This is a genomic window from Ensifer sp. (genome assembly GCF_035999185.1).
In the GTDB taxonomy this organism is placed as follows: Bacteria; Pseudomonadota; Alphaproteobacteria; order Rhizobiales; family Rhizobiaceae; genus Ensifer.
Window position 1 is genome coordinate 1 of record NZ_DASYHB010000098.1, and the last position, 88,101, is coordinate 88,101.

The window sequence follows — 88,101 nt, forward strand, 5'->3', positions numbered from 1 at the left end:
GCCATTTCGAGAGCGTGCCTTCCTCCATCGTCGGGGAAAGGGCGGGCATAAGAATTTCTACTGGCATGTTTGTCCCTCCCCGGATCAAAGCAGGATGTCGGTGTAGAGCTCGGATGCATCCGGCTCCGGATCGGCCTGGGCAAAATCGGCGCTGTCGGCAACGATGTCGCGGACGTCCTTGTCGATCTGCTTCAGCTCATCCTCGCTCGCCCAACCCTTCTCGGTGAGACGTGCCTTGACCTGCTCGATCGGATCGTGTTCCGACCGCATCTTCTGCACTTCGTCCTTCGAGCGGTACTTCGCCGGGTCGGACATCGAGTGGCCGCGGTAGCGGTAGGTCTGCATCTCGAGAATGACCGGGCCCTTGCCGGAACGGCAATGCTCGACAGCTTCATCGGCCGCAGCCTTGACCGCGCGAACGTCCATGCCATCGACCTGGAAGCCCGGGATGTTGAAGGAAACGCCGCGCTGCGAGAAATCGGTCTGGGCCGAAGCGCGCGAGACGGACGTGCCCATGGCGTAGCGGTTGTTCTCGATCACATAGATCACCGGCAGCTTCCAGAGCTGCGCCATGTTGAAGCTCTCGTAGACCTGGCCCTGGTTGGCTGCACCGTCACCGAAATAGGCGACGGAGACATTGTCGTTGCCGCGGTAACGGTTGGCAAAGGCAAGACCGGTGCCGAGCGACACCTGGGCACCGACGATGCCGTGGCCGCCGTAGAAGTGCTTTTCCTTGGAGAACATGTGCATCGAGCCGCCCTTCCCCTTGGAAAGACCGCTGCGACGACCGGTAAGCTCGGCCATGACGCCTCGGGCGCTCATGCCGCAGGCCAGCATGTGGCCATGGTCGCGGTAGGCCGTGATGACCTGGTCACCTTCCTTAAGCGCCATCTGCATGCCGACGACGACAGCTTCCTGGCCGATGTAGAGGTGACAGAAGCCGCCGATGAAGCCCATGCCATAGAGCTGGCCGGCCTTCTCCTCGAAACGCCGGATCAGCAGCATCTCGCGGTAGGCACTCAGATCTTCCTGTTTGGAGAAGTCGGCGAACGTGCCGCCGTTGAAGTCTTTCTTCGCCGGCTTTGCGGCACTCTTGCGGCTGGAAACGGACGCGGATTTTCGCGGAGCCATTCGTTCCTCCCAATGGTTAGCCTTTTGCGGTTACCATAGGCAAAGAAAGCAGACACAGCAATGCCATATTTGCATGGCTCGCATTCCACGCAAACACTTGAATTTGCTTTACAAATTTCGATTAACTGAATTCAGGTTAATTTGAGGCGCGATGAAAAATAACGATCTCGTCACTTCGCGACATGTTCAGCGCGAGGCGAGCTTTTTCATCCAGCATGTCCCTCTCCAGCGACCCGTCACTCATCAGCTGAACCTCTTTTTCAAGGATCATGCGCTTCTTCGTGAGCTCATCCAGCCGCGTCTGCCGCTCGACGATCTGGCGATCGAATTGCTCGGTCGCCTTCAGGCCATAGCCGCCGTGGATGGAATGATAGCCGAAATAGGAGAGAAAGGCGACCGCGATCAGCGGCATCACCAGCCGACCCAGTTTCCGTTTCTTATGATGCCGTGTCCACATGCATTCACGCCCTAATACGCAGTACGGCATCAGATTAGCGGCGATTGATTAACCGACCGTTGACCATGAACGGCAGGAAAATAGAAACCCGCCCACATGGGAATGTGGGCGGGCCTCATCGTCAGGCAGAAATGTCTGAAATCAACCGCGCAGGATCGAGCGGCCAGCGTACTTGGCTTGCAGGCCGAGCTGCTCTTCGATGCGGATCAGCTGGTTGTACTTGGCGAGCCGGTCGGAGCGGGCAAGCGAGCCGGTCTTGATCTGGCCGCAATTGGTGGCAACCGCGAGGTCGGCGATCGTTGCGTCTTCGGTCTCGCCGGAGCGGTGCGACATGACGGCGGTGTAGCGCGCCTTGTGGGCAGTCTCGACGGCGTCGAGCGTTTCCGACAGCGAGCCGATCTGGTTGACCTTGACGAGGATCGAGTTGGCGACCCCCATCTTGATACCGTCGCGCAGGCGGGCCGAGTTGGTGACGAAAAGATCGTCGCCGACGAGCTGGCACTTGTTGCCGATGAGGTCGGTCACGGCCTTCCAGCCGTCCCAGTCGTCTTCCGCCATGCCGTCTTCGATCGAGAAGATCGGGTACTTGGCGGCGAGTTCCGCCAGGTATTCGGCCATCGCGCCCGGCTCCAGCGTGCGGCCTTCGCCCTCAAGCACGTACTTGCCGTCCTTGAAGAACTCGGTCGCGGCGCAATCGAGCGCGATGAACATGTCTTCGCCCGGCTTGTACCCAGCCTTCTCGATCGACTTCATGATGAAGTCGAGGGCTGCAGGAGCCGACGCCAGGCCCGGAGCGAAGCCGCCCTCGTCGCCGACATTGGTGTTGTGACCATCGGCAGAGAGCTGCTTCTTCAGCGTGTGGAAAACCTCCGAGCCCATGCGAACCGCATCGCGCATCGTGTCGGCACCGACAGGAACGATCATGAATTCCTGGAAGTCGATCGGGTTATCGGCATGGGCGCCGCCGTTGATGATGTTCATCATCGGCACCGGCAGCACGTGGGCGTTCGGGCCGCCGACGTAACGGTAGAGCGGCAGTCCTGCGGCTTCGGCCGCAGCCTTGGCGACAGCCATCGAAACGCCGAGGATGGCGTTGGCGCCGAGGCGCGACTTGTTGGCCGTGCCGTCAAGCTCGATCATGGTCTTGTCTATCTGGATCTGGTTTTCGGCATCGAGGCCGCCGATCGCTTCGAAGATCTCGCCGTTGACGGCGTCGACTGCGCGCTCGACGCCCTTGCCGAGGTAACGCGTTCCACCATCGCGCAGTTCGACTGCTTCATGCGCACCGGTCGAAGCACCCGACGGCACGGCGGCGCGGCCAAAGCTTCCGTCTTCCAGGTAGACGTCGACCTCGACGGTCGGGTTGCCGCGGCTGTCCAGAATTTCTCGGCCGATGATGTCGATGATTGCAGTCATGATCTCTTCCCTGCTTGAGGACGGTGGAATGGTCGGGGCCTGTCATACGCCAAGACCTCGAAATTACAATGGCGCGCAAGATGCAAAACAGTTCGCGCCATTGGGGTTCATGAAAATTTCACGAAGGGTCGCGGGCGGCTCAACCCTTGGCGATCGCGTCGAAGGCGAGCAGCTTTTCGAGCAGCCGCGGCATGTCCTTCAGATGCACCATGTTCGGGCCGTCCGATGGTGCGTTGTCCGGATCCTCGTGCGTCTCGACGAACACACCGGCAACGCCGACCGCAACGGCGGCGCGCGCCAAGGTTTCGACGAATTCACGCTGACCGCCCGAAGAGCCGCCCTGCCCGCCCGGCTGCTGCACGGAATGGGTCGCATCGAAAACGACGGGCGCGCCGAGCGAAGCCATGATCGGCAGCGAGCGCATGTCGGAGACAAGCGTGTTGTAGCCGAACGAGGCGCCGCGCTCGCAGAGCATGACGTTCGGGTTGCCGCTCTCGGTAAACTTCGCCAGCACGTTCTTCATGTCCCAGGGCGCCAGGAACTGACCCTTCTTGACGTTGATCGCGCGGCCGGTCTTGGCGGCTGCGACCAACAGGTCCGTCTGGCGCGACAGGAACGCCGGGATCTGCAGGATGTCGATCGTCGGGGCAACGAGAGCGCACTGCTCTTCGGTGTGCACGTCGGTCAGAACCGGGAAGCCGAATTCTTTCTTGAGGTCAGCGAAAATCTCCATCGCCTTGTCGAGGCCGATGCCGCGCTTGCCGGACAGCGACGTGCGGTTGGCCTTGTCGAAGGAGGACTTGTAGACGATACCCAGGCCCAGCGCCTTGCAAAGTTCCGAAAGCGCGCCCGCCATCATGAAGGCGTGCTCGCGGCTCTCCATCTGGCAGGGACCGGCAATCAGCGACAGCTTGTCGGTTTGCGCGAAGGCGACCTGGTTTGCGCCCTCACCGACAACGACTCTGGCATTGGTTTTCATCATCAAGCTCCAAACGCGAAGATCACCCCTTGCCCCGCCATTTCGGGAACAATGAGGCGCCCGCCCAATTCTGCAAATTCAATATCGTTCTCGGCGAACAGCGCGCGCGTCGCCTCGAGGTCGGCGACGCGGAAGACGATCGCGCGTCCGCGCAGACCACGCTCGGCGCCCCGCACCGAACGGCCGAAGAAGGCTTCCATGCCGGCGGCATTCAGCACCGAGACCTTGGCGTTGGTTGTCGCGACATCCATGCCGAAAGAATGCGCTGCGACCTCGCGCTCGTCGATCGCTTCCTGCAGCAGGTACTGGAAATCGGTGGGATTGGCTTCCGAAAGGACCACTTCTGAAATGCCGATCACGCCGTTGTCGTGCCGCTCCAGCGCCGCCCGGTCGGTGGGTAGCGCACGAACGCGCTGACAGCTGAACAGGAAGAGATCCGGCGAGCGCAGATCGGCGGCGAAGGCAAGGCGGAAGGAACCCAGGCCTTCACGGCCGTCCGGCAGCTTCATCGGCCTCGAAAACTCCAGCATATCGCCACCGGAGATGCCGTGCGCCCGAAAACGGATGTGATCATCCGCCGCGTCCTCGGTGCCGAAGACCAGCGCCGAGAGACCTTCAGGCCCCTGGCGGAAACGAAAGGCCTGGTCGCGCGCAACGAACGCATTGCCATCGAGGGCAGCAGCCTCGCATTCCTCACGGGATGCAACGGCCAGAGGTTCAAGATAGGTGCCATCGGCAAAGAAGACGCAGGCGTTCTCGGTACCGAATGGATGCCGAGCATCGTCGGCAACCGTGAAGCCGAGATTGCCGAGACGGCGCCGCGCCTGGGTAAGCGTATCCACCGGCAGCACGAGGTGATCGAGCGGGCGGGTGGTGCGCTTGGAGAGGCTCATGGCGGGTTCCCTGATGGTTCGCCGCTGTTTGCAACTTTTGGCCGGCGAATGCAAGCCGGGTGACCGGCAAGGCGCCATTTGGCGGCTTGAGCCTGCAAATCGGCCGCAAACATCAAGGGGTCAGCGCCAGGCCGTGCCTGCCGCCGACTTACACTTGCCGGCCGAAGCTGAACCGCCGAAGCGTCAGTAGTAGCCCGGCGCCGTCGTGGCGTTCGCCGTGTTCCCGGCACCGAGACCGGGGGCGAACGTCTGGGGCTGCGTATAGGACGTGTTGCTTCCTGACGTGGTGGTGCAGCCCGAAAGTCCGAGTGCGACGATCGTCAGAGGCACAAACAACGAAGCTATGAAGCGCATGCGAATTGACCCTTCCAGTTTCACTGTCGAACAGAAAAGTACGAAAACGGCGTCTTGGCGAGTACGTAACAGTAACGCAGCGTAACACGGCATCGGCCGCGCGTGGGCGGGGTCGCAACCGCAGCCTCGTCCGACCGCCGCAGCGGTCGTTCTTGTCTTGGCTTGGACCCCGCCTTTACGTCACTCGCGTCGAAGATTGAGATCGCTCTTGATCGCGCAGGTGGCGATAAATGTCGGTACGAACCTGTCGACCAGGAAACGGGGCGACGGCTGCCAGTCCTCGTGAAAGCCGGCCAGCACGAAGCCCGCCCGCAACTGGCCCTCAATCTGGTCCGCCAGGCTGTGCCCGAACACCAGCGCTTCGCCCCGTTCGATCTTTGACCGAACCAGGTCAGGCGACAGATGTTCGGCTTCGACAAAGGGGAGCTTGTACGCGGGGCGAATGAGGTCCTGCTCCGCGTAGCTCGGGTCGCGATCGCCGATGAAGACGACAGGATTGTAGAAACTGGCGAGCAGTCGCCCACCCGCCTTCAGAACCCGATGGCATTCGCGCCAGACCGGCTGCACATCGGGAACGTAGAGGTTTGAGATCGGGTGAAAGATGATGTCGAAACTTCCATCCGGGAAGACGGAGAGATCGCGCATGTCCCCCTGCACCACCTCCAACGACAACCCCTCGCGCTCGGCGACAAGGCGGTCCTGGTCGAGCTGGCCCTCAGAGAGATCGAACACGGTGACCTCGCCCCCGGCGGCAGCAAGGATCGGCGCCTGCTGGCCGCCGGCTGACGCCAGGCACAGGATCGTCTTGTCCTTGACGTCAGGCAGCCAGCCTTTCGGCAGATCACCGGGCGTCAGCCGCGCCTGCCATTGTCCGGCACGCGCCGCGGCGATGAGTTCCGGCGTCACCGGGCGGGACCATGCGCAGTCATTGCTTGCCTGCCGGTCCCAGGCCTGTCGGTTGTGGTCGATGATGTCGAGACTGAGATTATCTTGCATGTTCGGTCCTGGAAACTGTGTCCAAATGTGACCGCTCACGAACGGGAATGGAGGCCGCGGGCAAAAAATGCCTCAGCGTTCGTCCGAAAAATGCGGATCGAGCAATGCCATCGTCCATCTCCTTCGCAAGCGAAGTTGAGGCGAGTTCGGTTTTCACCGGGCATTACTGGCGCATTGGACGAGGCTCCTCTGTTGCACCGGCAAGCTAGCGGGACGGTTGCAAACGGTCAATGCATGCGTCCGCCTCGTTGGTATGCAGTTCCAAATCGAATACTTGGCCGGCCCCGCACGTCATTCTGTCGCGCAGATTTCAGTCGCTTGTGAAGCGGACGCAATCGCGTAAAATCGCTGGATGCAGCCTGGGGTTACGGCGGGCGGCAGGCTGAGGGGCAACGTTTGATCACTTCCTTGCAGAGCGCGAAACGCGGGCGAATATTGAAAGTTCGGACGCCTACGGACGTCAGATATGGATGCGATCCGGCATGATTCGCGATCTTTTGGCCAAGCTGGCGTCCATCGCCATCATGATGTTTGCGCGCGCGATGACGGCCGCCCGGGCCATCTGGCATGAGACCGGCCTCCCACCGAAACAGAGCATCTACTTTGCCAACCATTCCAGCCATGGCGACTTCGTGCTGATCTGGGCCGTGCTGCCACCCTGGCTGCGTGAGCGCACCCGGCCCGTTGCCGGAGCGGAATACTGGCTGAAATCGAAGCTGTCGACGTTCATCGGCCGCGACGTTTTCGACGCCGTGCTGATCGAACGCGATCCGGCGGCGCGCACCCAGGATCCGGTTGAGCAGATGGCGACCGTCCTTGGCGACGGCTCCTCGCTGATCGTCTTTCCCGAGGGAACGCGCAACCAGACGGAGGCGCGGCTACTGCCCTTCAAAAGCGGGCTCTACCACCTCGCCTGCAAGCGGCCGGACGTGGCGCTCGTGCCTGTCTGGATCAACAACCTCAACCGTGTGATGCCCAAGGGAGAGTTCGTGCCAATCCCGCTCATCTGTACCGTCGCCTTTGGCGAACCGATGCATCTCAAGGCGCAGGAGACAAAGGAAGAGTTCATCGCCCGCGCCGAAGCCGCCCTGCTCTTGCTCGGTCCTTTAACGACGGATGACAACGCATGAGCAGCACAACATTGGACATGCTCAAGCTGCTTCTGGGCGCGGGCGGTATCCTTGTCATCGCCTCGGGCATCGGCTTCGTCCTGAAGCAGAAGCTTTCGCCGGACGGATCCAACGGCGCAATCGAAAACCTCAACGCCCGCATCAAGGCGTGGTGGGCAATGGTCATCCTGATTGCCATTGCCTTCATCGCCGGGCGGGTGGGCGTGCTCATACTTTTCGCCTTTTGCTCCTTTGCAGCCCTGCGCGAGTTCATCACGCTCATCAACACCCGGCGCGGCGACCATTGGGCAATTGCCGCTGCGTTTTTCGTCGTACTGCCAATCAACTATTTCCTGCTCTGGGCGGAGCAATACGGCATCTATTCGATCTTCGTGCCGGTCTATGCCTTCCTGCTGATGCCGATTATCGCGGTCCTGCGTGGCGATCCGCGCGATTTCCTGCTTCGGATCTCCGAGGTGCAATGGGCCTTGATGATCTGCGTCTTCTGCGCCTCGCACGTTCCGGCGCTTCTGACGCTGCAGATCCCAGGCTACGAAGGGCGCAACGTGCTCTTGATCGCCTTCCTGGTCATCGTCGTCCAATCCAGCGACGTGCTGCAATATGTCTGGGGCAAACTCTTCGGCAAAACCAAGATCGCGCCGACGCTGTCGCCGTCAAAGACCGTCGAAGGCTTCGTCGGCGGGGTTGCGAGCGCAACGCTGCTTGGCGCCTCGCTCTGGTGGATCACACCCTTCACACCGGCCCAGGCCGCGCTAATGGCCTTCGTCATTACGATGATGGGCTTCTTCGGCGGCCTCGTGATGTCGGCGATCAAGCGAGATCGTGGCGTCAAGGACTGGGGCCATCTCATCGAAGGGCATGGCGGCCTCATCGACCGGCTCGATTCCGTTGTCTTCTCGGCGCCGATCTTCTTCCATCTGACCCGTTATTGGTGGTCGCTGACATGAGCGCAAGACTCAGAGCGCTTGCCAGCAAGGGAGCGGTGCATGTCGCCTTTGCCTTTTTCGCCATGGGCGGATGGGCGCTGTTTGCCAACCGGCTTCATCCGATGCCAAGGCCGCTCGTCGCCGCGCTCGTACAGGGTAGCCTGTCGGCCCTCTTGACGCTCTATCTGAAGACGGTGATCGACGCGCTTTCCAAGCGCTTGCGCGGAGCCAACCGTTTGCTCCTGCCGCCCGTTGTTGCCTGTCTCGGCTCATCGGCGATCCTCGTTGCGATCCACACGGCCAGCGGCACGCCGGAGATCTTGAAGACGATCGCGCTGCCGCTTGCGGTGTCGACGAGCTATGCCGCGCTCTACAACTATTCCATCAGCCGAGGAGATCCAGGGCATGATCGAAACCGGTGACCGCAGGCCGCTTGCGAGCCGCAACACCCGCTGGGCACAGGCGATCGCGCGCCGCCTCGTATCGATGAACCTCACGCCCAACCGCATCTCGCAGGCAAGCATGATGGCGGCCGCCCTTGCCGGCCTTGCCTTCTGGCTTGCAGGCGAAACAGAGGATGGCGTGAGGGTGACCCTTTACATCGCCGCCGCCCTCTTCTGCCAGTTGCGGCTGCTGTGCAATCTGTTCGACGGCATGGTTGCGGTCGAAGGTGGAAAGGGCGAAGCGGACGGTCCTTTCTGGAACGAGTTTCCCGATCGCGTCGCCGACATATTCATCTTCGTCGGCGCCGGATTTGCAATCGGCATTCCTGCCCTCGGCTTTGCCGCGGCGACCTTTGCCGTGCTCACTGCCTATGTGCGAGAACTCGGCCGCGCCAACGGCGCTCCGAGCGATTTTTCCGGGCCAATGGCCAAACAGCACCGCATGGCGACGATGACGGCTGCCGCCGTGCTTTCGGCTTTCGAAGGTTTCTGGCTCGGCGACGGCGAAATCCTCTGGATCGCGCTGCTACTGGTTTCTCTCGGGGCCGCACTGACCGCCGTGCTGCGCGCGCGCCGCCAAATCGCCTGGCTTCGCCGCGGCGCCAAAGGCTAACCGATCCTTTCTCAAGCTTTGGCCCGGCCGGTGGAACATATTCCACCGGCCCCCTTGACGATTCTCCGAACTAATTACTAGATTGACTAGTCAATTTATTATTCAACTTGAAATGGCACCAAGCCGAAGCGTCGGGCAATCAAGCCCAACACCACAGTCACGCAGATGTTCGCCTCGCAGGCTTTTCAATCGGTTACGGCCCGATCTTTCGGCGCTTCCCGTTACGGAGAACACATAATGTCCACCCCCGATCGCATCGACGATGTCGACGCGTTGCGCGGCTTTGCGCTGCTCGGCATCCTCCTGGTCAACAGCATGGCTTTCGCATCGGCCTTCTATGGCCTTGAAATCGCAGACCCCGCCTCCGCCACGATGACCGATCGCGTCGGTCATTTCGCGATCGCGCTGTTCTTTGAGATGAAGTTCTACCTGCTGTTCTCTTTTCTATTCGGATACAGCTTCACCCTGCAGATGCGCTCGGCAGAAAAATCCGGAGAAGCCTTCGTGCCGCGGCTCCTGCGGCGTCAGGCAGGCCTGTGGCTGATCGGCGTTGCCCATGCCGTTCTCCTCTTCCATGGAGACATCCTGACGACCTATGCCGTACTTGGCATCGCATTGCTGATGCTGCGCAACCGAAGCGACGCCAGTCTCTTGCGACTGGCCAAGTGGCTGGTCATTCTCATCACAATCGCCTGGGGCGCGCTCGGGGTTCTCGCCACGCTGGAACCCATGCCGCTTGACCGGACGGCCATCCTTGCAGCAGCCGAGGCCACCGAAATTGCCTTTCGTGGCGATTGGCAAGCGATCATCAACCAGCATCTGTTCGAGCTTTCGTCGGTCTGGATCATCGTCGGCCTTCTGCAGGCACCCTGTGCACTTGCGATGTTTCTCCTCGGGTTGATTGCCGGCCGTCGGAAAATGCTGGCCAGACCGCTGGAAAACCAACGGCTCTTCAAGCGCCTCGTTTGCGCGGGCCTTTGCGTCGGCCTGCCCGGCGCGATCGTCTATGCCTATGCCAGCGTCGAATTGCTTGGGTCACCCTTGGCAATCCTCGGACTTGCCGTCGGGCTGATCACCGGGCCGTTCCTCACCGGTGCCTATGTCGGCGGCATGATGTTGTTCTTCGGGCGGCCTGTCGGCCAGCGCTTTTGCAAGCTGCTGGCGCCCGCCGGGCGCGTGGCGCTTTCCAACTACCTGACGCAGTCGCTGATCCTGGCCCTCATTTTCCACGGCTATGGGCTCGGCCTCGTCGGCCAGGTTTCACCGCTGGCAACCGTACTGATCTCGCTTGGCATCTTCGCGGGCCAGCTGTTGCTCAGCCGCTGGTGGATGGCCCGTTTCGCCTATGGGCCGCTCGAGTGGGTCCTACGCTTCGTCACCATCTGGCGGGCTCCTCAGTGGCGCAAGCCGGTCGAGGCGCGCTGACAACCGGTACAATCCGTGACGCGCAGTCCGGAAACGCGGGCGCCGCCCTGTCCAGCGGCGCCCCTTTCTTGAAACGCTCAGATATCGAGTGTCGCCAGGAAGGTCGCGATTGCCACGGCGACCTCGCTCGGCGCCTCGATCGGCGAAAAATGCCCGATCCCCTCAAGCACGACGAAACGCGCTTGCGGCAGACGACCGCCGATCTCGCGGCGAAGCACCGGTTCCGGGTCGACGACATCCCGCGTGCCCGTGATCACCAGCGTCGGCACGCTGATGCGCCGGACGTCCTCGCCCACGTCTTCGGCCATGCCGGAATCGACCCAGGCGCGCTTGGCCGGTTCGCACGCGCGCATCGTGTCAGCGATCGTGCGCTCTCTCACCTCTTCCGACACCGGCCGGGTCAAGAGCGCATTCAACATGCCGTTCACCGTCTCGGCGCTCTCATAGCTCGCAAGCCGCATGGACTTCTCTTCCGGCGAAAGACCAATGGGCGTCGGCGGCGCGGGCGCCACGAGCACAAGCGCTTCCAGCCCCGCCGGCTGGCGGGCGGCTAACTTTTGCGCCACCTTTCCGCCCATCGAGTTTCCGACGAGCACGTAGCGTTTCAGCCCCAGGGCAGCGATCAGGGCTGCTGCATCCTCCGTCATCGCGTTGAGGCTGAAATCCTCTCCGGTCTTTTGCGACTCGCCCCAACCACGATGGTCGTAGGCGACCGTACGCCAATGCCCACCAAGCGCTTCGATGACGCCCGTCCAGGTGCGGCTCGAACCGCCCCAGTAGTGGAGGAAAACGAGCGCGACATCACCGTCGCCGGTCTCCGCGACGTGCAGTTCCGTGCCGTTCAAAGTGTACTTTCTAGTGCTTGCGGACATGGGTTCGCCTTTCGAACTTCGAGGGGTTCTGCCAGCCGCAACAATGCCTGCGACAAAGATCACGGTTGACGAAGCTCTTATCCAACGGCATTTTTTCGTCTGAAATGACATTGTTCCCACGATTTGAGACAAGCATGCATATTGGCTTCTTCGTTTTCCCGGATTTCGAACTTCTCGATCTTAGCGGCCCTCTTGCCGCCTTCGGCCTTGCAGGTCGGCTTGCCGACGGCGCCTACCGGCTGTCCGTGGTTTCGGCCACGGGTGGGCTGATCCGCGATCTCAACGGCGCGACGATCCTTACGGAGCCTCTCGAAGGCAAGCGCTTCGACAGCCTGCTGATTGCCGGTGGACCGGCCGAACGCGCCTGCGGTGCGGACGCCGCAACGGTCGCCATGCTGCGGGCTGCCGCCGACGACGCGCGTCGGATTGCCAGCATCTGCACAGGCGCCTTTCTTCTGGCGGCGACCGGGTTGCTCGACAGCCGCTACGCGACCACCCATTGGCGTCACGCGCCGCGCCTGCAACAGCTCTATCCGAAGGTGCGGGTCGAAGCGGATCGCATTTTCGTCAAGCACGACCACATCTGGACCTCCGCCGGCATCACCGCCGGCATCGACCTTGCCCTAGCCATGATCGAAGAGGACCTCGGGATCGACGTGGCGCGCTCCGTGGCGCGCGACCTTGTCGTCTATCACCGGCGGCTCGGCGGCCAGTCGCAATACTCGACGCTGATCGAACTCGACCCGTCCTCCGACCGGATCCGCAAGACCCTCGATTTCGCCCGCTCGCATCTCAACGAACGCCTCAATGTCGAACGACTGGCGGAAGCGGCGCACCTCAGCCCCCGGCAATTCAGCCGCGCATTCCAGGCCGAAACCGGCCAGACGCCGGCAAAGGCGATCGAACGGTTGCGGGCCGAGACCGCGCGTCCGCGGGTGGAGGAAAGCGCTGAGAACCTTGCCGTCATCGCCCGCGCTGTTGGCTTTGCGGACCCGGAACGCATGCGCCAGGCGTTCATCCGCTGCTTCGGTCAGCCGCCGCAGGCATTGCGCCGCGCGGCACGCGGCCAGACCGATCAGGACGTCAGCGAAACGTCTTGAAACGAGGGAAATACGTCATTTCGGTCACGTTCGCTTTCCAGCATTTTGCGCTTGCAAGCAACAACACTGGAAACATGACATGAACGACGAACAGCGTTACGGCCTTAGCACCGACTCCATGCGCGCCCTGGCGGCGAATTTCGATCCCCCCGGCGGACGCCGGTTGAAGGTCGGCATCTTCGTCTGCCCGGGTTTCATCCCGATGGACATCATCGGCGCACAATCGGTGTTCGGCATCGTCGGCGCCGAGATCCACCTGATCTGGAAACGCATCGAGCTGGTCGAAGGCTTCCCCGCCTACCCGACCATGCCGACCACCCGCTTCGAGGATTGCCCCGCTGATCTTGATGCGCTCGTGGTCGGTATGATTCCGCCGGAAATGATGGCGGATCCGGAGGTCATCGATTTCTTCGCCGACCAGGGCACCAAGGCGAAAAACCTCATCGCGACGTGCTCCGGTACGCTGGTGATCGGCGCTGCAGGGCTGCTGAAGGGTCGCCGCGCAACGAGCAACTCCAACGTGGTCGACTATCTCAAGGATCTCGGCGCAATCCCCGTGAAGGGCAGCGACGTCGTGGTCGACGGAAACATCTATACATCCGGCCCGGCGACCGGCTCGTTCGACGCAAGCCTCATCCTGCTCGGCCACCTTCTCGGCGAAGACGTCGCCAAGCTCGCCGAGCTGACGCTCGAATACGATCCGCGCCCGCCTTTCAAGACAGGCACGCCGGAACTTGCAGGCCCCGAACTCGCCAAGCAAGCCCACCTTGCCATGCTGGAGATCAACACCGCGTACCACCGTGCCTCTGTGTCCGGCTATGAGCGGTTGACCTCCGCCTGACGCAGCAACCGACGCGCAAACAAAAACGGCCGGTCTTACGACCGGCCGTTTTTGTTTTGTCTTTTCTCGCGCACTCAGACGAGGCGGGACTGTTCCAGCGCCGCTTCGATGAAGCTTGCAAACAGCGGGTGCGGATCAAGCGGCCGCGACTTCAGTTCCGGATGGTACTGAACGCCGATGAACCACGGATGATCCGGATACTCGACCGTTTCCGGCAGGATACCGTCCGGCGACATGCCGGAGAAGACGAGGCCGCAGGCTTCAAGGCGATCCTTGTAGTCGACGTTGACTTCGTAGCGGTGGCGGTGACGCTCGGAAATCTCGGTCGAACCGTAGATATCGGCAATCTTGGTGTTGCCCTTGAGCGCTGCGCGGTAAGCGCCGAGGCGCATCGTGCCGCCGAGGTCGCCGGAGGCCGAACGCTTCTCGAGCTCGTTGCCCTTCACCCATTCGGTCATCAGGCCGACGACCGGCTCCTTCGTCGGGCCGAATTCGGTCGACGAGGCCTTCTCGATGCCGGCAAGGTTGCGGGCCGCTTCCACGACCGCCATCTGCATGCCAAAGCAGATGCCAAAGTAAGGCACCTTGCGCTCGCGGGCGAAACGCGCCGCGTTGATCTTGCCCTCGGAGCCACGCTCACCGAAACCGCCGGGAACGAGGATGCCGTGCACCTTTTCAAGGTAAGGCGCTGCATCTTCCTTCTCGAAGACTTCCGATTCGATCCATTCGAGCTTGACCTTCACCCGGTTGGCGATGCCGCCGTGGTAAAGCGCTTCGATCAGCGACTTGTAGGCGTCTTTCAGGCCCGTGTACTTGCCGACGATCGCGATCGTCACTTCGCCTTCCGGTGTGCGGATGCGATCGGCGACGCGTTCCCATGCGTCCATGCGCGGCTTCGGCGCCGGCTCGATACCGAAGGCTGCGAGCACTTCGTTGTCGAGGCCTTCCTTGTGGTAGGCGATCGGGACATCGTAGATCGAGGCGACGTCGAGTGCCTGGATGACGGCCGACTGGCGAACGTTGCAGAACAGCGAGAGCTTGCGGCGCTCAGCTTCCGGAATTTCGCGATCGGCACGAACGAGTAGGATGTCGGGGTGGATACCGAGCGCCTGCAGTTCCTTGACCGAATGCTGCGTCGGCTTGGTCTTGAGCTCGCCGGCTGCCGGGATATAGGGCATCAGCGTCAGGTGGACATAGACGGCAGTGCCGCGCGGCAGATCGTTGCCGAGCTGGCGGATCGCCTCCATGAACGGCATCGCTTCGATGTCGCCGACGGTGCCGCCGATCTCACAGAGCACGAAATCATAGTCGTCGTTGCCTTCGGTAACGAAGTTCTTGATCTCGTTGGTGACGTGCGGGATCACCTGAACCGTCGCGCCGAGATAGTCGCCGCGGCGTTCCTTGTCGATGATGTTCTTGTAGATCCGGCCCGTGGTGATGTTGTCGGTCTTCGTCGCCGAACGCCCCGTGAAGCGTTCATAGTGGCCGAGATCGAGATCGGTCTCCGCGCCATCGTCGGTTACGAAAACCTCGCCGTGCTGGGTCGGGCTCATGGTGCCCGGATCAACGTTGAGGTAGGGGTCGAGCTTGCGCAGTCTCACCCGGTAGCCACGCGCCTGCAGCAGTGCTCCAAGAGCCGCTGCAGCGATGCCTTTTCCGAGGGAGGAAACCACGCCGCCAGTGATGAATACATATCGCGCCATGGGAGTCACCGGATACCTTTTAACAAATGATTCCGCCACCGAAAAATTCATCTTCCAGAATTTTTCGTCTTTGGGTCGAGGCAGATTTCACACAAAACAAAACCGGCGGATGAAACATCCGCCGGCGGTTACTTCTGAATTGCGACCTTATTGGCCGCTGGGAACTTGCGATCCCGTATTGCCGTTGGCGCCAGCGGCGGGTGTCTGGGTAGCGCCGCCAGCAGGCGTCTGGGTAGCCGCACCGCCAGCCGGAGCCTCTCCCGTCGTCGACGGAACGCCATTGCCCGTAGCGGCACCATTGCCGGCTGCAGGCTGCTGCTGCGTCGCGCCACCGGCCGGAGCAGGCGTCGTGCCGCCGCCGAGCGAATCGAGCACGCCGCCGCCATTCGAGCTGGTGCCCGGGATACGGTCGAGGATGTCGGTCGCCTGCGGCTGGTAGCGTGCCAGGATACCCATGGCGAGCGCGAGCACGAAGAACAGCGCTGCGAGGATCGCAGTCGTGCGGGTCAGCGCATTGGCCGTGCCGCGCGCGGACATGAAGCCCGAGCCGCCGCCGATGCCCAAGCCACCGCCTTCGGAACGCTGGATGAGAACGACGCCGATCAGGGCGACGACGACCATGAGATAGATGACGAGTAGTACGGTCTGCATCAGCTTCCAGTCCTGCCCTTTGGGCACACGAATCAAACATGCGCAAACTCGGCATCGCCGGGCGCAATTTTCGCGCCTCTTTATACCAAGCCGTCCGCCATTAAAAGCCCCTGCCCGGAAACCCGGGCAATCAGGCCGTCAATTCTTCATAAGCCCGGTAGATGGCGAGGAAGTCCTCGGCTTTCAAGCTCGCGCCGCCGATCAACGCACCGTCGACATTGGCGACGCCCATCAACTCCTTCGCGTTGGAAGGCTTGACCGACCCGCCATAAAGGATGCGCATCTTGGCGCCTGCGCCGCCAAAGCGGGCAACCAGCTCCTTGCGCATGAAGGCATGCGCCTCCTCGACGTCGGCGGCCGTCGGCGTCAGGCCGGTGCCGATCGCCCAGACCGGCTCGTAGGCAATGACGGTGTTTTCGGCCGTCGCCGCGTCCGGCAGGCTTTCGGCCAGCTGGCGCTTCAAGACGTCGAGCGTCTTGCCGGACTTTCGTTCGTCGCCGGTTTCACCGATGCAGACGATCGCCACGAGTTCGGCGGCGTGCGCCGCTTCCGTCTTTGCCCGAACGATCGCGTCGCTTTCGGCATGGTCGGTGCGGCGCTCGGAATGGCCGACGATGACGTGGGTGCCGAAACAATCGGCAATCATTTCGGCGGAGACGTCGCCGGTGTGGGCGCCGGACTGCTTCTCGTGGCAATCCTGCGCGCCGATCATCAGCGGGCTGTCGTCGCAGAGCGCCGTTGCCACGTAAAGGAGGGTCGTTGGCGGGCAGATCAGGGTCTCGACCTTGGTCGAAAGTTCGTCTTTGACGCCTTCGGCCATCGCCTTGATCTGGTCGAGCGAGGCACGGGTTCCGTTCATCTTCCAATTGCCGGCGACGAGCGGGCGGATATCGGGCGTCATGCAATTTCCTCCGGGTACTTTACTCCGCAAGCGGCCTAGCAAATGCAGCCAGCAAATAAAAGCACCGCGGGCGATTATTCCGTTGCAATCGCCCAGCCCGCACCTGTGCACCGGCCCGCGCGGTCACGGAGGCCGGCGCCCGTGTTCCGGCTACGGCTTGACCGCGGCAAGCGCATACATCAGCGGCAGGCTTGGCATGGTCGCAGGCGGCACCATGCGCCGGCCACCAAGGTCGCGCATCCCTTCAAACCCCACCCAACCATTGGCGTAGGGGTACTCCTTCACGCGCTCGATCCGCAGGCCAGCGTCGATGAGCGCCTGAACCACGTCAGCAATGCCCCAATTGAACTCGAAGGACGGATGCGGATTGCGAAACCCCACGACGCCGTCCTGGTAGCCATCGACCGCAAGGCCGGCGCCGGAATCGGCGACGTAGTCGCCAACGCCCGCTTCTGCCACGGGCTCTTTCGGCGCGTAGTCGTAGTGTGGCTTCCAGCTTGCATCGAAGACCATGGCGAAGGGATGAAACTCGATGAAGGCGAAACGTCCGCCGGGCGTCAGGACATCAGCGATGCCCCTTGCCCAGACGCCGAGATCCGATAGCCAACAGATGGTGCCGTAGGAGGCGAAGACGCGATCGAACAGACGGCCGGCAGAGCGTGCATCGTCAAACCACTGGAACAGGTCCGCGCGTTCGAAGGTGGCCCCGATCCCGCTTTCGGCAGAAAGGAGCCTCGCAAAGGTAATCGCCTCGTCCGAGATGTCGACACCGGTGACCTTGGCACCAAGCCGGGCAAGGCTCAGGCTGTCCTGGCCGGAATTGCACTGGAGATGGAGGAGATCGAGGCCGGCGACATTGCCGAGCAGGTCCATCTCCTCGGGATAAAGCGTGGTGCCGCCGGCGCGGAAGAAAGCAGCCTGGTCACCCTTGTGGCTGTTGTGGGCGACTGTCGCCGCATTCCAGGAGAGGCGATTGGCCTCATGCAGGTCATTACGCATTGGATAGCTCGCAAAAATGTGGCGCCGACATGGGCGGCGCCCGTGTCGGTCTGTTGCTAGAATCTCAGGACGGCTTCGAGTTCGTCATCATAGTGCTCACCCGTCGCTTCGAAACCAAGGCCGCGATAGAAGCCCTCAGGGCTGCCTGGGCCCTGGCCGTAACTTGTATAAAGTTCGTGCAGACCGCGGGCCTTCAAGTCGCGAACGACAAGTGCGATCGCCTGCCTTCCGAAACCCTTGCCCTGGAACGGACGGGCGATCATGAAACGCCAGAGATAGACGCCCGGGCAATCGATGCCATCGTCCCAATCCGCACCTTCGTGCAGCATGATAAAGCCGACAAGCGTGTCTTCGGCATAGACGGCGCGGAACCAGGCGTTGTCAGAAAAATGCGCCTCTGCGATCGAGGTGCCGTTGTCGGCCACCATGTTGCGCTGCTCTTCGCTCAACGTATCGCTGAGCTCGCAGACGTCACAGACGGTCAGGGCTGAAATGCGCCGCAACGTCACTTCGGCGTCAATTGGCAATACGGCTTCGCTCATAAAAAACTCCTAGGAAAATCAGTACATTGGAAAAAGCACCGAGCCAGAACGGCCGGCGTCGAATCACCCGTAAAAGGGGTGATCGTCATCTGATGTGAAATCATGACGGGAAAACGCCGCCTGTTAGCCGGCGGATACTGTTTTTTCGCGTCGTCTCGGCTGCAGACAGCCCAGACGACAGGTGGTGACTTCACTTCGGTCGATCGGCCGCCGGCTGAACGCCTCCGTTCCCAAGTCCGGCAATCGCCGCGTGAACGTCCGCCTCCACGCCCTGGTCGAACTGCTCGAAGATCGCGTCTCCGATCAAGTTTTGCACATCGCGCAGGTGCGGTGCTGCGGCCTCGCCCTCGCCGAGCGCCAGATAAGCGCGCGCGATCGACAGCGACGCAAGCGGCTGACGCTGCTTCAAGGTCCATTCGCGTGCCAAAGTCGAGACGGTAATGCTCTCGCGGTACTGACCCCTGTCGCAAAGTGCTGCACCGTAGCCGCTCTTGATCCAGTAGTAGAAGTCGGTGAAGGCAAACTGCGCATCGGCAATGTCAGAGGCAAGGCGCCAGGCTTCGACTGCCTCGGCATACTTGGCTTCGACCCCAAACCGGATGCCCGCGCTGGCATGCTCATAGGCCTCGCGCTCGGGCGGGCTCATCGGTGTCGTCGTCTTCTTCGTCATGTACGCCAGTCCAATGCTCGCAGGAACAACCCTTCCGTGTCCCTTTGACTGGAGAATGGACCACAGCTTGCCGTCGTCAACAAGATCACCGTGCATTTTTACGGTATGATCGGCGAATAAAATCTGAAGTTCGTGGGTCTCACCGCGGTAGTCGAGTTGAACCGACCGCTCTTGCGGCGACGGAGACTGACATGCTGCGCAACAACGATGCAGGGTTCGGATGGGTCACGATCGTTCTTCACTGGACGATTGCGATCCTCATCTTTGTGTTGCTTGCGCTCGGCTTCACCATGCGACGGCTTCCGATCGATCCGTCGTTGCAGTTCTCGCTCTACCAGTGGCACAAGTCGCTTGGCTTCACCGTGCTTGCGCTGGCTGCGATCCGCGCCCTCTGGCATGGGCTCGAGCTGCGTCCCCGCCCACCTCAGGGCCTGACCGCTATCGAACGGCGGGCGGCCGGCGCGACCCATGTCGCGCTCATAGCGCTTGCCCTTGCCGTCCCCTTCGCCGGTTGGGCGGTCGCGTCCACATCGACCCTCAACATCCCGAGCTTTTATTTCAACTGGTTTGTCATACCGCATCTGCCGATGGCCAAATCGGCGCCTGCCGAGGATCTCTGGACCCTTGTTCACATGACCCTTGCCTACCTTCTCTTGGGCTTCGTCGCGCTCCATGCGCTGGCTGCCCTCTACCATCACGTCGTGCGCCATGACGACGTCCTCGTTCGCATGCTGCAAACCGGTCCGCGCCGCCGCCTTCCCTCCCAAGCGGCTGACACGGATCCCTTGATCGTCGGAAGGAAGAGACAATGACGCTGCGCCTGCATCCCCTGTCTAAGGCAATTGCACTTACTCTCATGGCGGCTGGCGGCGCGCCGTTGCCTGCTGCCGCAACCGCCCCGGAGCTGGCCGACGCTGCCGGCAACTATGGCATCACGTCTGCTTCCCGCATCCATTTTACGGTGGCCCAGGCGGGCGGTGGCGGGATCGTCGGCGATTTCGGAAAATTCTCCGGCAGCTTCCGTATCGACCGCAACGATATCGACCACTCGTCGGTCGAGTTCACGCTCTATCCGGAGAGCGTGAAGACGGGAGAAAAGCGGATCGAGGATTTTCTGAAGTCGAGCGCCGTGTTCGATACGGCGAACTTCAGCACCGTCACGTTCCGCTCGACGACAGTGAAACAGACCGGTCCCGATACGGCGGCGGTCGAGGGGACGCTGACGGCGCGCGGCACCTCAAAGAAGGAACGCTTCTCCGTGACGCTGCTGGACTGGAACCGCGGCTCGATCGCCTTCAATATCCGCGGCAACATTCACCGCTCGCCTTACGGAATGGACGTCGGCACGCCGATCTACTCCAACGTTGTCGAGTTCGACATGAACATCAAAGGGCAGAGACGCTGAGCGCCCCTGCCCTTCGTTCGATCGGTATATCCGTCGTTTAGCCGATCTGGCTGCCGACGAAATCCTTGACGATGCGCACGATGCCGCGGCCAAGCAGGTCGTCGAGTGCTGCGATGAACTGGTCGACATGGGCGCGCTCGCAGATCAGCGGCGGCTCGAGCCGGATGACGTTGCGATTGTATTCGGTGAAGGCGACGAGCACGTCGTAGTCACGCAGAAGCAGCGCGCCGATGAAGCCCGAAAGCGAGCCCTTGAGCTTGTCGTCGAGCATCGAGACAACAGGACGCAGCACCATCGGCAGCGTCTGGCTGAAGTCCTGGAATTCGAGACCGACCATAAGCCCCTGGCCACGAACGTCCTTGATGATCTTCGGATACTTCTCCTTCAGCGCCTGCAGGCGGTCGAGAAGATAGCTGCCGCTGTCGGCGGCGCGGTCGATCAGGTGCTCGTCATAGAGCACGTTGATGCCTTCGATCGCCGTCACGCAGGCCTCGCCCATGCCGCCGAAGGTCGCCATTGCATGGATCATCGCCGTCTTCGGCGTGCCATAGGCCTTCATGTAAACCTCGCGGCGCGCGATCATCGCGCCGACGGCGGCCTTGCCAGCACCAAGCGACTTGGCAAGCGCTGTCACGTCAGGCACGACGCCATAATGCTCGAAGGCATAGAAGCGGCCGGAGCGGCCGTAACCGCACTGCACTTCGTCGGCGACCCAGAGAACACCGTACTTGTCGCAGAGCGCACGCAGCTTCTGCCAATATTCGGCCGGCGCCTGGATGATGCCGCCGCCGCCCTGGATGGTTTCGAGCACGATGACGCCGATTTCCGGATCGGACTTGAAGGCATTCTCCACCGCGTCAATGTCGGCGAAGGGCACACGCACCGTGTTGTCGGTGACCTTGAAGTCGGCGCGATAGAGCTGGCCATCGGTAATCGCGAGCACGCCCTTGGTCTTGCCGTGGAAGGAGTTCTCCGCATAGACGACCTTCGGTCGCTTCGGGCCGGCCGCACGCTCGGCGAGCTTGACCGCCGCCTCCATGGCCTCCGAGCCGGAGGAGCCGAGAAACACCATGTCGAGATCGCCTGGCGAGCAGGCAGCGATGTTCTTGGCAAGCGCCGCCGCATATTGCGACATGAAGGCGATCGCGATCTCGTGGCGCTTCTCGTCCTGGAATTTCTGGCGAGCTTCCAGGATGCGCGGATGGTTGTGACCGAAGGCAAGCGAGCCGAAGCCACCGAAGAAATCGAGGATCTTGCGGCCGTTCTGGTCGGTGTAGAACATACCTTCGGCACTTTCGATCTTCACCTTGTGGAAGCCGAGAAGCTTCATGAAGTGCAGCTGGCCAGGATTCAGGTGCTCCTTGAAGGCGGTGGTGATGTCGCCGATCGACATGGCCTTGGCCTGTTCGACGGTGATGAGTTCCGGCCTAGCTACACCGCCATCAAGCGAAGGGGCGGCAACGGCGATACGGTTCGGTCTGTCGAGCATGGTCTCTCCCCTCATTCGGCCGGCACTGCGACAGCTGCAGGAGCTGCGGCGCCCATCTTCTTGGCCCGATATTCGTCATAGGCGGCAATCAGCATGTCGCCGTCGTTGTATTCCGCACGCCAGCCGAGCTCGCGCTTCAGCTTGCCCGTCTCACGCACGCACATCTCGTCGGCGATCAGATACTGTTCCGGATCCATGATCGGCTTGTTGATCAGGTCGAAGAACGCCAGCGTCTGCTTGACCGCAAAGGCGGGCGTCGGCAGCAAGAACGACTTCGAACCGGCATGCTTGATCAGATTGCCGAGCAGTTCGCGGACAGACGGCGGATTGTCGGAACCGAGATTGTAGGCTTCGTTCGGCACGCCGCCCTTCCAGGCAAGGCGCGCGGCTTCGGCGCAATCGAAGACCGAGATGAACTGATAAGGCACCTTGCCCGAGCCGATCATCGGCACCGGCAGGTTAAGGTCGATCAGCTGGAACAGCTTTTCGAGGATGCCGAGACGACCGGGGCCGATGATCAGGCGTGGGCGGAAGATCGAGACGTTCATGCCCTGCTTGCGCCACTGGATTGCCAGCTGCTCGGTCGCCCATTTCGATTTGCCGTATTCGCCGAGCGGCTTTGCCGGATGGTCTTCGGTCTGCGGCGATTGCACGGTATGGCCGTAGATCATGTCGGTGGTGAACTGCACCAGGCGCGACGCACCGGCGGCGTCCATGGCCTTCATGATGTTTTCGGCGCCATAGTAGTTGACGGGCCAGAAGAACTCCCAGCGCTTGGCGCGGACCTGCAACGGCGACAGCATCTTGGCCGCCATGTTGTAGATCATGTCGTCAGGGCCGATACCAACCTTCAACACGGCTTCCGCATCGGTGACGTCGCAACGGACGAAACGCACGCGGCCGTAATGTGGCAGGTCGGACTTGACGATATCGGCGACGACAACTTCCTCGCCTTCCTTGACGAGGCGCTCGGCCAGGTGACGGCCAACGAAGCCGTCGCCACCAAAGATGATGTGTTTCATGACTTGCTCCCGAATTCTGCGGTGCTCACCCCGGCAGCATCGGCCGGCTTCTCGTCGGCGTGGGATGAGATGCCCGACTGGGCGATAAGAACGGTTCCTGCGCAGATCAGCGCGATGCCGGCGATCCGCCAGGCGTTGAGGTCTTCGCGAAAGACGAAGTAGGCGAAGACCGCGACGGCGACGTAAGCGAGGCTCAGGAACGGATAGGCAAAGGAAAGCTCGACCTTCGACAGCACGTAGAGATGCGACGCCATCGAGATCACGAAGGTCGCAAGGCCGGCGAAGACCCAAGGATTGAAGACGATCTGGAACAGCCGGACGATCGCCGTTTCAGCCGTCATCGAAATCGGTCCAAGCGTCATCATGCCCTGCTTCAGCATCAGCTGAGCGGCCGCATTGGTGAGCACCGTAAAGAGAATGAATGGAATATATTTCATATTTTTGCTCCCAGTCCCGAAAATGTACTTACGGGAAAGAGACGCATTTTCCGTGAAGTCTGGATATTTATTTGAGTAAAATTGTCTGCATTCTCATTCTGGCAAAGCCAGAGCCGTGCGCTTCCAGAAGTTCGAAACGAGCGCAGGATCACGAAACGCTTCCAGCTTTTTCCAAGAAGGAAAAGATTTTTCAAAGACTTGCGGGTTCATGCGCGCATCCTTGTAAGGATTGACCGCACCACCTGCGTCGACCACGATGCGATCGAGCGCGTCGAGAAGCTTTACTGTCCGTTCACCTTGATTTGCAAAGTCCAGCGTCAAAGTAAAACCGGGCCGGGGGAACGATAGAATGCCCCGCGAGCCGATGTCGCCAAACCGCTTCAAGATTGTCAGGAACGAGGCGTGTCCGGCCTGGCGCGCCGTTTCCATCAGTCTGGCCGTGATCTCCGGCGCGTTGTCCGCCGGATAGACGCTCTGATGCTGGTAGAGCCCGCGCGGGCCATAGAGCCTGCTCCAGGCGCCGATCGCATCAAGCGGGTAGAAATACGATGTCCACGGAACCGTGGTTACCGTCTCTCCTGGCTTCGTCTTGCGGAAATAGTGTTCGTTGAAGACCTTCAGAGTTGCCCTGTTCAACAGGTTGAACGGCGGCGCAAACGGCACCGAGAGCTTCAGACCCTTGGGAATATCGGGAAATTCGCAGGAACCGTCGGCATGGTCACCGGCAAGCAAAACGCCCCTGCCCATGCGCGATCCGGTCGCAAGCTGGTCGATCCAGGCGACGGAATACTCGTGCTCGGCATCGATGCCGTCGACGAGGGCAAAATAGCGGTCGAGGTTTTCGAAACGGATGGCGTGCTGCTGCACATGCGGCGACGGCACTTTCATCAACCGCAGATCCACGGTCAGGATCAGCCCCGTCAGCCCCATGCCGCCAATTGTTGCGGCGTAGAGTTCCGGATTTTCGACCGGCGAGCAGGTCAGTCTTTCGCCTGTCGAGCGCAGCAGGGTGAAGCTCGTCACATGATTGCCGAACGTACCGCGGGCGTGGTGGTTCTTGCCGTGCACGTCGTTGGCAACTGCGCCCCCGACGGTCACAAAGGCCGTACCGGGGGTCACCGGCAGGAAGAATCGATGTTCGATCGCCCGTTCGAGGACCGTGCGCAGCGTCGCACCCGCCTCGCAGGTCATCATGCCGGTGCCGGGATCGAAGGCAACGATGCGCCCGTGCCTGCGGCTTTCGATCAGCTTGCCCTGATCGTTGTGGCAGCTATCGCCGTAGCTGCGGCCGTTGCCGAAGGGGAGGAAGCCGCCGGCCTCCAGGGTTCCAGCGCGATCCTCATAGTCGTCAGGCAAAATGGCCGGTCGAGCGCGATGGTCGAGACGGCCCCAGCTTTCATGGTCTTCAAACGTCATTGCGGCCCGATGGCTCCAAACAGAATCAAGAGCGCGCCGATCAGCATGGTCAATTGGCTGCGCCAGTCGCGCATGATGAAGACAACCGGGTCTTCATGCAGCATGCCGCGACGCGCGAGCATCCAGATGCGCAGCAACATATAGAGCACGAGAGGGCAAAGCGGCCACAGCGCCCAGGGTGTCGTATACATGTCCTGCAGCTCTTTGCTGTGCACGTAGAGCGCCAGAACCAGAGCCGCCGTGAAGGCCGACGCGACACCGGCCTGCCCGACCATCTCGAAATCGACGGCAAGATAGCCACGGCCGGGAACATTGCCGCCGTCCTTGTCGTCAAATTCGTGCAGCTCGACATAGCGCTTCACCAGCGCGAGGCTGAGAAAGAAGAAGATCGCGAAGGAGACCAGCCAGAAGGAGAGCTCCGTGCCGGTTGCCGCCGCACCGGCAACGATGCGCGTGGTGTAGAGGCCGGCAAGCGTGAAGACATCCACCAGCAGCTTGCGCTTCAGCACGAAGGTGTAGGCCGTCGTGGCGCAGGCGTAAAATGCCAGCACACCGGCAAACTTCCAGGGCAGAAGCAGGGTCAGAGCCAGAGAGGCCAGAACAAGGCAACCGGCAAGAACCAACCCCGTCGGCACCGACATCTGGCCGCTGGCGAGCGGCCTGTGGCGCTTCTTTGCATGGCGGCGATCATTGGCGAGGTCCGAGAGATCGTTGATGACGTAGACCGCGGAAGCGAGAAAACTGAACGCAAAGAAGGCGATGACGACACTCACGATCGCGTCGACGTGCAGCACCTCATGATTGAGGATCATCGGCACGCCGATGAGCACGTTTTTTGCCCATTGATGCACGCGGATGGATTTCAACGGCACCAGCATGCTTGCCTTGCCAGTATCGAGGCGCTCGGCATCATGATTTCGGCGCCACTTTTCTGCCGCCGCGTCCGGAGCAACCACGATTGCACGGCGGGCCGCCTCGAAGACGGCGATATCGTCGCGGCTGTTGCCCATATAGTCGAAGGCGCCATCGCCGAAACGTTCAACGAGAGCGTCGCGCTTGCGGCTGCTCGTCAGGTTGAGGTCATGGGTCGAATGCATGACGGAGGCGAAGAGGCCGACATGGTCGGCGATGTCCTTGGCCACCGACGGCGCGGCTCCGGTGACAAGCACGAGTTCGCGACCCGACTGCTTTTCTTCCGTCAGCCGGTCGATGACGACCTGGCGATAGGGCCAGTCCTCGGCCTTGCGACCGGATCGCAGCGCCACTTCATGCTTCAGCCGCGCCTTGCCCTTCACCAGCCAGAACAACAGGGGAAACAGCATCAACGGATTGCGCAGCAGGAGGATTGCAGCGCCTTCCCACAAAGTGTCTGCGGCCAGCAGGGTGCCATCCAGATCCACACACAGCGGAATGTGCCGTGTCTCGGTGCGCGCGTCCATGAAATCCATCCCAGCCATAGTTGCCGGGCATCATCACGACTTCAACTTTCCAGAGTGGAAACACCGGGCGAAATTTCGCCCGGAAACTGCCGTGCTGGTTAACAAATGCCGTGCGCCAGGGCGAACCTCAGCGGCTGCCGATCCAGTTCAGTGCATCGCGCCAATCGGTCATGCGGACCGGAGTGCCGTGCGCGCCGGTTTCGAAAAGCACGAAGCGCGTCGGGTAGCCTTTGGACTTCAGCATGGAGTAGAGCGCCTTCTGGCTTGCCGCAGGATAGACGCTATCGCGGCTGCCATGGCTGAAGAACATCGGCAGCTTCGCCTTGAAGGCAGCGCTCTTCGAAAAATCGGGGTCGCTGACGCCGCCCATGACCATCATGCCGCCGAGAGCCGCAACCGCGGATGCATCGCGCGAGACGCCCCAGCAGATGAAACTGCCCATCGAGGCGCAGGCCAGCACCACCGGTCGACCGCCGGAGCGCTCAGAGACCTGTCTTACCAGGCCCGCAACATCGGCCGCGCCGGCCGTATCGAACGACCGGACGCTTGGGGCGTAGTAGACGCCGCCATTGCCGACAGCGAGGTTCTTCAGTCGGTTGAAGTTGCCGCCGAAGGAAAAGTCGTTGGCGCCGAGCCGGCGATCGCCGCCGCGGCCGTGAATGAAGATGACCGTGAAGGCAGCGCCGCGATCGGGGCCGACGCGGGTGACATTGAGCGGCCTCCCGCCAATGTCGAGCGTCTCGTTGACCTGCTCGCTTTTCACGCCGAGCGAGACATAGGCGCGCTTGACGCGTCGCTCCGGAATCTCGTCACGCTCGTTGATGTCGCGCAACTCCTGGTAATCGACGGTCAGATCATCGCCGCCATCCTTGCGGTCCAGTACGTTGCTGTAGGAAAAAAGCTCGTCCTTGTAGGGCTTCAGAGTCTGCGCCGGTGCCGACGACGCGCCCAGGATTACGGCGATTGCCAACAAAGACCTGCGAAATGGAAAAACAACTGTGGACACGGCCAATGACGGGCTCCCTCGTTCGCAGCAAGCCTTGCCATCGCCCCGACGTCAAAGCAACACTCGCCTGACGATAGGGGGACGCGCGCTGAATTTCGCCGCGCGGCCAATGTCAGAATTCTCGTTTTGTTCGCGTTTTCGGCGAGAGTCTGGCAGAATACAGGTGATTCGACCGCCGGGGGATGGCGGCAAAGCCGAGGTCTTGCTATGGCCTCAGGCACTCCCGAACGACAGGAACGACCCGAACGGCCCCATGGACGACAACAGCGACCTCTTTTCAATGCCCGAGCAACCCAAGCCCGTACAACCGACCGCCAAACCGGTCGTGCCTGCGGCGCCCGTCGCGCGCGAAGAGCCGCGCCCTGCCCCGAAAGGCAGCGACGGCAGCGACTACGACGCGTCGGCGATCGAAGTCCTCGAGGGTCTGGAGCCGGTTCGCCGCCGCCCCGGCATGTATATCGGCGGCACCGATGAGAAGGCGCTGCATCACCTCTTTGCCGAAGTCATCGACAACTCGATGGACGAAGCGGTCGCAGGCCACGCCAACTTCATCGAGGTCAACCTCGATGCCGAAGGCTTCCTGACGGTGACCGACAACGGCCGCGGCATCCCGGTCGAGAACCACCCGAAATTCCCCGGCAAGTCGACGCTCGAAGTCGTCATGACCATTCTGCATGCCGGCGGCAAGTTCGACGGCAAGGCCTATGAAACCTCGGGCGGTCTGCATGGCGTCGGCGTGTCCGTCGTCAACGCGCTCTCCGACGCGCTCGAAGTCGAGGTTGCCCGCAACCGCAAGCTCTATCGCCAACGCTTCTCCCGCGGCATTCCGCAGGGCGGGCTCGAAGAACTCGGCGACGTGCACAACCGGCGCGGCACGCGTGTTCGCTTCCATCCTGACCCGGACATTTTCGGACCGCATGCGCGTTTCGAGCCGGGCCGGCTTTTCCGCATGGCCCGCTCGAAGGCCTATCTGTTCGGTGGCGTCGAGATCCGCTGGTCCTGCGATCCGTCGCTGCTGCAGGAAGGTTCCGAGATCCCGGACAAGGCGGTCTTTCACTTCCCTGGCGGCCTCAAGGACTATCTTGCGGCAACGCTCGGCAAGGAATTCACCGTCACCCGCGAGATCTTTGCAGGCAAGTCCGAGAAGTCGAACGGCCACGGCTCGCTCGAATGGGCGGTCACCTGGTATGGCGGCGACCAGCAGGTTCACTCCTATTGCAACACCATCCCGACACCCGAAGGCGGTACGCACGAGGCCGGCTTCCGCATCGCGCTCACCAAGGGACTGAAGAACTACGCCGAGCTGACGCAAAACAAGCGGGCTGCCATCATCACCACCGATGACGTGATGATTTCGGCCGCCGGAATGTTGTCCGTCTTCATCCGCGAGCCGGAATTCGTCGGCCAGACCAAGGACAAGCTGGCGACCGTCGAGGCCCAACGCATCGTCGAAAACGCGCTGCGCGATCCTTTCGACCACTATCTCGCCGACAATCCAGCCGAGGCGGCAAAGCTGCTCGAATGGGTCATTGAACGCGCCGACGAGCGCGTCCGCCGGCGCAAGGAAAAGGAAGTCAACCGCAAGACCGCCGTGCGCAAGCTGCGTTTGCCGGGCAAGCTTGCGGATTGTTCGCAAAACACCGCCGAAGGTGCCGAGCTTTTCATCGTCGAAGGGGATTCGGCCGGTGGCTCCGCCAAGCAGGCGCGCAATCGCGCGAACCAGGCGATCCTGCCTCTGCGCGGCAAGATCCTGAACGTCGCGAGCGCGGGCCGCGAAAAGCTCGGCGCCAACCAGCAGATCGCCGACCTCATTCAGGCGCTTGGCTGCGGCACGCGCAGCAAGTACCGCGAAGAGGATCTGCGCTACGAGCGCATCGTCGTCATGACCGACGCCGACGTCGACGGCGCCCACATCGCCTCGCTTCTGATCACCTTCTTCTATCAGGAGATGCCGGAACTGATCCGTGGCGGTCATCTCTATCTCGCGGTTCCGCCGCTCTATCGCATCAGCCAGGGCTCAAAGACGCTCTATGCCCGCGACGACGCCCACCGCGAAGAGCTGATGCGCACCGAGTTCGCAGGCCGCGGCAAGGTCGAGATCGGCCGCTTCAAGGGTCTCGGCGAGATGCTGCCGGCGCAGCTCAAGGAAACGACGATGGATCCGAAGTTCCGCACGCTGCTCAAGGTGGAGATCGATGATGTCGATTTTGAAGGCACGCGCGAAGCGGTCGACAATCTGATGGGAACGAAGGCCGACGCCCGCTTCCGGTTCATCCAGGAACGCGCCGTTTTCGCGGACAACCTGGACATCTAGCACGGCGATCAAGCCGGATTGCACAGGAGAACGGCGGCGCGAAGGCCGCCGTTTCCTATTGTGGACCAGTCCACGGTCGCGCGCACCTGTTCATGCCGCCTGGCGAACCGCCTTTTCCATGAACAGGCTCAACGGATCCAGCTGATAGCCGCCGAAAGGCGGGCGCTCGCTATAGCCGGCCGCCCTGTAAAGGCCGATCGCCTCGGGTTGATGGATCCCGGTTTCCAGGCGGACTGCCTGATACCCAAGCTCGCCCGCGCGCGCTTCAAGCGCCTCAAGCAACAGTTTGCCGACCCTTAGCCCCCGCGCCTCGGGATCGACGAACATGCGCTTGATTTCCGCCGTCCCGTCGCCGGCCCCGACCAGCGCGCAACAGCCGACCACGTCACCGTCGCGGCGTGCCACGAAGAACGATACATTTGGTTGCTCCAGGCTCGACAGGTCGACCATATGATTGCTTTCGGCCGGATAGAGCGAGGCGGCATAGGCGTCGGAGAGGTCCAGCAGGCGTAGGACCGCAGGCTGTCGCGGCGGTTCAAGGCTTATGGTAACGGCAGGCAATCGTCTGGTCCTTTTCGCACTCGGTATCGAATGCGGGAAAACTAGCGCCGCCTGCCTCTCGAACCAATACGTCAAATGACGCAACGGCCGGATATCGAACCATCAATCCGCCTAACAGCCTGAAACAATTTGTTTCGCACCGCCGGTCGCCCTGCCCTATTTCCGGGAGAATCATGCAGGCATTGGTTGATCCAACGATAACCGCACACGACCAATGACGGGAACACCATGAAAGCGGCGCTGATAGTCATGACCATTCTCGGCTGCGACCACGATGTCAGCCAATGCCAGTTTATTTCGACAGTCAACGGCACATGGCCGTCGATCGCGCAATGCGACACCGCCTCGCACGCACAACTACCGAAGTTTTCGAACGCGAATTTTCCTGTCGTCGTTGCCGTTTGTGAAACTTCCGGCCCAGGCCTCGCCGAACTGACCCCGCCACCGGCCGGCGCCCAGCAGGCTCAAACGCCAGAACAGGCAGCGGCACCGGAGCCAGAGCCAAACCTGCCGAAGAGAACGATGGCATTCCTGTCGGGCGCAATTCCCGACCGCGAGAAGCTAAAGACCATCGTCACCGCGCCGGTGCACTATATCGAGGATGGCTATTCCTGGGTGGCGCGCCGCTTTACCGACTAAAGGCTTCTCCTCACGAGAGTGCCGCGTGTCTTTTGGGAACGCAGGACCTCTGTGGTTCAGACAAGACCAGCAAGGATCAAGCTGTCGGCGCTGGCGTTGATGGCATCCGCAGCACTTCGCGGGTTCCAGCCCAACACGCGCCGCGCCTTACCGTTGGAAATGCGCTGGTCGCGCCCGAGTTCGCGCACGATCAGCCGCAAGCCGGGATCAAAGGGCGAGACGAGGCCCGCCAGCCAGTTCGGTAAAACGAACTTGGGCAGTTTGGAAGCGCGTTCGGGAAACTGGCGCCGAAGCACCCCGGCGACATCAGCAAGAGAACATGCTTCACCGGCGATCAGAAAACGCTCCCCGGCAGCGCCGGCCGTGACCATTGCACGCAGATGTGCATCGGCAACGTCGCGGACGTCGACGATAGGCACGCTGAATTTCGGCAAAGCCGGATAGCTTCCCCTGAGCAGATTGCGGACGACAGCGACCGACGTACCGATGTCCTGGCCGAGAAGCGGGCCAAGCACCATGCCGGGATTGACGACTGTCATCTCGAGACCGTTCTCCCTGGCATAGTCCCAGGCGGCGCGCTCTGCGAGGGTCTTGGAGCGATAGTAAGGTGTTGCGAGCGGCGACTGCGGGTCGGTCCAGTCGCTCTCCGTGTAAGGCGCCCGCCCTTCGCCATAGATGACAGCGGCTATCGACGACGTGAGCACGAGGCGGCGAACGCCTGCCGAACGAGCCGCCCTTAGAACGCGCAGAGCGCCGTCACGCGCGGGCGCGATCAGGTCCATCTCATTGGCTGGCAAACGCCCCGGAAAGGGCGACGCGGTGTGCATGACAAAGGAAACGCCAGCAAAGGCCTCCGACCAGCCTTCGTCTGCCAAAAGATCAGCTTGCCCGAACGTCAGCCTCGCTTGCCCAGTGCCGCCAGCAGCGCGGATGGATCGCTCGATCTCATCGGCGCGCGACAAGGTGCGAACAGTCCCGTGCACGTCATAACCCTCGCGCAACAGAGCGAGAGCGATATGGCGCCCGACGAACCCGCCGATACCGGTTACAGCAACGCTTTTCGTGTTCATGCGACAGGTCCTCGTTGGACACAGGCTCTCCGCGCACGACGTCCCGTCAGCCGCCTGAGGCCGATCACCCGGATGGCCGAAGGAGTTTGTCGGCGCTTGCGATCACGCCGCCTGGCGCGCGGCGAGTTCCGCGTAGTCGCGGGCGGATCGGCGCTCTTCAGCAAATGCCAGGCGTTCAAGCAGATCGATCATCGCCGTGTGGGTCGATGAGGCCGACCGTTCGCGCCGAAGCCGCGCCAGCAGTTCTGCCGAGACCGAGGCCGGTCCGTCGGTCGTCGCTGGGCCGTCCTGGCGCCACAGAAGAACGGCCGCGGCGAAGGTTTCGCTGACGTCGCGACCAAGGCCTGCACTTTCGAACAGGGCCTTGATCGCGTGGATGCGCCCACCGGACAGGATAGAGCGCACGCGCTTTTCGCTGACGCCGGAGAGATCGACAATCGCAGCCGAGAAAAACTCGGCACGCCCCGTCACCAGCGCATGCAGCAGGAAGGCCGGCGTCAGGCGTCCCGTCTCGCGCAGATGCGTCACCAGGCCAGGCAGTTCCTCGACAGCTGCTGCACCGGCCATGCCGACGGCCGCGGTGTCGCACGCTTCGCGGGTCACCCGCTGGACTCGAGCCTCTCCGATCGTCATCTGCACAAGACCGAAAGCGGCAAGGGCTGCTCCAACCTCTTCGACGAGCGCATGGCGCGCATCGCTCGGCAAGTCCGGCCGCCCGAGCAGAAGGTCGCGAACCGCCGCCGAACGACCAAGGCGCTCGGCGATGCGCTTCAGCGACCGGCGCGACGGATGAGCGCCAGTGTTTTCGAGAAGGATGAGGATCTCGTCCTCACCACCGATCTCGGCAATCGCCGCCGATACCGCGCGCGAGACGAAACTGCGCGCCGCGATCAGCGCGCGGGTCTCGCAGGTTCCCCGCGCGGCAAGGTCAACCAGGTCTTCGTCGGTAAGGACAGGCGAACGCGATATGGTGAGAAAGGCGATATCAGGCTGGTCTTCCGCCAGGCCAAGGATGATGGCGCGCGGGACGGATGAGCAACCGCAAACCGCTTCGGCAAGCGCCTGCCTGACTTTCGGCGACGGGTCGTCCAACAGGAATGTCATCGCCATTTCGGCGGCGCGACGATCAAGGCCGTTCAGCTGCGCATCGACATAGGCGCGACCCAACGCGCTGGCGGCACGCGCGCGTTCACCCGCTCTCGCCGTTTCCGCCCAGCGAAGAAATGCTTGTATGATCACCTACGCCCCACTAGACCACGCCAAAGCCACCGATGTTTTTAACCCTAGCGGGCAAAGGTTTAAGATTGGTTCACCATGTCTGTTAACCGCCCCCAAACCATAAAGCCGCTGCTGGTTGCCGACGGCACAGCCCTTAGCCTCGATCTGGCCGTCCTGAATGCGATGGCTGGCATCGTGCTCGACGTTGGCTGCGCCACGGAGACGCTACGTGGGCTCGCCTCCCGGCAAGGGCGCGATTTCGCGCTGCTTGCGCGCGTCGAACCTGTCGAGCGACTGAGCGAAGACGAACTGAGCCGGCTGCTTGGCTGCGGGATAGACGGTGTCGTCCTTACCGAATGCCGCGGTCGTGCAGACATTCAACGGCTCGACGTCATGCTGACGGTCGCCGAAGCGGTCGGAGGCATGACCGCAAATCGCACGAGGATCTACGCAGAGTACGGCGGCGCATCCGAGGGACTGCTGTCACCGCATGCGCTGTCGGGCTCTTCGGCGCGCCTGGAAGGCCTGATCTTCAACGGCGCGGCGCTTGCCGCTGCCGTCGGCTGCAGGGCACCGACCGGCGCTTCCCATGAGCGCGTGGCGGCGCCTATCCTCGCCAGCCGGGCGTATGTGGTGCTGAAGGCCCATGAGGCCGGCGTGCCTGCCTACGAGGCGATGCCGGCCGATTGCGACGAAGCGGCGGCGAAGTGGGTTTTGGCGTCGAGCAGAGACAACGGCTTTGCCGCGGTCGTCTGCCGCTCCGTCGAACAGGCAATCGCCGTCAACGGCGCGTGACGCAACGCCTCGGGCAGATCGCAAACCTCAACGAGTCGGACGGATCATCTGGAAGACGTCGCCGCCGTCGCAATAGTCCATGTAGCCGAGACGGGCGAGCGGCCTGACCGTCGACATGTCGAAACGGCCGTCGCGAATTGCCTCGTCGCGGATGTGAATGCCGACGACCTGGCCGATCACGACATAGTTGTCGGATGCTTCGCCATCCAGCCCCTTCGGCTGAAACAGCTCAGTCATCCGGCACTCCAGTGCCGCATAGGCTTCGCCAACGAAAGGCGCATCCACCAGAGAACCGTTAACAGGGGTCAGCCCTGCGATTTCGAACTCGCTGTCGCCATGGGGCGCTGCGATCGACGTCTTGTTCACTTCCTCCGACAGATTGCGGCTGGCGAAGCTTGCCGTGAACGCGCCGGTCGCTTCGATGTTGCGAACCGAATCCTTGTAGCCACTCGACGAGAACATCACGAGTTTCGGCTTGTCGCTGATGGCATTGAAGAAGGAGTACGGCGCCAGATTCAGCGAGCCATCGGCAGCCTTCGTCCCGATCCAGCCGATCGGCCGCGGCGAAACGATGGCCTTGAAAGGGTCATGCGGCAAGCCGTGACGGTTTAAGGCCGTATCGTAGAACATCAGGCGCCCTCGCCGACCCAGGTGACGATCTCTTCGAGTTCGGGCCGCGGACGCTCCGTCGGCGGCACCATGGCCGTGCCGATGTGAATGAAGCCGGCGATCTTCTCGCCCGGATTGACGCCCAGCAGCGGATAGGCGCGCTCGTCGAAGGCGTACCATTCGGTCAGCCAGTTGGAGGCGTAGCCGAGCGCGTTTGCGGCCATCAGCAGGTTGAGGCAGACGGCACCGGCAGACATCACCTGCTCCCATTCCGGGATCTTGAAATGCGGCGCGGCCGTGCTGACGACCGCAACGACAACAGGCGCCCGTGACAGGCGGGTTTCCTCGACCTTGATCATCTCGTCGGACAGATCCGGCTTGACCTGAAGCGCCATCGCCTTCAGTTCGGCGCTGATGCGCACTCTCTCCTCGCCCCGGTAGACGATGAAGCGCCAGGGCGCCAGCTTGCCGTGATCGGGCACGCGGGAAGCGAGCTTCAGCATTTCCGCAACCTCGGCCTTGCCGGGGCCGGGCTCTCCCATCTGGAAAGCGGGAATGGAGCGACGGGAGGTCAGGTAGTCGACAAGCTTAATTTCGGTTTTCATGTCAGACGAATTCCACTAATTTGCCGCGGCATCGGCAGCCACGAAAATGCCATATCGACGTCCCAAGTGGAGTCACTCAGTCAGGAAGTCAACTGTTCTCATGCGTCGTTGCTCTCGTATTTTCCTCAGTACCGGCCTTGCGATGCTTATCGCCGGAACCGCTACGGGAAGCGTTTTCGCCGAAGATGCAACCCAGGCCTTCGAGAGCTTTCCCTCGATCGCCGGCCCGCGGAAGATGCCGAAGCTGACGGGTTTCAGCCCGATGACATCAGACCCGGTCGCCGATGGCACCCTCAAGGACATCAAGCTTGAGGCGCTGCTCGCCGAAAAGGGCGGCCCTGTCGAGGCCGGCCTGACCTGGCGCGTCTTCAGCCCGATCCCTGGAAGTGACGGAAAACTGCCGCTGCTGGCGACATCAGAAGGCGGATCGACCGCCTTCAATCTCGTGCCCGGCGACTATTTCGTCAACGTATCCTTCGGCCGCGCCTCCGCCACGCGCAAGATCCGCGTGCCCGAGCAAGGCACGCTCGACAAGCAGGTGCTGGTGCTTGATGCCGGCGGCATAAAACTCAACGCCGTGTCGGGCAGCGACGTGCGCATCCCGCCGGCAGACCTCAGCTTCTCCGTCTATTCCGCCGACACCAAGAGCGACGGTGAACGGGCGCTGATCATCTCGGACGTAAAGCCGAACACGGTGATCCGGCTCGGCGCCGGAACCTATCACGTGACCTCGAGCTACGGTGGCGCCACCAACGCCTCGACCGCCGCAGACATTCAGGTGGAAGCCGGCAAGCTGACGGAAGCGACCATGCAGCACCGCGCCGCCAAGCTTACCCTCAAGCTGGTCTCGGAGCCGGGCGGCGAAGCGATCGCCAACACCGCCTGGACGATCCTGACCTCTGCCGGCGATACGGTGAGCGAAGCAAACGGCGCCTTCCCAACGCTGATCCTGCTTGAAGGCAGCTACTCTGCCGTGGCGCGCTACGAGGACAAGATCTACGAACGGGACTTCACGGTGAAAGCCGGCGTCAACACGGATGTGGAAGTGCTGCTCAGCAGCGGTGGCAACGAGCCCAGTGCCAGCGCCGGTGCCATTTCCGATGCGGCCGACTAGCGGCGGCGCTACAGTTACGGCAGCCGACTGACGCATCGTCAGCTCGCGCGTCGCAAGAACCGGCGGCGCGGCGGGGCCATGGAAAAAACCGCATCATAAATGCGGGCCAGCAAATCCTTGCGATCGCCGCAAGCGCCGAGATCCTCCGGCGTCAGGACATGGCCGATTCGTGCGGCGATCGTCGTCCCCGACAGACGGCGGAACTCCCGGATCAGCAGCGACAGCCTGAGCGTCAACGAAATCTTGCTCGCCAGATGGAAGAAGGGCCCATTCTGTCCCTCGAAGTAGATCGGGATCACGCTCGCGCGCGCCGACTGGATCAGCTTCGCCGGGAAAATCTTCCAGGGCAGGTCCTCGGCGCGACCGAACCCCTTGGGCGCAGTCGCGACGCCGCCGGCCGGAAAGATGATGATCGTTACGCCTTCCTTCAACAGCCGCAGCGCTTCGTGGCGCGTCGCCATGTTGACCGCGAGCGCTTCTTTGGTTTCCTCGAACGATACCGGCAAGGAATAAGGCGCCATTTCCGGCACCTTCAGCAGTTCGTTGTTGATGAGGACACGGAACGGGCGGCCGAGCTGTTCGGCGAGTGCCAGAACGGCGATGCCATCGCCGATCCCGAAGGGGTGGTTGGCGATGATGACGATCGGCGTGTCAGGCAGGTGCCGTGGCGGCCACTCACCCTGCGTGCGCAACTTCACATCGATCAGCTGCAGCATCTCGCCAAAGACGCGGTCACTCTTGCCGACGATGTCGGACCGCCAGCGCGTATAAAGCTTGGCATAGCGGTTGCGGCCCGACAGGCCTTCCATGGAGCGGATGAACCAGCGCTTCAGGCGCCGGTCGTTTGCATTGGCGTAGGACAGCTCTTTGAACTGCACGGACATCTCCGATGGATACAATTCTATCCGGATATTCCGCTAATATGACAGTTTGCTGACAAAGCAAGTGCCCGGGGTATTAACCCCGAGCTTTCTTTTCCAGCTTGCGCTTGAGATCCGGCGCCATGGCTTCCAGGGCAAGCGAGGCGATCGCCTCGTCGAGCGTCATCGCGGTCTGAGCCTGCGAGCCCAGACGACGGATGTTGACCGAACGCTCCTCGGCTTCGCGCTTGCCACAGACGACGATGACCGGAACCTTGGTCACCGAGTGCTCACGGACCTTGTAGTTGATCTTTTCGTTGCGGAAGTCGGTCTCGACGGTGAGGCCGGCGTCACGCAGGAGTTCGGCAACCTCGCGGCCGTAGTCGTCGGCTTCAGATGTGATCGTCGCGACCACGACCTGCAGCGGCGAGACCCAGAGCGGCATGTGGCCGGCGAAGTTTTCAATCAGGATGCCGAGGAAGCGCTCCATCGAGCCGCAGATGGCGCGATGGATCATGACCGGCTGGCGCTTTTCAGATTCCTTGTCGATGTAGAAGGCACCGAAACGTTCCGGCAGGTTGAAGTCGACCTGCGTCGTGCCGCACTGCCATTCGCGACCGATCGCGTCCTTCAGCGTGTACTCGAACTTCGGACCGTAGAAAGCGCCCTCGCCCGGCAGGATGCCGGTCTTGATGCGGCCCTCGGACTGTTCCTCGATCGTCTTCAAAACGTCGGTCATCACGCTTTCGGCACGATCCCAAAGTTCGTCCGAACCGACGCGCTTGTCCGGACGGGTGGAAAGCTTGACCACCACTTCCTTGAAGCCGAAATCCTCGTAGACCGAGAGGATGAGATCGTTGATGCGCAGGCATTCGGCCGCCATCTGCTCGTCGGTGCAGAAGACGTGTGCGTCGTCCTGGGTAAAGCCGCGCACGCGCATCAGGCCGTGCAACGCGCCAGACGGTTCGTAACGATGGACGTTGCCGAACTCGGCCAGGCGAACCGGAAGTTCGCGATAGGACTTCAGGCCGTGCTTGAAGATCTGGATATGACCCGGGCAGTTCATCGGCTTCAGCGCGAAGACGCGCTCGTCGTCGGTCTCGTCACCGGCAACCGTCACCTTGAACATGTTGTCGCGGTACCAGCCCCAGTGGCCCGAGGTTTCCCAGAGCGACTTGTCGAGCACCTGCGGCGCGTTGACTTCCTGGTAGGTGTTGGCGAGGCGCCGGCGCATGTAGGCGACCAGCGTCTGGAACATGCGCCAGCCCTTGCCGTGCCAGAAGACGACGCCGGGGCCCTCTTCCTGGAAATGGAACAGGTCCATTTCACGGCCGAGGCGGCGATGGTCACGCTTTTCGGCTTCGGCCAGAACGTGCAGGTACTGGTCGAGCTCTTCCTGGGTGTGCCAGGCGGTGCCGTAGATGCGGGTCAGCATCGCGTTGTTGCTGTCGCCGCGCCAGTAGGCGCCGGCCACCTTCATCAGCTTGAAGGCGGTACCGATCTGGCCGGTGGAGGCCATATGCGGGCCGCGGCAAAGGTCGAACCAATCGCCCTGGTAGTAAATCTTGAGATCCTGTCCCTCGGGTATCGCGTCGACGAGTTCGACCTTGTAGGTCTCGCCCTTGTCGGCAAAGACCTGGCGGGCCTTGTCGCGCGACCAGACTTCCCGGGTGAACGGCTTGTTGCGTGCGATGATCTCCTTCATCCGCTTTTCAATGAGCGGCAGGTCGTCGGGCGTGAAGGGCTCGTTCTTGGCAAAGTCGTAATAGAAGCCGTTGTCGATCACCGGACCGATGGTCACCTGGGTGCCCGGCCACAATTCCTGCACGGCTTCCGCCATCACGTGTGCCGCATCGTGGCGGATCAGCTCGAGCGAACGCTTGTCGTCACGGGTGACGATTTCGATGCGGCCGTCGGCGATCGTATCGGACAGATCACGCAGCTCGCCATCGAGCGCGATGGCAACGGCCTTCTTGGCGAGCGACTTCGAAATCGACTCGGCGACATCGCGACCGGTCGTGCCGGGAGCGTATTCGCGGACGGAGCCATCAGGGAATGTAAGGGAAACGGGATTCGACATAGTGATCTCCTATCCAGTCCCGCCAACGAATGCGGGTGGTATGGGTTGGCCGGAAACGGCCGATGAAGTGAAGCTGGCCTGATAAAGGGTTTTCGAAAGCGAGTAAAGGTGAAGGCAGCGCCGGAACTAGCCCTGCAACATGCCCGCCACGCCCTTGACGGTGTTCCAGTTGCGGAAGGTGCCGACGCCGAGCCGCTTCGTCGTCATCGCCCCCAACAGCTTTGATTCGCTGGCCTTTCCGGGAAAATGCACCCAGAGATCGCCATCGACGATCGCCAGGCGCTCGCCGGCGATGCAGTAGCGCTGAAGGCCGGAAAGCGCAGTTTCCGTCAACGGATCACGCATCACCCGGACGTGCACTTGCGTTGCGTCCTGTTCGCCCTCGTCGCGGAACGGATTGGACGCCGCAAGCTTCTGCCAACAGCCACCGGACCGGACAATAATGTCGACGTGCCGGCCGAATGTCCGGGAGAAGGCCTGCTCGAGCGGCGTTTCGAGATCTCGAACGGACGTTTGTCCGGCCTCGAACACCAGATTGCCAGTCGCAACCAGCGTTCGCGGCGAACAGTAACCGAGTTCTTCCGCCATCTGCCTGAGATCCGCCATGACGACCCGGCGCCCGGCGCCTAGGACGATGCTGTAGAGCAAGGCGACGTAACTGTTCATCTCTTCTCCCGATCAGGCGCGCCAGAAGTCCGCGGCACCGGCGGGCAGCCGGGCAAGCACCCGGTCGAGTTTCGCCTCGTCGACGTTGCGACGCAAGGCGGCAGCCACGTCTGCAATGGCACTGTCCGGAGAGATATTGTGGTCCGGGCGCAGCACCTGCACCTCGCGGGTCATGGCGATGCGGCCGGCAAACGGGACCGTCGGCTCTTCGAGATCCCACTCTGCAACGAAGATGGCCCTTAGCACCGGCGGCAAGACATCGGCGAACAGAATGGCGTCCTCGATGCCCAACCTGCGCCGGAAGGTCTGCAACACCGCCTGCACCATCGTATAGGCCTGGTTCGTCGTCTGCAGCCCGGCGGTGTCGCGCGCGTCGAGCATGAAGCGGTCGAAATCGACCGAAGCCTCGCGGTACTCCATCGGCATGGGCATGGCAGTCATCCAGCTTTCGACCGCGGCCGCCAATAGCGCCACGGCGCATACCACGTCAGGCGAGGTTCAAGCTGCTCCGGCACCGGATCGAAACCATGGGTTCCGCCCGGCCCGCATCTCGCGACGCGAAAGAGCGTCATCCAGCCCCCCGCCCAAAAGCCGTGGCGGGCGATGGCCTCGTAGCCGTATTCCGAGCAGGTCGGCAGGTGACGGCACGCATTGCCGATGAAGCTCGAAAGCGTCAACTGATAGGCTCGGATAAAGGCCATACCGATCAAACGCCCGGGCGTCTTGCGGAATGGGCCGGACCAGTTCCGTCCACGGATCGCCGGGCGTGCTTCATCGCTTATTGCGTGCCGGCAATTCGGTTCGCCGCACATCTCAGACGACCGTAAGCAGCCGCTTCGCCTCGATCTGTTCGATCGCATCGACCACGGCGTCAAACGTCAGCATTGTCGAAGCATGACGGGCTTTGTAGTCCTTCACCGGGCGCAAAAAGCGCATGTCCTCGAAGCGCCCCGAAGGCCCCTCGCCGTCCGCCTTCAGCATCGCCAGCATGTCTTCGCGCGCCTTGCGGATTTCCTGGGCACTGGCCCCCACGACCTGGCGCGCCATGATGGAGGACGACGCCTGGCCGAGCGCGCAGGCCTTCACGTCATGGGCAAAATCCGTGACCACGTCGCCGTCCATTGTCAGCCAGATGTGCACCTTGGAACCGCAGAGCTTCGAATGCGCCGTCGCCTCCGCATCCGCTTCGGCAAGCGTGCCGATGCGCGGAATGTTGCCTGCGAATTCGAGAATACGGCTGTTGTAGATGTCATCCATCATTTGACGCGATCCGGCTGATTTTTCGCGGTTTTGAGTGATCGACGCATGATTTTCTCCGGTAGGCAGGAAAAAAGCACGACGCAACACGCTCCGCCTCTTTCATCTCTGTGGCACCATACTATATGCTATGTCGTGTTGGGGCGACAGTTCCGCAAGAGGAACAATGTCGCCTGTTGTTTGGGAAACCGTGCCGGAAGGTCCAGTGCACTGCTAAGCCAGGACCGGAAAGCCCCGGAGCCCGCCAACGGAACCCAAGCCTGCAGGGTTAGGCGAATGGCCAGTGGCGAGTTGTCCGAAAGATAAAACGTCAAGCAATCCCGTATTGCTAAAAGAGGCCATTATGGATGCCATAGTGAAGAATTTTCCCGTGCTCGACGATGCGAGCGGCCGCCCGACCCAGAAGGAAGCGGAAGAAGCCGTGCGCGTGCTTTTGCGCTGGGCCGGCGAAGACCCGGAGCGCGAAGGGCTGAAGGACACGCCGGCGCGCGTGGTCAAGTCCTATCGCGAGCTTTTCAGCGGTTACGAGCTTGTCGCTGAAGACGTGCTCGGCCGGACCTTTGAAGAGGTTGCCGGCTACGACGACATGGTGCTCGTCAAGGACATCCCGTTCTATTCGCATTGCGAACACCACATGGTTCCGATCATCGGCAAGGCGCATGTCGCCTACCTGCCGAACGGCCGCGTGCTTGGCCTTTCGAAGATCGCGCGCGTCGTCGACATCTACGGTCGCCGGCTGCAGACGCAGGAATCGATGACCGCACAGATCGCGAGAGCGATCGACGAGTCGCTCGCGCCGCGCGGCGTCGCGGTCATGATCGAGGCGGAGCATATGTGCATGGCGATGCGCGGCGTGCAGAAGCAAGGCTCGACAACGCTCACCACCACATTTACGGGTACGTTCCAGACGGAGCCGGCCGAACAGGCTCGCTTCATGACCATGCTCAGGGGCTTCAAGTAAGGCTCCGACAGACGGAGCCTTTCCATGACGCTCACCTTCGACGCTCCCTCCTCCAACAAGGCCGAACTGGAGAACGGTCCGGCCTTTACCCCGCGCTTTGACCAAAACGGGCTGATCACCGCCGTCGTCACCGATGTGAAGGACGGCGAACTGTTGATGGTTGCGCACATGAATGCCGAGGCGCTGGCGCTGACGATCGAGACCGGCGTGGCGCACTATTACAGCCGCTCGCGCAAGAGCCTGTGGAAGAAGGGCGAAAGCTCGGGCAACCTGCAGACGGTCAAGGAAATCCGCACCGATTGCGACCAGGATGCCGTGTGGCTGAAGGTTTCCGTTGCCGGCCACGATGCCACCTGCCACACCGGACGCCGTTCCTGTTTCTATCGGACGGTCGGCGCCGACGACGGCAGGGCGGTGGTGACGATTACCGACGATCACAGGCATTTCGACCCCGCCGAGGTCTACGATAAAAATTAAGCATTGCGCATCTTTTCGGTGCGGGCACATGCTATATTCATTCTTTGGAAACCAACCGGGCGCCTAATCCTTAAGCAAGGATGCCGGTGCAAGGTTGGAACGATTTCGTTCCAAGACGTATTGCAAACTGTATCCAATGTTTATCGGTCATGCCGCAATCGGCGGCGGGATCGGTGATATACCTAGAGAACGGTGCCAGTCTTTCAGCAATGAATGGGACAAGGCCGGCACCAGCGCCGGCTTGGCGGAACCTCCTCAAGACGCGCGCAGAGAATTTGCGTACCTCCAGGGTCGTGTCCGATTCTTGAGTCAGTTAATTCAATGGTGAATTGCCAAAGCGACCCTCGCGCATTCTCATCGACGTGTCGCGTTGCGGAGTATTCGGCGGTGTTGGAGGTGCCGGATGTTGAATTGGACTTTTACGCGTAGCAACCAGATTGCAGATCTGTCCGGACCGGACGGAACCTCGATTTCGACAACACCGCCAGAACCGGCGACGCCTCCGCAAAGACCAAAGATCGCGATCGCCCTCGGTGGCGGCGCTGCCCGTGGGTGGGCCCATATCGGCGTACTGCGCGCCCTCGACGAGGAGGGCATCGAAGTCGGCATGATTGCGGGAACCTCGATCGGTGCGCTGGTCGGCGGCTGCTATCTCGCCGGAAAGCTCGACGAACTCGAAACCTTTGCCCGTTCGCTCACCGTGCGCCGGATCGCAGGCCTTCTCGATTTCGCGATTGGCGGCGGCGGCCTCTTCGGCGGGCTGAGGCTGACCAAACGCATGCAGGAGCATCTGGAGGGGCTCAGCATTGAAAGCCTCGACAGGCCGTTCATCGCGGTCGCGACCGAAGTGCACAGCGGCCACGAGGTGTGGCTGGAAAAGGGATCGCTGATCACCGCAATCCGCGCGTCCTACGCTCTGCCGGGTATCTTCGAGCCGATCAAGGCGAACGGCCGCACCCTCATCGATGGCGCCCTCGTCAATCCGGTTCCTGTCTCCGTCTGCCGTGCGCACGAGCAGCAGCTCGTCGTCGCCGTCAACCTCAACTACGATCTCTACGGTCGCTCCGCTGTCGTCAAACACAGCGCCGGCGCGGAATCTCTGGATGCGCAGACCAAGGAGCCGCCGCACCATTCGCGGCTCGGAATGACCAGCGTGATGGTTCAGGCCTTCAACATCATCCAGGATCGCATTTCCCGGGCCCGCCTTGCCGGAGATCCGCCGGATCTCGCCCTCCACCCCAGACTGAACGACATCGGTCTTTCGGAATTTCATCGCGCTGGCGAAGCGATCGATCGCGGTTATCTCGAGGCAAAGGCCAGGCTTTTGGAGATCCGCCGGATGCAGGACGCACTCGTTCGTTGATCGGTCGTCGGGGCCGAACCGAAGAACCACGAGACCCTGCCCTACGCTTTCGGCCAACCTGCCGGAGGCTGCTCCGGCGACAAAGCGATTAAACCCTCACATATGCGGACCTGCCCCCGCGCATAAGCTGGGAGCCGCCTGCGGCCGCAAGCGATAAGCGGGCGGCGTGGCGCCGCCCTTTGCTATCAGCCGGCGATATAGGCCTTGATCTGTTCGGTCTCGTGTTCGATGGCGCGGATGTGATGCTTGATCACGTCACCAATCGAGACGATCCCGGCGAGTTGGCCATTCTTTTCGACCGGCAAGTGACGCGCCCTGAGCTTGCTCATCATTTCCATCAGGGTCTGGACCGACATGTCCTCCGAGCAGCAATAGACGTTCTGCCACATGACGGCTGCAACCGGCCTTTCGAGACAGGTCGCTCCCTGCTTGGCAATCGCCGCGACGATGTCGCGCTCGGTGAGGATGCCTGCGATCTGATCGTCCGCGTCAAGGATGACGACCGCACCGATATGATTGTCACGCAAGAGGATGGCAGCCTGCTGGACTGTCATCTGAGGGCCGACCGTTACGACGTTCCGGCCCTTTTCATCGAGTATGGCTTTTACTGACATGCGCACATCTCCCGTTGCGACAACACCGGGTCGGCAGGGACAGTTCCAGCCTCCTCTCGTGCGGTACGGTCGGGCGATGGAACCTGTACCCTGGCCGCTTCCGATAACCTTGCGCGTGCTCCTCAGACGCGGACGGTTTTCGATACCCGGCCTACACGGGTCGCTTGTCTTTCGACACATGGCGACCGTAACAAATGGTGCGCCAGCGTCTGAGGGAAATCAAGCGCTCACAAGCGTCGTCCGCCGATCTTTCGCGCCGTCAGTCGCGCGTGTCGAAGAGGCCGAAGAGCAGAAAGCCGAAGAGGAAACCGCCGATATGCGCTTCCCAGGCAACGCTGCCAGCTCCGCCGGGGATAAACATGCCGAGGCCGATCAGGAAATTGGTGAGGAACCATATTCCGGCAAAGACCACGACCGAGCGGTTTGCCAGGGCCTCGCCGACGGTCAGCCGCCGATTGAGATGGGCAAACTGACGGCTGATGCGCCCGCTCGGCGAAAAGACGAAGCGCGCGGCCGCGCCCATGAAACCGGACACCACGCCGGATGCGCCGACGACCACGATCATCTCTCCCCAATGAAATGCCGTGTGGAGCGCAACGGCGGCCGCCGCAGACAGACACCAGAACACCGCCAGCCGGCCCATGCCGATCCGCCGCACCACAGGCGCACCGAAGGCTACCATCCAGAAGATGTTGAAGATCAGATGCTCCCAGCTTCCATGCAGGAACGAATAGGTAACCGGGCTCCAGAGCCAGGCGAGGCCCTGCTCGGCCAGGGGATGGTCGTAGCGCGCCGGCAGGAACGCAAAGTTGAAGATGAGCTCCTGATCCATGGCGGGCGACAGGACGTAGGTCCGCAGGACGTGGACCGCGACGAGAAACAGCAGGATGACGGTCAAGCCCGCCGGCAGATTGAAGGCGGGTTCACGCGCCGGGCTGCTGGCGGCTTCGCGCTCCGCTTCCGGTGGCGTGGCCGTCTGGTCTCGTTCCATAGTCGCTGCTCTCTTCCATCGATGCACCCACCCGATCCCTGCAAGACATCGCATCGCCAGATTGGGACCAGACTGGGGCGACCAGCCATAAGCAAACAAAAAAAGACCGTCCAGCAAAAACTGAACGGTCGCCAAGCTCAGATCCGAGCTCCAGTTCAAGTGCCGAAGACAATGCTTCGTGAAGTGATGCTCTTCCCTGCCAGCCACAACGCCGCACTGCAACAGAAACCCTTTGTTAACCTTAATTTCGCGGTGGCACGGTTTTCGCTCCATGGACGTCAGGGCCGCCCCTCACGGCCGACGATGTATCGAACCGGGACAGGCCGGCCGCAGAAATGGAATGAACACACGATGCGCAGCACGACGACGACGGAGCTTTTCCGATACTGGAACACCATTCGCGGCAAGCGTGAGCTGCCCCGCCGCGACGAACTCGAGCCGTCGGATATCCGCACGCTGCTGCCGAACCTGTTCATCCTGGAGCGCAACCGCAATGCCGGCATCTCGTTTCGCCTGGCCGGAACGCACGTTTGCGCCCTCTTCGGGCAAGAACTGCGCGAGCGTCAGTTCGGCATGCTCTGGCTCGGAAGCCAGGCCGCCAAGGCGCAACGCATCACCAGCCTCGTCATGACGCACCGGGTGCCTGTCATGCTGTCGGCAAAGGGACGCACCGCCGATCAACGCGAAGTCGATGTCGAAACGCTGTTGCTGCCGCTTGCCTCCAGCGAAGGCGCGAGCGACCGGGTTCTTGGAGCGATTTCGCCATTGTCCCGCCCGTACTGGTTGCACGCGACTTCGGTGGAGCATCTTGACGCCACCGGCATGAAAATCCTCGATCCGGACCGGACTGCCGTCTTCCACGACGAGCAGGTTCAAACCCAGCCTGCAAACCACGCGAAAAGCCGCGTCGACAGCGGACCTTTAGCCGAGTTCCGCCGCGTCCGGCATCTTCGCATCCTGGAAGGCGGGCGCGGGAACTGATCGCCTGCGCTGTCCCGCAATCGCCCCTTGCACCAACCGGAGGACGAACCATCTATTAACTTGAAGAGGCTAAGCTTCGCCCGCCAAGCTATGTCGATCCAGAGTCATCATGTTCTCGTTCCAGCACGCACAGAATACGGCCCCGAAACCGCACCACGAAGGTGCGTTCCAGCGCGTTTCGGTGAATCTTACGGGCCGCCTGATGCTTGCCAACTACGACGAGTTCGAATGCACCGCCGTCGACATGTCACCCGGTGACGTGCTGCTTTCGTCGCCCGCCCGCCCGCGCGCGGGCGAACGCATCATCGCCTATGTCGATCACGTCGGGCGGCTCGAGGGCACGGTGTCGCGCATTGGCGAGGGCGCTTTCGTCATCCAGCTCAACGCCACAGAACGCAAACGCGAGAAACTGGCGGCACAGCTCACCTGGATCGCCAACAAGCATGAACTCGGCCTGCCCGAAGACAGGCGTCATGACCGCCTTGCACCACGCAAGACAACGACCGAGCTGACGCTCGACACCGGCGAAAAGTTCCCGTGCCGCATCATCGACCTTTCGCTCTCCGGTGCCGCGGTCGACATCGAGAACCGGCCACCGCTCGGCACGGCGGTCCTGCTCGGCAACATGAAGGGGCGGATCGTCCGCCACTTCCAGGAAGGTTGCGCCATCGAGTTCTCGGGCATCCAGTCCCGTGAGGCACTGACCGAGTTTCTCTGAAGGCGCCGGCGCTTACGCCAGCCCGCCACCAACGCACAAATCTGAACACTGACGCCGGTCTGAACACTGACAGTGGGCGGCCCTGCCGGCTGCCCCGGCCACAGAGCCTTGCCGCCTCAGGCGGCCGTACCGCATCGACGGCGCCACGGCAAAACGGATTCCCCGCGCACGGACCAGCCAATTTTGGCGATGCCGGCGTCGACGGGTGAAACGCACATCGGGACGACCAGCATCAACTGCAAAATACGTTGCCCGACCAAGCGACCGTCACTGCGGTTGCGTCATATCGAGACATCTTGCCTGCGGGCATCGGACGCTGCTCCGGCGGCGTAAAATATTTTTTTGAGCAATTTCAACGCCGCACCCAATATCTGAAGTCGAAATCCGGCAAAAACGCCAAGGGCGACCGGGTCAAAACGCTGCAAAGACGGCTGTTTCGCCAACGCCCACTTCGGCAACAACAACACAAACCGTCGCCATATCATTCAAATCCAATCACTTACGTCCTTAACAAAACGTGAGCAACAAACTTCGCGGCGCGGAAATCGATAAAATTTGATTCAAATTCGATTTAAATACAAATAAAAATCTATTCTTATTTGATTCTTATACGAGTTTCATTTGTACTTTTTTTTAGTTCGCTAATTCGCGGGCGATAAAATTGTCTGTGCGATTGTCACACCACAACGGGGAGACAATCATGCTCAAGACAATCACCAAGATGATCGCGGTTGCGGTCCTTTTCACCGCCGGACTGATGCAGTCGGCCCAGGCGCTTCCGGCCAACATGGTCGTCACGGGCTCCACCAACCCGCCGATCGGCCACTACGAGTTCTGCAAGATCTACGCGTCGGAGTGCACCTCCAATGGCCGAGATCGCGGCCCGATGGTGCTGACGCGTGAAGGCTGGCAAAAAATTCTCGAGATCAACTACGACGTCAACCAGGCGATCACGCCGATGACCGACATGGAAATTCACGGCGTCGAAGAAAAGTGGTCCTATCCCGACACGGTCGGCGATTGCGAAGACTACGTTCTTTTGAAGCGTCGCAAGCTGATCGAAAGCGGCTTCTCCGCCTCCGACCTCCTGATCACCGTCGTGCTGCAGCCGAACGGCGACGGCCACGCCGTTCTGACCGTACGCACCGACCGTGGCGACTTCATCCTCGACAACATGCGCAACAAGGTGCTGCTGTGGTCGGACACCGAATACACCTACCTCAAGCGTCAGTCGACCGAGCATTCCGGACGCTGGGTCAAGCTTCAGGATGGCCGCACCGTCGCCGTCGGTAGCGTTCGGACGCAGTAAGTCGACAAAGTCAGGCGGCCCGCCGATCAAGGCGACCCGCCACCAAAATGCTCCGGTCAGTCACTATCCCCGTCCAGACCGAGCTTCGGCCGGTTCCGTGTCCCTCGGAACCGGCCGTTTTTTTCGTGAGTGCCTACGGTTCACCCCAAGGGCGATATTCACAGAAAATTAACCATCCTCGACCAGCGTCGGACAAGCGGCGCATGCCACACCTCGATCTACCGGCGAGCCACGTTTACGAACCACATGAATTCGGGCTCGACCAATGCGACGGAACGGCCCAACGATGAGCAACCCTTCAAACGGCATAGACGAACCGGAGCTGCGACCGCTTCTGTCTCCGCGCTTCATTTACCGGGTGACCGCGCTCGTTGTCCTCTTGGCCGGATTGGCGGGGGCGATCGCACTTGCCGGCCGCTGGTACGGCGAAAATCTCGCGCTTGCCGGCCACACGGCGAGCTCCGAAGTTTTCGATATCTTCATCGGGCAGGACCATTTGCGGCTGCCGGCCAACATGATCCGCTTCGAGGCGCAGCGCGCCACCTCTATAGTTGAGCGCGTCGACCTCTATCTGACCTGGCCCGCGCTTGAAGGCTACAGCGGCGAAAACCGCAAACTCTTCAACGATGTCGACACGCCTGAGAACCTGATCTTCCTTCAGATCTCCCAGAGCACCATGTCGCGCGACATGTCCGGGCGGCTAGGACCTATCTACACCCAGGTTTTCGACGGAGCACCGACCCCCGGCCCCAGCGGCTTGGCGCAGCACGCGACGAAAGCAACCTCCAGCTATGCGGGCGAGACCTTCTACACGGCAGAACGAGGCGGCCAGCCGTCCTATGTGGTGCGCTGCCTGAAACCGGACGCCCAAACCCACGCAACGAGCGCCGATTGTCAACGCGATTTCCACACGGGCACGGATCTCGCCGTGCTCTATCGCTTCTCCAGTAACCTGCTGCCGCAATGGCAAAAGATCGACGATGCCATGGCAGCCTTTATCAAAAGCCGCCTCGTGCCCTGATTTTGTCCAACTCATATGGTCCAGCGAGCGCCGCCGCACCATTGCGCTACACCGGGATCGTCTTTGTCCGAATGCGTGCTTTTCCGGAAACCAATCATTCATCATAAACCGATTGGTAACGCTATGCCGATACTGTCTCGAGAACGGTCGTTCCCGGAGGCGGCGTCCGGACAACCCCATGACATGAGAATAAAGAGTAGCGTAGTGTCCCAATCCGGTTTTTTTGATCTCGCGAAGCGCCCGTTCGGTGCTCTTTCAAAGATGGTAGGACGGGTGGTCCTTGCAGGCGCCATTGCTTCGGCTGCCTTTGCAGTGCCGGCCTTCGCAGCCTCGAACTACGCCAATCCGAAATATTCGGGCATCGTCGTCGATGCCAAGACTGGCAAGATTCTGTATGGCGAGGATGCCGACGAGCTGCGCTATCCTGCGTCTCTGACCAAGATGATGACCCTGTATCTGACCTTTGAGGCGCTCGAGGCCGGTCGGATCACCAAGTCCACGGCCATTCCCTTCTCGAAGAATGCTTCGGCCGAACCGCCATCCAAGCTCGGCGTGCGCGCCGGCCAGTCGATCACCGTCGAGCAGGCCATTCTCTCGCTGGTCACCCGCTCGGCCAACGACGCCTCGACGGCGCTTGGTGAATATCTCGGCGGCTCCGAGCCGCGGTTCGCCCGGATGATGACGAACAAGGCGCGCGCACTCGGCATGACGCGCACGACCTATCGCAACGCGAACGGCCTGCCCAATCCCGAACAGCGCACGACCGCCCGCGATCAGGCTCGCCTAGGCCTCGCGTTGCGTCAGCATTTTCCGCAGTATTACGACTACTTCTCCACCCGCAGCTTCCGCTTCGGCAAGCAGACGATCGGCAACCACAACCGCCTGCTCGGCAATGTCCGTGGCGTCGATGGCATCAAGACCGGCTACACCCGCGCTTCGGGCTTCAACCTGGTCACGTCGGCTCAACTCGAAGGCCGGAGCATTGTCGCAGTCGTGATGGGCGGAACGTCGGGCGCCAGCCGCGACGCTCAGATGCGCCGGCTGGTCGCAAAGTATATGCCGTCGGCCTCGCGCCGTGGCGACGGCAACCTGATTGCCGAAACGAAGCCGACCCCTGTTCCGGTCGAGGAAACCCAGGTCGCGGCCGCGGCTCCCGTCGCGGAAACGTCGGTCGTTGCGGCGACAGCCGCCACCCACGACCTGCCCAACACCGGCCCGGTTCCGGATTTCCGCTACAACGGCGAAAGCGCGAGCAGCGTGCAGATGGCCTATGCCGGCAACAAGCGCGCCTCCGACAACCCTGTGCTGTCGGCGAAAATCGTTCCCAATACGCTCGACGCCCAGAGCCTGAAGCTGCGTAAGCCTGTCGAGGCCGGCATGGTCGATAGCCAGATCACCAACTCCGTCCCGAAAAAGGCTGACGCGGTGGCAAAGGCTGAGCCGGCCGAAGTCGCAATGGCTGAACCCATGCCGGCGCAGCCGCAGGGTTGGGTGATCCAGATCGGCGCGACGCCGGACAAGGATCAGGCCATGACCCTTCTTGGCGATGCCAAGGACAAGGGCGGCAAGGCGCTTCGCAACGCAAAGCCGTTCACGGTCGCCTTCGGCCAGGTCTACCGCGCCCGCTTCGCCGGCTTCGACGACCAGAATTCAGCGGTCAACGCCTGCAAGGCATTGAAGAAGAAAGGTATCTCCTGCTGGGCCAGCCAGCAGTAAGGAGCAGACAATTTGGCGCCCGGATGTGTTTGTTTTCCGGTCGCCTTCCTCGGATTTGTACAGCGTAACGAGGTTAATCATGGCAATGAACGAGAACGTTCCGGGGGTTACCCCGCTGCCGGGAAGGCGCGGCAAGCCGTCGCGTATCAACCTGCACCCCCTGCACGAGGCGGCGATGCGCATCGCCGACCTCGGGCTGAACCGATCGAAGGCGAAGACCCGTGATCTGGTCGGCATGCTGTTGACCCACGGCGCTCGCGCCTGGCGCTCGACCCAGCCGCGGGCCGGCATTCATCTTCACGTAACGGCACCGGGTCGGCGCCATCCGCTGAAGATGCGGATCACTTGATACCTCACGATTTCCAAAGGCGGCCCCGTGCCGCCTTTTTGCTTTGCGGCGCTGCCGTCGCAACGACGCGCATGCGCCAGCATCGCAACGAGGCTTGTCGTTGGGCGGTCAGGTGATCTCTGTTGAAAACTAGAGAAGGCCGAGTTCGGCCAGTTCGCGACGCAACTCAAGCGGCATCTCGGCACCGCCACCGGACAGCGACGCCAGGTCGCGTGGAGCGTCCGTGGTGTTGAGATAGCGCCACCCCTGAAACGCACGGCGCGGCTGCAGCTCCGTTTCGATCACTTCCGGACCAAGCAGCAGATTGCATCTGCCGATGCCCTCGCCGTCCGTAAAGGTCTCGATACCGATCAGCGGCTGACGCGCCTGAACGGTCCCTTTGATCACCCAGTAGAGTGAACCGCCCGCGAGAAGCTCTTCGACGCGCTTCGGCACCATGCGCGTCGTGTGAAACGAGTGGGGTTCGAGCCCGGCCGCCATGGCCGCCATCGCCTTGCGCGAAACCCATTCGCGCAGGTCCTCGACCGATTCCGCTCCGACGCAGAGTTTTATGAGATGAAGTGACATAGCTGTTTTTGAACACCCGTCTGCCCGCTGCGGTCAAGCGGAGAGACGCTGTTCATCCACAAATCCCGGTGAGGCTCAACATTCAACGACGTTGACCGCGAGGCCGCCGGTTGAGGTTTCCTTGTATTTCTCGTTCATGTCGACGCCGGTCTGGCGCATCGTCTCGATGCAGGCATCGAGCGGCACGAAGTGCTTGCCGTCGCCCTTCAGTGCCAGTGACGCCGCCGTGACCGCCTTGACGGCGCCGAGCGCATTGCGTTCGATACAGGGCACCTGCACCAGGCCGGCGACCGGATCGCAGGTCATGCCGAGGTGATGCTCAAGCGCAATCTCCGCAGCATTCTCGATCTGCTCGGGCGAGCCACCCATAACGGCGGCCAGGCCGGCCGCAGCCATCGCCGACGCAGAGCCGACCTCGCCCTGACAGCCGACTTCGGCACCGGAGATCGAGGCGTTGTGCTTGATGATGCCACCGATGGCGGCGGCCGTCAGCAGATAGTCGCGAATGCCCTCCTGGTCGGCGTCGTCATGGAAGTGCATGTAGTAGCGAATGGTCGCCGGGACCACGCCTGCAGCACCATTGGTCGGCGACGTGACCACGCGGCCGCCGGCAGCATTCTCTTCGTTGACGGCCATGGCGTAGACGCTCAGCCAGTCGTTGGCGAGCAGCGGATTGGCCTTGTTGGAGCGCCATTCCTCCTGCAGCTTGTCGTGGATCGAACGCGCGCGCCGGCGAACCTTCAGCCCGCCCGGCATGATGCCTTCCTGGCTGAGGCCGCGGTCGATACAGTTGCTCATCGCGCCCCAGATGCGGTCGAGCCCGGCATTCAGCTCGTCCGGCGACATGGTCGCCTCTTCGTTTGCGCGCTTCATCTGCGCGATCGTCAGCCCGGAGCGGGCCGCCATATCCAGCATTTCCTGGGCCGACGAGAACGGGAAAGGCACCTTCACGCCGACGGACTTGTTCTTCGATGCGCGCATCGCCTCAAGCTCGGTATCGGTCACGACGAAACCGCCACCGATCGAATAGTAGATACGCTTCAACAGCAGCCGCCCGTCGCGATCGAAGGCGGAGAACGACATGCCGTTGGCATGGCCGGGTAGCGGCACCTTCTTGTCGAAGATCAGGTCCGTTTTCGGCTGGAATTCGTAAGACGGATGCCCCGGGGGCGTGATGCGACCGCTCCGCTCGACCGCGTCAATCAAGGCGTCCATCTGATCGGGATCGACGATATCCGGACGCTCGCCGACAAGCCCGAGGATCACCGCCCTGCCCGTGCCGTGACCAATCCCGGTATGGGCAAGCGAACCATGCAGGCTGACCTTGATCGCCGCGACCGTCGCGTGAGACGGGCGTGGCCAGTCGTCGGAAAGGACGAGATCGAGGAAACGGTTGGCGGCCGACATCGGCCCCATCGTATGCGAGCTCGAAGGCCCGATACCAATCTTGAACACGTCGAAGACGGAAAGAAACATAAGCTGCCTGCCCCGGAGACTGACCACGAAGCCCAAGGGATTACTTGAGCACCGTATTTACGATTGCCTCGATATCACGCTTCGAAGTCCATGCGAACCGGCGCGATATCCTCATACTTGCCTGTTGATTTTACCCTCAGATCGGCTCCGATCTAAGGAAATCCGCAAGCAGATATAGGAACGAAGCCTAAGCGATCCCATAGCAGGCGCTCCGGCGGTCCACCGACATTCGATCCCGTTCGTGCGACATTCTTTTCAGATCAGGAACGCCATCCCGGAATCAAAACAGCGCGGCTCTTGGGAAGCCGCGCTGCCAATCAGTGACTTTTTGAAAAATCAAATGCCGCCGAAAAGATAAGCAAGAACAAGAACGCCAGCGAAACCAGCTACGGCGCGAGCAGTCACGCCCCAGCAAGACTTCTGAATTGTATTGTCCATGATGTCTCCGAAATACTCTCAACGGCCGCGGGCTGCACAGTGGGCGCCCGCGTCTGGAGGCAATGCATATTGAAGAAAGCGTAAATGCGCAATGGGGGAATGTGGCGGAAAGGTGTCAGGCCCTGGCGTCCCCACACAGGATCCTGGTGAAAACCCCGCAATCGGCGGGTAGAGGCGAAGAGAAATTCCGCCGCAATTTCATCACAGTAGTTGACGCATCGTCGATTCCGCCGCCATCGCGGCCAGCTTGCATTTTCCAAAAGCCATGCCAAAAACACGTGTATGACCTTCGAAGATCACATAGCGCTCGCCGTGTTTGTCCTGCTTTGGGCCGGTTTCAGCTGGGCGACGGACGGTACGCGCGGCTTCAAGCGTGTGAGTCTCACGCGCCTTATGAACGAGCACCGCGGCCGCTGGATCCGCAATTCGCTCAACCGCGACCTGAAAATGATCGACACGCAGATCATCGCGGGTCTGCAGGCCGGCACCGCATTCTTTGCCTCGACGACGATCTTTGCGCTCGGTGGCTGCTTTGCGTTGCTCGGTGCGACCGAACAGGCACAGATGATTTTCGCCGACATGCCCTATGTCTTCCACGGCGGGCGAACCGCGTTCGAGCTGAAGGTCGGCGGCCTCACCTGCCTCTTCGGCTATTCCTTCTTCAAGTTCGGCTGGTCCTATCGCCTGTTCAACTATTGCTCGATCCTGATGGGCGGCATTCCGATGACCGCCGACATGCAGCGCGACCGGCTGGCGGCAGAAAGAGCCGCCGAACGGGCGGTGCGGATGAATGTGCTTGCCGCCAAGCATTTCAACGCCGGCCTCAGGGCGATCTTCCTGTCGATCGGCTATCTCGGCTGGTTCATCAGCCCCTATGTCTTCGTCGCGCTCACCGTCTTCGTCATCTTCGTGCTCACCCGCCGGCAGTTCTTCTCGGAGGCGCGCGCGGCGCTGATGCAGGACGCAGCACCCTGACGAGCCGCGCGGCTGATGCGCTCGACGCACACAGGCCGCGCCCAATCATCAAAACGATCAACGAACGAAGCGCGCCTGGCGCAAGCCAGGCCTGTCAGTCTTCCTCACGCCAACAGGATGGCGAATGCCCATGTCCGAACTCAACGTGACCTCTCCGGCAACAGCGACCCCGCCCCCACCATCGCGAGGACGGCTCGTCTTTATCGATGTGGCGCGCGGCGTGGCCCTCCTGGCGATGGCGCTCTATCACTTTGTCTGGGACCTCGAGTTCTTCGGCTACGTGGCAGCGGGTACGGCCGGGACCGGTGGCTGGAAGATCTTCGCGCGGCTGATCGCCAGCAGCTTTCTCTTTCTCGCCGGCTACAGCCTCGTCCTTGGACAATGGCCGAAGCTCCGGCTCGGCGGCTTCCTGCGCCGGTTCGCCAAGATCGCCGGTGCTGCGGCGCTGATCAGCATTGCGACCTACTTCGCCTTCCCGGACACATTCATCTTTTTCGGCATCCTTCACGCGATGGCCGCCGCAAGCCTGATCGGCCTCATCTTCCTCAGGCTTCCGGCGCTGGTTTCCTTCGCCGCAGCTGCGGCCGCCATTGCGGCACCGTTCTATCTGCGCGCGCCGATCTTCGATGCGCCCTGGCTCTGGTGGGTCGGACTGTCCGAGACGCTGCCGCGATCCAACGACTATGTGCCGCTGCTGCCGTGGCTCGGACCGTTCCTCCTCGGCCTCGGCACGGCAAAGCTCTTCCACACGCGACTTGCAGCGGCGCTCACGCGGCCGCCTAAGGACGGCAAAGGCAAGCTGTGGATGAAGCCGCTGCTCTTCGGCAGCCGTCACAGTCTGGCCATATACCTCATTCACCAGCCCGTGCTCATCGGACTGGTCTATCTCTTCTCGCTGATCTCACCGCCGACATTGCCGGACCCCAAGCAAGCCTATCGCAGCAATTGCGTGGCCGCCTGCAACCAGGGGAATCCCGCCGTGCCGTGCGAGGCTTTCTGCGGCTGTACGCTTGACCTTCTGGTGGACCAAAACCTGTTCGACAGCCTGAACAGGGGAGAGATCAACGTCAGCACGGATGAACGCATTGCGCGAATCGCGCGACAGTGCACAATGAACGTGCAATCAGGGGATTAGGACATGAATGCCTATCGTGCCAAGCCGCTGAACTTCCCATGGCCTGCCCTGCTTTACGGGGTGGCCACGATCGCGGCGCTTCTCCTGGCGCGACATTCCCCCATTCCGGTCGCACACGGGCATGGCTGGGTTCCTTGGATCAGCGGCGGCATCCTGATTATCGTCGCGATCTGGCTCGACCTTTGGGCCGTCAAGACATTGCTCGATCGGCACACGACCATTCTGCCCTATCGATCGGCAACTTGCCTTGTCACCTACGGGCCGTTCCGCTTTACCCGCAATCCGATCTATCTCGGCTATACGCTGATGATGATCGGTTTCGGCCTTGCGACCCTCAATCCCTGGTTTTTCATCATGGCCGTTGCAGCCGTGATGCTGACGACGCTCTTTGCCATTCGCAACGAAGAGCGTCACCTCTTGTCGCGGTTCGGCTTCGAATTCGAGCGCTACTGCCGCCACACAACCCGCTGGATCTGAACCTGCGTCGCTCGTAGACAGCAAAAAAGGGCGGCTAACGCCACCCTTCAAAGACTTCCGTTACCAGCAACTGAAACGTATCAGGTACCGACACCGATTTCCGCTAGGCGCGTCAGACACGCCTCTTCGACATTGTCGAGCTCGGTCAGCGTATCGTCGATATCCTTGCGCTTCTGGCGAAGCTCTTCGCGCTTTTCCTCGACACGCGACATCAACAGCTGCAACTGGCCGAGCTCGCCGGGCGGGTCCTTATAGACCTGGATTATTTCGCGAATCTCGGCGATCGTGAAACCGATGCGTCGGCCACGCAAAATCTCCTGGATCAGGCGCCTGTCGGCCGGCCGAAACAGTCGCGTGCGACCACGGCGCTCGGGATGGATGAGGCCCTCGTCCTCATAGAACCGCAGCGTTCGGGTCGAAATGCCGAATTCCCGCGTCAATTCGGTAATGCTATAATACTTATTCACGCTGCCATTCCATGATTTCTGCGCCTTCACTATCGTTGACCTTGACGTAAAAGTCAAACAACGACGGCGACACTACGTGACGTGGAACCACCACGTGGCGATGCCGAGAAAACTGAAGAAGCCGGTGATGTCGGTGATGGCCGTCACGAAGACGGCGGAAGACACGGCCGGATCGGCGCCAAAGCGGTCGAGGCAGAGCGGAACGAGGATGCCGCCAAGCGCTGCAGCCATCATGTTGATCAGCATGGCCGTGGCGATGATGCCGCCGATGTTCGGATCCTGGAACCAGAGGCCGGCGAGCAGGCCGATCAGCGTGCCGAAAATCATGCCGTTCAGGAGCCCGACGCCCGCTTCGCGCCGGATGATGCGCGGGGCGTTGTGAATGTCGAGGCCACGGGTTGCAAGCGCGCGCACGGTAACGGTCATAGTCTGCGAACCGGCATTGCCGCCCATGCCGGCGACGATCGGCATCAGGATGGCCAAGGCCACGATCTGCTGGATGGTCGCATCGAACAGGCCGATGACCGAGGCGGACATGCACGCCGTCATCGAATTGATGAACAGCCACGGCACGCGGGAGCGAGAGGCTTCCGTCACCGAGTCCGAAAGTTCCTCATCGCCAACGCCGCTCAGGCGCAGCAAGTCTTCCTCGGCCTCTTCCTGAATGACGTCAACGACGTCATCGATGGTAAGCACCCCGACGAGCCTGCCGTTGTCGTCGACCACGGCGGCCGAGAGAAGGTCGTATTGCTCGAACAGCTGGGCAGCCTCTTCCTGGTCCATCTCGGCCGGAATGGCATGGCTTGTGTCGTGCATGATCGCATCGACCTTGACCGAGCGCTTGGTCCTGAGAATCCGGTCGAGATCCATGGCCCCAAGCAGCTTGAAGGTCGGATCGATCACGAAGATCTGCGTGAAGCTCTCCGGCAGATCCTCGTCTTCGCGCATGTAGTCGATCGTCTGGCCGACCGTCCAGAACGGCGGCACCGCCACGAATTCAGTCTGCATGCGCCGGCCGGCGGTGCTTTCGGGATAATCAAGCGAGCGGCGCAGACGGACGCGCTCGGTGAAGGGAAGTTTCGCCAGGATCTCGTCCTGATCTTCCTGGTCGAGGTCTTCCAGAATGTAGACCGCGTCGTCCGAATCCATCTCTCCGATGGCTTCGGCGATCTGTTCGTTCGGCAGGTGCTCGACGATGTCGAGGCGGATCGCCTCGTCGACCTCGGTCAGCGACGAAAGGTCGAACTCCTTGCCGAGAAGCGAGACCAACGCCAGACGCTGCTCCGGCTGGATGGCCTCCAGCAGGTCGCCCATTTCGGAGGAATGCAGGCCGGCGACGTGCTGGCGCAGGTAAATCGTGTCGCGATCGGCGATCGCCGCGCCGACATGCATGAGAAAATCGGAGCGGACCGAGCCGTCGTCGGCATAGATGTCGGCGCCGTCAAAGGTCTTGACGTCTTCGGAACCGCGGTCGTCGTCCCCAATATTGCTCATGGGCGCCCTCGAAACGATTGTCGCTTTCCGGTCGTCCACCGCGCGAACCGGAAAGAATGCGTTGCTGACGTGCGTTGGCCCTCGTGCGCGGCCGTGCGCCGGATCTCGGTGGGCTCATAGCCCTGCTAGCGCAAAGCCCCGCCGAGGTCCACAGCCCAGATGTGCGCCAACGCGCTGCGACAACAGATTAATTCAAGCTGTTGCAAATACATGAAAATTCGACTGCTTCTCAACACAGTCGACATCGACCGCGCGATCGGCTAGCACTTCCGCCTAGCGCTTCAGGTCGGAATCGACCTCCTTGACGAAGCAAGAACTCGACATGTCACAGCGACCTCTGCCGACGAAAGCGCGGGCGCACCGCTTTCGATCGGTCAAGCCAAGGAGATCTGATGGCCATCCGCCCCATCATCCGCTTTCCCAATCCGTTACTGAACGAGAAGGCGCAGCCGGTCACCCATTTCGATCCGGGGCTGGAAGCACTGACGACAGATCTTCTGGACACGATGCGGGCAGCACCCGGCATCGGCATTACGGCACCGCATATCGGTATCCTGCAACGCGTAACCGTCATCGAGCTCGATCGGCAAAGCGGCATCAGGATATTCGTCAATCCGGAAGTGCTGCAGCGCTCTGACCAACTGGCAAAGCACGCCGAAGGCAGCGTATCGATGCCGGGCATTTCGGAAGACGTCGAGCGGCCGAATGCCATCCGTGTGCGTTATCAGACACTTCTCGGCGAGATGATGGAAGAGGAGGCCAAAGGCCTGATGGCCGTCTGCCTGCAGCACGAAATCGACCAGCTCGACGGCATCTTCTGGACACAGCGCCTCTCGCGCCTGAAACGCGACCGAGCCGTCAAGAAATTCGAGAAGCTGACACGAGACATGCGCGGCTAGGACAAACAACCCTGCCCGCAACTTCAGACTATTCGCAATTCACCAAGGACCAAACCATGAAATCCAAAACGCTTGCCGTGATCGCCCTGCTCGCCCTCGCCGGCTGCAACAGCGCGCAACAAAATCTCGAACCCCTGCCCGAAAGCCTGACCTACGGCGAGAACGCCGCCAAGCGAAAGACGGTCGCCGAGCCCGGCACGATGGTTCAGAACCGTTTCATGCACGACGGCCAGATGGTCTACGAAACCTATGAGGTTCAACCCGATCACAGCTACAAGCTTGTCCGCCGCCGCACGGACCAGAGCGGGCCGGCAGGCAACAACTGACGCTGCCTTCAGCGCTCCTGACACCGGCGTCACAGGCTTGCGGCCTACGATCGCGCAGGGCCTTCCCTTACATTCGGCGCTGACGCACACTTCGAAATAAGCGGATGATTAGAAACAAAAAACCCGGCCGAAGCCGGGTTTTTTTTGGTGCGGTCGAGAAGACTCGAACTTCCACGGGTTGCCCCACAGCGACCTCAACGCTGCGCGTCTACCAATTCCGCCACGACCGCATCGTGGTAGGTGCCGATTTGCGCCGGCGGGGCTGCATGTAGCAAAAGCCCCGGGGGTACACAAGGGGATGAATGAGGTGCCGGCAGGGAAGCAGTGGACAACTTGCAACACACGGTCCAGTCCGCCGTTCAGCGACGGATGGACTCTGTCCGAGACAGGATCACGGGCACGCGGTGGTTTCGCTAAGGGTAGGTTTAAAAACAAAAAACCCGGCCGAAGCCGGGTTTTTTTGGTGCGGTCGAGAAGACTCGAACTTCCACGGGTTGCCCCACAGCGACCTCAACGCTGCGCGTCTACCAATTCCGCCACGACCGCATCGTGGTAGGGCCGACTTGCGTCGACGGGGCTGCATGTAGCAAAAGCCTTTTGGGGGCACAAGGGGATGACGACAGAAATTTGACGGGAAGTGAAACTATTTCAACTGGCCGTTCGGGAAGCCCTGGAAACGCTGGACTCTTGTCGCGCGCCATCCCATTTACAGGCTCTGAAATAACAGGAATGCCAAGCGAATGCAGCGTGAAGATCTGAATCAGGAGATGTTTGCCCCCGTGGAATCGCCACCGGTGCGCTGGCGGATCGCGACTGACCTCGTGGACTATCAACAGGCCGTCGAACTGATGGAGCGGGAAGCGGCCGCGATTGCGGCCGGCACCGCGGACGAACTCGTCTGGCTGGTCGAACACCCACCGCTCTATACCGCAGGCACCAGCGCCGACGCGGCCGACCTCGTCATGCCCGACCGCTTTCCCGTCTTTTCGACCGGGCGTGGCGGCGAATACACCTATCACGGGCCCGGCCAGCGCGTCGTCTATGTCATGCTTGACCTCAAGCGCCGCAAGCAGGATGTGCGTGCCTTCGTCGCCGCGCTGGAAAGCGTCGTGATCTCCACGCTCGATTCGATGAATGTCCGGGGTGAACGGCGCGAAGATCGAGTTGGGGTCTGGGTCCGTCGCCCGGAGAAACCCACCCTGCCCGACGGCTCGATGTCGGAAGACAAGATTGCCGCGATCGGTATTCGCCTGCGCAAGTGGGTCAGCTTCCATGGCTTTGCCCTGAACGTCGATCCGGATCTTGACCACTTCGGCGGCATCGTGCCCTGCGGCATTCGCGGCTACGGGGTCACGAGCCTCGTCGATCTCGGCCTGCCGGTCATGATGCCGGATGTCGACATTCGCCTGCGCGAAGCCTTCGAGACGGTCTTCGGCCCGACCAGAAACGACGCGGCCTGACGCGGTTCAGTTTGCCGCCCGCCGTCCGGCCACACGCTCGCGCCAGATGATGAACAGGCCGGAACCAACGATGATGGCGATGCCGAGCCATTTGGATATCGACGGGAAGTCGGAAAAGATCAGGTAGCCGAGCGCCGTTGCCGTGACGATCTCGAAGTAATGGAATGGTGCCAGCAGCGAAACCGGTGCCGCCCGAAAGGCTTTGACGACCAATAGGTGGCCATAGCCCGAGAGCGCGCCGAGCACGACCACGAGCCCCCATCCGAGCGCCGTCTTCGGCAGCGACGGCGCAAAGTCGGCAACGCCCATGCCATTGCCGATGAGAATGATCAGCGCCATCGTCAACGTGCCGCCGATACCGGCAACCGTCTGCATCGTCAACGGTGTGTCGCCGGTGCCGACTGCCCGGTTGAGCAGCAGATAGCAGGCAAAGACAAAGGCGCAGGCAACCGGCAGCAGCGCCGTTGCACCGAAAGCGACAAAGCTCGGCTGGATGACGATCATCGCCCCGCCGAAACCAACCACGATTGCAAGCCACCGCCGCCAGCCGACCTTCTCCTTGAGAATGAGTGCCGACAGGCAGGTCAGGATGAACGGCTCGACGAAATAGATGGCAAAGGCATCGGCGAGCGGCATGTACTTCACCGAGATGAAGAAGAACAAGGCGGCGATCGCCAGCAGCATTCCACGCAGAAGATTGGCGAAGGGTCGCTTCGCCTTCAGCGCCTGCAAGCCGCCGGCGCTCAAGAGCATGGGTAAGGTCGCCACTAGCTGGAAGAAGAACCGGTAGAATGTCACCTGCCCCGGTGACATGCCCTCATAGACCGCCAGATACTTGGCAATCACATCCATGCCGGGCAGGATGACCATGGCAAACAGCATGATCGCGACGCCCTGCATCACCGTATTGGCAGGGGCGCTCGCCGTGGTGCGGACGTCAGTCATGGGCAGGCTCCAGTTGGCGGCCGCAGATTAGTCGCTGAGCCGTGGTTTTCAACGCCAGAAAGGCGACCATCAAGAGTGTATTGGCAGCTTAGCCGCAATTGACGGTGTTTTTGACGCTTCGGGGTGGTCCGTTCGCGACCAAATGCCTATAAGCTCGCTTCATCTGCAGCCCCGGAAACGAAGTCGGCACCCAGCCGGTCCTCCGGGACCTTTGAACGTAACCGTGGCAAAGGAGATGTCCATGCGCTTGTCCACCGAAACGATGATTGCCCGCCTACGCGACACCGGCGACGGTGATACGCTGGGAGGACGCATCTGGAGGGCGCGCGACGCCGCCAATCTCAGCGCCAAGGAACTTGCCGACCAGCTCGGTGTTCGCACCGAAACGGTCGCCGCCTGGGAGCGCGATCGCGCCGAGCCGAGGACCAACCGTCTTTTCATGCTGGCAGGCGTGCTGGGTGTCACGCCGGCCTGGCTGATTGCAGGCCTCGGTCGCGCGCCGGATGCCGATGCTGACGAGGACAAGAGCGACGGGTTGCGCGAGCAGCTTGCGCAGGTCAAGAAGTTGCACGAACAGACGGGCAAGGCCATTGCCGCTCTTGAGATGGAACTCAATCGCGTTCAACAGAACATTCGATAACCTATTGCGATTCCACGTAGGGCCGCCGCCCTGGCGGCCCGAACTCATTTCAGTCCAAGGAGAAAATAGATGGATGTACGCGCCGCCGTTGCCGTTCAGGCAGGCAAGCCGCTCGAGGTCATGACGGTTCAGCTTGAAGGCCCGCGGGCCGGCGAAGTGCTGATCGAGGTCAAGGCGACCGGCATCTGCCACACCGACGACTTCACCCTGTCGGGTGCTGACCCGGAAGGCCTGTTCCCGGCGATCCTCGGCCATGAGGGCGCCGGCATCGTCGTCGACGTCGGCCCCGGCGTCACCTCGGTGAAGAAGGGCGACCACGTCATTCCGCTCTATACGCCCGAGTGCCGCTCGTGCCCGTCCTGCCTGTCGCGCAAGACCAATCTCTGCACCGCGATCCGCTCGACGCAAGGACAAGGCCTGATGCCCGACGGCACCTCGCGCTTCTCGATCGGCAAGGACAAGATCCACCACTACATGGGCTGCTCGACCTTCGCCAACTACACGGTGCTGCCGGAGATCGCGGTTGCCAAGGTCAACCCGGACGCGCCCTTCGACAAGATCTGCTACATCGGCTGTGGCGTGACGACCGGCATCGGCGCGGTCATCAACACCGCACAAGTCGAGATGGGCGCAACCGCGATCGTCTTCGGTCTCGGCGGCATCGGCCTCAACGTCATCCAGGGCCTGCGCCTTGCCGGTGCCGACATGATCATCGGCGTCGATCTCAACAACGACAAGAAGGCCTGGGGCGAACGCTTCGGCATGACCCACTTCGTCAACCCGAAGGAGGTCGGCGACGACATCGTGCCCTACCTCGTCAACATGACGAAGCGCGGAGCCGACCAGATCGGCGGCGCCGACTACACCTTTGACTGCACCGGCAACACCAAGGTGATGCGCCAGGCACTCGAAGCCTCGCATCGCGGCTGGGGCAAGTCGGTGGTCATCGGCGTTGCCGGCGCCGGCCCGGAGATCTCCACGCGTCCGTTCCAGCTGGTCACCGGCCGCAGCTGGATGGGCACGGCCTTCGGTGGCGCCCGCGGCCGCACCGACGTGCCGAAGATTGTCGACTGGTACATGGAGGGCAAGATCGAGATCGACCCGATGATCACCCACACCTTGGCCCTCGAAGACATCAACAAGGGCTTCGAGCTGATGCATTCGGGCGAAAGCATCCGCTCGGTCGTTCTGTACTGAGCGTTTCCAGGGAGGGGCCGGGCGCACGCCTCAGGGTGCTTGGTCTGGAGTTCCATGACTGCCTCAACCCCGGCGTCACGGACGACACATGGCCCCGAAGAAAAGTGGTGCGCTCCGCCCATGAAATATCCCGACCCAGCAGTGGCTGGGCCGGGAGTAATCTGTCGACCGCCTAGCGGTCGATGACAAGATCGCTTAGCGGCTTCGAACAGCAGGGCAGGAAGAGCCCGGCGTCGATTTCTCGCTGCCGGATGCCGCCATTGTGGCTCATCTCGACCGAGCCGGATACGAGCTTGGACTTGCACGTCCCGCACACACCGTTCGAACAGGATGACGGAAGCTTCACGCCGGCCTTCTTCGCACAGGCAAGAACGGTCTGCTCTCCCGCAACTTCGATCTTTCGGGCCTGCTTGGAAAACTCGACCTGGAACGTCCGGGTCGCCGGCTGTTCGACAACGGCAACATCAGCGTCGTCGATAGCGGCGGCATCAAAGCTCTCTTCGATGTAGTTCGACGGGGAAACGCCCAGTTCGCCAGCGATCGCGCGCCCTGCGGCCATGAACGGCGACGGACCGCAACACATCACGACGCGCTCGGCGATATCGGGCACGGCAAGCTTCATGTATGCCGCCGAAATGCGCCCGGTCAGTCCGGGCCAATTGGTTTCACCGGAAACAGCTTCCGGCAGGAACTGCAGGCGAAGACCTTTGACCCGATCGGCGAGATTGGCGAGTTCGTTGCGGAAAATCAGGTCCTTCGGCGTTCGCGCGGCATGCATGAAGACGACGTCGGCGGGCTCGCAGGTGTCTGCGAGCTCGCGAACCATCGCCATGACCGGTGTAATTCCTGATCCGGCGGACAGAAACAGATACTTCCTCGCGTTCGGACGGGTGAATTGACCGAGGGGACCGTTCGCCTTGACTTTGGCGTTGACGGTGAGGTTGTCGTGAAACCAGTTCGAGATCTTGCCGCCGGTCACGCGTTTGACCGTAACCGAGAACGCATTCCTGCGCTTCGGCGACGACGAGATGCTGTAGCAGCGGCTTTCCGGTTCCCCGTCGACATCGAGGTCGAACAGGAAGTATTGGCCAGCCTCGAAGGCAAAACGCTTTCCCTGCGTGGACGCAAAGGTGAAGGTCTTTACGTCATGCGTTTCCTGATGGACGTCGACGCAGACCAGATCTTCATCCGTGTCGCTGTTCCACAGGTCCACAAGCTCAGGGCGTTCTGCCGGAGAAAAAGTGGTCTTAGTATCCATGGGCGCGCATCCGGTCGATGTACCACGACGCGAACTTGTCGAGGTTGGTTTCGGAGAAGGGTGAGTAGGGGCCAGGAACGTAGGCCGGATCCTCGACGCCAGCGTGCGAACGGGCGACGAGCTCCGCGTCCTGATCGGTCGTGGCGATCCAGACGTTGGTCAGCTTCTCGAGGTCATAGTCGACGCCTTCCGCAGCGTCCTTGTGCACGAGCCATTTTGTCCTCACGAGAGTCTTGTCGGCGGAGAGCGGTATGACGATCGAGACGACCGCATGATCGCCCATGAAGTGGTTCCAGCTGTTGTGGCCCCAGAGGTGCATGTCACCGAGATCTTTGCGTGACATGGTGCCAAGCAGCTTTGCCGAGGCCGCGGTTGCATCGGGGGTCTGGCTTTCACCGGCGCCGGAAATGATCAGACGCTGTGTGCGGAAATTCGTCGTGCAATCCACCAGCTGCTCGACCGCCGCGGACGGATAACCGTCAGCCTCCCATCGCTTCGTGCGTTCCTCATAAAGCGCAAAATGCTCTTCGGCCTGGGCGCGGTCTTCCGGGCTCAGTGCGTCCGGGTCGAAGCCGAAATCGAGATCGACAAAGGAGACGCAGAGTTCGGGATGATTGGCGGAACAATGGTAGCATTCACGATTGTTCTCGATGGTGAGCTTCCAGTTACCCTTCTCGATCACATCGGCTTCGTAAGCGACCTTGGCATTTCTGATGTCGTAGGGCGCAAGGCGGTCTGCCATCACTTCGACGAGGCGGTCGACGTCCTCAGGCGGATTGTCTGATAGGCAGACATAGATCAGGCCGCCGACGGATTTGAAGCTTACCGGTTTGAGGCTGCGGCATTCCTTGTCGAAGCCCTTGCCCATGTGGGGGGCATAGCTCAGCTCGCCCGTCAGTTCGTAAGTCCAGGTGTGATAGGGACAGACGAGCTTCGAGACGATCGTTTTTCCGGGATCGAGCAGACGCGCACCCCGATGCCGACAGACATTGTGCATGACGCGGATCTCGCCATCGTCGTCGCGCAGAAGAATGAGGCTCGTCTTGCCGATATCGACAACCGTTGCATCGCCGGCCTCCGGCACATCGCATTCAAGGCCGATACAGATCCAGTGGTGCCGGAAGAACACCTCGAGATCGGCTTCGAATACATCCTCCCGCGTGTAGAGGCCGGCCGGAAGCGAATGTCCTTCGGCTCTTGCGTCGAGCAGGGCCGATATGGGAGAAGCAAATGTCTGCAGCATAATTCCACCTTATGTTCCGGTCGAATGGGCGACGGGCTGAAAGGCAGGATCTCTCAGTTTTTTTAGTCGCTCAACGGCACAAATATGCACGTTTGACATTACCAGATGTAATGGAAACAAGATGGTGAACCTGAGGAAGAAATTGCCGCCGCTTACCGCCTTGACGGCCTTTGAGGCAGCGGCACGTCTGTCGAGCTTCACACGCGCAGCGACTGAGCTCGGCGTGACCCAGGCGGCCATTAGCCGGCAGATCCATTTGCTGGAAGAGGATTTCGGTTTCCCCCTGTTTCGGCGCCTCCACCGCAAGATCGAGCTGACGGAGAAGGGCAGACTGCTGTCAGCAGCGGCGGGTGACGCATTCAACCTCATTGCCGACACCGTGGCCGACCTCCGATCCGAGGAGCCGGACGACGAATTGGCGATTTCGGCGACCATCTCCTTCTCGCACTTCTGGCTGCTGCCAAGGATCGCTGCTTTTTCGCGCGCCCATCCTGAAATCAAACTTCGCATTATCACGCAGGATGCCCGGACGAGTTTGGAGGCCAGCGATGTGGACCTGGCGATCCGCTACGGAACCGGCACCTGGTCGGACGGTCAGGCGGAGCTGTTGTTCGAGGATGAAGTCTTTCCGATCTGCAGCTCAGACTATTTGCTTACGGCCGGACCAATCGGGACGCCGCAAGATCTCGTCGGTCATCCGCTGATATCAAGTGATATTGAAGACCCGACATGGACAGGATGGGACGAATGGCTTGCGGCGTTTTCCGTGAAGGCGCCGAAAAAGTCCCGTGGCCTGCGATGCAGCTTCTACACCGAGGCCATCTATGCCGCGATGAACGGTCAAGGCATTGCGCTCGGTTGGAGCCGCCTGGTCTCCGACCTTGTTGAGCAAACGCGTTTGGTCCGCCTGACCGAAGCATCCATCCGCACCAGGGCCGCGTATTTTGTTGTGGTGCCGACGAGGAGGCCGAAAAAAGAGAGCGGGCGGCTGTTCATTGAGTGGCTGCGCGAGGTGTCTGCTGCGTCATGAAGATCGCGTGACGTATCAACCGCATTGTGCGCTGCCGCCGGTCCTTGACCAGGTGGCGTTTCATCGCATCGTACTTTCGCGGATCTTGAGCTCGAAGCCCAGGTCGACGATTGGCGATGCGATTGGCCGGCCGGCCAGCCGATCCAGCACCATCTGCACGGCCTGCCGGCCGATTTCATAGCGCGGCGTGCGTATGCTGGTGAGCGACGGGTAGGCGACTTGCATCATGTCGAGGTCGTTGAAGCCGCAAATTGCCATGCGGTGCGGCACGGCGATGCCTGCCCTTTGGCATTCGAACAGTACGCCCATGGCCAAATCGTCATTGTTGCAGAAGACGGCATCAAGATCGGCGACCTTTGCCAGTGCGTCTGCCAGGAGCTGGCCGCCGAGCGAGACCCGTGACGGCGTCAACGTGGTGGTTATCAGCTTGGGATCAAAAAGCTGTACGGCCTCCAGCGCTGAGCGGTAACCGGCAAGACGGCGCTGCGAGCGTGGATCCATTCGCGCGCCGATGAAACCGATGCGGCGGTATCCCGCTTCGATCAGATGGTTCGTCGCCACCTTGCCGCCATCGAAGTGCGAGAACCCGACGAGCATGTCGACCGGTCCGTCGCCATACTCCATAATCTGCACGATCGGGCAATCCGCGCTCTCGAGCAGTTTGCGGGTCGTCTCGGTCTGGTCGATGCCCGACACGATCATCGCCGATGGCCGCTGGCTCAGAAACATGCGGATCAACCGCTCCTCTTCCCGCGGAGAATAATGGGTGTTGCCCATCTGGATCTGCAGCGGACCGTCGCCGAGCCCGTCGTAGATGCCGCGCAGGGTGTCGGCAAAAACGATGTTCGTCAGCGACGGCACGAGAACGCCGATCACGTCGGCTCGCGCCGACGCGAGCGCGCGCGCATTGGGGTCGGGCGCATAGCCGAGCTGGATCACCGCCGTATCGATCTCAGCGCGCAGTTCGGCCGAAACGAGCGATGGGTCGCGCAGCGCGCGCGAGACAGTGATCGCTGCGACGCCGGCCAGTTTTGCAACGTCCGCAATCGTCGGCCTGCCACTGCCGCGCCGGCTTGCCTTGCGGCTCTGTTCTCGGGAAGCGATGTCGTCCGTCACGTCGACCCCTGTCGGTTGTGCGAGCGCAAGGTCTCGACATCGGTACTGCCGACATACCAGTTCCTTGCGTCCACCTCATCGAAGACGACTGAAATTTCACGCTCGGGAAGGCCAGTCGCCTCGGCAATCGCGGCTGTGACCTTGCTGCCGATTGCAGCCTTCTTGGCCGAGGGATCGTCGGCAATGACCTCACGCACGATGGTGATCCGCACGAACGGCATGACTGACCTCCTGCCTCAGTAGAGGCGTGCGCCGTTGACCATCAGCCGAACGGCATAAAGCGAACTGGTCGCGCAGATGTAGAGGATGTTTCGCTTGGGGCCGCCGAACACGCAGTTGGCGGTGTTCTCCGGCACTCTTATCTTGCCGAGCAGGGTGCCGTCTGGGTGATAGCAGTGGATGCCGTCACGGGCACTCGTCCAGATCCGGCCCTCGTCATCCAGGCGGAAGCCGTCAAACAGGCCGGCGGTGCACTCGGCAAAGACCTCGCCGCCCGACACCGCGCCCGCTTCATCCACATCGAAGACACGCATGTGCGCCGGAAGATCAGGGCCATGCGTCCGGCCGGTGTCGACGACGTAGAGCTGTCTTTCGTCAAGGGAGAAGGCGAGGCCGTTCGGCCGCACCATGTCGGTAATGACCGCGGCGACTGCGCCCGTCGCCGGGTCGACCCGGTAGACATGGCAGGCGCCGATTTCGCTTTCGGCCTTGTGGCCCTCGTAGTCGCTCTCGATGCCGTAGGCAGGATCGGTAAACCAGGTCGACCCGTCGGACCGCACGACGACATCGTTCGGCGAGTTGAGGCGCTTGCCGCTCCAGCGATCGGCAATGGCTGTGATGCTGCCGTCATGGTTCGTACGGGTCACTCGGCGGCCGCCGTGCTCGCAGGTCACCAGGCGGCCCTGCCGGTCGGTGGTGTTGCCGTTTGAAAAGTTCGACGGCTGCCGGAAGATGCTCACATGCCCGTCGGTCTCGTCATAGCGCAGCATCCGGTCATTGGGGATGTCCGACCAGACGAGATAACGCCCGGCCGCGAAATAGGCCGGCCCCTCGGCCCAGCGACACCCCGTATAAAGCTGCTCCACCCGGGCGCTGTGGTTGACCAGCCGCGCAAAGCGCGGATCGACGATCTCGAAATCCTCAGCCATGGGCCTCCCTCATGCGGCAAAGAACGTATTCTGGGTGTGACGACATGATAGCGCTATCATTGCGGAAGGGAATAGCCTTCCTGCTGGAACGTCGAAATGACGCCGAAAGTGATCCGAAATCCGGGATATTGGCATCTCCGTAATCCACAAATGTTACTTTACAATCGTATGTGGTAGCGCTACCTAATTAAGAGACAGCGGTGTTTTCGGGAGGAGACCAGGGCGCCTCGTCAAGGGTGAAAGCAGGCATCCAGCGTGCCGGTGCCGCAGAAGTTCGTGCCGTTCGGGGAAGGATTTCCGCCCCGGGCCGGAGAACAAAACAAGTGGCGCGCCAATGGGAGGAAATGTCGATGGTGAAGTCACTCGCTGGCGGCATCGTTGCCGCCACTGCCTTTTTCATGCTGGGGTCTGCCGCCTATGCAGATCCGGAAATCGTCTCGGGCCCCGCGGCCGAGCCGGAATGTTTCGCGCCGTGGTCGGCGGACACCAAGTTCTTCAAGTTCCCAAAAAAGGACGGCCCGTATCGGGTTGCACTTGCCAACGGCTATATCGCCAACACATGGCGTATCCAGATGGTGCAGACCGCCAAGGCCTATGCCGCTCAGCCTGACGTCGCAGCCAAGCTGAAGGAGTTCAAGGTCGTTTCGACGGGCGAGGATGTGCCGGCCCAGATCTCGGCGATCAACAACTTCATCGACTCCGGCTATGACGCGATCGTCGTCAACGCCCAGAATCCGACGGCATTTGCGCCGGTTATCAAGCGGGCGAAGGAAGCTGGCGTCGTGCTGGTTGCCTTCGACAACATCCTCGACACCGAGGACGCCATCAACGTCAATGTCGACCAGAAGGGGCTCGGGCAACTGTGGGGCGACTGGCTCGTCAAGCATCTGCCTGATGGCGGCAAGGTGCTTGAGGTGCGCGGTGTGGCCGGTACGTCTGTCGATACCGACAGGCACGACGGCATCCATGAAAAGCTCCAGGCGTCGGGCAAGAAGTTCGAGGTTGTCGAGGTCATGGGCAAATGGGACGATGGCGTCGCCCAGAAGGTGACGGCGGACGCGATTGCAACCAGCGGCCCGTTCGACGGTGTTACCGGCCAGGGTGGCGATACCGGCATCGTCCAGGCGATGATCGACGCCAAGCATCCCTTCGTGCCGTTCGGCGGTGAAACCGAAAACGGGTTTCGCAAGTTCTGTGCGGCCCATGCCGGCGACGGCCTGAAATGCTCGTCGGCCGGAACCGGACCCGCGCAAGTGGCCGTCGCCATCAAGACGGCGATCGCAGCACTCGAGGGCCAGGTGGTGCCGCAGTCGGTGAAGCTGCCGTTGGCCATCGTCGAAGATCCGAACTTCAAGGAAGGCCAGGATTACTTCCAGGCCGAGTCCGATAACTTCTTCGTCGGCAATTCCTTCCCCACCTGCGGGATCAACTTCTCCGCCCAGGAGATCATGAAGCAGAGCAAGGATAACCAGTAGTTCGATCAGGATCAGGGCATCGCACAGCGGTGCGGTGCCCTGTCGTCAACAACGGTTTTCCGGAGAGCGCAATGGAAAGCGGCGCACCGCTCTTTCGCATGGAAGGCATATCGAAACGCTATGGTGGAGTGCGGGCGCTTGAAAATGCCGAACTGTCCGTCAGGGCCGGCGCCATTCACGCCGTTCTCGGTGAGAACGGCGCCGGAAAGTCGACGCTCATCAAGATCATGGCGGGCGTCGTAGCCGCGGACGAGGGGCTGATGACGCTTGATGGACAACCGGTGACGTTCGCGTCACCGGCCGCGGCCAATGCCGCCGGCATCGCCTGCGTCTTCCAGGAGCTGTCGCTGATCCCGGAACTCAGCGTCGCCGACAACATCGTCATCTTCAATCCGCCGACCCGGTTCGGCATGATCGACCGCAAGGCCCAGCGGCGTCTGGCAGAGGAGGCGCTGGCGCGTGCCGGTGCGTCGGACATCCACCCTTTGGCACTGGTCAAGGACCTGCCGCTGTCGCGCCAGCAGATCGTCGAGATCGCCAAGGCGCTGGCGCGCAAGCCGCGCATCCTCATTCTCGACGAGGCGACGTCGGCGCTGACGGCCGCCGATGTTTCCAAGGTCTTTGCCGTGTTGAAGCGTTTGCGTTCGGAGGGGCTGGCGCTTGTCTACATCTCGCACCGGATGAACGAGATTGCAGAACTGGCAGACGACTGCACCGTGTTTCGAAACGGCAGCAAGGTCGCCAGCTACGCGGCAGGTTCAAGGAGCGACAGCGAGGTCATCGAGATGATGATCGGTCGTGAGTATCATAGCGTCTATCCACCGAAGCCAGGCTCGCATGCACCAGTGGAACCTGTCCTTGAGACACGAAATCTGTCCTGGGCGAACCGCCTTCACGACATCTCGTTTTCATTGCGCGCAGGTGAAATCGTCGGTCTCGGCGGGCTGGACGGGCAAGGACAGCGCGACCTGCTTCTCGCGCTGTTCGGGGTCCTGCGCGGGCTGCGCGGCACGGTTCTCGTCGACGGCAGACCGACCAGCATCGGTAGCCCTGCTGAGGCGCGTCGACACGGCATCGGCATGGCGCTCATTCCCGAGGACCGCAAGACCGAGGGGCTGATGCTGCCGATGACGGTGCGTGACAATCTCTCGCTCGCCTCCCTCGACCGGCTGACCCGCGGCGGGATCATCGACCGCGCGAAAGAGGAAAGTGCGATCAACGGGATGATGACGCTGCTCGCCATCAAGGCGGGCAACATCGACGCGCCTGTCGGGGCGCTTTCGGGCGGAAACCAACAAAAGGTCGTCATCGCGAAATGGCTGATGCGGCAGCCGCGCATCGTCCTCCTCAACGACCCCACCCGCGGCATTGACGTCGGCACCAAGCAGGAGATCTACCAGCTCCTGCGGCGGCTTGCGGACGAAGGCGCGGCGATCCTCTTCTATTCGACCGACTATGCCGAACTCATCGGCTGCTGCGACCGGGTCCTCGTGCTCTACGACGGGGCGGTGAAACGAGAGCTGGCCGGCAATGAGATCACGGAGCGCGCCCTGATTGCGAGCGCGCTCAACATAGCGTCCGCAGAGCCAAGCCACCGGGAGCCCATCCAATGAACGACTGGCGGTATCGACTGACGGAGCACCGGGGCACGCTGGCGGCAGTTGCGATCTTCGTGGCGATGTTCATCATCTACACGGCGAACCATCCGGCCGGTTTCACCGCCAACGTGATCCAGACGGCCGCCAACAAGGGCGTGCTGCTTGCCTTTGTCGCCATGGCCCAAACCATGGTGGTGATCACGGCCGGCATCGATCTCTCCGTCGGGATGATCTTCCTTCTCACCAACTGCCTGGCCTCATGGCTGGTCGTGGGCTCGCCGCTCGAGACAGCCTTTGGCGTTGTCGTCGTCCTCAGCGTCGGGGCTACATGCGGCGCGATCAATGGAGCCATTGTCATCTATGGGCGGCTGCAGCCGATCGTGGCGACGATCGCGACGGGGGCGGTCTATTTCGGCTTCGCCCTCTTGCTGCGGCCTTTCCCGGGTGGATCCGTTAACGAGGGTCTCGCAGACGCGCTGACCGGCCGGATTTTCGGGGTCGTCCCCGCAAGCCTCGTGGCGCTTGCGGCGGTGGTCGTCCTGATATGGGTGCCCTTCAGCCGATCGGTCTATGGACGGGCAGCCTATGCCGTAGGCTCCTCAGAGACTGCCGCCTACATGTCCGGCATGCCGATCCGTCGCGGCAAGCTGCTCGCCTATACGCTTGCGGGACTGGTGGCCGCGCTCGGGGGGCTGTTCCTCACGTTTTTCACCTATACCGGCGACGCAGCACTCGCCAGCGGCAACGCCTACACGCTGTTTTCGATCGCTGCCGTGGTGCTGGGCGGCGTTTCGCTTTTCGGCGGCAAGGGCAGCGCCATCGGCGCCGTCTTCGGGGCGCTGGCATTCCGCACGATCGGCGACCTCCTGTTCGTTTTCGATTTCGACCCGCTCTGGCAACCGCTTTTCCAGGGATTGATCCTGTTGGCGGCCATCAGCCTTGGAGCTCTTGCGCTGTTTCGGGTGCGCAATAGATTGGAGTGGTTCCTGTGAGCGAGACGGCGATGACTGGCGCGACCGAACGCAAATCGACTTTCATGCGCAATCTCGACCCGGCGGTGGTCACCGCGTTCGGCTGCATCCTGCTGCTGCTTTTCCTCGGAAGTCTCTATTCGCGCAGCTTCCTGTCGCCGGAGTATCTGCTGCAGCAATTGAAGGTGGCGTCCTTCCTCGGCATCATCGCCACGGGCATGATGCTTGTCATCCTGCTCGGCCAGATCGATCTTTCGGTGCCGTGGACCGTTGCCACGGGTGCGATGATGGCGTGTGCGGCCGCGGCCTACGGCCCGATCGGGACCGCGCTTGCCATTCCCTTCGGCGTCCTGTGCGGCATCGGCATCGGGCTCTTCAACGGGGTCGGGGTGGCCTATCTGCGCATCCCCTCGATGATCGTGACGCTCGCGACCAATGCCGTCGCCCAAGGGGTGATGGTCGTCTATACGGGCGGCTTCTCGCCGCAGGATTCCGCCACGCCGGCCATGCGCTATTTCGCCACCGGCGCTCTCGTCCCCGGTATTCCCAATGTGGTTTTCATCTGGGCGCTGATCGGGGGGGCGATGGTCTTCCTTCTTCGCCGGACGGGCTTTGGGCGGGCCGTCTACGGCATCGGCAATCGGGAGCGCGCGGCGTATCTCTCCGGCATCAACACCCGCCGCATCGTCATGATCGCCTTTGCCGCCTCGGGCGGGCTTTCGGCATTTGGCGGGGTGTTGCTCGCGGGCTACGCTTCGAAGGCCGCGCAATCGATGGGCGACGCCTATCTTCTTCCGGCTATCGCGGCCGTCGTTCTTGGAGGGACCTCGATCCTCGGCGGGAAGGGATCCTATCTCGGCACGGTCGCGGGCGTCATCCTCATCACGCTCTTGCAATCGATCCTCTCCGTCACGCAGATGCCTGAAGCCGGGCGTCAGATCATCTACGGCGTGGTGATTATCCTGATGCTTCTGCTCTACGGTCGCGGGCCGGCGAGCCGGTAGGCTTCCCGCTTGCAGGCGGCCGTGACACGTCGCCCGGCGTGGGACATTCGGGCGTCCAGCCTTCGTCGCATGGCTCGGCGCGTTTAGGGGGCCTGTCGCCTTGCCGCTGCGGTGCCCGAGACGGCTTCCGGTTCAGACGCCGCCGTGCTAAGCAAGCTGCCATAGGGATAACCGAAGCTCTGCCTCGAAACCCGACATGTCAATTCCATGTCGGGGCGAGCGCTTGTTCGTGCCTGCATGGGTCATCATGCAGGGAGAACGGGTGCATGAACCCTATCGTGATCTTGCTCGCCTTTGCGACATTTGCCACAGGAACTGCCGAAAACATCGTCGTCGGCATCGTCTCCGATGTCGCTGGCGACCTTGGCGTTTCGCTCGCAATCGCCGGGCAGTTGACTGCCGTCTTTTCCATCGTGTTCGCCTTGACGGCGCCGTTGGCACTCGTCCTGACGATGAAGATCGAGCGCAGGCGCCTTCTTCTTTGTGCCTTGGGCCTGTTCATTGCCAGCAATCTCTGTGCGGCAGCGAGCCCGAATCTCGCAATGCTCGTCGTCGCCCGCATCGGCATGGCCATGGCGAGCGCAACCGTCTGCCTTCTGGCAACGATGTTGGCGACCGAACTGGTTGCGCAAGACATGCGAGGGCGAGCCATCGGCCTCATTTTCATGGGGATCAGTGGCTCGCTGGTGCTCGGCGTTCCCGCAGGCATCCTTATCTGCGGACTGGTCGGCTGGCGGGGCGTCTTCGTCGCGTTGTCCCTGCTTGCAGGCTTGGTATGGCTGGTGAGTTGGCGGCACGTTCCGATCTCGGCGTGCCGCAGGGCCGCCCTGCCAAGATATCTGGACCACCTGCGCAAGCCGCCTCTCGTCGCGGGCCAGTTTGTCTCCATCCTGATGATTGGCGGGCACTTTGTGCTGTTTGCCTTTCTCGGCCCCTACCTCGTCCAGATTGGCGGCGTTGCCGTCGACGACATAGCGATTGCGTTTGCGGTCCTGGGCGTGGCCGGCGTGAGTGGCGGCTATCTCGGTGGTTGGCTTGCCGACAGGTTTTCGCCGCGCAACGTCCTGTTGCTCACGCCGGCGGCCTACCTGCTTGCCCTCGTCACCATAGCGTTGGTTGAGGGCACCGCATGGCTGATGTTTGGCGTACTGATGATCTGGGCCTGCATCAGCTGGATGGTCTCGCCGGTGGTGCAGAGCTTCCTGATCTCCGCCGGGCCGGCGACGGCGGATGCCGGCATAAGCCTGAATTTGTCGACGATGCACATAGGTGTGGGGCTCGGGACGGCAGTTGGGGGGATCGCGCTTGCAAGCCTGTCGATCCACGCACTCCCATGGGTCGGAGCGATTATCGCGGCGCTTGCGCTGGTCGCGAGTTGCTGCGCGTTCTGGTCGTCGAGATTAGCAGCAAGATCGCAAGAACTTTCCGGGCCAAGCCAAAAGCCCTGCCGAGTAAAGACCTCGCTGGCGCTCAAGGCATGAGACGGCTCCGCCGAGGGTTACGGTATCGCCTACGTGCCGGAGGATCTGGAACGGCGGATGCCTCGCTCAAGAATGAGCCCGCACGTTCTCTACGCCGACAGGGTCATCTCGTTTTTCAACCAGCCGACAAACGCTTCTATCGCTGGAAGCTTCTTCGAGTGCGGGTCGAAGGCTGCCCAGTACGCTGCCTTCTGCGAGCTCAACGAAGCTGACAAGGGCCTGACCAGCCGCCCGGCCCGAATATGCTCCCGAACAAGAAGGCCGCGCCCCATGGCGACACCCTGACCATCAAGAGCCGCCTGCAATACAATGTTGTAGTCGGTCAGGCGGGTCTGCCTGGCCTTCTCAAGCGGAAATCCTGATACCTGCGACCACAGCTGCCACTCGAGGCCGCTCTTGGCCTGCAATATCTCGTGGTCGAGAAGATCCAGGGGGGATTGAAACCGGGATCCGTCTCCGTATAGCGCCGGGCTCAACACCGGAGACAAATCTTCACTTGCGAGGTGCACGCAGGGCTGTTTGCTCGCGCCAAAATCGCCAAATCGGATCGCGACATCCGCTTCACCGCGCCCGACATCGACGATCCGCAGGGTCGGATCCAAGTCGAGCTCGATCGTTGGATGGCTCTTGAGGAATGAGCCAAGTCTGTTGACGAGCCAGTTCGCGGCGAAAGACGGAAGCAAGCTCACGCGCAAGCTGATCTGGCCGGATCGCGAGCGCACCCTCGCGGTGCCCTCCGACAGCACAGTGAAGGCCTCATCAACGGTGGCAAGAAACATCGTGCCTGCCTCGGTCAGCTCTATGCTCTTGCTTTTGCGACGAAAGAGCGGAGTACCCAGAGCACTCTCGAGCTGCTTGATGTGGTGGCTCACCGCGCTTTGCGTAATGAGCAGTTCCTCGCCGGCCAATCGGAAGCTCCCGCGGTTTGCGACGGCCTGAAAGACCCTGGACGCGGAAAGGGGCGGGAGGAATGGGGAACTACGCAACGTGCCGATGCCTCGCGGATGAACGACGCGTGACATTAACAAATTCGATCGCAGGGCGCAAAGCTTTGAATTGGCGGGCTCCTCGGATTTCTTTCATGAAGCAGGAAGGAAAAGGAGAAAGCGATGACGATTTCAATCCGTGAAAAGCTGGCCACTCTTGGCCTGGAACTGCCCGCACCGACGTCTCCGGCTGCGAACTACATTTCGGTGGTCCGCACAGGCAACCTCCTGTTCATTTCCGGTCAGATCAGCAGGGCGCCGGATGGTGAGATCATCGCAGGTACCCTGGGTGCGGACATCTCTGACGAGCATGGGGTGCAGGCGGCGCGCATTGCAGCCCTCAACCTTTTGGGACAGATCGCCGCCCAAACCGACGGTTCGCTTTCGTCTGTGCGTAGCATCGTCAAGCTCGGCGTATTCGTCGCGGCAACGAGCGATTTCAAGGATCAGTCAAAGGTTGCAAACGGTGCCTCCGACCTGATGGTTGCGGTGTTCGGCGAAGCCGGACAGCACACGAGGGCCGCCATTGGCGTCAGTTCGCTTCCCGCGGGGGCAGCCGTCGAGATCGATGCGGTTGTGGAGCTGGAGGCGACCAGGTGCTGACCGACGCAACAATCGACAGCCTGCGCAACGACACACCCGGCTGCGCCGAGCGGAGGCACTTCAATCACGCCGGAGCTTCGCTACCGCCGCGGCGCGTCACCGAAGCGATCATCGGCCACTTGATGCTGGAAGCGACGCGAGGTCCGATGGAAGCTGCCGCACTGGTTACGGACGAGCTCGCGATGCTTCGTACCAACGCTGCGAAATTCATCGGTGCCGACGAAGGCGAGGTTGCGTTCGGTGGATCGGGATCTGCACTTTGGGGGAGAATGTTTGCCGCTTTGCCTCCGCTAAGGTCGGGCGACCGCATTCTCATCGGCAGACAGGAATGGGGCGGTAACGTCGCATCGATGCAGCATGCGGCAAGCCATGCCGGGGCAAGCATCGAGACCATTCCCTGCCTGGAAGACGGCAGTGTCGATTCGAACGCACTTTCCGCGATGATCGACGACAGGGTGCGCCTCGTCTCGCTGACATGGCTTCCTGCTAATGGGGGGCTGATAAACGATGTCGAAGCCATCGGGCGGGTGGCCAACGCGGCTGGCATTCCATACTTCGTCGATGCGGGGCAGGCGCTTGGTCAGCTCCCGATCGATGTGTCGAGGATCGGTTGCGATGTTCTCAAGGCGGCCGGCAGGAAATACATTAGGGGGCCGCGCGGAACGGCTCTTGCGTATGTTCGCTCCAGGTTCCTTAAGACGCTCAATCCCGGTTTCGTGGACGTGAGCTCCGGCCCTCTGGTCAATGGAAAAGTCGAGCTGCGGAAAGACGCTCGTCTGTTCGAAACGTCCGAAGCGCCTATATCATTGCTCCTGGGGCTCGGCGAGGCGATCGCTCTGGCTTCGGAGTTGGGTGCCGAGGCGATCCAAGCCCGCATAGCCCTCCTCGCAACTCGGCTTCGGGAAGGATTGAAGCGCATTGCGGGCGTCGAGGTGCGTGACCTCGGCACGAAACAATCCGGCCTTGTATCTTTTACCGTGGAGGGAATTTCGGCATCGGTCGTGAGAAGCAGGCTCGCCGCGAAAAGCATTTCGATCGGGGCAAACGGCATACCCTACACGCCCTTCGATATGACCGCGCGGGGTCTGCAGGAAATAGCCAGAGCCTCGGTCAGTTACTTCAATACTGCGGGAGAGGTCGATGACCTCGTCTATGCGGTTGAACAAATTGCAAAAGATGCGATCCGATAGAAGGACGGAACTGCGATGGATTTGGGAATAAGTGGCAAGCGCGCGATCGTCTGCGCCAGCTCGAAAGGGCTGGGCAGAGGCGTGGCGCAGAAGCTCGCAGAGGCGGGCGTGATCGTTACCCTGAACGGTCGTAACCTTGAAACGTTGGAGGCCACCGCCAAGGAGCTTCGCGAACTGACACGTGCCGAAGTCCATGCCGTGGCAGCCGACGTAACGAGCGAAGAAGGACGGCAAAAGCTTCTCGAAGCGGAACCGAAAGCCGACATCCTCGTGACCAATGCAGGAGGACCGCCGCCTGGGCTATGGTCTGATTGGGAGGCGAATGAATGGTTGAACGCATTGAACGCCAACATGCTGACCCCGATCCTGCTGATGAAAGCGGTTCTGCCGGGCATGATCGATAGGAGCTGGGGGCGCGTCGTCAACATCACATCGGCGTCCGTAAAGTCACCGATCCCGGAGTTGGGCCTGTCCAATGCGTCGCGCAGCGGGCTGACTGGATTTGTAGCAGGGACGGCGAGGCAAGTCGCGAAACATGGCGTGACGATCAACAACCTCCTACCGGGGTCGCATGAGACCGATCGTGTGGCCGTGCTTCTCCAGCGAAGGGCAGAAATGCAGGGCATCTCAATCGACCAGGCCCGGCAGCAGGCGCATGCGGAAAATCCGACCGGGCGCTTCGGCACCATTGAGGAGTTCGGTGCTACCGCGGCATTCCTTTGCAGCCAGCACGCAGGCTACATTGTCGGCCAGAACATTTTGCTCGACGGTGGCGCTTTCAGGTCAACGCTTGCATGAGTTCCAACGTCTCGCGGGCTGCCTATGTCCGGCTCCAATTCTATTTTTGCAGCCAACCGGCACGCTATTGATCGCCTTTATCCGAGTACGTGGACAATCCTGCGACCAGGGCGTCGAACACGGCGCGGATGCGCGGTAGGGCGCGCATGTCTTCGTGGGTGACGACCCACGTGCCAAGCTCGGCGATGACGATGCCGGGCAGGACACGCCGAAGATTGGGATCGCGCGAGGCAGAAGGGACCTGCATCACCCCGATACCGACACTCGCCCGTATGGCTGCGGCCACCGTCGTGTGGCTGTCGGTTCGAAGCACAAACGCCTGCGCAACGGCCGGGCGGAGCGCTTCGGCCAATGCGAGCTCGCGCAAGTTGCGATCCGGTCCTATCAGGTCGTGCCCGGCCAGATCCTCCACACAGTCCGGCACGCCGCGGGCTGCGAGATACTGCGCCGACGCGAAGAAGCCGAGTGTCACCGGCGGCAGTTTCTGCGCCACGAGGACAGACTGAACCGGCGGTATGTTGCGTATCGCCACATCCACTTCGCGTGACAACAGGTCAGCCACCCGGTCGCTTGCGACGAGCTCGATGCGGATGCCCGGATGAGACTGGCGCAGCCGTGCGAGGATCGGCGGCACGACTTCGACGGCCATGAAATCAGACACGCTGAGCCGGACGACACCGGACAGCGTATCGGACGGTGCGGCGGCCTGGCGGACGAACAGCTCGGAGGCTGCCGCCATGGTCCGTACGGTGGCGGCCATATCGAGCGCGTGATCGGTCGGGTAAAGGCCGTTGACGGAGCGGGTGAACAGTGTCGTCCCGAGCGCTTCTTCCAGCGCCGCGATCCGGGCTCGAACCGTGGGATGCGACAGGCCGAGCGCCCGCGCGGCGCCGGCAAAACTGCCGGTTTCAAGCGCCGAGAGAAATATCCGCTGGTCGTCCCATGACACTGATCTGCTCATAATTTTCTTTCTAGCAAGTACCGACGTTCTTGCAATTCAGTTTCTATCATTGAGGTTGTATTTTCTGCTCGTCCCCTCAAGAAAAGCGACCGACCATGAGCATTGTGAACGACAGCCTGCCCCGCAAAACGACATGGGCTCTCTTCATCGCATCGGCGGTGGGCATTGCCCTATACTCCGCGCCACCGTACCTGACGCTCGATCCTGCCTTGAGCAAAATCCCGCTCAATCGGGAGTATCTTTCTCATTTGCTCTGGATTTCGGTACATGGAGTGCCAGGCGCCGTGGCGCTTGTGATCGGTCCGTTCCAGCTCCTCGCCGGCTTCCGCATCCGCTTCCCGCGATGGCATCGCTACCTGGGCCGGGTCTATGCAGTCGCCGTGGTGATCGGCAGCATCGCGGGTCTCGTCGCGGCGCTGATGTCCACATCCGGCATCCCGGCGCAGATCGGCTTCGTTCTTCTGGCACTCGCCTGGTTGTTTACGATGTGGAAGGGCTACCGGGCGGCCAGGACACGCCGCTTTGCCGATCACCGCGTCTGGATGATCCGCAACTATGCCCTGACATTCGCCGCAGTGCTCCTGCGGGTGTTTCTCGGCCTTGGTGGTATCGCGATGGCCGTCTGGCCGCAGATGACGTTCAACGATATCTACCTTGCCAGCATCTGGGGTTCGATCCTGGTCTGTGCGGTTCTTGCGGAGTGGCTGTTCGTAAGCCCGTTCCAAAGAGGCCGAGGCTGAATTGCCTTTTTCGCTCCGACGAGAAATTGTGGGCGAACTCGCCGAACGGAATGGTCACGAACGTTGACCGCTTTCCGTGCCGGTTCCGGCCGGCTGGCAAGATCCGGGGTGCCGCCGGGCCGGCAGGCCGCAATGTGTTCTGGCCAACCTCGCAGACGTCCCAGCCGTCGCGCGAGGGCGGAATGTCGATCGATCTGTCCTGCTACATGACGGATCAGCGTTTCTTGAAATCCTATTCCGCGACGACGTAGGTATGAAGTCGTATGCGGCCCGATGCGTCCGTTTCGCGATAGAGGCCCTGGATCTCGACGTCAAAGCCCGGAAAGGTGTTGAAGCAGGTTTCGAACATCTTGAGATAGTCGATCATCGGCTGCGCCCGCTCGGTCAACCGTTCGCCTGGCACGATGGTGGCGATCCCCGGCGGATAGACGACGAAGGGCGTTGTGGCGATCCGTCCGGCGATCGCGTCGATCGGCAGATAGTCTACGTCATTTCGCACTAGGCAGCGTGCCGCATCGTGGGGCGAAAGCGCGATATCCGGCAGGTGCGCCTCGGAAAACTGCTTGGCCTGCAGTGCGCTCACATTCGCGTCGCGGAAGAAGCGATGCATGTCGGCGCAGAGATCGCGCAATCGCACGCCGGCGTAGCGAGCGGGTCGGCGGCGGTAGAATTCCGGGATCGCCTCTTCCAGAGGCGCATTGTCGTCATGAAGCCTCTTGAAGGCGACGAGGCCGCTGATCAAGGTGCCTGCCTTGCTGGCCTCAACACCGGGCGTGAGCAGGAACAGCAGGGAATTCAGGTCGTTCTTTTCCGCGACGATCCGGTTTTCACGCAGGTATTGCGCGACGATCGGTGCCGGTATGCCGTGTTCGGCATATTTCCCGGTCGCCCTGTCGAAGCCGGGAGTGAGCAGCGTCAATTTGTTCGGATCGGTCATCGCGAAACCCGGCGCCAGATCGGAGAAGCCATGCCACGCAGCACCCGGGGCGAGATGCCAGAAGGCCGGATTGGCGACGAGCTGATCGGTGGCGACGCTTTCCCACGGCACGTCTTGTACCGCTCCAGGGCTTGCCAGATCCGGCATCGTCACCCGGTCCGGCACGAAGGGCTCGAAAAACCAGCGACGCTCGGGCCGGCGCTCCTTCTCCTCGAATTCGCGGCGCACGGCCCGGATCTTCTTGCGCAGTTCGATGCCCAGCCGGATCGTATCGTCCCACAAAACTTCGCCGGACCGGCCCTTCATCATCTGTGCGCCGACGTCGAGAGAGGCGAAGAGGGGGTAGAAGGGGGACGTCGATGCGTGCTGCATGAAGCTTTCATTGAAGCGGCGGTGTTCGACCCGGCGTTTCTGGCCGGTGATGTGCCGATCCTTCATGTGGATCTGCGAGGCCTGCGAGAAGCTTGCAAGCTGCTTATGCGTGGATTGCGTGGCGATGATACCCGGAGCTTCGGGACCGAGTTCCGCCAAGCCCATGGCAAAGCGACCGGCATAGAGCGGATGAAACTTCATGAAGCCCGCCCAGGCCTCGTCGAACAGGATGTAATCGCATAGGTGCCCGATGGCCTTCAGGATCATCTCGGCATTGTGGATCGTCCCGTCATAGGTGCACTGCTCCACCACCGCCACCCGAAACGGGCGCGGCTTCTGCCAGGCGTCCGGGTCCTTGACCAACGGGTGGGTGCGGATGCGCTCCCGCAACGTTTCCTCGTTCAGGGAGCTAAAATCCATCGGGCCGATCAGGCCATAGGCGTTTCGCGCGGTCGGCACATAGATGGGGATGCCGCCTGAGATCATCAGAGCACCGTGATGCGCCGCCTTGTGATTGTTGCGGTCAAACAGAACCAGGTCACCGTCGGTGACGAGGGCGGAGAGCGCGACCTTGTTGGAAGTCGAGGTGCCGTTGAGGACGAAGTAGGTCTTCTCCGCGCCGAAGATCTTGGCGGCTTCCTTCTGCGCAGCAAGCGCCGGGCCCTCATGGGTCAGCAGATCACCGAGGTCGAGCACGGAGTTGTCGAGGTCGTCGCGGAAGACCGCTTCGCCCAGATGCTCCATGAACACGCGGCCGACCGGGCTGCGGCTGTAGAACACGCCGCCATTATGGCCGGGGCAAGTCCAGAGCTGGTTGCCTTCCTCCGCGTAGTCCACCAGTGCGCCGAAGAATGGAGTCTTCATCGTCTCCGCATATTGCTTGAGGCGGCTGATGAGGTTTTTCGCGATGAAGGCGGGGGTTTCCTCGGACAGGAAGACATAGCCGTCGATGAAGTCGAGCACTTCGACAGGCACGTCTTCGAAGCGCTTGCGTCGGATCAAGAGAATGATCGGGAATTCGAGGCCGCGACGACGCATCAGATTGATGAGAGCGGCTGTCTTGCCCTCCAGGCCCTTCTTGCCCCAGTCGACCATCATGCAGCCGATGGCGGCGTCCGTCTGGACAGCGATTTCGGCGTCTTCCAGATTGCGCGCGCGCACCACCTCGAAACCGGATCGTTCAATTTCCTCGACGATCTGGTTGTAGCGCGCGCCCTCCAGATCCTCACTGTCGAAGGCGGGTGTCGCGAAGAGGAAGGTGAAGCGCCTGAAATAATCCATCTGAGCCTCCGACATTTGCACGAAGCGAGTTGTTCGCGCGTTTCGTGACGATGTTGTGACGGCGGAAAACGTTCGCCGCGCCTCCTTGCATGATGAGCCTGCAATCAACGGCCTTTCCTGACGTCCGATAACCGACTGCGCTCGTGCACAGCGCCAGAAAGAACCTCCTTCCGAAAATGTTCCGCCCAGTCGTCGACAATAGCGTCGTCTGAGGATCGGCGCTTGTCCCATCGGGCCGATCGGGTCGCGCCAAGCCTATGAGTTTTAGGAATGACCTCTGCGCGATAGTCGTTTGTCAGGAAGGGCCGAATACCCGATCTATGCGCGCAGCTGGAGAGGAGAACAGCATTTATGATCCAAGGCCACCTTCCGACCCGTCAGGAGGTCGATAGCATCGGCGCACATGCCGTTCCAGCATTGGCGCTGTACGGTATCCAGACGCAAAGGGCGGTCGAACTTTATCCGCTCGGCGGCGCTGCGCGGTTCTCTGATTATCCTCAGCTGCTCGACGCCATGCTCCGGGTCAAGAAGTCGGCGGCCCGCACCAACATCGAGACCGGCGCGATCGAGACGGCTCTCGGCGAAGCGATCATCCGCGCGATCGAGGGCCTGCTCGCCGAGCCCCGGCCCGAGGCTTTTCCTGTTCATGCCTGCCATGGCGGCGGCGGCATTTCGTTCAACATGAACATCAACGAGGTCGTGGCCAACCTCGCCAATGCCGAGAGTTTCGGTTCAGCCTTCGGCAGCTACGCACCGATCCATCCGAACGACCATGTCAACCTCAACCATTCCACGGCCGATTGCCTTTCGACCGGTTGCCATATCGCCGCGCATTCCGCATTCGAGAGTTTTTCAGAGGAAATCGAAGGACTTGCGGTCGATCTCGATCGGCTCGGTGCCGAATGGGCTCCGCTGCGCAAGCTTGCCCGCACCTGCCTTCAGGACGCCGTCGACATCGGCTTTGAAGACTATCTGGGCGGCGTCGCCGCGTGCCTGCGGTTCAACCTCGCGCGGGCGTCGCAGGATGCGGAGGGACTGCGCCGCATCAGCCTCGGCGGCAACATCATCGGCCGTTCGACCGATTGCGATCCTGCCTTCTTCGCCCGCATCATTCCCGTGCTGAACGAGCAGCTTGCAGACGCCGGCCTCTCCGCCGGGCTCGCCCGCGCCGACAACCTCTTTGCCGCCTCGCAGGCGCATGACCGTCTCCTGGCGCTTACAGGATCGCTCGAGCAGACGGCGCGCACGCTGATCCGTTTCGCCAAGGACCTGCGGCTTATGGCGTCGGGGCCTCACGGTGGCCTTGGTGAAATCCACCTGCCGGCCGTGCAGCCCGGATCGTCGGCGATACCGGGCAAGGTCAACCCGACGATCCCGGAATTCATGGTGCAGTGCGCAATGATGGCTTGCGGCCGCGCGGCCGCGGTGGTCATGACCGCAGATCATGGCGAAATGGACTATAACCCGTGGGAAGCCGTTGTCGTCACCGGCATCCTCGACATGGTCGCGGTCCTGAAAGCAGGCGTTTCCACCCTCCGGCGCAACTGTATCGAGGGCATGCGGCCCGACGTGGCGCGCAACACCGACAACGCCACGAGCCTTTTACCCTCGCTGATCCGGCTGAAGCAATTGAAGGGCTACAGCCATGCCTCCGCTGTCGCGAAGGAGGCCGCGGGCGACCTCGCCTTCGTGCGCCGCAGGGTGGCCGAGGCCGAAGCCGGCTGACCCTTTCGAAATTCACCCTCTCCCAAAGCAAGGCACAAAGACATGTTGCAGGAAACCGAACGCGCCTGGGCCCAGCGCTGGCTGGCCGCCGAGAAGAAGCAGTACATCGACGGTGAATGGGTCCGCGGCGCGGGCGCCGACTGGACGGTGATGAACCCGGCGACCGGCAAGCCACTCTGCACGGTTGCGCTTGCCGATGCGGACCAGGTCGAGACCGCCGCCGGCGCCGCCAATCGCTGCCACCGCAGCGAGGTCTGGAGCCGCAAAACCTCGCGCAAGGCGCGGGCCGAGCTGCTCAACGCCATCGCCCGGCTGATCCGCGAAAACGTCGAAAAACTCTCGCTGCTGGAATCGCTCGCCAACGGCAAGACCTATGCAGAAGCGCTGGTTGACGACATCCCGACCTGTGCCGATATCTTCGAGTATTACGCCGGCTGGACCGACAAATATTACGGCGAAGTTTCGCCCGTCGAGGACGGCTTCCTGAACTTTACCTCGAAGGATCCGGTCGGCGTCTGCGGGTTGATCGCGCCGTGGAACTTTCCGCTCTACCAGGCGAGCCTCAAGATCGCGCCGGCGCTTGCCATGGGCAACACGGTGGTGATGAAGCCGTCGGAGTTCACTCCGCTTGCGACGCTCTATCTCTTCGAGCTCATCGACCGCCATCTCGACCTGCCGAAGGGCCTCCTGAACCTCGTGCTCACCGATGGCGAGGCCGCCAACCAGCTGACGTTGAGCCGCAATGTGCACAAGGTCTCCTTCACCGGCTCGACCGTGGTCGGTCGCAAGATCGTGCAGAATTCAGGCGTCTCGAACCTTAAGGCCGTGACACTGGAACTCGGCGGCAAGTCGCCCTGCATCTTTTTCGACGACACCCAAAATCTCGACGGTGCGATCGACCGCGCCTTTACCGTGATGTTCTCGCACAAGGGCGAAAAATGCTCGGAGCCGACGCGCTTCCTGATCCAGAAAGGCATCTACGACTACGTGCTGGAACGGCTGATCGCCAAGGCGGAAGCCGTGCGCTGTGGCGATCCGCTGGCGGCGGAGACGCAGCAGGGTCCGCAGTGCAACGAAGCGCAGTTCCGCCGCATCATGAGCTATATCGAGATCGGCAAGTCCGAGGCTGAACTGGTCGCCGGCGGGCGGGACGACCGCACGGGCGAAAACGCCGACGGCCTCTTCATCCGCCCGACCATCTTCTCGAACGTGCCTCAGACCGCCCGCATCGTCCAGGAGGAGATTTTCGGGCCGGTCCTTTCCTGCACGCCGTTCTCGACGGCGGAGGAGGCGGTGACGCTTGCCAACGACACGGCCTATGGCCTTGCCGCCGGGGTCTATACCGGCAACGTGACGCTGGCGCACCGCATGGCCGAACGGCTGGACGCCGGCATGGTCTTCGTCAACCGCTATGGCTGCTACGGGCTTTCCAGCCCCTTCGGCGGCTTCAAGGAAAGCGGCTGGGGCAAGGAAATGGCCGTGCATTCGCTTTCTTCCTACACCCGCACCAAGGGCGTCTGGGTCTATTTCGGCGACTGACCCGCTCCGTCTCTCTCAAAAACGCATCCTCCCACCGCTCAATCGGAAAGCTTGAACTGATGCAATATACCCGTCTCGGCCAATCCGGCCTCAAGGTCTCCCGGCTCTGCCTCGGCACGATGAACATGGGCTCCAAGAACTGGAAACCCTGGATCTACGACGAGAGCGAAAGCGAGCCGATCATCGGCCACGCGCTCGACAACGGCGTGAACTTCATCGACCTCGCCGACTTCTATTCGGCCGGCGCCGGCGAGGAAGTGGTGTGCAACGTGCTGCGTCGCCTGACGCGTCGCGAAGAGCTCATCATCACCACCAAGCTCGGCTACGCGATCGGCAAGGGCGTCAACAATGGCGGCCACTCGCGCAAGCACGTCTTCCAGGCCATGGACGGATCGCTCACCCGCATGAAGAGCGATTATGTCGACATCTACATGCTGCACTATTTCGACACGGAGACCCCGGTCGAAGAGACCATGGAGGCGATGAACGATCTCGTGCGGGCGGGCAAGGCGCGCTACATCGGCGTCTCGACCATGTTCACCTGGCAGTTCGCCAAGATCCTGAAGGTCTGCGAAAAGAACGGCTGGGCCCGCCCGATCAACATG

90 protein-coding genes and 2 tRNA genes are annotated in these 88,101 nt (G+C 61.7%); 43 read left to right on the plus strand and 49 right to left on the minus strand.

Translation table 11 applies throughout. From position 1 onward, the window contains the following. Positions 1–84: 84 nt before the first annotated feature. From pdhA to VGO04_RS09720, 7 genes are all read right to left on the minus strand, one after another. Positions 85–1,131: a pyruvate dehydrogenase (acetyl-transferring) E1 component subunit alpha gene (gene pdhA, locus VGO04_RS09690; protein WP_327495734.1), complete on the minus strand. Its 1,047-nt coding sequence runs from the start codon at positions 1,129–1,131 to the stop codon at positions 85–87. A 136-nt stretch (positions 1,132–1,267) separates the two neighbouring features. Continuing rightward, the gene (locus VGO04_RS09695; protein WP_327495821.1) at positions 1,268–1,588 is read right to left on the minus strand and encodes a septum formation initiator family protein; all 321 of its coding nucleotides are present in this window, start codon (positions 1,586–1,588) and stop codon (positions 1,268–1,270) included. Between the two features lie 141 nt (positions 1,589–1,729). Further along, the gene (gene eno / locus VGO04_RS09700; RefSeq protein WP_327495735.1) at positions 1,730–3,004 is read right to left on the minus strand and encodes a phosphopyruvate hydratase; all 1,275 of its coding nucleotides are present in this window, start codon (positions 3,002–3,004) and stop codon (positions 1,730–1,732) included. A 139-nt stretch (positions 3,005–3,143) separates the two neighbouring features. Continuing rightward, a complete protein-coding gene (kdsA, locus tag VGO04_RS09705; protein WP_327495736.1) occupies positions 3,144–3,986 on the minus strand; it encodes a 3-deoxy-8-phosphooctulonate synthase in 843 nt (280 codons plus the stop codon). After that, complete coding sequence (locus tag VGO04_RS09710) at positions 3,986–4,876, minus strand: VOC family protein (protein ID WP_327495737.1); 891 nt, start codon at positions 4,874–4,876, stop codon at positions 3,986–3,988. The genes kdsA and VGO04_RS09710 overlap by 1 nt, the downstream gene beginning before the upstream one ends. Before the next feature lie 183 nt (positions 4,877–5,059). Next, on the minus strand, positions 5,060–5,230 hold the full coding sequence (locus tag VGO04_RS09715) for a hypothetical protein (RefSeq protein ID WP_327495738.1): 171 nt from the start codon (positions 5,228–5,230) through the stop codon (positions 5,060–5,062). 180 nt (positions 5,231–5,410) lie between these two features. Beyond that, positions 5,411–6,226, minus strand: a complete 816-nt coding sequence (locus VGO04_RS09720; protein ID WP_327495739.1) for a class I SAM-dependent methyltransferase — start codon at positions 6,224–6,226, stop codon at positions 5,411–5,413. A 485-nt stretch (positions 6,227–6,711) separates the two neighbouring features. On the opposite strand from VGO04_RS09720, the gene VGO04_RS09725 reads away from it, so the two are divergent. The 5 genes from VGO04_RS09725 to VGO04_RS09745 all read left to right on the plus strand — a co-directional run bounded on the left by VGO04_RS09725 (position 6,712) and on the right by VGO04_RS09745 (position 10,763). Then, positions 6,712–7,356 carry a lysophospholipid acyltransferase family protein gene (locus VGO04_RS09725; protein WP_414650526.1) on the plus strand — a complete coding sequence of 215 codons (645 nt, stop codon included), beginning with the start codon at positions 6,712–6,714 and terminating at the stop codon, positions 7,354–7,356. Then, positions 7,353–8,303 carry a phosphatidate cytidylyltransferase gene (locus VGO04_RS09730; RefSeq protein WP_327495741.1) on the plus strand — a complete coding sequence of 317 codons (951 nt, stop codon included), beginning with the start codon at positions 7,353–7,355 and terminating at the stop codon, positions 8,301–8,303. Before VGO04_RS09725 ends, VGO04_RS09730 begins: the two co-directional genes overlap by 4 nt. Further along, positions 8,300–8,704, plus strand: a complete 405-nt coding sequence (locus VGO04_RS09735; protein ID WP_327495742.1) for a hypothetical protein — start codon at positions 8,300–8,302, stop codon at positions 8,702–8,704. Before VGO04_RS09730 ends, VGO04_RS09735 begins: the two co-directional genes overlap by 4 nt. Beyond that, on the plus strand, positions 8,688–9,338 hold the full coding sequence (locus tag VGO04_RS09740; RefSeq protein WP_327495743.1) for a CDP-alcohol phosphatidyltransferase family protein: 651 nt from the start codon (positions 8,688–8,690) through the stop codon (positions 9,336–9,338). Before VGO04_RS09735 ends, VGO04_RS09740 begins: the two co-directional genes overlap by 17 nt. A gap of 237 nt (positions 9,339–9,575) precedes the next feature. Continuing rightward, positions 9,576–10,763: a DUF418 domain-containing protein gene (locus VGO04_RS09745; RefSeq protein ID WP_327495744.1), complete on the plus strand. Its 1,188-nt coding sequence runs from the start codon at positions 9,576–9,578 to the stop codon at positions 10,761–10,763. A gap of 77 nt (positions 10,764–10,840) precedes the next feature. Here the strand turns inward: VGO04_RS09745 and VGO04_RS09750 are convergent, their stop codons facing one another. Next, positions 10,841–11,635, minus strand: a complete 795-nt coding sequence (locus tag VGO04_RS09750; protein ID WP_327495745.1) for an alpha/beta hydrolase — start codon at positions 11,633–11,635, stop codon at positions 10,841–10,843. Between the two features lie 134 nt (positions 11,636–11,769). On the opposite strand from VGO04_RS09750, the gene VGO04_RS09755 reads away from it, so the two are divergent. After that, complete coding sequence (locus VGO04_RS09755) at positions 11,770–12,735, plus strand: GlxA family transcriptional regulator (RefSeq protein ID WP_327495746.1); 966 nt, start codon at positions 11,770–11,772, stop codon at positions 12,733–12,735. Between the two features lie 79 nt (positions 12,736–12,814). Continuing rightward, positions 12,815–13,576, plus strand: coding sequence for a DJ-1/PfpI family protein (locus VGO04_RS09760; RefSeq protein ID WP_327495747.1), 762 nt, complete (start codon positions 12,815–12,817; stop codon positions 13,574–13,576). A 74-nt stretch (positions 13,577–13,650) separates the two neighbouring features. On the opposite strand, the gene VGO04_RS09765 is transcribed toward VGO04_RS09760, so the two are convergent. From VGO04_RS09765 to VGO04_RS09790, 6 genes are all read right to left on the minus strand, one after another. After that, the gene (locus VGO04_RS09765) at positions 13,651–15,288 is read right to left on the minus strand and encodes a CTP synthase (RefSeq protein WP_327495748.1); all 1,638 of its coding nucleotides are present in this window, start codon (positions 15,286–15,288) and stop codon (positions 13,651–13,653) included. A gap of 138 nt (positions 15,289–15,426) precedes the next feature. Continuing rightward, positions 15,427–15,930, minus strand: coding sequence for a preprotein translocase subunit SecG (gene secG, locus VGO04_RS09770; RefSeq protein ID WP_327495749.1), 504 nt, complete (start codon positions 15,928–15,930; stop codon positions 15,427–15,429). Between the two features lie 130 nt (positions 15,931–16,060). Continuing rightward, positions 16,061–16,831, minus strand: coding sequence for a triose-phosphate isomerase (tpiA, locus tag VGO04_RS09775; RefSeq protein ID WP_327495750.1), 771 nt, complete (start codon positions 16,829–16,831; stop codon positions 16,061–16,063). Between the two features lie 150 nt (positions 16,832–16,981). Further along, positions 16,982–17,830, minus strand: coding sequence for a class I SAM-dependent methyltransferase (locus VGO04_RS09780; protein WP_327495751.1), 849 nt, complete (start codon positions 17,828–17,830; stop codon positions 16,982–16,984). A 56-nt stretch (positions 17,831–17,886) separates the two neighbouring features. Then, positions 17,887–18,372: a GNAT family N-acetyltransferase gene (locus VGO04_RS09785; protein WP_327495752.1), complete on the minus strand. Its 486-nt coding sequence runs from the start codon at positions 18,370–18,372 to the stop codon at positions 17,887–17,889. A 190-nt stretch (positions 18,373–18,562) separates the two neighbouring features. Further along, complete coding sequence (locus VGO04_RS09790; RefSeq protein ID WP_327495753.1) at positions 18,563–19,042, minus strand: hypothetical protein; 480 nt, start codon at positions 19,040–19,042, stop codon at positions 18,563–18,565. A gap of 191 nt (positions 19,043–19,233) precedes the next feature. On the opposite strand from VGO04_RS09790, the gene VGO04_RS09795 reads away from it, so the two are divergent. Both VGO04_RS09795 and VGO04_RS09800 read left to right on the plus strand, forming a co-directional pair. After that, positions 19,234–19,854: a cytochrome b gene (locus tag VGO04_RS09795; protein WP_327495755.1), complete on the plus strand. Its 621-nt coding sequence runs from the start codon at positions 19,234–19,236 to the stop codon at positions 19,852–19,854. Positions 19,855–19,898: 44 nt separating this feature from the next. Beyond that, positions 19,899–20,447, plus strand: a complete 549-nt coding sequence (locus VGO04_RS09800) for a YceI family protein (protein ID WP_327495822.1) — start codon at positions 19,899–19,901, stop codon at positions 20,445–20,447. 37 nt (positions 20,448–20,484) lie between these two features. Here VGO04_RS09800 and VGO04_RS09805 read toward each other — a convergent pair whose 3' ends face one another. From VGO04_RS09805 to VGO04_RS09830, 6 genes are all read right to left on the minus strand, one after another. Next, positions 20,485–21,936, minus strand: a complete 1,452-nt coding sequence (locus VGO04_RS09805) for an aspartate aminotransferase family protein (RefSeq protein ID WP_327495756.1) — start codon at positions 21,934–21,936, stop codon at positions 20,485–20,487. An 11-nt stretch (positions 21,937–21,947) separates the two neighbouring features. Further along, complete coding sequence (locus tag VGO04_RS09810; RefSeq protein WP_327495757.1) at positions 21,948–22,958, minus strand: NAD(P)-dependent oxidoreductase; 1,011 nt, start codon at positions 22,956–22,958, stop codon at positions 21,948–21,950. Further along, positions 22,955–23,395: a transporter gene (locus VGO04_RS09815; protein ID WP_327495758.1), complete on the minus strand. Its 441-nt coding sequence runs from the start codon at positions 23,393–23,395 to the stop codon at positions 22,955–22,957. The genes VGO04_RS09810 and VGO04_RS09815 overlap by 4 nt, the downstream gene beginning before the upstream one ends. 93 nt (positions 23,396–23,488) lie before the next feature. Next, on the minus strand, positions 23,489–24,811 hold the full coding sequence (locus VGO04_RS09820) for an FAD-binding oxidoreductase (protein WP_327495759.1): 1,323 nt from the start codon (positions 24,809–24,811) through the stop codon (positions 23,489–23,491). Beyond that, positions 24,808–26,250, minus strand: coding sequence for a UbiA family prenyltransferase (locus VGO04_RS09825; RefSeq protein ID WP_327495760.1), 1,443 nt, complete (start codon positions 26,248–26,250; stop codon positions 24,808–24,810). Before VGO04_RS09825 ends, VGO04_RS09820 begins: the two co-directional genes overlap by 4 nt. A gap of 127 nt (positions 26,251–26,377) precedes the next feature. Beyond that, entirely contained in the window at positions 26,378–27,220 is an 843-nt protein-coding gene (locus VGO04_RS09830) for an alpha/beta hydrolase (protein ID WP_327495761.1), read from the minus strand. A gap of 289 nt (positions 27,221–27,509) precedes the next feature. Between VGO04_RS09830 and parE the strand changes: the two genes are divergently transcribed. Then, a complete protein-coding gene (gene parE, locus VGO04_RS09835; protein ID WP_327495762.1) occupies positions 27,510–29,570 on the plus strand; it encodes a DNA topoisomerase IV subunit B in 2,061 nt (686 codons plus the stop codon). Positions 29,571–29,660: 90 nt separating this feature from the next. On the opposite strand, the gene VGO04_RS09840 is transcribed toward parE, so the two are convergent. Then, positions 29,661–30,131, minus strand: a complete 471-nt coding sequence (locus tag VGO04_RS09840) for a GNAT family N-acetyltransferase (RefSeq protein ID WP_327495763.1) — start codon at positions 30,129–30,131, stop codon at positions 29,661–29,663. A gap of 228 nt (positions 30,132–30,359) precedes the next feature. Here VGO04_RS09840 and VGO04_RS09845 point away from each other — a divergent pair, with 228 nt between their 5' ends. Further along, entirely contained in the window at positions 30,360–30,770 is a 411-nt protein-coding gene (locus VGO04_RS09845) for a hypothetical protein (RefSeq protein WP_327495764.1), read from the plus strand. A 56-nt stretch (positions 30,771–30,826) separates the two neighbouring features. On the opposite strand, the gene VGO04_RS09850 is transcribed toward VGO04_RS09845, so the two are convergent. Together VGO04_RS09850 and VGO04_RS09855 are read right to left on the minus strand one after the other, a co-directional pair. Next, positions 30,827–31,840, minus strand: coding sequence for an aldehyde reductase (locus VGO04_RS09850; RefSeq protein WP_327495765.1), 1,014 nt, complete (start codon positions 31,838–31,840; stop codon positions 30,827–30,829). Positions 31,841–31,942: 102 nt separating this feature from the next. Then, on the minus strand, positions 31,943–33,079 hold the full coding sequence (locus VGO04_RS09855) for a DUF2336 domain-containing protein (RefSeq protein WP_327495766.1): 1,137 nt from the start codon (positions 33,077–33,079) through the stop codon (positions 31,943–31,945). Between the two features lie 75 nt (positions 33,080–33,154). On the opposite strand from VGO04_RS09855, the gene VGO04_RS09860 reads away from it, so the two are divergent. Further along, on the plus strand, positions 33,155–33,853 hold the full coding sequence (locus VGO04_RS09860; RefSeq protein ID WP_327495767.1) for an aldolase: 699 nt from the start codon (positions 33,155–33,157) through the stop codon (positions 33,851–33,853). A 27-nt stretch (positions 33,854–33,880) separates the two neighbouring features. Here VGO04_RS09860 and VGO04_RS09865 read toward each other — a convergent pair whose 3' ends face one another. Both VGO04_RS09865 and VGO04_RS09870 read right to left on the minus strand, forming a co-directional pair. Further along, positions 33,881–34,483: a flavin reductase family protein gene (locus VGO04_RS09865; RefSeq protein WP_327495768.1), complete on the minus strand. Its 603-nt coding sequence runs from the start codon at positions 34,481–34,483 to the stop codon at positions 33,881–33,883. Beyond that, positions 34,483–35,067: a nitroreductase gene (locus tag VGO04_RS09870; RefSeq protein ID WP_327495769.1), complete on the minus strand. Its 585-nt coding sequence runs from the start codon at positions 35,065–35,067 to the stop codon at positions 34,483–34,485. Before VGO04_RS09870 ends, VGO04_RS09865 begins: the two co-directional genes overlap by 1 nt. Before the next feature lie 100 nt (positions 35,068–35,167). On the opposite strand from VGO04_RS09870, the gene VGO04_RS09875 reads away from it, so the two are divergent. Then, the gene (locus VGO04_RS09875; RefSeq protein ID WP_327495770.1) at positions 35,168–36,181 is read left to right on the plus strand and encodes a hypothetical protein; all 1,014 of its coding nucleotides are present in this window, start codon (positions 35,168–35,170) and stop codon (positions 36,179–36,181) included. A gap of 38 nt (positions 36,182–36,219) precedes the next feature. Here VGO04_RS09875 and VGO04_RS09880 read toward each other — a convergent pair whose 3' ends face one another. From VGO04_RS09880 to VGO04_RS09905, 6 genes are all read right to left on the minus strand, one after another. Further along, the gene (locus VGO04_RS09880) at positions 36,220–37,059 is read right to left on the minus strand and encodes a lysophospholipid acyltransferase family protein (protein ID WP_327495771.1); all 840 of its coding nucleotides are present in this window, start codon (positions 37,057–37,059) and stop codon (positions 36,220–36,222) included. Between the two features lie 79 nt (positions 37,060–37,138). Continuing rightward, positions 37,139–39,121, minus strand: a complete 1,983-nt coding sequence (gene thrS, locus VGO04_RS09885) for a threonine--tRNA ligase (protein ID WP_327495772.1) — start codon at positions 39,119–39,121, stop codon at positions 37,139–37,141. A gap of 126 nt (positions 39,122–39,247) precedes the next feature. Further along, complete coding sequence (locus tag VGO04_RS09890; protein ID WP_327495773.1) at positions 39,248–39,787, minus strand: DUF1697 domain-containing protein; 540 nt, start codon at positions 39,785–39,787, stop codon at positions 39,248–39,250. 12 nt (positions 39,788–39,799) lie between these two features. Continuing rightward, entirely contained in the window at positions 39,800–40,228 is a 429-nt protein-coding gene (locus tag VGO04_RS09895; RefSeq protein WP_327495774.1) for a DUF2267 domain-containing protein, read from the minus strand. After that, positions 40,225–40,599: a membrane protein insertion efficiency factor YidD gene (gene yidD, locus VGO04_RS09900; RefSeq protein ID WP_327495775.1), complete on the minus strand. Its 375-nt coding sequence runs from the start codon at positions 40,597–40,599 to the stop codon at positions 40,225–40,227. The genes VGO04_RS09895 and yidD overlap by 4 nt, the downstream gene beginning before the upstream one ends. A gap of 1 nt (position 40,600) precedes the next feature. Beyond that, complete coding sequence (locus tag VGO04_RS09905; RefSeq protein ID WP_327495776.1) at positions 40,601–41,047, minus strand: iron-sulfur cluster assembly scaffold protein; 447 nt, start codon at positions 41,045–41,047, stop codon at positions 40,601–40,603. A 340-nt stretch (positions 41,048–41,387) separates the two neighbouring features. Between VGO04_RS09905 and folE the strand changes: the two genes are divergently transcribed. The 3 genes from folE (at position 41,388) to VGO04_RS09920 (ending at position 43,845) form a co-directional block, all read left to right on the plus strand. After that, the gene (folE, locus tag VGO04_RS09910; RefSeq protein WP_327495777.1) at positions 41,388–42,005 is read left to right on the plus strand and encodes a GTP cyclohydrolase I FolE; all 618 of its coding nucleotides are present in this window, start codon (positions 41,388–41,390) and stop codon (positions 42,003–42,005) included. A 24-nt stretch (positions 42,006–42,029) separates the two neighbouring features. After that, on the plus strand, positions 42,030–42,482 hold the full coding sequence (hisI, locus tag VGO04_RS09915; RefSeq protein ID WP_327495778.1) for a phosphoribosyl-AMP cyclohydrolase: 453 nt from the start codon (positions 42,030–42,032) through the stop codon (positions 42,480–42,482). A 403-nt stretch (positions 42,483–42,885) separates the two neighbouring features. After that, a complete protein-coding gene (locus VGO04_RS09920) occupies positions 42,886–43,845 on the plus strand; it encodes a patatin-like phospholipase family protein (protein WP_327495779.1) in 960 nt (319 codons plus the stop codon). A gap of 185 nt (positions 43,846–44,030) precedes the next feature. Here VGO04_RS09920 and VGO04_RS09925 read toward each other — a convergent pair whose 3' ends face one another. Then, positions 44,031–44,459 (minus strand): CBS domain-containing protein, encoded by a 429-nt coding sequence (locus tag VGO04_RS09925; protein ID WP_327495780.1) that lies wholly within the window; start codon positions 44,457–44,459, stop codon positions 44,031–44,033. A 259-nt stretch (positions 44,460–44,718) separates the two neighbouring features. After that, positions 44,719–45,450, minus strand: a complete 732-nt coding sequence (locus VGO04_RS09930; RefSeq protein ID WP_327495781.1) for a rhomboid family intramembrane serine protease — start codon at positions 45,448–45,450, stop codon at positions 44,719–44,721. A 21-nt stretch (positions 45,451–45,471) separates the two neighbouring features. On the opposite strand from VGO04_RS09930, the gene VGO04_RS09935 reads away from it, so the two are divergent. Further along, a complete protein-coding gene (locus tag VGO04_RS09935; protein ID WP_327495782.1) occupies positions 45,472–46,431 on the plus strand; it encodes a PAS domain-containing protein in 960 nt (319 codons plus the stop codon). Between the two features lie 109 nt (positions 46,432–46,540). Next, positions 46,541–47,149 carry a PilZ domain-containing protein gene (locus tag VGO04_RS09940; RefSeq protein WP_327495783.1) on the plus strand — a complete coding sequence of 203 codons (609 nt, stop codon included), beginning with the start codon at positions 46,541–46,543 and terminating at the stop codon, positions 47,147–47,149. 281 nt (positions 47,150–47,430) lie between these two features. Here VGO04_RS09940 and VGO04_RS09945 read toward each other — a convergent pair whose 3' ends face one another. Then, positions 47,431–47,592 (minus strand): hypothetical protein, encoded by a 162-nt coding sequence (locus tag VGO04_RS09945; protein ID WP_327495784.1) that lies wholly within the window; start codon positions 47,590–47,592, stop codon positions 47,431–47,433. Between the two features lie 257 nt (positions 47,593–47,849). On the opposite strand from VGO04_RS09945, the gene VGO04_RS09950 reads away from it, so the two are divergent. The 4 genes from VGO04_RS09950 (at position 47,850) to VGO04_RS09965 (ending at position 51,544) form a co-directional block, all read left to right on the plus strand. Further along, complete coding sequence (locus VGO04_RS09950) at positions 47,850–48,458, plus strand: transglutaminase-like cysteine peptidase (RefSeq protein ID WP_327495785.1); 609 nt, start codon at positions 47,850–47,852, stop codon at positions 48,456–48,458. 286 nt (positions 48,459–48,744) lie between these two features. Next, complete coding sequence (locus tag VGO04_RS09955) at positions 48,745–49,479, plus strand: hypothetical protein (RefSeq protein WP_327495786.1); 735 nt, start codon at positions 48,745–48,747, stop codon at positions 49,477–49,479. Between the two features lie 183 nt (positions 49,480–49,662). Further along, positions 49,663–51,195: a D-alanyl-D-alanine carboxypeptidase gene (locus VGO04_RS09960; RefSeq protein WP_327495787.1), complete on the plus strand. Its 1,533-nt coding sequence runs from the start codon at positions 49,663–49,665 to the stop codon at positions 51,193–51,195. A gap of 79 nt (positions 51,196–51,274) precedes the next feature. After that, entirely contained in the window at positions 51,275–51,544 is a 270-nt protein-coding gene (locus VGO04_RS09965) for a hypothetical protein (protein ID WP_327495788.1), read from the plus strand. Positions 51,545–51,673: 129 nt separating this feature from the next. On the opposite strand, the gene VGO04_RS09970 is transcribed toward VGO04_RS09965, so the two are convergent. Further along, complete coding sequence (locus tag VGO04_RS09970) at positions 51,674–52,111, minus strand: DUF1489 family protein (protein ID WP_327495789.1); 438 nt, start codon at positions 52,109–52,111, stop codon at positions 51,674–51,676. Positions 52,112–52,186: 75 nt separating this feature from the next. Then, positions 52,187–53,587, minus strand: coding sequence for an L-serine ammonia-lyase (locus VGO04_RS09975; RefSeq protein ID WP_327495790.1), 1,401 nt, complete (start codon positions 53,585–53,587; stop codon positions 52,187–52,189). Positions 53,588–54,307: 720 nt separating this feature from the next. Between VGO04_RS09975 and VGO04_RS09980 the strand changes: the two genes are divergently transcribed. The 3 genes from VGO04_RS09980 (at position 54,308) to VGO04_RS09990 (ending at position 56,612) form a co-directional block, all read left to right on the plus strand. Further along, the gene (locus VGO04_RS09980) at positions 54,308–55,000 is read left to right on the plus strand and encodes a DUF599 domain-containing protein (RefSeq protein ID WP_327495791.1); all 693 of its coding nucleotides are present in this window, start codon (positions 54,308–54,310) and stop codon (positions 54,998–55,000) included. Between the two features lie 130 nt (positions 55,001–55,130). Further along, complete coding sequence (locus VGO04_RS09985; protein ID WP_327495792.1) at positions 55,131–56,135, plus strand: DUF1624 domain-containing protein; 1,005 nt, start codon at positions 55,131–55,133, stop codon at positions 56,133–56,135. A gap of 3 nt (positions 56,136–56,138) precedes the next feature. Further along, positions 56,139–56,612, plus strand: coding sequence for an isoprenylcysteine carboxylmethyltransferase family protein (locus VGO04_RS09990; RefSeq protein ID WP_327495793.1), 474 nt, complete (start codon positions 56,139–56,141; stop codon positions 56,610–56,612). Positions 56,613–56,692: 80 nt separating this feature from the next. Here VGO04_RS09990 and VGO04_RS09995 read toward each other — a convergent pair whose 3' ends face one another. After that, positions 56,693–57,079 (minus strand): MerR family transcriptional regulator, encoded by a 387-nt coding sequence (locus VGO04_RS09995; RefSeq protein WP_104667153.1) that lies wholly within the window; start codon positions 57,077–57,079, stop codon positions 56,693–56,695. A 72-nt stretch (positions 57,080–57,151) separates the two neighbouring features. Beyond that, complete coding sequence (mgtE, locus tag VGO04_RS10000) at positions 57,152–58,573, minus strand: magnesium transporter (protein ID WP_327495794.1); 1,422 nt, start codon at positions 58,571–58,573, stop codon at positions 57,152–57,154. A gap of 392 nt (positions 58,574–58,965) precedes the next feature. Between mgtE and VGO04_RS10005 the strand changes: the two genes are divergently transcribed. Both VGO04_RS10005 and VGO04_RS10010 read left to right on the plus strand, forming a co-directional pair. Continuing rightward, positions 58,966–59,472 carry a peptide deformylase gene (locus VGO04_RS10005; RefSeq protein ID WP_327495795.1) on the plus strand — a complete coding sequence of 169 codons (507 nt, stop codon included), beginning with the start codon at positions 58,966–58,968 and terminating at the stop codon, positions 59,470–59,472. A 56-nt stretch (positions 59,473–59,528) separates the two neighbouring features. Then, complete coding sequence (locus VGO04_RS10010) at positions 59,529–59,798, plus strand: hypothetical protein (protein WP_327495796.1); 270 nt, start codon at positions 59,529–59,531, stop codon at positions 59,796–59,798. A gap of 145 nt (positions 59,799–59,943) precedes the next feature. Here VGO04_RS10010 and VGO04_RS10015 read toward each other — a convergent pair. Both VGO04_RS10015 and VGO04_RS10020 read right to left on the minus strand, forming a co-directional pair. Next, a tRNA-Leu gene (locus tag VGO04_RS10015) sits at positions 59,944–60,028 on the minus strand. Between the two features lie 231 nt (positions 60,029–60,259). Continuing rightward, positions 60,260–60,344 (minus strand) — tRNA-Leu (locus tag VGO04_RS10020). A gap of 194 nt (positions 60,345–60,538) precedes the next feature. Here VGO04_RS10020 and lipB point away from each other — a divergent pair. Then, complete coding sequence (gene lipB / locus VGO04_RS10025) at positions 60,539–61,258, plus strand: lipoyl(octanoyl) transferase LipB (protein WP_327495797.1); 720 nt, start codon at positions 60,539–60,541, stop codon at positions 61,256–61,258. 6 nt (positions 61,259–61,264) lie between these two features. Here lipB and VGO04_RS10030 read toward each other — a convergent pair whose 3' ends face one another. Further along, complete coding sequence (locus VGO04_RS10030) at positions 61,265–62,203, minus strand: DMT family transporter (protein WP_327495798.1); 939 nt, start codon at positions 62,201–62,203, stop codon at positions 61,265–61,267. Positions 62,204–62,444: 241 nt separating this feature from the next. Between VGO04_RS10030 and VGO04_RS10035 the strand changes: the two genes are divergently transcribed. Together VGO04_RS10035 and VGO04_RS10040 are read left to right on the plus strand one after the other, a co-directional pair. Beyond that, positions 62,445–62,843 (plus strand): helix-turn-helix domain-containing protein, encoded by a 399-nt coding sequence (locus VGO04_RS10035; protein ID WP_327495799.1) that lies wholly within the window; start codon positions 62,445–62,447, stop codon positions 62,841–62,843. Positions 62,844–62,912: 69 nt separating this feature from the next. After that, positions 62,913–64,040 (plus strand): S-(hydroxymethyl)glutathione dehydrogenase/class III alcohol dehydrogenase, encoded by a 1,128-nt coding sequence (locus VGO04_RS10040; RefSeq protein WP_327495800.1) that lies wholly within the window; start codon positions 62,913–62,915, stop codon positions 64,038–64,040. 172 nt (positions 64,041–64,212) lie between these two features. Here VGO04_RS10040 and VGO04_RS10045 read toward each other — a convergent pair whose 3' ends face one another. Together VGO04_RS10045 and VGO04_RS10050 are read right to left on the minus strand one after the other, a co-directional pair. Further along, positions 64,213–65,298 (minus strand): FAD-binding oxidoreductase, encoded by a 1,086-nt coding sequence (locus VGO04_RS10045; protein ID WP_327495801.1) that lies wholly within the window; start codon positions 65,296–65,298, stop codon positions 64,213–64,215. Beyond that, positions 65,288–66,541 (minus strand): aromatic ring-hydroxylating dioxygenase subunit alpha, encoded by a 1,254-nt coding sequence (locus tag VGO04_RS10050; RefSeq protein ID WP_327495802.1) that lies wholly within the window; start codon positions 66,539–66,541, stop codon positions 65,288–65,290. The genes VGO04_RS10045 and VGO04_RS10050 overlap by 11 nt, the downstream gene beginning before the upstream one ends. A gap of 121 nt (positions 66,542–66,662) precedes the next feature. Between VGO04_RS10050 and VGO04_RS10055 the strand changes: the two genes are divergently transcribed. Further along, complete coding sequence (locus VGO04_RS10055) at positions 66,663–67,571, plus strand: LysR substrate-binding domain-containing protein (protein ID WP_327495803.1); 909 nt, start codon at positions 66,663–66,665, stop codon at positions 67,569–67,571. A 60-nt stretch (positions 67,572–67,631) separates the two neighbouring features. Here the strand turns inward: VGO04_RS10055 and VGO04_RS10060 are convergent, their stop codons facing one another. The 3 genes from VGO04_RS10060 to VGO04_RS10070 are packed head-to-tail and all read right to left on the minus strand — an operon-like array spanning position 67,632 to position 69,835. Then, positions 67,632–68,687: a LacI family DNA-binding transcriptional regulator gene (locus tag VGO04_RS10060; protein ID WP_327495804.1), complete on the minus strand. Its 1,056-nt coding sequence runs from the start codon at positions 68,685–68,687 to the stop codon at positions 67,632–67,634. After that, complete coding sequence (locus VGO04_RS10065; protein WP_327495805.1) at positions 68,684–68,908, minus strand: tautomerase family protein; 225 nt, start codon at positions 68,906–68,908, stop codon at positions 68,684–68,686. Before VGO04_RS10065 ends, VGO04_RS10060 begins: the two co-directional genes overlap by 4 nt. 15 nt (positions 68,909–68,923) lie before the next feature. Then, complete coding sequence (locus VGO04_RS10070) at positions 68,924–69,835, minus strand: SMP-30/gluconolactonase/LRE family protein (protein ID WP_327495806.1); 912 nt, start codon at positions 69,833–69,835, stop codon at positions 68,924–68,926. Positions 69,836–70,185: 350 nt separating this feature from the next. Between VGO04_RS10070 and VGO04_RS10075 the strand changes: the two genes are divergently transcribed. The 5 genes from VGO04_RS10075 to VGO04_RS10095 all read left to right on the plus strand — a co-directional run bounded on the left by VGO04_RS10075 (position 70,186) and on the right by VGO04_RS10095 (position 76,364). Beyond that, positions 70,186–71,310, plus strand: a complete 1,125-nt coding sequence (locus tag VGO04_RS10075; protein WP_327495807.1) for a sugar ABC transporter substrate-binding protein — start codon at positions 70,186–70,188, stop codon at positions 71,308–71,310. A 71-nt stretch (positions 71,311–71,381) separates the two neighbouring features. Continuing rightward, positions 71,382–72,923, plus strand: a complete 1,542-nt coding sequence (locus VGO04_RS10080; RefSeq protein ID WP_327495808.1) for a sugar ABC transporter ATP-binding protein — start codon at positions 71,382–71,384, stop codon at positions 72,921–72,923. Beyond that, positions 72,920–73,900: an ABC transporter permease gene (locus VGO04_RS10085; RefSeq protein WP_327495809.1), complete on the plus strand. Its 981-nt coding sequence runs from the start codon at positions 72,920–72,922 to the stop codon at positions 73,898–73,900. The genes VGO04_RS10080 and VGO04_RS10085 overlap by 4 nt, the downstream gene beginning before the upstream one ends. Positions 73,901–73,911: 11 nt before the next feature. After that, on the plus strand, positions 73,912–74,883 hold the full coding sequence (locus VGO04_RS10090) for an ABC transporter permease (protein WP_327495823.1): 972 nt from the start codon (positions 73,912–73,914) through the stop codon (positions 74,881–74,883). A gap of 266 nt (positions 74,884–75,149) precedes the next feature. Beyond that, on the plus strand, positions 75,150–76,364 hold the full coding sequence (locus VGO04_RS10095) for an MFS transporter (protein WP_327495810.1): 1,215 nt from the start codon (positions 75,150–75,152) through the stop codon (positions 76,362–76,364). 89 nt (positions 76,365–76,453) lie between these two features. On the opposite strand, the gene VGO04_RS10100 is transcribed toward VGO04_RS10095, so the two are convergent. Next, positions 76,454–77,386 (minus strand): LysR substrate-binding domain-containing protein, encoded by a 933-nt coding sequence (locus VGO04_RS10100; RefSeq protein ID WP_327495811.1) that lies wholly within the window; start codon positions 77,384–77,386, stop codon positions 76,454–76,456. An 87-nt stretch (positions 77,387–77,473) separates the two neighbouring features. Here VGO04_RS10100 and VGO04_RS10105 point away from each other — a divergent pair, with 87 nt between their 5' ends. The 3 genes from VGO04_RS10105 to VGO04_RS10115 are packed head-to-tail and all read left to right on the plus strand — an operon-like array spanning position 77,474 to position 79,941. Beyond that, complete coding sequence (locus tag VGO04_RS10105; protein WP_327495812.1) at positions 77,474–77,953, plus strand: RidA family protein; 480 nt, start codon at positions 77,474–77,476, stop codon at positions 77,951–77,953. After that, positions 77,947–79,143: an aminotransferase class V-fold PLP-dependent enzyme gene (locus VGO04_RS10110; protein ID WP_327495813.1), complete on the plus strand. Its 1,197-nt coding sequence runs from the start codon at positions 77,947–77,949 to the stop codon at positions 79,141–79,143. Before VGO04_RS10105 ends, VGO04_RS10110 begins: the two co-directional genes overlap by 7 nt. Before the next feature lie 15 nt (positions 79,144–79,158). After that, a complete protein-coding gene (locus VGO04_RS10115) occupies positions 79,159–79,941 on the plus strand; it encodes an SDR family oxidoreductase (RefSeq protein ID WP_327495814.1) in 783 nt (260 codons plus the stop codon). A gap of 64 nt (positions 79,942–80,005) precedes the next feature. Here VGO04_RS10115 and VGO04_RS10120 read toward each other — a convergent pair whose 3' ends face one another. Beyond that, positions 80,006–80,902, minus strand: coding sequence for a LysR family transcriptional regulator (locus VGO04_RS10120; protein WP_327495815.1), 897 nt, complete (start codon positions 80,900–80,902; stop codon positions 80,006–80,008). A 95-nt stretch (positions 80,903–80,997) separates the two neighbouring features. Between VGO04_RS10120 and VGO04_RS10125 the strand changes: the two genes are divergently transcribed. Next, entirely contained in the window at positions 80,998–81,642 is a 645-nt protein-coding gene (locus VGO04_RS10125; RefSeq protein WP_327495816.1) for a DUF2306 domain-containing protein, read from the plus strand. A gap of 232 nt (positions 81,643–81,874) precedes the next feature. Here the strand turns inward: VGO04_RS10125 and VGO04_RS10130 are convergent, their stop codons facing one another. Continuing rightward, positions 81,875–84,232, minus strand: coding sequence for an Orn/Lys/Arg decarboxylase N-terminal domain-containing protein (locus VGO04_RS10130; RefSeq protein ID WP_327495817.1), 2,358 nt, complete (start codon positions 84,230–84,232; stop codon positions 81,875–81,877). A 351-nt stretch (positions 84,233–84,583) separates the two neighbouring features. Here VGO04_RS10130 and VGO04_RS10135 point away from each other — a divergent pair, with 351 nt between their 5' ends. From VGO04_RS10135 to VGO04_RS10145, 3 genes are all read left to right on the plus strand, one after another. After that, positions 84,584–85,957 carry a lyase family protein gene (locus tag VGO04_RS10135; RefSeq protein ID WP_327495818.1) on the plus strand — a complete coding sequence of 458 codons (1,374 nt, stop codon included), beginning with the start codon at positions 84,584–84,586 and terminating at the stop codon, positions 85,955–85,957. A gap of 42 nt (positions 85,958–85,999) precedes the next feature. After that, the gene (locus VGO04_RS10140; RefSeq protein WP_327495819.1) at positions 86,000–87,496 is read left to right on the plus strand and encodes an aldehyde dehydrogenase family protein; all 1,497 of its coding nucleotides are present in this window, start codon (positions 86,000–86,002) and stop codon (positions 87,494–87,496) included. Positions 87,497–87,555: 59 nt separating this feature from the next. Beyond that, a partial coding sequence (locus VGO04_RS10145; protein ID WP_327495820.1) for an aldo/keto reductase occupies positions 87,556–88,101 on the plus strand: 546 nt, incomplete at its 3' end.

Bases quoted from the DNA above. Each gene is read 5' to 3' on its own strand.
- VGO04_RS09985 (WP_327495792.1), top strand. From the start codon at position 55,131: ATGTCCGAACTCAACGTGACCTCTCCGGCAACAGCGACCCCGCCCCCA.
- thrS (WP_327495772.1), bottom strand. From the start codon at position 39,121: ATGTCGAATCCCGTTTCCCTTACATTCCCTGATGGCTCCGTCCGCGAA.
- VGO04_RS09955 (WP_327495786.1), top strand. From the start codon at position 48,745: ATGAGCAACCCTTCAAACGGCATAGACGAACCGGAGCTGCGACCGCTT.
- VGO04_RS09800 (WP_327495822.1), top strand. From the start codon at position 19,899: ATGGCGGCTGGCGGCGCGCCGTTGCCTGCTGCCGCAACCGCCCCGGAG.
- VGO04_RS10030 (WP_327495798.1), bottom strand. From the start codon at position 62,203: ATGACTGACGTCCGCACCACGGCGAGCGCCCCTGCCAATACGGTGATG.
- VGO04_RS09745 (WP_327495744.1), top strand. From the start codon at position 9,576: ATGTCCACCCCCGATCGCATCGACGATGTCGACGCGTTGCGCGGCTTT.
- VGO04_RS09970 (WP_327495789.1), bottom strand. From the start codon at position 52,111: ATGTCACTTCATCTCATAAAACTCTGCGTCGGAGCGGAATCGGTCGAG.
- VGO04_RS09825 (WP_327495760.1), bottom strand. From the start codon at position 26,250: ATGGACGCGCGCACCGAGACACGGCACATTCCGCTGTGTGTGGATCTG.
- VGO04_RS09815 (WP_327495758.1), bottom strand. From the start codon at position 23,395: ATGAAATATATTCCATTCATTCTCTTTACGGTGCTCACCAATGCGGCC.
- VGO04_RS09740 (WP_327495743.1), top strand. From the start codon at position 8,688: ATGATCGAAACCGGTGACCGCAGGCCGCTTGCGAGCCGCAACACCCGC.
- VGO04_RS09890 (WP_327495773.1), bottom strand. From the start codon at position 39,787: ATGAACAGTTACGTCGCCTTGCTCTACAGCATCGTCCTAGGCGCCGGG.
- VGO04_RS09860 (WP_327495767.1), top strand. From the start codon at position 33,155: ATGTCTGTTAACCGCCCCCAAACCATAAAGCCGCTGCTGGTTGCCGAC.
- VGO04_RS09760 (WP_327495747.1), top strand. From the start codon at position 12,815: ATGAACGACGAACAGCGTTACGGCCTTAGCACCGACTCCATGCGCGCC.
- VGO04_RS09940 (WP_327495783.1), top strand. From the start codon at position 46,541: ATGTTCTCGTTCCAGCACGCACAGAATACGGCCCCGAAACCGCACCAC.
- VGO04_RS09790 (WP_327495753.1), bottom strand. From the start codon at position 19,042: ATGACGAAGAAGACGACGACACCGATGAGCCCGCCCGAGCGCGAGGCC.
- VGO04_RS10070 (WP_327495806.1), bottom strand. From the start codon at position 69,835: ATGGCTGAGGATTTCGAGATCGTCGATCCGCGCTTTGCGCGGCTGGTC.
- VGO04_RS09980 (WP_327495791.1), top strand. From the start codon at position 54,308: ATGACCTTCGAAGATCACATAGCGCTCGCCGTGTTTGTCCTGCTTTGG.
- VGO04_RS10045 (WP_327495801.1), bottom strand. From the start codon at position 65,298: ATGGATACTAAGACCACTTTTTCTCCGGCAGAACGCCCTGAGCTTGTG.
- VGO04_RS10120 (WP_327495815.1), bottom strand. From the start codon at position 80,902: ATGAGCAGATCAGTGTCATGGGACGACCAGCGGATATTTCTCTCGGCG.
- VGO04_RS10095 (WP_327495810.1), top strand. From the start codon at position 75,150: ATGAACCCTATCGTGATCTTGCTCGCCTTTGCGACATTTGCCACAGGA.
- VGO04_RS09805 (WP_327495756.1), bottom strand. From the start codon at position 21,936: ATGCTCGACAGACCGAACCGTATCGCCGTTGCCGCCCCTTCGCTTGAT.
- eno (WP_327495735.1), bottom strand. From the start codon at position 3,004: ATGACTGCAATCATCGACATCATCGGCCGAGAAATTCTGGACAGCCGC.
- parE (WP_327495762.1), top strand. From the start codon at position 27,510: ATGGACGACAACAGCGACCTCTTTTCAATGCCCGAGCAACCCAAGCCC.
- VGO04_RS09875 (WP_327495770.1), top strand. From the start codon at position 35,168: ATGCGTCGTTGCTCTCGTATTTTCCTCAGTACCGGCCTTGCGATGCTT.
- VGO04_RS10080 (WP_327495808.1), top strand. From the start codon at position 71,382: ATGGAAAGCGGCGCACCGCTCTTTCGCATGGAAGGCATATCGAAACGC.
- VGO04_RS09780 (WP_327495751.1), bottom strand. From the start codon at position 17,830: ATGCGTAATGACCTGCATGAGGCCAATCGCCTCTCCTGGAATGCGGCG.
- VGO04_RS10085 (WP_327495809.1), top strand. From the start codon at position 72,920: ATGAACGACTGGCGGTATCGACTGACGGAGCACCGGGGCACGCTGGCG.
- secG (WP_327495749.1), bottom strand. From the start codon at position 15,930: ATGCAGACCGTACTACTCGTCATCTATCTCATGGTCGTCGTCGCCCTG.
- VGO04_RS09935 (WP_327495782.1), top strand. From the start codon at position 45,472: ATGCACCCACCCGATCCCTGCAAGACATCGCATCGCCAGATTGGGACC.
- VGO04_RS10055 (WP_327495803.1), top strand. From the start codon at position 66,663: ATGGTGAACCTGAGGAAGAAATTGCCGCCGCTTACCGCCTTGACGGCC.
- VGO04_RS09960 (WP_327495787.1), top strand. From the start codon at position 49,663: ATGAGAATAAAGAGTAGCGTAGTGTCCCAATCCGGTTTTTTTGATCTC.
- VGO04_RS09850 (WP_327495765.1), bottom strand. From the start codon at position 31,840: ATGAACACGAAAAGCGTTGCTGTAACCGGTATCGGCGGGTTCGTCGGG.
- VGO04_RS09810 (WP_327495757.1), bottom strand. From the start codon at position 22,958: ATGAAACACATCATCTTTGGTGGCGACGGCTTCGTTGGCCGTCACCTG.
- hisI (WP_327495778.1), top strand. From the start codon at position 42,030: ATGACGCTCACCTTCGACGCTCCCTCCTCCAACAAGGCCGAACTGGAG.
- VGO04_RS10075 (WP_327495807.1), top strand. From the start codon at position 70,186: ATGGTGAAGTCACTCGCTGGCGGCATCGTTGCCGCCACTGCCTTTTTC.
- VGO04_RS10040 (WP_327495800.1), top strand. From the start codon at position 62,913: ATGGATGTACGCGCCGCCGTTGCCGTTCAGGCAGGCAAGCCGCTCGAG.
- VGO04_RS09930 (WP_327495781.1), bottom strand. From the start codon at position 45,450: ATGGAACGAGACCAGACGGCCACGCCACCGGAAGCGGAGCGCGAAGCC.
- VGO04_RS10130 (WP_327495817.1), bottom strand. From the start codon at position 84,232: ATGGATTATTTCAGGCGCTTCACCTTCCTCTTCGCGACACCCGCCTTC.
- VGO04_RS09950 (WP_327495785.1), top strand. From the start codon at position 47,850: ATGCTCAAGACAATCACCAAGATGATCGCGGTTGCGGTCCTTTTCACC.
- VGO04_RS09920 (WP_327495779.1), top strand. From the start codon at position 42,886: ATGTTGAATTGGACTTTTACGCGTAGCAACCAGATTGCAGATCTGTCC.
- tpiA (WP_327495750.1), bottom strand. From the start codon at position 16,831: ATGACGCCCGATATCCGCCCGCTCGTCGCCGGCAATTGGAAGATGAAC.
- VGO04_RS09905 (WP_327495776.1), bottom strand. From the start codon at position 41,047: ATGATGGATGACATCTACAACAGCCGTATTCTCGAATTCGCAGGCAAC.
- VGO04_RS09735 (WP_327495742.1), top strand. From the start codon at position 8,300: ATGAGCGCAAGACTCAGAGCGCTTGCCAGCAAGGGAGCGGTGCATGTC.
- VGO04_RS09785 (WP_327495752.1), bottom strand. From the start codon at position 18,372: ATGAGCGAAGCCGTATTGCCAATTGACGCCGAAGTGACGTTGCGGCGC.
- VGO04_RS09865 (WP_327495768.1), bottom strand. From the start codon at position 34,483: ATGTTCTACGATACGGCCTTAAACCGTCACGGCTTGCCGCATGACCCT.
- yidD (WP_327495775.1), bottom strand. From the start codon at position 40,599: ATGTGCGGCGAACCGAATTGCCGGCACGCAATAAGCGATGAAGCACGC.
- VGO04_RS10105 (WP_327495812.1), top strand. From the start codon at position 77,474: ATGACGATTTCAATCCGTGAAAAGCTGGCCACTCTTGGCCTGGAACTG.
- VGO04_RS09965 (WP_327495788.1), top strand. From the start codon at position 51,275: ATGGCAATGAACGAGAACGTTCCGGGGGTTACCCCGCTGCCGGGAAGG.
- VGO04_RS09990 (WP_327495793.1), top strand. From the start codon at position 56,139: ATGAATGCCTATCGTGCCAAGCCGCTGAACTTCCCATGGCCTGCCCTG.
- VGO04_RS10035 (WP_327495799.1), top strand. From the start codon at position 62,445: ATGCGCTTGTCCACCGAAACGATGATTGCCCGCCTACGCGACACCGGC.
- VGO04_RS10050 (WP_327495802.1), bottom strand. From the start codon at position 66,541: ATGCTGCAGACATTTGCTTCTCCCATATCGGCCCTGCTCGACGCAAGA.
- VGO04_RS10065 (WP_327495805.1), bottom strand. From the start codon at position 68,908: ATGCCGTTCGTGCGGATCACCATCGTGCGTGAGGTCATTGCCGACGAT.
- folE (WP_327495777.1), top strand. From the start codon at position 41,388: ATGGATGCCATAGTGAAGAATTTTCCCGTGCTCGACGATGCGAGCGGC.
- VGO04_RS09755 (WP_327495746.1), top strand. From the start codon at position 11,770: ATGCATATTGGCTTCTTCGTTTTCCCGGATTTCGAACTTCTCGATCTT.
- VGO04_RS09845 (WP_327495764.1), top strand. From the start codon at position 30,360: ATGAAAGCGGCGCTGATAGTCATGACCATTCTCGGCTGCGACCACGAT.
- VGO04_RS09750 (WP_327495745.1), bottom strand. From the start codon at position 11,635: ATGTCCGCAAGCACTAGAAAGTACACTTTGAACGGCACGGAACTGCAC.
- VGO04_RS09715 (WP_327495738.1), bottom strand. From the start codon at position 5,230: ATGCGCTTCATAGCTTCGTTGTTTGTGCCTCTGACGATCGTCGCACTC.
- VGO04_RS10090 (WP_327495823.1), top strand. From the start codon at position 73,912: ATGACTGGCGCGACCGAACGCAAATCGACTTTCATGCGCAATCTCGAC.
- VGO04_RS09695 (WP_327495821.1), bottom strand. From the start codon at position 1,588: ATGTGGACACGGCATCATAAGAAACGGAAACTGGGTCGGCTGGTGATG.
- VGO04_RS10100 (WP_327495811.1), bottom strand. From the start codon at position 77,386: ATGTCACGCGTCGTTCATCCGCGAGGCATCGGCACGTTGCGTAGTTCC.
- VGO04_RS09820 (WP_327495759.1), bottom strand. From the start codon at position 24,811: ATGACGTTTGAAGACCATGAAAGCTGGGGCCGTCTCGACCATCGCGCT.
- VGO04_RS09975 (WP_327495790.1), bottom strand. From the start codon at position 53,587: ATGTTTCTTTCCGTCTTCGACGTGTTCAAGATTGGTATCGGGCCTTCG.
- kdsA (WP_327495736.1), bottom strand. From the start codon at position 3,986: ATGATGAAAACCAATGCCAGAGTCGTTGTCGGTGAGGGCGCAAACCAG.
- VGO04_RS10140 (WP_327495819.1), top strand. From the start codon at position 86,000: ATGTTGCAGGAAACCGAACGCGCCTGGGCCCAGCGCTGGCTGGCCGCC.
- VGO04_RS10005 (WP_327495795.1), top strand. From the start codon at position 58,966: ATGGCCATCCGCCCCATCATCCGCTTTCCCAATCCGTTACTGAACGAG.
- VGO04_RS09730 (WP_327495741.1), top strand. From the start codon at position 7,353: ATGAGCAGCACAACATTGGACATGCTCAAGCTGCTTCTGGGCGCGGGC.
- VGO04_RS09795 (WP_327495755.1), top strand. From the start codon at position 19,234: ATGCTGCGCAACAACGATGCAGGGTTCGGATGGGTCACGATCGTTCTT.
- VGO04_RS09720 (WP_327495739.1), bottom strand. From the start codon at position 6,226: ATGCAAGATAATCTCAGTCTCGACATCATCGACCACAACCGACAGGCC.
- VGO04_RS10135 (WP_327495818.1), top strand. From the start codon at position 84,584: ATGATCCAAGGCCACCTTCCGACCCGTCAGGAGGTCGATAGCATCGGC.
- mgtE (WP_327495794.1), bottom strand. From the start codon at position 58,573: ATGAGCAATATTGGGGACGACGACCGCGGTTCCGAAGACGTCAAGACC.
- VGO04_RS09870 (WP_327495769.1), bottom strand. From the start codon at position 35,067: ATGAAAACCGAAATTAAGCTTGTCGACTACCTGACCTCCCGTCGCTCC.
- VGO04_RS09925 (WP_327495780.1), bottom strand. From the start codon at position 44,459: ATGTCAGTAAAAGCCATACTCGATGAAAAGGGCCGGAACGTCGTAACG.
- lipB (WP_327495797.1), top strand. From the start codon at position 60,539: ATGCAGCGTGAAGATCTGAATCAGGAGATGTTTGCCCCCGTGGAATCG.
- VGO04_RS10010 (WP_327495796.1), top strand. From the start codon at position 59,529: ATGAAATCCAAAACGCTTGCCGTGATCGCCCTGCTCGCCCTCGCCGGC.
- VGO04_RS09710 (WP_327495737.1), bottom strand. From the start codon at position 4,876: ATGAGCCTCTCCAAGCGCACCACCCGCCCGCTCGATCACCTCGTGCTG.
- pdhA (WP_327495734.1), bottom strand. From the start codon at position 1,131: ATGGCTCCGCGAAAATCCGCGTCCGTTTCCAGCCGCAAGAGTGCCGCA.
- VGO04_RS09895 (WP_327495774.1), bottom strand. From the start codon at position 40,228: ATGACTGCCATGCCCATGCCGATGGAGTACCGCGAGGCTTCGGTCGAT.
- VGO04_RS10115 (WP_327495814.1), top strand. From the start codon at position 79,159: ATGGATTTGGGAATAAGTGGCAAGCGCGCGATCGTCTGCGCCAGCTCG.
- VGO04_RS10125 (WP_327495816.1), top strand. From the start codon at position 80,998: ATGAGCATTGTGAACGACAGCCTGCCCCGCAAAACGACATGGGCTCTC.